Here is a 115,343-nt window from a genome sequence, read left to right on the forward strand (position 1 = left end):
CAGATGAAAGCTCCACGCCCCTTCATGGCAATCGAAACCGGCCTCGCGCAGCCGTACGATCAGTTGCTGATCACCCTGCAGCACAGCCGCGCAATAGGCATACAGCGTATCCAGCCATTTGCTCATATCAGTTGGCGACCACCGGCAGTTCGATACGGAAACAGGCCCCGCCTTGCTGATTGCTCACGCTCAGCTTGCCGCCCATCTGGTTGACCAGGCCGTAGCTGACCGACAGCCCCAGGCCGGTGCCCTTGCCCACCGGTTTGGTGGTGAAGAAGGGGTCGAATACCCGATCCAGCAACAGCGGGTCGATGCCGCCGGCGTTGTCCTGAACCTGCACGATCACCTTGTCGTCCTCGCGGTCACTGCGCAGCAGGATACGGGGCTCCAGTTCCGGATGCTTGTCCCGGGCGCTGAGCAGCGCGTCCTTGGCATTGACCAGCAGGTTGATGATCACCTGCTCGAGCTGGTCGGCATGCCCGCGCACCGGGGGCGTACCGCACAGCTCCAGGGTCAGGTCGATGTCACGGACCAGTTCGCCCTCGCGGATCAGGGTCACGGCGCCCTCGATGGCATCGTCCGGGCTGAACAGGTCGTCCTCAACCTCGGAGCGCCGCCCGAAAATGCGCATATGGTTGATGATCTTCGCGGCACGGGTGATCTGCTGCTCGATACGCCCCAGCTTGTTCTTCAGGTACTCGGGGTTGGCCGAGCCGTTTTCCACGCCCTTGAGGGTGTTGGTCAGGGCGATGCGCATGACGTTGAGCGGCTGGTTGATCTCGTGGGCCAGCCCCGTGGCCATCTCGCCCAGCACCGCCATCTTGGCGCTCTGGTTGAGCATCTGCCGGGCCTTCTGCAGCTCGGTATCGTCGCGGCCGACGGCCTGCACCTCGAGCAACTTGCCCTGCTCGTCGAACACCCCGCGCTCGGACAGCACCCACCAGATGTGCTCGCGGCCGGGCAGGTCCATGCGCACCAGCGCCGTGCCGACCGGCTCGTCAGGTGTCAGTTGGCGGTGGCGCTCGCGAAACTGGGTCAGCTCCTGGGCCGACAGGTAGCTGGCCAGGCTGGTGCCCGGCAGGTTTTCCTGGCGGATGCCCAGGTACTGGGCCAGCGGCCGGTTGGCGTAGACCAGGGTGAGGTCGGGGCGATAGCGACAGATGATCGCCGGCGAGTCCTCGACCAGGATGCGGTAGCGCTCCTCGCTCTCGCGCACCCGTTCGGCGGCCAGGGCGGCATCGGTCACGTCCAGGCACAGGCCGACTGCCTCGATGGGGATGCCCCGCTCGTCACGCAGCAGCTTGGCCTCGTCCTGCAGCCAGTGGTAACGGCCATCGCGGTCGAGCAGCCGGTAACGGCAGCTGGCCACGCCCTGGCTGAGCAGGCTGCGGGTGTGGGCGAAGTAGATGTCGCGGTCATCGGGGTGGATGAAGTCGGCCACGCTGCGCTGCACGAAGTCGTCCAGCGTCCAGCCCAGCAACGCACTGCAGCTGTCGCTGCAGAACACCGGCACGAAGGCGCCGTCGTCGTAGCGATTCACATAGATCACCGCCGGCGCACTGGCGACCAGGCTCTTCAAGCGCGTGGTGGCGGCGTCGGCCTCGACCTCCTTGAGCTTCATGTCGTTGATGTCCAGCACCGCGCCGACGATACGCCGCTGGCCATTGGCGTTGAGGATGCGCGTGTGGATGCGGAACCAGCACAGGGCGTCCTCGGCATCGCGCAGGCGCACCACCTGTTCGAAGGCACGGCCGCTCAGTTCGGCATCGCCCAGGCGGATGCGAAACTCGTCGCGATCGGCCGCGTTGAGCAGCTCCAGCCAGTCGGCCAGGGTGACTGCCGCACCCTGGGTGAAACCGAAGCGCTGCATCAGGCAGGGCGCCAGCAGAAAGGCGCCACTGCGCGGCACGTATTCCCACCAGCCGGTACCCAGCAGGTTCTGCAGGATGTCCACCCGCTCGCCATGCACCTTGCGATTCTGCTCGTCGAGGCGTTGCAGCAGCGGAGCGGCGACATGGGCGAACAGATCCAGCCAGTCCCGGGTATTGAGCTCGGGCATGCTCTGGTGGGCGACGTACGGCGAGCACAACAGCCAGGCGCGGATGCCCTGGTGATCGGCATACGGCACCAGCCACACCGAGTCGGCGGCGTGCCACTCGGTCATCCCGGCATCACCGCGCAGCCACTGCACCGGCTGGTCGCCGGCATAGTGCTGCAGCTCGCGCGGCAGGTGCTGGCCGTCGTCCCAGAACACCGGCGTCAGGGCGTCCCGGTAATGACCGACGACCTGCCAGCCGCCACGCAGGGTATCCGGCAATGCCAGGGCCACGCAGGCCATGCGCAGGGCCTGGGCCATGGCGCCCAGCCAGTCGTGGATATGGCGCGGAAACTCGACGCGTTCGGTGCCGCGCACGGTCTGCGCCACGGCGCTGATCTGCGAGAACACCTGCAGGCGCTGCTCGCAGGCATGCAGGCGGGCCAGGAAGTCGCCCACCTCGAAGGCCTGCAGCGACCAGCCCTGCACTTCGGCCTTGAGCCAGCCACGGGTGTGCAGGATGCCACCATCACGGGTGACGAAGGACAGGTCGAGCATCTGCTGGGCGAAAGCCGCCAGGTCGGTGACCAGATAGCGGCTCTGGCCATGCAGCAGCTGCTCCAGCGGCAGCACCTGGGAAATCGCGATGGGCAGACGATCGGACAGGCTGCCGGAGACTTCGAACACGCGCCCCAGGGCGTCGATGGACAGGTTCAGGCAGGGGCTGTTGGCCGATAGGGTGAGCGGCGGCGAGACGATGCCTGTCTCGAGGGGCACCTGGGTGTCCTCGCCGCGTTTGAACCAATCCTTGAACACTTGCATTGTCCGGCCCACCTACCATGATTAGCGCCGCGGGCGGATGAAACTCCGCCAACCTGAACCGGGCCGCCACGCCCTTCTTCCCTGGATACCCGTTGTCGCCATGGCCTACTTCGTACTGCTCGGCTGGCTGGCTGCCTGTGCATGGCAAGATGCGCAGCAGCGGCGCATCAGCAACCTGCTGACCCTGGGTGCCCTCGCCGCCGCCCTGCTCCACCTGCTGGCCCTGGGCAGCAGCTTCACCGGTGCCAGCGTCCAGGCCGCCGCCCTGGCGATGGGCGCGGCGTGCCTGCTGTCTCTGCCCGGCTACCTGACCCGCCAGATGGGCGCCGCCGACGTGAAGATGCTGCTCGCCCTGGGCGCCGCCAGCGACGGTGGCCATCTGTTGTTCAGCGTGATCGGCGCGGCGCTGGCACAAGTCGGCTGGCTGATGCTGCTGCGCGCCAAGCCGACCATCGGCCTGGCCCTTCCCGAAAAATGGCTGTTCCTGAGAACCGTCACAGCGAAGAAGATGCCTTACGCACCCTTTCTGTTTACCGGCTTTGCATTGGCGGGCATCTGGTTATAGATAACAGGCAAGTTGTTGACCGAGGATAACCAAGGGATCGAACTTCTCCTATAACACTAAAGTGATAAACCGGCTTGAACGGAGCCAAAACCTATACCGACAACCTCTTTTGACACTATATGGGCCGCTGACTATTCTGCGATTGATACCTTTTAAATAGGCAGATGCTTCGCATGGACCGCATTAACACCCTGCGAATAATGATCGTCGACGACGAACCCATCATTGTCGAGGAACTCGCCGAGTTTCTCGAACAACTGGGCCATGACGTGACGTCATGCAATAACACCCACGACGCGCTGCAGGCCTTCCAGGCGGATGAGCGCATCGCCATCGTGCTCAGCGACATGCACATGCCAGGGCTCACCGGCGTGCAGCTGGTGGGTGAGCTGGCCAGGCTGGCACGGCCGGGGCGCCTCTACGAGACGGCCATCTTCACGGGGAGCACCGACAAGCAGGATGTCATCCTCGCCTTGCGCGCTGGGGTGAGCGACTACTACCAGAAGCCGGTGAACCTGCAGGAACTGGAAGCGGGTGTGAAGCGCCTGCAGGAACGTGTCGAGCAGAAGATCAAGGAACAGCAGATTCGCCAGCAGATCCAGGATCTCGCCGCTTCGCTGCATGAAATGCACAGCGAGCTGATACCGACCATGGCGATCAAGAACGTCGCACAAATGAGTGCAACGGCCGATACCATTCCCGAGCCCTTCGACAAGTTGTCACGCCGGCAACTGGCCGTTGCGCAACTTATCGCCAAAGGGATGACCAACTATCAGATATCCTGCGAACTGGGCATTACGGAAAATACCGTCAAACTTTATGTCTCGCAGATATTGCGCTTGACCCGCGTGCACAATCGAACGCAACTGGCCTTGTCCTACCCGTCCCATGGGTAAAATTTGTAAACGCCTGGATAATCGGGGCCATCCATTCGCATTAAGAAGTTGTTCAAGTCATCTGGCTGTACAACTTCAATAACGCGTTCGACGGCCAGTTCGGCTACTCGCCCAATTCACCGCCAACATCCTGTTCGAAGAACTCCGGAATCGGATGCTTGTGGCTGTCGAGCCAACGCTGAAGCGCCAGCTCGCGCTCGGCGGGGGTGGACACCTGCGGGTGCGGCGACGCCAGTTGGCCCTCACGCTGCAGGCGCAGCCAGTGGGCCGTCTGGGTTTGCACCTCGTCACCCACCAAGCCGCGCCCGTGGCCCTCGTCGGCGGCCAGGCAGCAGGCCGGCAGGGCTGCCAGCAATGCACAGCCGATGATCATGCCTTTCATGGTGCTCTCCTCCTGGCAGCCGGCGCTGGCCGGGTTCAATTGACGCTGGCAGACGTTTCCTCGATCGGCAGCACGCGCACGAAGCCACCATCGTCCGGCACGATCAGGCGGCCCGCACGCATCTCGATACCGGCGCGCACGGGCACCGTGGCGGCAGGCGCTGGAGCGCTTGCAACGGCAGGTGCACTGGCGACCACCGACGCAGCCGGGGCCGGCGCCGCGGCGGGGGTGGCCACCTTGGGCGCTGCGGCCACTTCACGGGGTGCTGGAACGGCCGCAGGCGCCGGCCGAGGTGCGGTAGCAGCGGGTGTGGCAGCAGGCGACGAGGCGCGAGCGATAACCGGCGCCGGCGTTGCGGCGGCGACAGGCGCGCGCTGAGCAGCAGGTACCGGTGGCGTGGCCGCGCCCGCAGCCGGTTCTGCCTTGGCCACCATGGCGGGCACCGCGGCGGTCGGCCTGGCCGAGGCGCCGGCCAGGGACAATGGCACCACGGGTGCTGGCCGGAAGTTGGACAGCCGCGGTGCCGGAACGGCAGGCGCCGCCGCGACGGCGGGCTGCACCGCAGGCACCACGGGTCTGCTGACTGGCGGCGCCTTTGCCGGCGCCGCGGCAGCCGGAACAACTGGCGCCTTGGTAGCCGGCGCGGGAGCCTCCTGCGGGATCACCGGCACCTTGGCTGCAGGTGCCGCGGCGGGTGGCGTCGGCAGGCTGGCGTTGTTGCTGCGCATCGCCTGGGCGCGTTCCTCGGCGGCGCGCAGCTGGCTGGCCGAGAACCCCATGCGCTCGGCCAGGGCATTGGCCTGGGGACGCATGCCTTGATAGATCAGCAGGGTCAGCAGGTTGAGCGCTGGCTGCTGCTCGGTCTCGTTGAGCTCGAGGGCGGTGAGCAGCTCGAAGCGTGCCTCGTCCAGACGCCCGAGGTTCATGTACACCACACCGAGGTCGTTGCGAATCGACGCGCTGGTCGGGTCCAGGCCGGCCGCCAGGCGCAGATGCTCGAGCGCTTCGGGGTAGCGCCCTGCCGCGCTGGCCAGCTGGCCGAGGCCCTGCTCGCCCTGGGCCTTGAGGCAGGTGCGGGTCAGGCTGGCGTAGAGCTCGCCGGCATCCGGGCGATTCAACGAACGGAGGATGCGCGCCTTGGCCAGGCGCGCCTGGGGCAGGCTGGCGGGCAGGCGCTCCAGGTTGGCCAGCGCTGCATGCAAACGTCCTTCCTCGGCCGTCTTCTGCGCCAGGTTCAGCGCCAGTTCCTGATCCTGGGACAGGGGCGCACAGGCCATCGCAATGGCGTCGGCCTTGCCTGTCAGCCAGGGCGACTGGGCCGGGCCACTCGCGCAGCCGGCCAACAGCCCCATCACCCCCACCACGGTCACAACAGCTTTCATCTCAACTCCCCCAGGGCACCGACGATTGCAATGAAGCCGGGCCCCGCCAATACGATCAACAACGCCGGAAACAGAAACACCATCATGATGACGGACATCTTGCCGGACAGTTTGGAAACCCTTTCCTCGAGCGCCGTGTGATGGCGGTCATCGATCAGCTCCTTGAGCCGCAACAACGAGGCCATGGCACCGCCGCCCTGGACGATAAGCTGTTCGAGGATCACCACGCAATCGGTCACCTCGTAGACTTCCAGCGTGGCCGCCATGTCACGTAATTCACGGCCCAACTCGAGCCCGGCATCGACCCGCGCCAGCACCTGGCGCAGTTCGGCGCTGAGGTTGGGCAGGATGCCTTCGGCCTCCTTGGCGAGCACCCGCAACCCCTGTTCGACGGTCATGCCGACATCGAAGAGGATGCGCAGCAGCGGGATGAAGGTGGTCACCTCCTCGGCGAGCGCTTCCTGGCGATGCTTGGCCGCCCAGGCCAGCCAGCGCTTGGGCAGCAGGTAGCCGATGCCCAGGGCGAACACCGGCGCCAGCCAGACCGGCTGCGGCGGCCGGCTCATCAGCAACTGGACAATGAGCACCAGGGCCAGCAGGACGATCGGCAGGCCCAGCTGGATGGCCGAGAACATCGACTGCTGGCTGCGCTTGCGCCAGCCCAGGCGGTTGAGCAGCTGCAGGGTTTCGCTGTCCATGCTCAGGGTGCGGCGGCCCAGGGAGCTGCCGCCGATACCGCGCATCACGCCGCCACCGGACACCCGCGACAGCGTGCCCATGCGCTGGCTGAACTGGCGCCGCGCGCGCAGATCGGCATAGGCCAGGTACAGGAACAGCAGCGCCAGCGCCAGTTGCAGCAGGGCACTGAGCAGCAGCAAGGCGCTCATCACAGGCTCCTCAGCATGCGCCACAGCGCCAGGCTGCCGAGGGCCTGCAGGACGAACGCCAGGAACAGCACCATGCGCCCCGAGGAGACCTGCCACATGCCCAGCATGAACTGCGGGTTGGTGATGAAGATGTACAGGGCCAGGGCCAGCGGCAGGCCGCCCATCACGTAGGCGCTGATGCGCGTTTCGCCGGTCAGCGCGCGCAGCCGGCGAGCACTGTGCTCGCGCTCGCGAATCAGCCGGATCAGGTTGTTGAGCAGTTCGCTGCTGTTGCCGCCGTAGCGCTGGTTGACCCGCACGCCCAGGGCCAGCACCTGAAACTCGTCGCGCTCGTAGAGATCGGCGAAATCCTGCAGGGCATCGCCCAGGCTCATGCCGCGCTGCACGTTGCGGCGGGTACGGGCCATGGCGCCGCGCAGCGGTTGCGGCGCGGTTTCCATGGCCAGCATCAGGGCGTCGCCCAGGGGCCGACCGGACTTGAGGCTGCGGATCACATGATCGAGAAACACCGGCAGCTGCTCGATCATGCGCAGCACCCGGCGCCGGTAACGCAGCGCGATGAACAGCCGGCCGGCGAGCAATGGCCCCAGCAGCATGATCAGCAGGCCCAGCCAGTGGCCGACGATCAGGCCCAGCACGGCGCCCAGCAACCAGATGAACAGCCACAGGCCCAGCCCCTGGCGCGGCTTGCTGAAGCCGGCGCGCAGAAACAGTCTGTCCAGGTGGCTGATGGCGGCCGCCTGCAACGGCTCCGGCTGGTCGGCCAGAAGGCGCTGGAGCACCTGCTCGGAGGCGGCCTGCTCGCGGCTCCGGCGCAGCATCAACAAGCCCAGGCCCAGCAGCGTCAGGCAGATCATTCCCAGCAACATCGATGCAGTCATCGCGGCTCCCTCGCCCACCCGGTCTCAGTCACGGCGCAGCTTGTGCCCGGCCGGGTTCGGCGCATCGCGGCAGAAGGTGCCGCTGCCCGCACGGTCGAGGCGGAACAGGGTATTGGTGACGTACTGGTCTTCGCGCAGGCCCAGCACCTCCACCACTTCGCTGATGCAGCGCCGGCCATCGGGCAGGCGGGTCAGCTGGATCACCACGTCCAGCGCCGCGCAGATGGTCTGCCGCAAGGTGCGCTCGCCCACCTTGGCGCCGGAGAAGCCGACCAGGGTTTCCAGGCGCAGCAGGGCATCCTGAGCATTGTTGGCGTGCACCGTGCTCATCGAACCGTCGTGGCCGGTGTTCATCGCGGTCAGCACGTCGAGCACCTCGGCGCCCCGGATCTCGCCCAGCACGATGCGATCCGGGCGCATGCGCAGGGCATTGCGCACCAGTTCGCGGGCGGCGATCTGGCCGAAGCCCTCGGCGTTGGGCGGCCGGGTTTCCAGGCGCACCACGTGGTCGTGGAGCAGCTCCAGCTCGGCGGTATCCTCGATGGTGACGATGCGCTCGCGGGGGTCGATCATCTGGCTGAGCATGTTCAACAGCGTGGTCTTGCCGGTACCGGTGCCGCCGCTGACCATGATGTTGCAGCGCCGCCTGACCATCAGCTCCAGGCAGCTGAGAATGGCCTGGTCCAGCGAGTTGCTGGCCAGCAGGTCGGCGCTGCGCAGCATGTCCTTGCGAAACTTGCGCACCGAGATGCAGGGGCCGTCCAGCGCCACCGGCGGAATGATCGCGTTGATGCGGCTGCCGTCGGGCATGCGCGCGTCGACCATCGGCGAGGACTCGTCGAGGCGCCGCCCCACGGGTGCGAGGATGCGCTGGATGACCCGCAGCACATGCTGGTCATCGATGAAACGCAGGTCGCTGGGCTGCAGCACGCCGCCACGCTCGACGAACACCCGGTGCGGGCCGTTGACCAGGATTTCACTGACCCCTTCATCCTTGAGCAGGATTTCCAGCGGGCCGAAGCCGGTCAGCTCGTCGACCAGCTCCTCGGCCAGGCGATCCACCTCGTAACGGGAAATGGCGATCTGCCGGCGGCTGACGTATTCGCTGACCTGCTCGGCGACGAAAATCGCCAGCGAGGTACGCGTGCCCTCCAGCAGGTTTTCGCCCTTCTCCTCCAGCGCATCGATCAGGTAGCGGTGCAGCACCGGTTTGAGATCGTGCACGCCGAGTCGCGCGTTGGTACCGCCAAATGGACCTATGGGCATTAGTTGCTCCTCAACAGGCGTCGCCACCACTGCCCGGCTCCGCCGCGGCGCGGCTCGAACAGGCCGTTGGCCAGTGTCAGCAGGCCCTGGGTCAGGCCGTCACGGGGGGCGAACTCGAACAGCGGCGCGCCCTGATTCTTGGCCTTGAGCCGGGTGACCGGGCTGAGCGGCAGACCGGCCTCGAGCGGCAGCGCGAAAGTCTTGCTCAGCTCCGGCAGACCGGGCGCCACCGCCGGTTGGTAACGGTCGACCAGCAGCCGCGCGTGATCGAGCTTGATGCCCTTGCTGCGCCACAGGCTCAGCAGCGCCAGGTTGCGCCGGCAATTGGGCACGCTCTGGTCGACGCACCAGAACAGCCGCTGGGCATGGTTGACGAAGGAGCGCAGGCCGTCGCAGTCCGGCTGGCCGCACAGGTTCACCAGCACATGCTGGAAATGCTGACGCAGGCTGCCCAGCAGCAGGAACAGCTCGCCCAGGCTGAAGCGCTCCAGGGCGTCGTCATCCGGGCCATGGGGCAGCACGCGCAGGCCATCGGGATGACGGGCGAAGGCGCTTTCGATCAGGTTCGAATCCAGACGGCGTATATGCCGCAGCGCATCGCCAAAGCAGAACGACGACTCCATGCCGAACAGCTCCAGGCTTTCGCCACGGGGGATGCCCAGGTCGACGTACAGCGTGCGCTGGCCGCGGGCCTGGACCTGCAACGCCAGGTGCACGGCCAGCAGCGCGGCATCGGCATCGGGCTGCACCCCGTAGAGCAGGGTCAGCTCGCCCTGCTCGCGGGACGGTGGCAGCTGCGGCAGGCGCTGGGTCAGGCGGCGCACCAGCCCCAGCACCTCGCTGCTGCGCGAGCCGTAGGCGATGAAGTCCCGCGCGCCGGCGCGCATGGCGTTGAGCACCAGCTGGTTGTCCAGGCCGTCGCCGAGGGCCACCACCACCACCATCGGGCGCATGTCGAGCAGCGCTTCGATCAGCGCGCACTGGCCGGTCTGCCCCTCGCGGCTGAGGCCGACGAACACCAGGCAGCTGCCGGTCATGTCCATCAGGCCCAGCACCTCGTCGAGGGTTTCACCCACGTTGAGCACCTGGCCCTGACCGGCCAGCGCCGCCTGCAGCCATTCCAGGTCCTGCTTGCGGCGGGTCTGTGCGAGGAAAATCTGCTCCATGGCCACTCCCTAGCGCGACAGGCCGTCAGCGCGATGAAAATCGCCGTTCTCGAGAAACAGCTGGCGGAACACGCCCGGGTCGTAATGGCGCAACTGCTCGCCCGGCAGGTCCGGCAGTTGCACGTTGGCAGCCAGCGGCTGCACCAGGTGCGGGGTGACCACCATCAACAGCTCGCGCTCCTCGCGCTCGATGCGCGAAGAACGAAAGAACGCGCCGAGCACCGGCACGTCGCCGAGAAAGGGCAACTTATCCACAGCCGAGGAACTGTTGGTGGAGATCAGCCCGCTGATCACGAAGCTTTCGCCATCGGCCAGGGACACGCTGGTGTCGGTACGCCGCACGTTGAGGGCCGGCACCTGGGTGCCGGCGATGGTGATGCCGGCGGTGAAATCCAGCTCGCTGACCTCGGGGGCCACCTTCAGGCTGATGCGATTGCGCCCTACCACGGTGGGGGTGATGGTCAGGCGCACGCCGAACTCCTTGTATTCGATGGACAGCGAATCGCTGCCGCTGCTGGGCACCGGAATCGGAAATTCGCCACCGGCCAGGAAGCTAGCGCTCTGACCATTGAGCGCCACCAGGCTGGGCTGCGCCAGGGTATAGGCGAAGCCGCTGTTTTCCAGCGCGTCGAGGCCGAGCAGGAACTTGCTGCTGCCACCGCCCCAGAGGATGTTGAAGCCATCCCTGACCAGCGGAAACGGCGCGCCGGAGCCCACGCCACCGACCCCGCCGACCGGTACCGTCGTCGGCCCGGTGCCGGGCGCGCCGATCAGAAAGTTGTTGGAGCCGGTGCCGAAGATGCGCATGCCCACCTCGCGCAACTTGCTGCGCCGCACTTCGACGAAGCGGATATCGGTCTGCACCTGGCTCGGCACGGCCTCCTCGTCGAAACGCAGCATCGGCTCGGCCATCGCAGCGGTGGCGGCACCCTGCACCAGTACCTGGCTCTGCCGGGGTTCGCGGTCACAGGCGGTCCACACCATCAGGCTGGTGCTACCGCCGCGCTTGCCGACCAGCAGGAAGCTGTCCTTGCCGTTGAGGCTGACGTCCGCCACGTCCGGGTCGCCGATCGCCAGCCGGGTGATGGCCACCGGAAAACGCAGCTCGCGCTGCATGCCCTGGGTCACGTCGAATACGGCGGGTACCGGCTCCAGGCCGGCACAGGAGGCTGACGCCGCACCGGGTAGTGCGAGCACGACCGTCACCAGGCCGGTCAGCAGACGAGAAATGCACGGACCATCGTTCATCGTGTTGCATCCTTGCCATTCAGGGGGTTTGCCGGGTGGCGTCATTGCCGCGGTACACCGGTATGCCGGCTGGCACCTGCCGGGCCGGTTCGGGTTGCGCCTGAGGCGCGGGCGCCGCGCCACGCAAGGCCAGTTGCTCGAACTGGAACAGTTGCCGCTGTGCCTCGCCGACATCGGCCACGGGCTCCTTTCCAGCGTAGTAATCGGCCAGGCGTTTTTCATCCGCACTGCGTACCGCCAGGCGCAGGCTGCCGACCTGGGTAGCCAGCATGAAACGGGTGAGCAGGGCTTCGGGCACGGCCAGCACGGCGGTGGTCGGTGCATTGCGCCGACGCCGGCGTTCCTCATCGGCATCGGCCGGCAACCGGGCGGCTTCTCCTGCGTTGGTGATACCCAGGGTGTCGCCCACGCTCAGCAGGCGCAGGGCAGGAATCACCACCTGGGCGGTCTGCTCGGCATTGCCGTCGCCCTGGCGCAGGTAGAGCAGCACATCGACGTAGTCGCCCGGGCTCAGGTGGCCGCCACCGCCGATCACTTCGTCGACCGCCACGGCCACGGCCCGCTCATGGGGGCGAATCATCCGTGCCAGGGGCCCGGCCATCTCGAACGCGGCCTGATTCAGCACGCTGCCGGCCGGCATGGGTTGCCACAGGGTGCGGCCGATCAACTCCTCGGGGCTGGCGAAGCTGCCTGGCGGCGCGATACGCAGGCGCTCCACGGCAAGATCCTCGCGGCTGATGGCCACCAGGGGCGGTACCGCCCTGGCCAGCACCACCACGTTGACGCGCTGCTGCTCATCCACCTGGGTCTGCAGCTGACTGCCGACGGCGGCCGTCGGCGCCATGGCAGGCGCCGCTGGCCTGGCAGCCGCCTGCTCGGGCTGACGACCGAGGGTGATGCCCCAATACCCGGTGATGACGGCACCCACCAGCAGCACGCCGGCCAGCACCAGCGTCAATCGGCTATTCATGACAGCACGCTCCTTGTTGCCATACACCGGCAAGCACCCGGGACAACCCGCTTCATGCTGACCAATCAGAAGAACAGGGTGGAAAACCCGCCTGAGCTATCGGCTCGAATTCATTTTGGTTTAACAATTATTTATTGGGAAACTTATAGCGGATTTGAACATCAAGATAGAACATACCGTTCGTCGCTGTTACAGTGCTGCAGCATCCCGCCATTACCTTGGCAGTTCGAAAGATAGTGCCTTACCTGTTGAATTTATTAGAAGTAATACTTGTGACTAATACCTTGGATGTAATACCAAGGTAAGTTTGCGAACGCCCCATTGTGATTTCACACTTTCCCTGCAAGTCCCACACAGGCGTCCCTGCCTGCCCTGGCTACAGAGGAAGTACCCCATGTTCAAACTCATCATCCTCCGCGAAAAAGTTCGCCAGTTCTTCGCCAGCGAAGAAGGTGCGTCGGCGATTGAATATTCGATTATCGCTGCGCTGATTGCAGTGGTTATCGTCACCGCTGCGAGCGGCGTCGGCGATCAGATCAACTCAGTATTTGGAGATATAAGTGACGCATTAAAGGGCACGCAGGCCCCAGCTACTCCTGCCAATCCTTGATACTTTGAAGAAAGCGGGCTGTTCAACTGAGCAAGGCCTCTACTTATGCGCCAACATATCCTGCTGGTAGACGACGAAGCCGACGCCCTCGAAGAACTCGGCGAGTTGCTCGAGGGTGAAGGCTTTCAGTGCCACTGCGCCACCAACGTCGCGTCCGCCATGGCCTGCCTGGCCACCTGGCCGGATATCGCGCTGCTGATCACCGACCTGCGCATGCCGGACGAAAGCGGCCTGCGCCTGATCCAGAACCTGCGCGCCACGCCCCGTTACGCCACGTTGCCAATCATCGTCATGTCGGGGCATGCCGACATGAACGACGTGATCGGCCTGCTGCCCCTGCAGGTCGTGGACTTCCTGCCCAAGCCCATCTACCAGGAACGTCTGATCGAGGTGCTCAATCAGCGCTTTCCGGTACCCCAGGTTGCCAACTCCTAGGGTCTGTTGCTGACACGCCACTGCACCCGCGGTGACAGCGATGCCTGAGCAGCGGTAGAGTCGCCGCCTTACCCAGGCCGCCACGGACCCATGATGCAGGAACACCACGCACGGATCGCCCGGTTGCTGGCTTTCTACCGCAGCGCCTACCTGGCCGACAGCCGCGACCTGAACCTCGACAACCTGACTGCGCTGACCGCCGGGCGCCTGGCCTGGCTCGATGGCCGCGAAGAGCTGGCCAGCGGCGCCCTGCCGCTGCTGGCGCTGGCACCGAGCGTCGGCGCCGAGCTGGAGCGCCAGCAGCGCCTTTACCAACGTGAACTGCAGCTGGTCTACGGCGTGCTGCCGGTGTGCGGCCGTCTGAGCAATCGCGAAGGCCCGGCGACCGCGTTCTGTGCACCGCTGGTGTACTACGAGGCCAGCCTGAGTAGCGGCAGCGAAGGCGATGCGCACCTGCTGGCCATCGATACCCATCAGCCACTGGTGAACTGGCGCCTGCTGCGACAGCTATTGGTAGAGGGTGACAACACCACGCTCGATGATCTGCCGCTGACCGATGCGCCCATCGACGCCCATGTGCTCGGTGATCTGCTGAACTGGGTCAAACAGCGCACCCAGGTGGCCGACGTGCTCGCCGCCAGCGGCTTCCCGGCCCTGGAAAGCCAGGACGCGCTAGACAAGGCGTTGCGCCGCCGCAGCCTGTCGCTGCGGGCCGCTGCCCTGGTGGCACTGGTACCGCGAGGCAGTGGTAGCCGTGGCATCGTCCATGAGTTGCAGCAGTTGCAGGCTACGTGCGACTGGTCGGCGCCCTTGCGCCAACTGCTCGGCGAGCCCCTGCCGGCCTCGCCCCAGGGCGCCAGCACGCCCCACGCCCTGCCGGCCCAGCTCAGCGCTGCACAGAGCCGGGCACTGGCCAACGCCGCGCGCTACCCGCTCAGCCAGATATCCGGCCCGCCCGGCACCGGCAAGAGCTACACCCTGGCGGCGCTGGCCCTGGATCGCTACCTGCATGGCGAGTCGGTGCTGCTGGTCAGCCGCAGCGAACAGGCGGTGCGGGTCATCGGCCAGAAACTGCGCGAGGATTTCGGCCTGCGTGATGCGGTACTCGAGAGCGGTAGCGGCAGCCTCCAGCAAACGCTGCGTGACCGTCTTGCCAGTCTGCTGCAGGGGGAATCGACGAGCGTCGAGGCGCCTGCCGAACAGCAGCAGGAACAGGCACTGCGCGAGCTGATCGACGAAGAGCGGCGCCTGGCCGAAGCCCTTGGCAAGCGCAACCGACAGGCCCTGCGCTGGAGCCGGCTGATCCTGCGGGCCGACCGCGGTGCCTTGGGTTTCTGGCAGCGCCATCTGCTGCTGCCCTGGGTGCGCCGGCGCGTACGCGGCAGCGTGCGGCCCTGGGTGCTGCTCGATGAATTGCGCGAATGCCAGCAGCGCCGCGAGCAGTTGAGCCGCGATTATCTCAACACCCGACGCGCTTCGCGGCTGCAGCGCCTGCTGGCCGCCGACCGGCAGCTGTTCGTGCAGTACAACCAGGCGATTCGTGCACGTCAGTCGCAACGCCAGCTGGCGCTGTTCGAAGACATCGACCCGCAGCGCCTGCTGGCTGCCTTCCCGATCTGGGTGGTGACCCTGGAGGAACTTCACAAGCTGCTGCCACTGCGCGCCGGTCTGTTCGACGTGATGGTCATGGACGAAGCCACCCAGTGCGATATCGCCTCGGCGCTGCCGGCCTTCCAGCGCTGCCGCCGCGCGGTGATCACGGGCGATGCACGTCAGTTGCGCCACCTCTCGTTTCTGTCGCGCAGCCGCGAAGTGCAGCTGCTGCAGCGCAGCGGTCTGCCGGCCGATGAGCGCGAGCGCTGGAGCTACCGCGACAACAGCGTGCTGGATCTGGTCGGCCTGCACCTGCCGGAGCAAAACGCCCTGACCTTTCTCGACGAGCACTTTCGCAGCCGCCCGGCGTTGATTCGCTTCAGTAACCAGCGCTTCTACGACAACCGCCTGCGGGTGATGAAGGAGCGCCCGGGCCTGACCCACTGCGACAGCCTGCAGCTGCAGCGCCTGGCAGGTGAGCGGGCGCGCAATGGCGTCAACCAGGTGGAGCTCGAGCAGGTGCTGCAGCTGATCGACGCGCACATCGGCCGCTTCGCCGACAGCCCGGTCAAGCCGAGCATCGGCGTGGTGTCGCCGTTTCGCGATCAGGTCGAGGCCATCCGCCAGCGCATCGCCGGCCTCGACCTGCAGCGCCTGCGCGATTTTCGTGTGCTGGTGGATACGCCCTATGGCTTTCAGGGCGAGGAGCGCGACCTGATGATCATCAGCTTCGCCCTCGACGCCAGCGCCAGCCAGGCCGCGGTGTACCTGAACCGCCCGGACATGTTCAACGTCGCCATCACCCGTGCCCGCGAGCGCCAGGTGGCGCTGTTCAGCGGCGATGAGCGGCAGTTGGCGGAAGATCATCTCCTGCGTCGCTATCTGGAAAGCTTCGCCGAGCAGACGACGAGCGTGGCCGATCAAGCGGATCAGGACGAGTTCGAGCGCGCGCTGTGCAACGCACTGCAGGCCCAGGGTGTGGCCACCTGGACGCGCTATCCACTGGCCGGGCTGCTGCTGGACCTGTTCTGCCAGCGCGGTGACAAATGCCTGGCCATCGACCTGATCGGCTTTCCCGGCGAAGGCGAAGGCTTCCTCGAACTGGAGCGCTATCGGGTGCTGGCCCGCGCCGGCCTGGAAATCGTGCCGTTGAGCTACGCCCTGTGGAGCCAGGAGCCGGAGATGGCCCTGCAGGCCTTACTCAAGCGGCTCTAGTGCCCATCAGGGCCTGTCGGCAGCGAACCGTTCGGCACCGACAGGCAGCACTCAGAAGCTATGGCCGAGGTTCAGGTACAGCGCCTTTTCGTTCTCGTCATTGAGGCCATAGCTGAAATTCAGTGGTCCCAGCGGCGTCTCGTAACCCAGGAACACGCTCGCCGCGTTGATGTAGCCGCTGTCGAAGGCGTTGTCGTTGTTCCATACCCGGCCGCGTTCCAGGGAGGCGCCGAGGTAGAGCGGGAAATCCAGCGGCAGGAACGAGCGCGGCGTCATGCGCCGGTAGTACACCATCCGCCCGAGGCTGACGTTCTGCCCGGCCAGGGCATCCTGGCGGAAGCCCGACAGCTGCTGCGCGCCGCCCAGCTGGAAGCTGGAGGTGACGATTTCCGCGTCGTCCAGGGTGCGCCCGTAGCGGCCGCCGATCACAAGGCTGTGCGGTCCCTGGCTGAACGCCTTGTCGAGCTTGATCTGCCATTGCCGGTAGCGATCGTCGGCACCCAGGCTGGCGTCGTACTGGCGCAGGTTCAGGCTGATCTCCTCGCCCTCGTGGGGAAAGTCGACGTTGTCCAGGGTGTCGAAGGCGTACTGCAGCTCGTAATAGCCCTCGGTAAAGCTGAATTCCGGCTGATCGCGTTCACCGATGCGCACCTCGGCATCGCCCCAGGCCTGGCCGATACCGAAACGCAGCTCGCCGTTGTTGGCGATCTGCCGGCCGAGGTCGACCCCGTAGCCGTAGCGCTGCACCCGGTATTCGGCGATCGGGTCGTTGTTCAGCACAGACTCCAGGTTCCAGGCCTCGGCATGCAGATTGGGCGCCACGAACCAGCGCGAACCGACGTCCAGTGGCTGGTAGAACTCGCTGAACAGCTCCTGGCGGTCGCCCAGCTGCACCCGGGTGAGCCACTCGGCACCGAGCCGGTTGATGCCGTTCTTGCGAAAGCTCGCCCCCAGGTTGAAGACGCTGTCGCCGTTGAAATCGTCGGAGAGGTTGAGCCCCAGGCGCAGGTAGTCGGTGCCGGTGCGCTTTTCCCGGGCATCGATCACCAGGGTGTTGCGCTCATCACGGTTGACCACCCGGTACTGCACGCGCTCGAAGTAATCGAGGCCGTACAGGGTGCCCATGTCGCGCTGCAGCTTGGCCATGTCCAGCGGCTCGCCGATGGGCTGGCGGATGTAGTTGCGGATCACCTCGTCGCCGACCTTGGAATCGTTGTCCACCTGGATGGCGTGGATCACCGGCGCCCGCTGCTGGGCACTGCGCGCCAGGGTCAGCGCGGGGTTACCGCCGCCGCGCCGCACCAGGTCCGCGAAGCGCGGCTGCAGCACCTTGGCGGCCTGGTAGCCCGCCTCGATCATTTCCTCGCCGCGGCCGAAATCGGTGACGGCGAAGCGCGCCATGTCCGGCTGCACCAGCACGTCGCCGTCGCGCAGGGTGGCCAGCTGCTCCTCGGAATTGCGCCGGGTCATCATGGTGATCGACTGGTTGAGCACGTCGACCACGGTGAGCAGTTCCTTGCGCGGTTTCAGCGGCGTGCCGATGTCGACGACGATGACCCGGTCGACGCCCATGTCGCGTGCCACGTCGACGGGAATGTTGTCGACCATGCCGCCATCGACCAGCAGGCGACCGTCCAGCTCGACCGGCGCGAACACCGCCGGGATCGACATGCTGGCGCGGATCACCTGGGGCAGGTGGCCGCTGCGGAACACCACTTTCTGATCGTTGGCGATATCGGTGGCCACGGCGCGGAAGGGAATCGGCAGGCGGTCGAAATCACGCACGTCGCTGCTGCGTACCAGCAGGCGCTCGAGCAGCAGCGCCAGGTTCTGACCCTGGATCACCCCCAGCGGCAGGCCAAGGCTGCCGTCGTCACGAAAGCTCAGGCGCTGCTTGATCAGGAAATCGCGGTCATCCTGCTTGCGCCGGAACGGCACGTCGGTGCGCGGCGGATCGTCGGAGAGCACCTGCCGCCAATCCATGGTCAGCGCCACCTCCTCGAGCTCGGCGATGCTGTAGCCCGAGGCATACAGGCCACCGATCACCGCGCCCATGCTGGTGCCGGCAATGGCGTCGATACGCACGCCCTGCTCCTCCAGCGCCTTGAGCACGCCGATATGGGCCAGGCCCCGCGCAGCGCCGCCGGACAGCACCAGGCCGACCTTGGGCTGGGCCTCTTGGGCAACACCGAGGAGGGGAAACAACAGGAGCAGGAGAACGAGCAGACGACGCATGGCACATCCCTGGCGTTGGGCGAAAAGGCGCCATTATAGGAGCCTCCTCGCCCGGGATGCGCGCCGTGCAAATACTCGGTTGCAATCAGTGCAGGCGGCGCGGCTCGCCAACCAGCGGGTCGTGGAAACTGGCGATTTCCGATTGCAGGCGACGATTCTCGCCATAGGCCTCGATGGCCCGACGGTAACGCATGCGCTGCTCGTCGAGCAGCTTGCGGCGGGCTTTCACCACGCTCTGGTCCGGGTGCAACGCTTCATCCACATGGCGAGCCATGGCAGGTCTCCAGGTTGAATTACGGGAGACCAGCTTCAGCGACCGTCATGACAGTTTGAGGAAACACCCGTGACGCCTGGGTGACGACCGCGCTCAGGCACCTTCTTCGTGGGCTTTCACCGACTTGGCCGACAAGCGCAGGCTGCGCAAGCTGCGTTTGACGCTCTTGAGGTGGTTGACCAGGCTCGGCCCACGGGCCATGGCCACGCCCATGGCGAGCACGTCGATGACCACCAGGTGGGCGATACGCGAGGCCAGCGGCGTGTAGATCTCGGTGTCTTCCTGCACGTCGATGGCCAGGTTCACCGTGGCCAGCTCGGCCAGCGGCGTCTGCCCGGGGCACAGGGCGATCAGCGAGGCACCGGCTTCACGCACCACGTTGGCGGTGATCAGCAGGTCCTTGGAGCGCCCGGACTGGGAGATGCACACGGCGACATCGGACGGCTTGAGGGTAATGGCCGACATCGCCTGCATGTGCGGGTCGGAATAGGCCGCGGCATTGAGCAGCAGGCGGAAGAACTTGTGCTGGGCATCAGCGGCGACCGCGCCAGACGCCCCGAAACCATAGAACTCGATACGCTGTGCCTGGGAGCAAAGGCCAATGGCCTTTTCCAGTGCTACCGGGTCGAGCTTCTCGCGCACCTCGATCAGGGTATGCAGGGTGGTGTCGAAGATCTTCATGCTGAAGTCGGCGACCGAGTCGTCCTCGTGGATCGCGAACTGGCCGAAGCTCGCGCCGGCGGCCAGGCTCTGCGCCAGCTTGAGCTTGAGATCCTGAAAGCCGCTGCAGCCGATGGCGCGACAGAAGCGCACGATGGTCGGCTCGCTGATGCCCACCAGGTGCGCCAGCTCGGCCATGGAGCTGTGCATGACCGCCGCAGGATCGAGGAGCACATGATCGGCCACCTTGAGTTCCGACTTACGCAGGAGGTGGCGTGACTGGGCGATGTGCTGCAACAAATTCACGGGCAGGGACTCGACTGGCAAAGGATGGTTACGCCGGCTGGCTATTCGAGCGTCACGACTCGGTTATGATCAAGGGACGCCGCCGGGCTGTAGTGATCTTGTAGTTATACTACAAGCCTGGCGACCTCGCACGGACTAACCGAATCGGAGTTCCCATGCAGAGCAATTGCGACATGCTGGTATTCGGCGGCACGGGCGACCTCGCCCTGCACAAGCTGCTACCGGCCCTCTATTACCTGCATCGCGGCGGCCGCCTGCACCGCGGTACGCGCATCCTCGCCCTGGCCCGTAGTTCCCACAGCCGGGCTGCCTACCAGGCCCTTGCCGAGCGCCATTGCCGCGCCCAGGTGGCCCGCGCCGATTTCGACGATGACACCTGGCGCAGCTTCGCCGAGCGCCTGGACTACTTCCCCATGGACGCCTCGCAAAGCGCCGACTTCGGCCGCCTGGGCAAGACCCTGGGCAGCGACCGGGATCGGGTCAGGGTCTATTACCTGGCCACCGCACCGGATCTGTTCGAAGCCATCGCCACGCACCTCAAGGTCGCCGGCCTGGCCGGCGCGGGTGCGCGCATCGTGCTGGAAAAACCCATCGGCCATTCGCTGCAGTCCGCCCGGGCGATCAACGCCGGCATCGGCGCGGTGTTCGATGAATCCCAGGTGTTTCGCATCGACCATTACCTGGGCAAGGAAACCGTGCAGAACCTGATGGCGCTGCGCTTCGCCAATGCGCTGTTCGAGCCGGTGTGGCGGGCCGGGCACATCGACCACGTGCAGATCAGCGTGTGCGAGACCCTGGGTGTGGAAAACCGCGGCGCCTACTACGACAACGCCGGCGCCATGCGCGACATGATCCAGAACCACCTGCTGCAGCTGCTCTGCCTGGTGGCCATGGAGGCGCCGGTGCGCTTCGATGCCGAATCGGTGCGCAACGAGAAGGTGAAGATTCTCGAAGCCCTCAAACCCATCACCGGCCAGGATGTGCGCGACAAGACCGTGCGCGGCCAGTACACCGCCGGCAAGATCGGCGGCCAGGAAGTACCGGCCTACTATTTCGAGAAGCATGTCGACAACGACAGCGATACCGAAACCTTCGTCGCCGTGCAGGCCGAGATCAACAACTGGCGTTGGGCCGGCGTGCCCTTCTACCTGCGCACCGGCAAGCGCCTGGCCCGCAAGACCTCCGAAATCCTCATCCAGTTCAAGCCGGTGCCCCACCAGCTGTTCGGCAACGGCCAGGCCAACCAGTTGCTGATCCGCCTGCAGCCCGAGGAACGCATCAGCCTGCAGCTGATGGCCAAGAACCCCGGCAAGGGCATGCGCCTGCAACCGGTCGAGCTGGACCTGAACCTGGCCGATGCCTTCAACAAGCAACGCCGCTGGGACGCCTACGAGCGGTTGCTGCTGGACGTGATCGAGGGTGACTCGACGCTGTTCATGCGCCGCGATGAAGTCGAAGCGGCCTGGCAGTGGGTCGACCCGATCATCAAGGGCTGGCAACAGCACTACCAGAGTCCGCGCCCCTATGCGGCAGGCAGCAATGGCCCGGAGCAGCTCCAGCACCTGCTGGAACGTCATGGTCGCCAATGGATCGATGAGTCCGAGTAACAGGACAAGCGGGCTGACAATGACAGCCCGCTTGATTGTCATGCGTCATTAATCCTTTTGCATGTAAGCATTCGCCTATCAATAACGCGCTATAAAACCGTGAGCCGATTAATAGCGTTGAATTTAATTTCAACCGGGTGGTTACTGTTCAGGGTTCAATAAATTTATTTACCTGACACTTATCGGAAATATTAAAAATCTATCAGGCAATTTATCCATTTAATATAAAATCTATAAACTTGAAAAACAGACAGTTGCGAATTTTTCGCTAATTCATGATAACTAATTATTTGGGTTTAAATTCCTTAAATTTATAAAATAGAGGTTATTAATTTCGAAAGGTTATTAAGCGTTTCTTTTCATTTGCATCTCAGCCGCTAACTTAAAACCTTGCCGAGTTGGATCCAGTGCAATGTCGCAATGAACTTGCCGGTGAACCACACACAGCTCGCCAATGTTCGGTAGTTAGTAATCAGGAGATGCATCATGGCAGTACAGGCGAAAGTCGCGCCGATTGGCCAACAGGTCACGCAAGCCACCGAACGTACTGTCAGCAATACCCTACCCCTTTCAGAAAGCAGCCATGTGGCGCTCAATATCTCGCCCGATGCAGTCACCAGCTATACCCGCGAAGGGTCGGATCTGATCGTGCAGATGCAGAACGGCGAGGTTCTGCGCATCAGCAATTTCTACGCCCCGGCCGCACAACCCAGCCAGCTGTATCTGGTGGGTGAAGAAGAACAGCTGCTTGCGGTGGACCTTTCCCAGACGGCAGCTTCGGACGGCATCCTGGCCGCTTCCTATGCATCGGAAGGTACGCTTTCCGGCTTTACCTCTCTGACCTCGGTGGCAGGCGCTGCCGGGGGCACCCTTGGCCTGGGTACGGCTGCCGTTATCGGCGGCGTGGCCGTCGCGGGCGGCGTGGCGGTGGCGGATCAGGTGGACCGTCGTAGCGATAGCGGCAATAACGACGATGGCAGCACGACGCCGCCCGTCGACCCGGTGGATCCCGTAGACCCGGTAGATCCCGTAGATCCTGGGGATAATGAGCCGCCCGCCGCTGCCGGCAATCTCCTGCTGAGCCAGGACAGTCGCTTTCTGACGGGGACCGCAGAGCCCGGAGCCCTGGTCAGGGTCGAGGTCGATGGCAGCCTGTATACCGTCACCGCCGATGCCGACGGCAATTTCGTGGTGACATTCCCGGCGGCGCTGACGGGCGGCCAGGCCATTAACGTCGTGGTGGTGGATGCGGCAGGCAATGTCAGCCCCCCGGCGTCCCTCAACGCTCCCTTGGTAACCCAGCCTTCGACGGTAGAGCCGAGCAACGGCGATGAGTTGAGCGGCTCGGCGATAGCCAACGCCACCATCATCCTGATGCGCCCCGATGGCGAAGTGCTCACCCAGACCACCGCCGATGCCAATGGTGACTGGTCATGGATTCCGTCGCCCGCCTGGCCCGATGGCACGCTGATCGATGTGCACACGGTTGCGCCTGGCGGCTTTCGTCCTCCGGTGATCCGCATCGTTATCGACAAGACGCCTCCTGCAGCGCCCACCGTCGAGGCCAGCAATGGCACTCATTTGGTCGGTACCGCCGAGCCCAACAGCACGGTAACGCTGACCATCAATGGCAGTACAACGCTTACCGTAACGGCGGCTGCAGACGGCACCTGGTCTTATCAACCCACCCCCGCATTGACCAACACTACATCCGTCACCATCACCGCCACTGATCGGGCCGGCAATATCAGCCAGCCAACCAGCCTGACCATCGACGCTCAGGCTCCAGATCGGCCGACCATCAGCAATAGCAACGGCACGGTTTTCAGCGGTACCGCGGAAGCGGGTAGCACCGTCATCCTCAGCAACTCCAACGGCGTGATTGGTCAGGCACTGGTCGACGCCAACGGCAACTGGCATTTCACTGCCAGCCCGGCGATCACCAATGGCAGCCAGGTCAGCGTGGTGGCCCGCGACGCGGCAGGAAACGTCGGGCAACCGGAAACCGTGGTGGTGAATAACGCACTGCCCAATGCACCGGTGATCGCGACAAGCAACGGTACGGTGGTTTCGGGCACTGCGGATGCTGGCAGCCTGGTCACTGTCAGTGTCAATGGCGTGCAGATAGGTAGCGTGACGGCAGGACCCAATGGCGCCTGGTCGATTACACCATCGCCTTCCCTTGCCGATGGCACGGTCATCAGCGCCGTCGCCAGCACGTCGGCGGGCACCAGCGCCAGCACTACCCTGATCATCGATGCCGCACAACCGCTGCCGCCTGTGGTTCAGCCGAGTAACGGTAGCGAGCTGAGCGGCACCGCCGAGCCCGGCGGCAAGATCATTTTGATCTACAACAATGGCGAGCTGATCGGGCAGACCGTCGCCGACAGCAACGGCAACTGGAATTTCATCCCTACCCTGCCACTGGCCGATGGCGCCAACATCGAGGTCGTGGTTCGCGATGCCGCCGGCAATACCAGCGATCCCGCCCCGCTACAGATCGACCAGACACCGCCTGCCGCCCCGCAGGCCGAATCCAGCAATGGCAGCACCCTGAGCGGTAGCGCCGAGGCTGGCAGCACCGTAGTGATCACCGGCCCGGGTGGCATCATCATTGGTGAAGCGGTAGCCGACGGCAATGGCGACTGGAGCTTCACACCTGCGACGCCGATCAACAACGGCACGCCGCTGACCATCACCGCCCGCGACCCGGCCGGCAACGTCAGCCCACCCAGCACCGTGGTGATCGACTCCGAGGCACCTGCAGCGCCGACACTCAACCCCACCAACGGCGCACTCCTAAGCGGTACAGCGGAACCTGGCAGTACGGTGATCATCCGTATCGGCACTTCGCCAGTGACCGAGATCGAGGTGCTCGCGGACAGCAACGGAAACTGGAGCTACACACCTGGCGGGCCGATTGGCAATGGCACCTCCATCGACGTCAGCACCCGAGACGCCAGCGGCAATGAAAGCGCCTCCACGACCGGCAGCATCGATAGCAACGCGCCGGCTACGCCAGTGATCCACCCCAGCAACGGTGGCTTGCTGAGCGGCACCGCCGAACCGGGCAGCACCATCACCATCAACATTCCCGGCGCCGCCGAGCAGACCACCACCACCAATGCCAATGGCGTTTGGACCTTCACCCCCGCGACACCGCTTGCCAGCGGCACCACCGTATCGGTCACCGCGACCGACGCGGCCGGCAACCAGAGCCTGGCCGCCGGCCAGACCGTCGATACCACGCTACCGGCGAGCCCGACCATCGATCCAAGCAACGGCAGCCAGTTCACCGGTACGGCCACGGCAGGCGCGCTGGTGGTGCTGAGCGGCCCGAACGGCGCCACCCTGGGCCAGGCCACTGCCGACGGCAACGGCAACTGGACGATCACGCCGCCCACCCCACAGCCCAACGGCACCAGTGTCAGCGCGACGGTGGTGGCCAACGGCCTCAGCAGCGCGCCGGCCATCACCGTGACCGACAACGTCGCGCCGCCGATCCCCACCCTGCAACCCAGCAACGGCAGCCTGCTCAGCGGAACGGCCGAAGCCGGCAGCACGGTGCTGCTGACCGGGCCGGGTGGCGCCGTCATCGGCCAGGCCACTGCCGATAGCCAGGGCAACTGGAGCTTCCAGCCCGGCACGCCGCTGGCCAACGCAACGGTCGTCAACGCCGTGGCCCGCGACGCGGCGGGTAACCAAAGCACGGCGGTCAGCACCACGGTCGACAGCGTTGCGCCGCAAGCGCCGGTCGTCGCCCCGAGCAACGGCACGCGCCTGGCAGGGACGGCCGAAGCCGGCAGCACGGTGATCATCAGCGACAGCAGCGGACGGGTAATTGGCCAGGCGAATGCTGACGCCAATGGCAACTGGTCGCTGAGCCCATCGCCAGCCTTGGCCGACAATGCCACCATCACCGTGGTGGCGCACGACGCCGCCGGCAACACCAGCGCGCCCGCCAGCCTGAGCATCGATGCCGCTGCGCCCGCCACGCCGATCATCGAACCGAGCAACGGCATCATCCTGCGCGGTTTCGCCGAGCCAGGCAGCACCGTCATCCTGCGCGACGCTGCCGGCAACCTGATCGCCGAAGCCACGGCAGGCGCCAACGGCGCCTGGAGCGCGACGCTGACTGCGCAGTTGCCCGATGGCAGCCGTGTCACGGCGGTGGCCACGGACGCGACGGGCAACACCGGCCCTGCCGCCTCCTTGACCATCGATGGCGTGCCACCCGGGGCTCCCACGCTGAACGTCAGCAACGGTACGCAGCTCAGCGGCAGCGCCGAAGCCGGCAGCACGGTGATTCTCACCGGCGCCAACGGTGCAGTGATCGGCCAGGTGATCGCCGACGCGGGCGGCAACTGGTCGTTCACGCCAGCAAACGCCTTGCCCAACGGCACGCCAGTCAACGCGGTGGCCCGTGATGCCGCCGGCAACACCAGCGCCGCCAGTAGCGTGGTCACCGACAGCGTCGCCCCTGCAGCACCCACCGTGGTGCCCAGCAACGGCCAGCAACTCAGTGGCACCGGCGAGGCGGGTAGCCTGCTGGTGATCAGCGTCGGCGGCACGGTAGTCGGCCAGGTAAGGGTCGATGCCCAGGGTAACTGGAGCTTCACGCCTCAAGCTCCGCTGGCCAACGGCGCCGCGGTGAGCATCGTGGCCCGCGACGAGACCGGCAATCAGAGCGCCCCCGTGGGTATCACGGTGGACGCCGTCGCGCCCAACACGCCCACCATCCAACCGAGCAATGGCACCTCGCTCAGCGGCACCGCCGAGGCCGGCAGCACCGTCATTCTGACCGGCCCGGGCGGCGTCGCCATTGGCCAGACAACGGCCGATGGCAATGGCAACTGGTCGTTCACGCCACAGAACCCGCTGCTCGACGGTACCCAGGTCAACGTGGTGGCCCGCGATGCCGCCGGCAATAGCAGCCAGGCAGGCGCCACCGTGGTGGATGCTCAGCCGCCCGCCACCCCGACGATCGCGCCAAGCAATGGCTCGACCCAGCTGAGCGGCACCGCCGAGCCCGGCAGCATCCTGGCGCTGACCATCGGCAATGCCGCACCGGTGACGGTTCAGGTCAATCCGGATGGCACCTGGACCTATCCCCTCAGCAGCCCGCTGGCCAACAACACCCAGGTCTCCGTGGTCGCCCGCGATGCCGTCGGCAACACCAGCCCGCCGGCCACTATCACTGTCGACGCCCAGGCCCCCGCCGCGCCGCTGCTCGACCCCAGCAACGGCACGCAGGTCACCGGTAGCGCCGAAGCCGGCAGCCTGATCACCGTCACCGGCCCCAATGGCTTCAGCCAGACCACCACCGCCGATGCCGATGGCAACTGGTCGATCACCCCGGCCAGCGCCCTGGCGAACGGCACCCAATTGACGGTTACCGCCACCGATGCGGTGGGCAATCAGAGCCTGCCATCCAGCGTGACCGTGGATGCGACCCTGCCGTCGCGCCCGACCATCGAGCACAGCAACGGTACCGAGCTCAGCGGCACCGCCGTGCCGGGGGCCACCGTACAGCTGACCGACGGGGCGGGCACGCCCATTGGCCAGGCGGTCGCCGACGCCCAGGGCAACTGGACCTTCACCCCGCAGACACCGCTGGCCAATGGCACCACCGTCGAGGCCACGGTCACCATCGCCGGCCTGAGCAGTGCAGCGGCCTCCACGGTGATCGACAACGTGGCGCCCAATGCCCCGACCATCGCCGCCAGCAATGGCACGCAACTCAGCGGTACGGCCGAAGCGGGCGCCACACTGATTCTCACCGGTTCGGGTGGTATCAGCATTGGCCAGGCGACTGCCGATGCCAATGGCAACTGGACCTTCACGCCTACGCCTGCCCTGGCCGATGGCCTGGTGGTCACCGCCGTGGCACGGGACGCCGCCGGCAATACCAGTGGCCCGGTCACCACCACGGTCGACGCCCAGGCGCCAGCCACACCGACGATCGACGCCAGCAATGGCCTGCAGCTCGGCGGCACCGCCGAAGCGGGCATCAGCGTAGTGATCACCGATGCTGGCGGCCGCGTCATCGGCCAGACCACTGCCGCCGCCGACGGTACCTGGACCCTGACGCCCTCACCGGCGCTCGCCAACGGCACCGTGGTCAGCGCCGCCGCCCGGGACGCGCTCGGCAACACCAGCGCGACGGTCAGCACCACCATCGATACCGTCGCACCGGTTACCCCGACCATTTCGCCCAGCAATGGCGTGGAACTCAGTGGTACGGCAGAGGCCGGCAGCACGGTACTGATCACAGGTCCAGGCGGTACGGTGATCGGCCAGGCGACCGCCGATACGGCTGGCAGCTGGAGTTTCATCCCCGACACTGCCCTGATCGACGGCACTCAGGTGACCGTGGTGTCACGCGACGCGGCCGGCAATGCCAGCCCATCCGCCAGCACCGTGATCGACGCCCAGGTGCCGGATCATCCCACCCTCAATCCGAGCAATGGCGTGCAGCTCAGCGGTACGGCCGAGGCCGGTAGCACGGTGATCATCAGCGCAGCCGGTGGTGCCCAGATCGGTACCGCGGCTGTCGACGCCAACGGTAACTGGAGCACCACCCTCAGCCCGGCCCTGGCCAATGGCAGCCTGGTCACCGTGGTGGCCCGCGATGCGCTGGGCAATGAAAGCGCGCCCGCCAGCATCCTGGTCGACGCCATCGCACCCGCAGCGCCGGTGATCGCCCCGAGCAACGGTCAGCTCATCAGCGGCACCGCCGAAGCCGGCAGCACGGTGACGATTCGGGTGGCGGGCAACAGCATCGGTACTGCCGTGGCGGACGCCAACGGCAAATGGACCCTGACCCCGAGCACGGCCGTGGGCAACGGCCTCGCCATCACCGCCACGGCAACCGATGCAGCCGGCAACGTCAGTGCGCCAGCGGCAGCCGTCACGGTCGATAACCAGGCGCCAGCACAACCCACCATTCAGCCAAGCAATGGCGTTACCTTGAGCGGTACCGCCGAAGCCGGTAGCACGGTCATCATCACCGGCGCGGGCGGCGTGGCCATCGGCCAGGCAATGGCCGACGGCGCAGGCAACTGGTCGTTCGTGCCGCCGCTGGCGCTCGGCAACAATACTCCGGTTCAGGTGGTGGCCCAGGATGCCGCCGGCAACACCAGCGCACCGGCCAACCTGGTGATCGACGCCGCCCCGCCCGCCGCCCCAGTGGTCCAGCCGAGTAACGGCGTGCAGCTCAGCGGTACTGCAGAAGCAGGCGCCACGGTGATACTCACCGGCCTGGGCGGGGTGATCATCGGCCAGACCACCGCAGGCCCCGGCGGCGCCTGGAGTTTTACCCCAACGACGCCGTTGCAGCATGGCACCCTGGTCAGCGTCAGTGTCCGGGATGCCGCAGGCAATAGCGGAGCGCCCTCTGCCGTTACCGTCGATGCCATCGCGCCCGCCATACCCACCATCGAGGCCAGCAACGGCTTCTCACTGCGCGGTACCGCCGAAGCGGGCAGCACGGTAACCCTCACCGCCAACGGCAATACCATCGCCACCCTGACGGCCGATGGCAGCGGCAACTGGACCTTCACCCCAGGCACCGCCCTGGCCAATGGCGTGGTGGTCACGGTCAGGGCCGAGGACGCCACCGGCAACCAGAGCCCCGTGGCCAGTACCACGGTCGACAGCATCGCGCCGCTCGCACCTGTCATCGCCGCGAGCAATGGCGTGTCGCTCAGCGGTACCGCCGAGGCGGGCACCACCGTACGCTTGAGCGTGGCCGGCGTGCAGATCGACGAGGTAGTCGTCGACGCCAACGGCCACTGGCAGACCACCCTGACACCCGCGCTGGCCGATGATACCGAGGTCACTGCCATCGCCGTGGACGCCGCCGGCAACCAGAGCGGCACTGCCCGCGTGACCGTCGACGTTTCGGTCCCCGACCTGCCCGAGGTATTGCCCAGCAACGGCAGCGTGCTCAGCGGCACGGCGGAGCCAGGCAGCACCATCACCATCCGCGTCGCGGGGCAGGCAGACGTGCAGGTCAGCACCGATCCCGTCATCGGTGCCTGGTCACAAACCTTTTCACCCGCCATCCCCGACGGCACTTCGGTCAGCATCACCGCCACCGACGCCACCAACAACGTCAGCGCGCCGGCCATCGTGGTGATCGACAGCGTGGCCCCTGCACTGCCCACCATCGCGCCCAGTAACGGCAACCTGCTGACCGGCACCGCCGAAGCCGGCAGCACGGTGATCCTCACCGGCCCGGGCAATATCCAGATCGGCACCACCACCGCCAATCCCGACGGCACCTGGAGCTTCACACCGCAGACGCCGCTGACCAACGGCACCCTGGTGACGGTGGTGGCACGTGATGCCGCCAACAACACCAGCCCATCGGCCAGCACCACGGTCGACAACGTGGCGCCTGGACTGCCCAGCATCCAGGCCAGCAACGGCACAGTGCTCGCCGGCACGGCCGAAGCCGGCAGCACGGTGGTGCTTACCGGCCCGGGGGGTGTACGCATCGGCACGGCCACCGCCGACGGCAACGGCGCCTGGACCTTTACCCCGAGCCCGGCGCTCGCCAATGGCGTGGTGGTAACGGCAGTCGCCAGGGATGCGGCCGGCAACAGCAGTGCAGCGGTCACCACCACGGTCGATGCCCTGGCACCCAATGCGCCAACCATTCAACCGAGCAATGGCGTCTCGCTCAGCGGTACCGCCGAGGCGGGTAGCACCGTCATTCTCACCGGCCCGGGTGGCGCATCCATTGGCCAGGCAACCGCCAACGCCAGTGGCAACTGGAGCTTTTCGCCGGGCACTGCCCTGGCCAATGGCACCGCCGTCACTGCCGTGGCCCGCGACGCCGCGGGCAATACCAGCGGTTCGAGCAGCACCACCATCGATAGCATCGCGCCTGCTAACCCGACCATTCAGCCCAGCCGAGGCGTCGTGCTTACCGGCACGGCCGAGGCCGGCAGCACCGTCGTGCTCACCGGCAGCAATGGCATACCCATCGGCACCACGACCGCTGCCGCCAACGGCGCCTGGAGCTTCACACCGCAGGCACCGCTGGCCAATGGCACCGTGGTCAATGCCGTGGCACGTGATGCGGCTGGCAATACCAGCGGCTCGGCCAGCACCACGATCGACAGCCAGGCACCCACTGCGCCGAGCAACCTGTTCGTCAGCGCCGACGGCACCCTGCTTACCGGTACCGCCGAAGCCAATACCCAGGTGCGTATCGTGGTGAACGGCAATGTCGCCAACCCGATCACGGTGACGGCCAGCGCCGCAGGCACCTTCGCCGCCGTACTGATCCCGGCGCTGGTGGCAGGCCAGGCGATCGCCGTGACCGCGACCGATGCAGCGGGCAATGTCAGCGCCTCGGCGGGCACCAATGCACCCAACCTGTCGGCACCGATCATCAGCGTGGCGGAAGCCCTCGACACCTACATCAACGCTGCCGAAGCGGCCGACGGCATTCAGGTACGCGTCGGCCTGGCCACCGGTGTGCGCGCCGGCGACACCGTCACCCTCACCTACAGCGGTAGCGGTGGCTATACCTTCAACCAGAGCCATACCATTACCGCTGCCGAAGCGCTGGCGGGCAACGCCGTGGTTTCGGTGGTGCCGCCAACGGGCAGCTTCCCGCAAGGCGCGGCGTCGGTCACGGCGCATATCAACAACGGCGCCAACTCCCAGGCGGCGAACTTCACCGTCGACACCATCGCGCCTTCGTCACCGGTGCTGAACCTGGTCGGCAACCTGCTGACCATTTCCGCCGAGCCGAACAGCGAGCTGACCGTGCGCATCGACCTGGGCGGCACCGTCGCCACTGCCACGGTCACCGCCAACAATGCCGGGCTGGCTTCGGTGAACCTGCTGAGCGGGCTGAACATCGGCCTGACCTGGGACCAGCTGCTCAGCGCCCAGGTGTCCGTCTCGGCCAAGGACCAGGCAGGCAACCAGAGCAATGTGGTCGCCCTGGGCCTGGGCGCCAACTTGCAACAGCAGCCGATCACCCTGGGTAACCTGGCGGTGGACGCCAACCTCAGCCTGCTGAACCTGCCAGCCGCCCGGCTCGGCGTCAGCGGCAAGACGGTGGCGGGTGCGGCCCTGGCGGTGGAGGTGTTGACGCCGGCGGGTTATATCGCCCTGGCACCGCTGGCCGCCGATGCCAACGGCAACTTCTCCATCAACCTGCTCAGCCCCAGCGTGCTCAGCCAGCTCGGCCTGTCGCTGACCAACATCCTCAACCTGGGGCCGGACCTGGCGCTGCGTATCACTGCCACGTCTGCGGGCAAGACCAGCGGCGTCTACACCCTGGATCTCGATCCGCTCGGCCTGCTCGGCCTGACCATCGGCACCGTGCGCGTCGACGGTACGGCGGCCGACGACATCCTGTCCGGCAGCGCCACCATCGCCAACGAGCGGATCTTCGCCGGAGCCGGCAACGATCTGATCCTCAACGTTGCCGCGGGTGATCGGGTGGACGCCGGTGCCGGCAACGACACCATCCAGATCCGCGCCACCAACTTCGGCAGCGTCGACGGTGGCGCCGGTTTCGACACCGTGGTGTTCGATGGCGGCATCGACATCAACTACGGCGCCGCCGGCATCGGCACCTTCAGCAACATCGAGCGCATCGACCTGGGCACCGGTGATTCGGGCAGCACCCTGACCCTCACCGCCGCCGCGGTGGATGCCATGACCGACTCGCGCAACGTCCTGCAGATCACCGGTGAGAGCAACGACACCCTGATGGTCAGCAGCAGTGCCGTGAAAGGCGGGACGCAGTTGCTGGAAGGCATCGTCTATGACGTCTATACCTACGGAAACACCACGCTCCTGGTGGAAGAGAACACGGTACAGGTTGTGGTCAGTTGATAGGGAAGTCGTCGTACCGTATGCACACACCTCATTGTCGATGGGCCGCGCGCCTGGCCTTCACCCTGTGGCTGCCGGCCTCGGCCATGGCCATGCCGCTGGACCAGGCCGTGCGCAGCGGCCTGGCGATCCACCCCCAGGTACGCGCCGCCGTGGCCGAAGCCGCGCGCGCCGAAACCGAGGTGAAGATCGCCAAGGGGGGTTACTACCCCTCGCTGTCGTTGTCCGGGGGGCCGCAGGAGTTCGATATCGGCGAGACCGTCTACGACGTCACCGTCTCGCAGATGCTCTACGACTGGGGCCGCATCGACAGCCAGGTGGACAGCGCCAAGGCGACCCAGCGCCAGCTCTCGGCCAGCGCCGAGGTGACCCGCGAAGACGCCGCCCTGGATATCGTCGAAACCTACCTGGACGTGCTGGTCGCCCAGCGCCGTATCGACGCGGTGCGCCGGCATGTCCGCCTGCTCGACGACATTCGCGCGATGACCCAGGCACGCGGCGCCGACGGCTACTCCGATCGCAGCGAGCAGGACCGCGCTGGCCTGGAAATCGCCCGTGCCCAGGAGCAGCTGGCCCTGGAAAAAGGTGCCCTGCTGGATGCCGGCAACCAGTTCGCGCTGCTGGTTGGGGCGCCGCCGGAGGGCCTGGCCGAACCGCGCCCACAATCCATGCAGCGCTACCTGGCGACCCGCGACATGCTGCGGCTGATCACCGGCTCGCCGCTCTACCAACGGGCCCTGGAAGACACCAACCTGGCCCAGGCCGAGCTGCGTGGCACCAAGGCGGCCTTGCTGCCACAACTGAACCTCGAGGCCTCGGCCACGCGGCGGGAGATCGGTGGGCGCCTGCAGAACGATTCGATGGTCAACCTGCGCCTGCGCATGGATACCCTCCAGGGCCTCTCCAACTTCCAGCGCCCCACCGCGGCCGCGCAGCGCCTGGAGTCCGCCAGCTGGGGCCAGGACGCCATCCAGCGCGACATCCGCCGGCAGTTGCAGAGCCTGTTCGATATCGGCGATTCGCTGCTCTGGCGCGAGCACGCCCTGGCCGTGCAGGTGCGCGATTCCGAGCAGGTCGGCGGCCTGTATCGCGAGCAGTTCGAAGTGGGCCGCCGCGACGTGATCGACCTGCTCACCGTGCAGCGCGAGCGCTTCGAAGCCGAGCGCCAGCTGATCGTGCTGCAGGTCGAGCGCCTGCGCCTGGAATACCGCGCCGCCGCGCAGATCGGCCTGCTCGGCCCCTTGCTGGAGAACGGCCTGAATGGATCCTGACACGCTGACCACCCCGGGCAAGAGCCAGGACCCGCTCCGCCAGGGCCTGGTGCTGCTGTGTCGGCAACTCGGCCGCCCGGTGACCGACGCCGAACTGGCCGACGGCATCGCCCTGGAACAGGGCCGCCTGCCGCTGCGCATGGTGCCCCGCGCCCTGCGCCGTGCCGATATCGTCGCCCAGGTCAGCGAGGAACGACTGCAACGTATCGACGGCTACCTGCTGCCCGCCCTGCTGCTGCTCAACGATGGCCGCTGCGTGGTGCTGGTCGGCCAGCAGGGCGAGCAGGCCGAGATCCTCGTGCCGCACAGTGATGGCGGCGTGCAGCAGTTGCCGGTGGCCGATCTGCAGCCGCTGTACAGCGGCATGGCGGTATTCGCCAAATGCCGCTATCGCCCGGACGGGCGCGCCGAGGAGTTCGCCAGCCCGAGCCGCGAGCACTGGTTCTACGGCGCGCTCAAGCGCCTGCGGCGTTCCTATGTGGAAGTGGCGGTGGCGGCCTTTATCGCCAACCTGCTGGCCATCGCCGCCGCGCTGTTCGCCATGCAGGTCTACGACCGCGTGGTGCCCAACGCGGCCTTCGACACCCTGTGGGTGCTGGCCAGCGGCGTGGCCCTGGCCATCGTCCTGGAAAGCCTGTTGCGCGGGCTGCGCGCGCACCTGCTCACCACCCTGGGCAAGCGCCTGGATCTGCAGCTGTCGTCGTTGTTGTTCGAGCGCGTGCTCAACACCCGCCTGGGTGCCAAGCCGGCGTCGGTGGGTGCCTTCAGTACGCAGATCCGCGAGTTCGAGTCGGTGCGCGAGTTCTTCACTTCGTCGAGCGCGGCGGTGATCAGCGACCTGCCCTTCGTGTTCATCTTCCTGCTGATCATCGCCCTGATCGGCGGCCATGTGGTCTGGGTGCCGGTGGTCGCCGCCGTGCTGATGATCCTCCCCGGCCTGCTCGCCCAGGGTCGCCTGGCGCGGCTGTCACGGCAGAACCTGCGCGAGGGCTCGGTGAAAAACGGCATCCTGCTCGAAGCCATCGAGCATCTGGAAACGGTCAAGGCCAGCCGCGCCGAAGGCCGCTGCATGCACCTGTGGGAAACCCTCACCGCACAGCTCGCCGGCAGCGCGATGAAGACCCAGACCCTGACGTCGGCGCTCAGCTACGGGGTCAGCACCGTGCAGCAGCTGTGCTACGTCGGCGTGGTGGTGTTCGGCGTGTACCGCATCAGCGACGGTTACCTGAGCATGGGCGCCCTGGTGGCCTGTTCGATCCTGGCGGCGCGCACCATTGCGCCGCTATCGCAGATCGCCGGCATTCTCGGCCGCTGGCAACATACCAAGGTCGCCCTCGAAGGCCTGGACCAATTGATGACCGGCCCGGTCGAGCGCCCGGCCGGCCAACGCTTCGTGCGCAAGGAACAGCTGGCCGGTGACTACCGCCTGGAGCAGCTGCGCCTCGCCCATGATGACGCGCCGCCCATCGTCGACATCAACGCCCTGAGCATCCGCGCTGGCGAGCGGGTCGCGCTGCTGGGCGGCAACGGCGCCGGCAAATCCACCCTGCTGCGCCTGCTCGCCGGGCTGCTCGACCCGAGCGCCGGGCGGGTGATGGTCGACGACATCAGCCTGACCCAGATCGACCCGGCCGACCGCCGCCGGCATATCGGCTACCTGCCCCAGGACATCGCGTTGTTCTACGGCACCCTGCGCGACAACCTCAACCTGGAAGGCGCGGCAGTCAGCGACGAGGAGCTGTTCGAGGCTCTCGACGGCGTCGGCCTCGGTGCCTGGGTGCGCGCCCATCCGCTGGGCCTGGACCTGCCCATCCAGGGCAACGCCAGCCTGTCCGGCGGCCAGCGCCAGGCGGTCGGGCTGGTGCGCGTGCTGGTGCAGGACCCACCCATCGTGCTGCTCGACGAGCCCACCTCGTCCTTCGACCAGACCAGCGAGAAAAACGTGGTCGAGTACCTGCAACACTGGGTCAGCGGTCGCACCCTGATCCTGGTGACCCACAAGAAGGTCATGCTCTCGCTGGTCGAGCGCGCGGTGGTAATGCGCCAGGGCCGGGTGATCATGGATGGCGCCCTGGATCAGGTGGTGCAGGACAACCTGGTGAACGCGCCGCAGGAGCCGCGAGGAGGCACTCATGCCGTCCAATGACCGGCTGCGCCGGCAGCTCGACGATCCCCTGCTGAGCGCCACCCATCCGCTGTTCCGGCCCCTGCTGTGGACGGTACTGGCCACCGTGCTGCTGTTCATCGCCTGGGCGGCCTGGGCCGAACTCGATGAAGTGACCCGCGGCGACGGCCGGGTGGTGCCCTTCACCCGCATCCAGAAGATCCAGAGCCTGGAAGGCGGCATTCTCGACCGCCTGCTGGTCGGCGAAGGCGATCTGGTCGAGGTCGGCCAGCCCCTGGTGCGCCTCGACGAAACACGCTTTCGCACCTCCTTCCAGGAGTCGGCCAACCAGTCGGCGGCGTTGCGCGCCACCATCGCCCGCCTGGATGCCGAAGTGCTGGGCAAGGAGCGCATCGACTTCCCCGAGGACATCGATCCCGCCAGCGCCCTCGCCCGCTCCGAGCAGGAGCTGTTCAAGTCGCGGCGCGACAAGCTGCAGGACGGCATCAGCGCCATCAACCGCCAGGTGCGCCTGGCGCAGCAGCAGCTCAACCTGGTCGAGCCGCTGGTGGCCAAGCGCGCCGTGAGCCAGATGGAAGCGCTCAAGCTCAGCCAGGAAATCGCCACCCTCAACGGCAAGCTCAGCGAGCTGCGCAGCAGCTATTTCCAGGACGCCTACACCGAGCGGCAGAGCAAGCAGAGTGAGCTCAGCGCCCTGGAACCCATCGTCCAGCAGCGCCAGGATCAGCTGCGCCGTACCGAGATCCTCTCGCCGGTGCGTGGCCGGGTGAATACCGTGCTGATCAACACCCGCGGCGGGGTGATCCAGCCCGGCGAGCCGATCATGGAAGTGATTCCGGTCGAGGACCGGTTGCTGATCGAAGCGCGCATCAAACCCCGCGACGTCGCCTTTCTGGTGCCGGGCATGCCCACCAAGGTGAAGATCACCGCCTACGACTACAGCATCTACGGCTACCTGACCGGCACCCTGGAGCAAATCAGCGCCGACACCATTTTCGAGGAAACCGCCCAGGGCAAGGAGTTCTACTACGAGGTACTGATCAAGACCGACGGCAGCCAGCTCAAGCGCCGCGACGAAATCCTGCCGATCATCCCCGGCATGGTCGCCGAAGTGGACATTCTCAGTGGCAAGCGCACGGTGCTGAACTACCTGCTCAGGCCACTGCTCAAGGCCCAGCTTTATTAGACCCTGCTCACGATCTTTCTGGGCAGGCGTACGGGCAACTACAAGGCGGAAGCGGCCGCTCCCAGCGTAGGGTGGATAACGCTCTTTTTGTCCACCATTGCGATCGCAGAGCGGTGGACGGGTCGGGCCGCGTAGGTAAAGCGTCGTCCACCCTACGAAAGGCCACTTGCGCCACATAGCAGTCGACCCGGATAAAGCGGGTATGAAGACCGTAAGCGGGTTCTCAGGCTCAAAGAACCGAAAAACACCTCGTCCGATTAATCACAAAGTGCGATGGAGAGCCGCCCGGGCGCGTGCTATTACAAAACCAATGGCGCGTGCATCACGCTCTGGGCGTCGGCTCCAGGCCGATTTATCCACAGCGCATCACGCCGCCGGAACGCGTGAATCCAACCGCTTTCGGGGATCAGGGAAGTGCCTCACTCAGCTGGGACTGGCTCGGCTTACCGGCAGCGAGGCGCTGCCGCCGTCGAGTTCTCGATCGCCTTCATCATCTTCTTCCTGATCCTCTACGGGCTGGTCGGCTACAGCATCCCGTTCCTGCTCGGCGCCACCTACCAGGAGCTGGCGACCGAAGCCCTGCGTGACGCCATCCGCTCCCCCGATACCCGCGCGCCTACCCCCGAACAGATCACCCTGCATCAACAACGGGTGCAGCAGAGCGTGCGCAACTCGTGGCTGCCATCAGCCTGGGCGCAACCCTGCGAGGGCTATGACGGCTTCCTGAAAACCGGCGCGGTGTGGAGCGTGTGCGTGCGCCATGGGGATCCACAAAGCATCCTGCCGCCCTTCTCGATCTTTGGCTGGAAGGTGCCGCAACTACCGGACGAAATCCGCGGCGAGGCGAAGATCCGCCTGTACGGCGATGGGGCGGGAGGCTGAGCATGCCCAGCTATCGACCTGGACGTGAGCGCCAGCGCGGCGCTTTCAGCATGCTGAGCGCGGCGACCCTGGTCGTGGCCATCCTGTTTCTGGCCCTGGTGATCGACAGCGGCCGCCTGTACCTCGAACAACGCAACCTGCAGAAACTGGCCGACACCGCGGCCCTGGAATCCATCTCGCGGCTGGCTTCCGGCAACTGCGCGCTGGATACCGCCCTCGCCCAGGTCTACGCCGTTGAAAATGCCGCCTCCTATGGCTTCGTCGCAGGTGCCGGGCGCTCGCTCAGCTCATCCTGCGTAAGCGTTTCGATCATCGACGGCCTGCGCGTACCGGTCGCCGATGCCGCCAGTGGCAGGGCGGTTCGCGTGGTGACCAGCAGCCAGGTACCGGCCAGCATCGTGGTGCGCACCGGCAGCCTGTTCGGCCTGACCGGCGCTGACAGCGTACGCCTGCAAGCCGTCGCCGTGGCCGAGAAGGACAGCGGCCCGCTGACGGTCTTCAGTGTCGGCGCGCAGTTGCTGGATCTCAATGCCAACGGGCTGGTTCCCAAGCTACTCACCGCTGCCGGCGCGAACGTCAGCGGGCTGACGGTGCTCGATTCGCAGGGCCTGGCCAACGCGCAAGTCACGCCGGCCGGCTTGCTGCAGGCGCTGGGTGTGGATATCGGCATCAATCAGTTGAAAGCGCTCACGCCTGAAGGCCTGGCGAACCTGGTGGACACCCGGGTCGGCGCGGTAGGCATCCAGCGGCTGGTCGAGGTTTCTGCCACCCTCGCCAATCACGATCAGGCGCTGGCCGCCGATATCCGGGCACTGGCCGCCACCCTGGCGAACTCGCAGGTGAACAACGCCACGGTGAACCTGTTGGCGACCGAGCAACGCCCCGGCCTGTTGAAGCTGGTAACCGGATCCGACCAGGCACTGGGGTCGGCACTGGATGCCCGGCTGGCGCTCGGCGATCTGTTATCCACAGGCCTGATGACGGCCGTCCAGGGACGCGGCTTGCTGGTGGATCAGCTGAATCTTCTCGGCCTGGTGAAGATCGAGCTTGGCATCGTCGAACCGCCGGCCATCGGCATCGGCCCGGTGGGCACCACCGCCTTCAACGCGCAAACCCGCCTGCATATCGATATCGACAGCAGCGGCGTGCCCCTGGCCAACTCCCTGCTCGATATGCTCGGCACCGCGATCAAGCTGCCGATCGTTCTCGATCTGGCAAGTGCCAGGGGTGAAGTGGCCGCTATCGACTGTTCCCGGGCAGAGCCCGAAGCGACCATCGAAATCGAATCCACCGTCGGCAACATCTGCATCGGCACCATGCCCAGTGGTTCACGCTGGTCGACCCGCGCCAGTTGTACCGAGTCGAACCTGCAGGACGCCAGCATTCTCAGGTTGCTGAATCTCGACCTGATCAAGGGCAAGGCCGCCGTACCGCTGATCGCTACCGGCAACAATCCGGTTCGGGACGAGCTGACCCTCGCCGAGGACGAGTCCGATATCACCCAGGTCAACAACCTGAAAATCGGCGACTCGATCGCCAACCTGCTCTCCCAGGTCAGCCGGATGATCGGCGTCGGCGCGCCGAAGGGCGCCGATGGATACCCCGGCTTCACGCCTACCCAGGCGGCGCAGATCGCCGACAGGTACCTGGCGACCTACCCCAACAAGGAGGCCATCCGCGCGGCCATGAAAGCGGACGGGCTGACCTGGCCCCGCCCGGTGGCGCTCCTGCTGGATACCACGATGCCCGATGAGTGGTACAACAAGCTGCCACTGACCACCTGCACCACCAACAAGGCCCAATGCCGCACCGAGCTGATCACCTCGTTGCAGAGCAAACCCCAGGGCGGGCTGCTCAGCAACGTCCTCACGGGGCTGGCCTCCTCCCTTGGCCTGAGCAGCAACTCCCAACCCCTCTTGCTCACCATCCTGAATCCGGTTCTCGATGCGCTCAAGCCCGTGCTCAACGCGGTTGGCGGCGCCGTCAGCAGCCTGCTCAGCAACCTCGGCCTGGATCTCGGCAAAAGCGAAATCAAGGTCCACAGCATCAGCTGCGGCATCCCGCAGCTGATCCGTTGAGGTGGGCGATGAAAAGGCCGCCGAGAAAAACCCAGCAGGGCGCCGTGGCCATCGAGTTCGCCATGCTGTTCGCGGTGTTCTTCGTGGTGGTGTACGGGATCATCGCCTACAGCATTCCCATGCTGCTGCTGCTGACCTTCAAGCAGGTCAGCGCCGACGCGGCCCGGGCGACCCTGCAGGTCGACCCGGGCAATGCCGCCTATACCCAGCTGCTCAGCCGGGAGATCACGGCGGTGGTGCAACGCAGCTGGCTACCGCAAAGCTGGCGCGGTGGTGATTGCCCGGCGCCCGAGCAGGACGCCGCCGGCCTGGACTGGAGCCCGTTGCCAGGCCATGACGGCCAGCCATCCTATGGCAATATCGCCCTCGACGACCGCGACCCGGCCGCGCCACGCTACGTGTTGCACGTGTGCCTGCAGCGCCGTTACAACCACGACGGTCCCAGCGACCAGCGGGCCATCGTGCCCACCCTGCGGCTGCTGGGGATAACCATCCCCAGCCTGCCCGACGAAAACGGCGAGGTGGTGATCCGCGGCGCCACCACCGTCACCCTCTGAGCAGGCCCCGGGTCAGGCGCCGATCACCCCGCCGTCGTCGCGGCTGATCACCACTACCGTCGAGCGCGGATGCACGCCGGCCTGGTGATCCGGGAAGCTCGAGCCGCCCTCCTCGCCCGGGTGCTGGATGCCCACGAACATGCTCCTGTAGTCCGGCGAGAAGGCCAGCCCGGTCACCTCGCAGCCCACCGGGCCGACCATGAAACGGCGGATCTCGCCGGTGTGCGGATCGGCGCAGAGCATCTGGTTGTTGCCCATGCCGGCGTAGTCGCCCTGGTTGCTGTACTTGCCGTCGGTCTGGATCCACAGGCGGCCGCCGCCGTCGAAGCCGACGCCGTCCGGGCTGTTGAACATGTTGTCGGCATTGATCGCATGGCTGCCGGCCTGGGGCGTGCCGGCGTGCACCACCGGGTTGCCGGCGACCACGAACAGGTCCCATTGGAAATCCATGGCGGCGGCATCGTCACCCTGTTCGCGCCAGCGCTGGATCTGCCCGTACAGGTTGTTGGCCCGCGGGTTCGGGCCGCCGACCGGCTGCCCCGGCTCGCCGCGCTTGCTGTTGTTGGTGAGGGTGCAATAGACCTGGCCGTCCTTGGGGCTGACGGTGATCCACTCGGGGCGGTCCATGCGCGTAGCGCCGACATGGGTGCCGGCCTGCCGCGCGCGAATCACCACCTCGGCCTGGTTGGCAAAACCGTGCTCGGCGGTCAGGCCATGCTTGCCGGCGGTAAGCTCGATCCAGCGGCCGCGGCCTTTCGGGTGATCGGCATCACCGTTGCCCTCTTCGAAACGCGCCACGTAAAGCGTGCCTTGGTCGAGGATATGGCGGTTGGCCTTGGCGTTGTTGCGATCCAGGCGATCGCGGGTGATGAACTTGTAGATGAATTCACCGCGCTCGTCATCGCCCATGTACACCACCACGCGGCCATCGCGGCTGGTGGTCAGCGCCGCATTCTCATGCTTGAAGCGACCCAGGGCGGTGCGCTTGATCGGCTTGGCCTGCGGATCGAAGGGATCGATCTCGACGATCCAGCCATGGCGGTTCAGCTCGTTGGGGTTCCTGGCGATATCGAAGCGCGGGTCGAAGCGGTGCCACTCGTTCTCGGCACTGGCATGCAACACGCTGAAGCGCTTCTGGTCGGGGGTGAACTGCAGGTTGGCATCGCTGCTGCCAAAGCAGTCGCTGAAGTTCTCTTCGCAGGTCAGGTAGGTGCCCCAGGGCGTCTGCCCGCTGGAGCAGTTCTGGAAGGTGCCCAGCACCTCGATACCGAGCGGATCGGCCTCGGTCTTGAGCAGCTCATGACCCCGGGCCGGGCCGCTCACGTCGATCGGCAGGTTGCCATGCACCCGGCGGTTGTAGGGCGAGCCCTGCACGAAGGCCCAGCCGTCAGCACCGCGACGCACCTCGATCACCGTCACGCCCTCGGCGTTCTGCGCCTTGCGCACGTCCTCGGCGGATTTCGGCAGGCCGCCATGGGCCAGCAGATAGCGGTAATTCACGTATTCGTTGTTGATGGCCATCAGCGCGCGATCGGGGTCGCCAGGCCAGGGGAAGAAACTCATGCCATCGGTGTTGTCACCGAACTGCAGCAGCTGTTCGGCCGCGCTGTTGCTGCCATCGCCCTTGAATGCCGGGCCGCCCTTCTGCAACGGCTGGCCCCAGCTGATCAGCGGGCGGAACGAATAGCCGGGCGGCAGGGTGATGGTATCGGTCGTGGAGGCCGCCAGGTTGGCGAAACCCAGCAGCGGGCTGGGGACCGTGGCACTGATCGAATCGGCCAGTACGCTACGGCTCAGCAAACCGCCGCCAAGAAACAGCGCCGCGCCGGTCAACGCCCCGGCACCGATGAAGCGGCGGCGGGAAAGGGTCAGGCGTTCGAGGTCGGTCAATTGATCATCATGCATCACGGCGCTCCTGCTCTCTTCTGATGCGCAGGGACGCTATGTCACTGATGTGACGCTTGCATGACAGCTGATGGTGCGCGTCTCCGTCACCAGGTTATCGACAGGCAGGCGATGTTCACAAATACGGTGATCCAATCTGTGGATAACCTGGTAATTCCCCGCCACAGGCCTTACGGAGAGGGCTTCTTGGAAAACTGTACAGAATCTGACCAGCAATCAACCTTTATTCACAGGAGCCTTGGATAAGATTCGTGAACAGCTGTGGATAAACCTTCAGATGCCTTGTATTCCGGGCCCTGAAGAATTGCGGATAGTTTTTGTACACGGGCATCCACGGCGATCCGCCCTGTTCCGAATCAGAAGCGTCGTGTACCGATCAGCTCGTCGAGTACCCGGGACGTTACCCGGAACATCACCGACATGTGGTCTTCGCCGGACTCGATCTGGAAATCACTGCGCAGCCCGTACTGCGAAAGAGCCTGCAAGCGCAGCTGCAGAGCACGGGCGTCCTGGATGCTCTGGGGTGCCTCGCGGTCACCGATCAACAAGGTGAGGCTGCTGTGGATAAGATTCAGCTGACCTGCGTGGGCCCGCTCGAAGAACGCCCGTTCAGGCGCCAGCAGGTAGCGATCACGCCACCACAGAGTCGGGCTGACCGCCACTACGTGCTGGAACAGCTCGGGCCGGGTGAACAGGGTGTAGATGCCGAACATCCCGCCAAAGGAGTGCCCGACCAGGCTGCGCTGATCCGGGTCGACCTTGAAGCGCTTGCCGACCTCGGGCATCAGCCGCTCCTCGATGAAGTCGAGGAACAGGTCCTGGCCACCCTGGGGCGGTGTGTTGCGCTCGACGGGCGGCGGCGGCGAGAGGTCGAATGCACGACGCCCGACGTCCAGCGGCGTGTCGCCTGGATAGCCGATGGCCACCAGAATCGATCCGCGCAGCCGCTTCTGGGCACGTTTGGCCGCGTGGAAAGCCGGAAAATAGGCATTGCCGTCGAGCAGGTAGATTACCGGGTAGCCGCCGGTGTAGGGCACGTCCCCCTCCGGCAGGCTGATCATGATGCGGTACTCGCGCCCCTCGGCGCTTTTCAGCATCCATTGCTCGGTGCCGTCCAGCACCACCGGCTCGGCCTGGGCGACCGCCAGGCTGCCCAGCAACAGCGCGCTGAGCACCGCAACCCGTACGCCGATCGCGATCACCAGCTATAGCTCAGGCTGGTGACCACGCTGCGCGCTTCGCCGCGGTAGCAATTGCTGTCCTGGCAATTGATATAGCGCTTGTCGGTCAGGTTGCGTGCATTGAGCGCCAGGCGCACACCATCCAGGCCACCGCCAAAGTCGTAGTGCACCCCGGCATCGATCAGGGTGTAGGCCTCGTTCTTCAGGGTGTTGTCACCGTTGCCATAGGTGCTGCCGGTATAACGGGCACCGCCCGAGACACCGAGCCCGAACGGCAGGCGGTAATCCAGCCACAGCGACGCCAGGTGGCGCGGTACGTTCTTCGGTGCCTTACCCTGGTAGTCGCTGTCCTTGCTGACCTCGGCGTCGTTGAAGCTGTAGCCGGCGGTCATGCGCAGGCTGTCGCTCAAGTCGGAGACCGCTTCGAGCTCGAGGCCGCGAGACACCTGCTCGCCGGTCTGCACCTGAAAGCTGCTGTTTGCCGGATCCCGGGTCACCACGTTGGTCTGGGTCAAGTGATACAACGAGGCCGTAAGCAGGGTGCTGGTGCCCGGCGGCTGGTACTTGAGGCCAACCTCGTACTGCTCGCCCTCGCTTGGGGAAAAGGGTTTGCCGGCGGAGTCGGAACCGCTCTGCGGCAGGAACGACGTCGCATAGCTGGCGTAGGGCGCCAGGCCGTTATCGAACAGGTAGAGCGCGCCGACCGAGCCGGTAGTGGCCGAATTGGTGATCTTGCTGTTGATGTCGCTACCGAACTGGTCGCCATTGGAGCGGGCATGCACCCAGTCGCGCCGCAGCCCGGCGGACAGGCGCCAGCGATCGAGCTCGATCTGATCCTGCAGATAGACACCGGCGCGGTGCTCCAGGCCATCCCTGTCGACCAGCACGGTGTCGGGACGAGCGATCGGTTGATGATAGTCGGGGGCATCGAGGTCGAGCGACGGTGCGCTGCCCGTGGCATACAACAGCTCGGTATCGAGCCAGGCATAGTCCACGCCACTGACCAGCGTGTGTTGCAGAGTGCCGGTGTCGAAACGACTTGTCAGCCGGGTATCGGTGGACAGCGTGGCCATGTCCTCGTAGCTGCCGGCGGTGCTGCGAGGGAGCATGTTGTCGGCGCCGACCGGCCCGACATCCAGGTATTGATTGGTGGTGTCCAGCTGACCGTATCGCAGGTTCTGCTGCAGGCTGAAGGTGTCGTTGAAGGCATGCTCGAACTCGTAGCCGACCGTCCACTTGCGCTGTTCGAGCTTGTCGAAATACTCGTCGCCCTGCCAGATGTCGGTGAGGTGATCGCCATCCTGATAGAGCATCGGCGACGCCGCCGTCTGCCGCTCCTGGTACTGGGCCAGCAGCGTCAGGCTGGTATCCGGGTCGATCTGCCAGCTCAGCGAAGGCGCCAGCAGGCGCGCGTTGTTGTCCATCTGCTCGATGGAATACTCGGCATCCCGATAGATGCCCACGGTGCGGAACAGCACATCGCCCGCTTCATCCAGCTTGCCGCCCACATCGAACTGGCCCTGCCGATGAGCGTAGTTGCCAACCTGCACTTCCACTTCATTGTTCGCCAGCAGGCTTGGCCGCTTGCTGACCCGGTTCACCATGCCACCGGGGCTGATCTGCCCATACAAGACGGAGGCCGGCCCCTTGAGTACTTCGATGCGCTCCAGGCTGTACGCCTCGAGGGAAGGCAAGGCCAACCAGCCACTGCCAGCCTGGCGCAGGCCATCCAGAAAATCGGCGGACTGGGTGGTCTCGAAGCCACGCACGTTGATGGTGTCGAAGCGCGGATCCAGGCCCGACCCGCCGACTCGCACACCCGCCGTGTAAGCGACCGCGTCCTCGACCCGGTTGACCTTGCGATCGGCGATCTGCTCGGCCGTCACCACACTGATGCTTTGCGCGGTTTCCAGGATCGGCCTGTCGCTCTTGGTGGCACTGCTGGCGTTACTGGAGAAGTAACCACCCGCCGGTTCGAAGGCGCTCTGCGTCGCTGCCGCCTCGATGCTCGTGGCCTCGAGCTGCATACTGGCCTCGGCCTTGCCCGGCAGCACCACGTAGCCCGACGTGGTCTTGTGGGCGACCAGGCCGCTACCATCGAGCAGCTTCGCCAGCCCGTCCTCCAGCGGGCCGCCACCCGAAAGGCCCGGGCTGTTCAGGCCACGCACCGTATCCGGCGAGTAGGACAAGGTGATTCCGGTGCGCTCGGCAAAGGTGCTCAGCGCTTGCTCCAGCGGCCCGGCCGCGATACGCGGGGCGACGACTGCAGCGACTGGCTGGGCAGCCTGCACCGTCACGCTCGCCGTTGCGCCAAGCAAGGCCAGCGCCAGGCAGACGGCACCTGACAACGTACGGGGCTGAAGCTGAAATGGCAGGGGGCTGGCAGCACGCATGAAGGTATCCATTGAGGGAGTGATTCCCTCTAACCGGACGAGCCGGAAAAGTCCGACATTGGATTTGCAAATCCGGTTTTCATCGGCGGTTATGTGGCGGGAGCGGTCGGTGAGCAGAACACTTTTGTAGGAGCGGCTTTAGCCGCGAGCTCTTTGTTTGCCTTGATAAAAAGCTCGGGGCTAAAGCGGAGCGCCGCCCGGCCCCTCCTACGCGTTACGCGAACGGCCGCTTCTTCCTTCAAACCGGCACCCGCGGTCGGCCTCAGGCCACCGGCACCACCCGTACCCACCAACGCGTACGCTCGACGATCCTCACCGGCAACAGGTGAGCAATGTTGTCCAGCATCGCGTCGGGCTCGTCCAGGCGAAAAACCCCGGAAAGGTGCAGTTCGGCAACGGCGCCATCGCAGATCAGCCAACCCTTTCGATAACGGCCTGCTTCGGCCAGGAAGTCAGCCAGGCGAATATCGCTGACCACCAGCAGGCCACGCGCCCAGGAAAAGGGATCGACAGGCCCCGTGCCGAGGGGAGTCATGGCGGCTGCAGACACCCCGACCCCCTCGCCATCGCGTAGCCGCACCTGGCCGACCGCGGTGGACACCAGCGCCTCGCCACGCTGCACACGGATCTCGCTGTAACCGTCATGTTCGCGCAGCAGCACGCTGGCGTTGCGACCCAGGCAGGTGGCGAAACGGCAGCGAGCCTGCCAGTGCACGCCTTCCACCAATGCTTCGCCAGCGCGCAGGATCAACGCCTGCCCCTCCACGTCCAGGGCGCTGCCCGTGTTCAGCATCACCTCGGCAGCGGCGCCCAGCCTGATGCGGCGACGCTCACCCGTCGCCGTGGCGAAATCGGCCCGCCAGGTAGGCGAGGTCTGCGCCACCAGCACCGTCGCACCGCCCGCCACCAGTCCAGCACCGAGCAACTTCAGCGCGCGTCGCCGGCTCAGGTCCGCTTCGGCGCGGCGCAACAAGGGAATGGTTTGCGCGGCATCCGGCAACCGGCTGGCTTGGAACAGCCCGCCCATTTCCTGCAGGCGCTGCCAGGCCAGTCGATGGCGGGCATCGCGCTGCAACCAGTTCTGCAGCTGCTCCTGCACATCGGCGCCGGCACCCTGGTCACGCAAACGCATCTGCCACTCGATGGCTGCGCAGACGATGGCCTCCGGCAAACGCTCCGTCGTACTCACCGCATGGTCTCGAAGCAACCGCGATAACAGTGCAACAACGCACTCGCTACATGGCGCTCCACGGTACGGCTGGAAATACCCAGTTGCTCGGCAATCTGCCGGTGGGTCAGGCCACCGAGCTGATAGAGCAGGAAGGCCTCGCGTATGGCGGGCTTGAGGCCGTCGAGCAGGCCGGCGATTCGCTCCAGGCATTCCAGCGCCTCGTGACGCACTTCCGGCGACGGGTAACTGGCTTCGGGCAACTGGGCCAATGCGTCGAGGTAGGCACGTTCCAGCGCGTCACGGCGCCAGTGATCGATCACCAGGCCGCGGGCGACACGAACCAGCAAGGCACGCGGTGCATGATCGCTGATCGGCTTGCCACGCATCAGCAACCGCACGAAGGTGTCCTGAGCCAGATCCGCCGCTTGCTGCGAACAGCCGAGCGAACGCCGCAACCAGCCATTCAGCCAGCGGTGGTGCGTGCCGTAAAGCACATCGAGCGGAACGATGGAATCCGTTTCAGGTAGCGACATGGACGCCCTCCGAGGCCGACAAGCGCGAAGAACAGCGTGGACAAGCTGGCGACCGCGCACATTATTCGCGAATCATTCTTATTACAACCTCTGCCGTGGATCAATCGACGGGCAGGCGCCACCAATGCCGTCATTCGCACCCCGAGGTGACAGAAACGAGCGGACGGCTATATGATGCATATATATTTCATATATCAGGAGCGACCATGGGTATCGTCAATATCGAAGACGAGCTGCACGACCAGATCCGCCGGGCAAGCAGCGTGTCGCACCGGTCCATCAATGCCCAGGCCGGGTTCTGGATTCGCATCGGCATGCTCTGTGAGATGAATCCGACCCTGAGCTTCAACGAGGTGATGGCCGCCGAGCTGCGTGCTGCCGGCGTATCGGCGCCCGGCCTGGCGAACGCGTCATGATCAAGACGCCGGAAGAAGTCACCTTGATGGCCGAGGCCGGCCGGCTATTGGCCTCGGTCTTCACTCACCTCGATCAGCTGGATCTATGCGGGATGTCGACCCTGCAGGTCGACGGCATTGTGGATAACTTCATTGTCCACAACCTCAAGGCGCGCCCGGCCAGTAAAGGTCAATACGGCTTCGCCTACTCGCTCAACGCCTCCATCAACCGCGTGGTGTGCCACGGGGTACCGAGTGCCAGCGACATACTGCAGAACGGTGACCTGGTGAACTTCGATATCACCCTGGAAAAGAACGGTTATATCGCCGACTCCAGCAAGACCTACCTGATCGGCAGCGCTTCGCCTGAAGCGCAGCGCCTGACCCGCGTGACCTACGAGGCGCTGTGGAAGGGTATCGCTGCGGTACGCCCGGGCGGCCGGCTGGGCGACATTGGCCATGCCATCGAACGCCATGCCCGCGCCAACGGCTATTCGGTGGTACGCGAGTACTGCGGCCACGGCATCGGCAAGCAAATGCACGAAGCACCGGAAGTGTTGCACTGGGGCAAGGCCGGAACCGGCCTGACCCTGCGCGAGGGCATGACCTTCACCATCGAGCCGATGATCAACCAGGGCAAACCCGCCACCCGAACCCTGCGCGATGGCTGGACGGTGGTGACCACCGACGGCCTGCTATCCGCACAGTTCGAGCACACCGTAGCGGTCACGGCCGAAGGTGTGCGGGTGCTGACCCTGCGACCGGACGAAACGCCGCTGCACGGGTAGGCATCAGGCGTTTCGGCGCAGCCGAAAGGTGCGAGCGGCTGCAGGTGGCGTCGACCGCCAATCGCCAGCCTGCGTGTGGCCAGCTAGGTATCCAACCTCACCAGCACCCACGGCAGCATCAGCTGGGTCAGCGGGCCGATGCCGAAGGCGAACAGCAGGGTGCCGAGGCCCAGCACCTTGTAGCCGGCAAGCAGGGTGCCGACCAACAACACGCTCAACTCGATGGCGGTGCGCATGGAGCGCAGCGAGTAACCGGTCACCCGATGCAGGCCGGTCATCAGACCGTCACGGGGACCGCGGCCCAGCTGGGCGCCGATGTACAGCGCCGAGCCGAAACCGCAGAGCAGCACGCCGCCCAGGGTCAGCAACAAGCGCCAGATGAAACCCTCCGGCGCCACCAGCAGTTGCAGGCTGAGGTCCGCCACCAGGCCGATCACCACGGCATTGGCGAGGGTGCCGAGGCCGGGGATTTCCCGCAGCGGAATCCACAGCAACAGCACCGTGAAGGATACGCCCACCACGACCCAGCCGAAGCTCAGCGGCAACAACTTGGCCAGGCCGATATGCAGCGCATCCCAGGGCGAAAGCCCCAGATTGCCGCGAATCATCATCGCCGTGGAGATACCGAAGAAGGCCAGGCCAACGAACAACTGCAGCAGACGCAGCGGCAGCTTGCCGGCACGCAGTTGAGCGACTGGTCCGAGCTGGGCCAGCGCGACCTTGTTGCCCATCACTCCACCGTGACCGACTTGGCCAGGTTGCGCGGCTGATCCACATCGGTGCCGCGCAGCACCGCCACGTGGTAGGACAGCAGCTGCAGCGGCAGGGTGTAGAGGATGGGCGCCAGGGCATCGTGGATATGCGGCATGTTCACCACGTGGGTGCCCTCGCCGTTGCTCATGGCAGCGCTGGCATCGGCGAACACGATCAGCTCGCCGCCCCGGGCACGCACCACCTGCAGGTTGGACTTGAGCTTGTCGAGCAGGTCGTTGTTGGGCGCCACGGTGACCACCGGCATATCGGCATCGACCAGGGCCAGCGGGCCGTGCTTGAGCTCGCCAGCCGGGTAGGCCTCGGCGTGGATATAGGAGATTTCCTTGAGCTTGAGCGCGCCTTCCATCGCCACCGGGTATTGGGCGCCACGGCCGAGGAACAGGGTGTGGTGCTTCTCGGCGAACAGTTCGGAGACCTTCTCGACGATCTTGTCCATGGCCAGGGCTTCGTCCAGGCGCGCCGGCAGGCGGCGCAGCTCGTCGACCAGCTCGGCAGCGACACCCGCTTGCAGCGTGCCCTTGACCTGGCCGAGGGCCAGGGTCAGCAGCATCAGGCCGACCAGCTGGGTGGTGAAGGCCTTGGTGGAAGCGACGCCAATCTCGGGGCCGGCATGAGTCAGCAGGGTCAGGTCGGACTCGCGCACCAGCGAGCTGATGCCGACGTTGCAGATCGCCAGGCTGGCCAGGTAGCCGCCATCGGCCTTGGCATTGCGCAGCGCGGCCAGGGTATCGGCGGTTTCACCGGACTGGGAGATACTGACGAACAGGGTGTCCGGCTGCACCGCGACACGGCGATAGCGAAACTCGCTGGCCACTTCGACCTGGCAGGGAATCCCGGCCAGTTCTTCCAGCCAGTAACGGGCGACCATGCCGGCGTGGTAGCTGGTGCCGCAGGCGACGATCTGCACGTTGCGCACCTTGGCGAACAGCTCGGCGGCTTGCGGGCCAAAGGCCTGCACCAGCACGTGGTCAGTGCCCAGACGGCCTTCCAGGGTGCGCTGCACGACGGTGGGCTGCTCGTGGATTTCCTTGAGCATGAAGTGGCGGAACGCGCCCTTGTCGGCGGCATCGGCGCCTTCGTGGTACTGCACCGCTTCACGCTGCACCGGGTTGCCGTGGGTGTCCCAGATCTGCACGCTGTCGCGGCGGATCTCGGCGATATCGCCCTCCTCCAGGTACATGAAACGGTCGGTGACCTGGCGCAGTGCCAACTGGTCGGAGGCGAGGAAGTTCTCACCCAGGCCCAGGCCGATCACCAGCGGGCTGCCACTGCGCGCGGCCAGCAGACGATCCGGATTGGCCGCGCTGATTACCGCCAGGCCGTAGGCGCCGCGCAGCTGCTTGACCACCGCCTTGAGGGCGTCGGCCAGGTCGCTGTGGCTCTTCAGGGTGTGAGCGAGCAGGTGGACGATGACTTCGGTGTCGGTATCCGAACTGAAGGTATAACCCAGGCCCTGCAGCTGCTCACGCAGCGGGCCATGGTTCTCGATGATGCCGTTGTGCACCACCGCCAGTTGGTCGCCGGAAAAGTGTGGGTGGGCATTGTTTTCGGTCGGCACGCCGTGGGTGGCCCAGCGGGTATGGGCGATGCCCAGGCGGCCCGGCAGCGGCTCGCTGTCCAGCGCCGCCTCCAGCTCGCTGACCTTGCCGACGCGGCGGCGGCGCTGCAGGGTGCCCAGGTCATCGATCAGCGCCACACCGGCACTGTCATAGCCACGGTACTCGAGGCGCTTGAGGCCCTCGACCAGCACGGCGGTGATGTTGCGTTCGGCAATGGCGCCTACGATGCCACACATAGCGTTCTCCTCAGGATGCGTCGCTGGCCGCGCAGATCAGCTGGATCCCGCGGGCCAAGAGTTGTTCGCGCGCCTCGCTGTCGAGGCGCTCGTCGGTAATCAGGGTGTGCACGCTGCCCCAGGGCAGCTCGAGATTGGGAATGCGCCGGCCGATCTTGTCGCTCTCGACCATCACGATCACTTCGCGGGCCACCTCGGCCATCACGCGCGACAGGCCCAGCAGTTCGTTGAAGGTAGTGGTACCGCGCTGCAGGTCGATGCCGTCGGCACCGATGAACAGCTGGTCGAAATCATAGGAGCGCAGCACCTGCTCGGCGACCTGGCCCTGAAAGGATTCCGAATGCGGGTCCCAGGTGCCGCCGGTCATCAGCAGCACCGGCTCGTGCTCGATGTCTCGAAGCGCGTTGGCCACGTTCAGGGAATTGGTCATCACCACCAGCCCGGGCTTGTGGCCCAGTTCGGGGATCATCGCCGCGGTGGTGGTACCGCTGTCGATGATGATCCGTGCATGCTCGCGGATGCGCGCTACGCCGGCCCGGGCGATGGCCTGCTTGTAGCGGGACACCGGCTGGCTGCTTTCGACCATCATTTCCTGGGGCAGCGGTACCGCACCGCCATAGCGGCGCAACAGCAGGCCGTTGGCTTCCAGTGCGGCGAGATCCTTGCGGATGGTCACTTCGGAGGTGGCGAAACGCTTGGCCAGGGCGTCGACGCTCACCTCGCCCTGCTCGGCGAGCAGGGCAAGAATGGTATGGCGACGTTGCGGCGTGTTGCGTTTGGACATGCTTAAGTTTCGATTCGAAAGATAATGGCGCGAATCAAAACCTAACGAAGCTTTGCTGTCAAGCCGCTCCGGGCTGTGGATAACCCCGGCAGCTACCGCATTGCGCCGATAGCAGGTTATCCACAGCGCGCGGTCAAGGCTTGTTCTTGGTCGGCCGCTGCCAGCCTTCGATATTGCGCTGGCGGCCACGGGCAACGGCCAGGTTGTTGGCCGGCACGTCCGCGGTGACCACCGAACCGGCGGCGGTGGTAACGCCATCACCCAGTGTTACGGGCGCAACCAGCGCGCTGTTGGAACCGACGAAGACGTCCTCACCCATGACGGTGCGGTGCTTGTTGGCGCCATCGTAATTGCAGGTGATGGTGCCGGCGCCGATATTGGTGCGCGCGCCGATCTCGGCATCGCCCAGATAGCTCAGGTGACCGGCCTTGGCGCCCTCGCCCAGCACGGCATTCTTCAGCTCCACGAAGTTACCCACATGGGCCTTGGCGCCCAGCACGCTGCCGGGACGCAGACGGGCGAACGGACCGCAATCGGCACCCTCACCCACCTCGGCGCCTTCCAGATGGCTGTTGGCCTTGACGATGGCGCCCTTGCGCAGGGTGCTGTCCTTGATCACGCAGTTGGGGCCGATCTGTACATCGTCCTCGATCACCACGCGGCCTTCGAGGATCACGTTGATATCGATGGTCACGTCGCGGCCGACGGTCACTTCACCGCGCACGTCGAAACGATGGGGATCGCGCAGGGTCACGCCCTGGGCCATCAGGCGGCGCGCCATGCGCTGCTGGTAGTGGCACTCGAGCTGCGACAGCTGGATGCGGTCGTTGGCACCCAGCACTTCCATCTCGTCAGCGGCGGTGGCGGTGGCCACCACCAAACCATCGGCCACCGCCATGGCGATCACGTCGGTCAGGTAGTACTCGCCCTGGGCGTTGCTGTTCGAGAGGCGCCCCAGCCAGTCGCCCAGGCGCTTGCCGGGCACGGCAAGAATGCCGGTGTTGCCTTCGCGGATCTGCCGCTGCGCCTCGCTGGCGTCCTTGTGCTCGACGATGGCCTGCACGGCGCCCTGCCCGTTACGCAGGATGCGGCCGTAGCCGGTCGGGTCAGCCAGCTCGACGGTCAGCAGGCCCAGCTGGTTGTCGTCGACCAGCTCCAGCAGGCGCTGCAGGGTCGCCGGCTCGATCAGCGGCACGTCGCCATAGAGGATCAATACGGTATCGGCACCCAGCGCCGGCTGCGCCTGGGCCACCGCATGGCCGGTACCCAGCTGCTCGGCCTGGATGACGAAATTCAGGTCGGCGGCCGCCAGGCGCTCGCGTACCTTCTCGGCGCCATGACCGATCACCACCTGGATGCTCTGCGGCTGCAGGCTGCGAGCGGTATCGATGACGTGGCCGAGCATCGGTTTGTCGGCGACCGGGTGCAGCACCTTGGGCAGGGCCGAACGCATGCGGGTGCCCTGGCCGGCGGCGAGAATGACGATATCGAGGGACATGGCAGATCCAGATAAACGAGAGCGGAAAGAAAGAGGGTTCACAGCAATCCGTTGCGTGACTGTCGATCAGAAAAGGGGTCATCGCGGCTGAAGCCGCTCCCACATGATTGGGTTATCCACAACCTGGGTTAAATCGCAGGCAAGAAAAAGGGTAGCCAAGGCTACCCTTTTTCCAAGCAACGATGAAGAGCGTCGGTATCAGCTACCGCCGAACTTCTTGCGCATTTGCTGAACGGTGCGCAGCTGGGCTGCGGCCTCGGCCAGACGAGCAGCGGCGGAACCGTAGTCGAACTCGGCTCCCTGCTCGCTCAGCGCTTTCTCGGCAGCCTTGACGGCTTCCTGAGCGGAGGCTTCATCCAGGTCGGCAGCACGCTGCACGGTGTCGGCAAGAACCTTGACCATGCTTGGCTGCACTTCCAGGAAGCCACCGGAGATGTAGAACACCTCGGTATCGCCACCCTGCTTGACCAGACGAATCGGGCCCGGCTTGAGGTCGGTGATCAACGGTGCGTGGCCTGGGGAAATCCCCAGATCACCCAGGTTGCCGTGGGCGATCACCATTTCGACCAGACCGGAGAAGATCTCGCCTTCTGCGCTGACGATGTCGCAATGGACTGTCATAGCCATATCTAGCCTCACGTAAGCGCCCGTTGCCGGGCGCACGGGTGATTACAGTTTCTTCGCTTTCTCGATGGCTTCTTCGATGCCACCGACCATGTAGAACGCCTGCTCCGGCAGGTGATCGTACTCACCTTTGAGGATGCCGCTGAAACCAGCGATGGTGTCCTTCAGGGAAACGTACTTGCCTGGCGAACCGGTGAACACTTCAGCAACGAAGAACGGCTGGGACAGGAAGCGCTGGATCTTACGAGCACGGGATACCAGCTGCTTGTCTTCTTCCGACAGTTCGTCCATGCCGAGGATCGCGATGATGTCCTTCAGCTCCTTGTAGCGCTGCAGCACGTACTGAACGCCGCGAGCGGTGTCGTAGTGCTCCTGGCCGATCACGTTCGGGTCCAGCTGACGCGAAGTCGAGTCCAGTGGATCGACCGCCGGGTAGATACCCAGGGAAGCGATGTCACGGGACAGTACGACGGTGGCGTCCAGGTGGGCGAAGGTGGTCGCCGGGCTCGGGTCGGTCAGGTCGTCCGCAGGTACGTATACGGCCTGGATCGAGGTGATCGAACCGGTCTTGGTGGAGGTGATGCGCTCTTGCAGAACACCCATCTCTTCAGCCAGGGTCGGCTGGTAACCTACTGCCGACGGCATACGGCCGAGCAGTGCGGATACTTCGGTACCGGCCAGGGTGTAGCGGTAGATGTTGTCCACGAAGAACAGTACGTCACGGCCTTCGTCACGGAACTTCTCGGCCATGGTCAGGCCGGTCAGGGCGACGCGCAGACGGTTGCCTGGTGGCTCGTTCATCTGACCGTAGACCAGGGCTACCTTGTCGAGAACGTTGGAGTCCTTCATCTCGTGGTAGAAGTCGTTACCCTCACGGGTACGCTCACCCACACCGGCGAACACGGAATAACCGCTGTGCTCGATGGCGATGTTACGGATCAGTTCCATCATGTTGACGGTCTTGCCGACACCGGCGCCACCGAACAGACCGACTTTACCGCCCTTGGCGAACGGGCAGACCAGGTCGATGACCTTGATGCCGGTTTCCAGCAGCTCGTTGGAGCCGGATTGCTCGGCGTAGGTCGGTGCGGCACGGTGGATGCCCCAGCGCTCTTCTTCGCCGATCGGACCGGCTTCGTCGATCGGGTTGCCCAGCACGTCCATGATACGGCCCAGGGTCTTGACCCCGACCGGTACCTGGATGCCAGCGCCGGTGCTGTCGACGTTCAGGCCACGCTTGAGGCCTTCGGTCGAACCCATCGCAATGGTACGCACCACGCCGTCGCCCAGCTGCTGCTGAACTTCCAGCGTGGTTTCGGCGCCGACCACTTTCAGCGCTTCATAAACACTCGGCACCTTGTCACGCGGGAATTCCACGTCGATGACGGCGCCGATGATTTGAACGATACGTCCGCTACTCATCTTTGGTTCCTCTGAATATTTGAACCGTTAAACCGCGGCAGCGCCGCCGACGATTTCCGAAATTTCCTGGGTGATCGCTGCCTGACGTGCCTTGTTGTAGATCAACTGCAGGTCTTTGATGAGGTCGCCCGCGTTATCGGTGGCGTTCTTCATCGCGATCATCCGTGCGGCCTGTTCGGCTGCATTGTTCTCGACCACTGCCTGGTACACCTGCGACTCCACGTAGCGCACCATCAGCCCGTCAAGCAGCTGCTTGGCGTCGGGTTCGTACAGGTAATCCCAGTGGTGTTTCAGTTCCTGATCCGGATCGGCCACCAGTGGAATCAACTGCTCCACGGTCGGCTTCTGGGTCATGGTATTGATGAACTTGTTGGAAACCACGGACAAACGGTCGATGCGCCCTTCCAGGTAAGCATCGAGCATCACCTTAACGCTGCCGATCAGATCGTTGATCGACGGCTCTTCGCCGAGGTGGCTGATCGCAGCGACCACGTTGCCACCAAAGTTGCGGAAGAATGCCGCACCCTTGCTGCCAACTACGCAGAGATCGATCTCCACGCCGCGCTCGCGGTTTGCCGACATGTCCTTGACCAGGGCCTTGAACAGGTTGGTATTCAAGCCACCGCACAGACCACGGTCCGAACTCACCACCACGTAACCGACGCGCTTGACTTCGCGTTCGATCATGAAGGGATGACGGTACTCGGGGTTGGCGTTGGCCAGGTGACCAATTACCTGGCGGATACGCTCCGCGTAGGGACGGCTAGCTGCCATGCGCTGTTGTGCCTTGCGCATCTTGCTGACCGCCACCTTTTCCATGGCGCTGGTGATCTTCTGCGTGCTTTTGATGCTCGCAATCTTGCTGCGAATCTCTTTTGCGCCTGCCATTTCACACCTATCGGGTTAGCAGGCGGGCGTCTCGCGACGCCCGCTGCGGCTTACCAGGTTTGGGTGGCTTTGAACTTCTCGATACCGGCTTTGAGCTGGCCATCGATATCGTCGTTGAAGTCACCCTTCTCGTTGATCTTCGCCATCAGATCGGCGTGATCACGGTTGAAGAAGGCGATCAGAGCCTGCTCGAAGCTGATGATCTTGGCGACTTCGATGTCGGTCAGGAAACCACGCTCGGCGGCATACAGCGACAGCGCCATGTCCGCGATGGACATCGGAGCGTATTGCTTCTGCTTCATCAGCTCGGTAACGCGCTGACCATGCTCGAGCTGCTTGCGGGTGGCTTCGTCCAGGTCGGACGCGAACTGGGCGAATGCCGCCAGTTCACGGTACTGAGCCAGAGCGGTACGGATACCACCGGAGAGCTTCTTGATGATCTTGGTCTGCGCAGCACCACCCACACGGGATACCGAGATACCGGCGTTGACGGCCGGACGGATACCCGAGTTGAACATGGCCGATTCCAGGAAGATCTGACCGTCGGTGATGGAAATCACGTTGGTCGGAACGAACGCGGAAACGTCGCCAGCCTGGGTTTCGATGATCGGCAGAGCGGTCAGGGAACCGGTCTTGCCCGTCACGGCGCCATTGGTGAACTTCTCGACGTACTCTTCGGAAACGCGCGATGCACGCTCCAGCAGACGGCTGTGGAGATAGAACACGTCGCCCGGGTAGGCTTCACGGCCTGGCGGACGGCGCAGCAGCAGGGAAATCTGGCGGTAAGCCACTGCTTGCTTGGACAGATCGTCATAAACGATCAGCGCGTCTTCACCGCGGTCGCGGAAGTATTCGCCCATGGTGCAGCCGGCGTAAGGAGCCAGGAACTGCAGTGCAGCGGATTCGGAAGCCGAAGCAGCCACGACGATGGTGTTGGCCAGGGCACCGGACTCTTCCAGCTTGCGCACCACGTTGGCGATGGTCGATTGCTTCTGACCAACGGCTACGTAGACGCAGAAGATGCCGCTGTTCTTCTGGTTGATGATGGCGTCGACGGCCAGAGCGGTCTTGCCGATCTGACGGTCACCGATGATCAGCTCGCGCTGGCCACGGCCTACCGGGATCATGGCATCGACCGACTTGTAGCCGGTCTGTACCGGCTGGTCGACCGACTTACGCCAGATCACACCTGGCGCCACTTTCTCGACGGCGTCGGTAGCGGCGGTGTTGATCGGGCCCTTGCCATCGATCGGGTTGCCCAGTGCGTCGACGACGCGGCCCAGCAGTTCCGGACCAACCGGAACTTCCAGGATGCGACCGGTGCACTTGGCGCTCATGCCTTCGGCCAGGGTGGTGTACGCACCCAGGACAACGGCACCGACGGAGTCCTGCTCCAGGTTCAGTGCCATACCGTAGACGCTGCCCGGGAACTCGATCATTTCGCCGTACATGACGTCGGCGAGACCGTGAATACGCACGATACCGTCGGATACGCTGACGATGGTGCCTTCGTTACGGGCTTGGGAAGAGACGTCGAGTTTCTCGATACGCCCCTTGATGATTTCACTAATTTCGGAAGGATTGAGTTGCTGCATAGCTCTGCTGCCCCTTCAAACTCAAGATTTCAATGCTTCGGCCAGCTTCGCGATCTTGCCGCGAACTGAGCCATCGATAACCAGGTCGCCGGCGCGGATCACGACACCACCAATCAAGGTGGCATCCTCCGCAGCGTGCAGGCGCACTTCCCGGCCGAGCCGTGCACTGAGAACCTTGGCGAGTTTGTCTTGCTGTTCATCGCTCAATGCGAAGGCACTGGTAACGTCCACGTCGATCGACTTCTCCTGCTCGGCCTTGTACAGCTCGAACAGTGCGAAGATTTCCGGCAACAGGGCCAGACGATCGTTCTCTGCGACAACGTGGATGAAATTGCGTACCTGGGCGTCGAACTTGTCACCACACACCTCGACGAAGGTGGTGGCCTTGTCTGTACTCGTCAAACGCGGGGCCTTGAACACGCTCTGCAGGGTGGCGTCTTGCGACACCGCCGCTGCCAGGCCGAGCATGGCTGACCAAGAGGCCAGCTGCTGGTGGGCCTGGGCGTATTCGAAAGCCGCCTTGGCATAAGGTCGGGCCAACGTGGTCAGTTCTGCCATGATCGCGCCCTCGCTTAAATTTCGGCGGCCAGTTTGGAAACCAGCTCCGCATGCGCGTTTTGGTCGATGGATGCGCCCAGGATCTTCTCGGCACCGCCGACGGCCAGGGCACCCACTTGGGCACGCAGGGCGTCTTTGACGCTGTTGATTTCCTGTTCGATCTCGGCCTGAGCCTGAGCCTTCACGCGATCCGCCTCGACGCGAGCCTGATCACGGGCTTCATCGACGATCTGGTTCGCGCGTTTCTTGGCTTGCTCGATGATTTCAGCAGCCTGTGTCTTGGCTTCGCGCAGTTGCTGACCCACTTTCTCTTGGGCCAACTCCAGGTCACGAGCCGCACGACTGGCAGCGTCCAGACCTTCAGCAATCTTCTTCTGACGCTCTTGCAAAGCCGCAATGACCGGAGGCCACACGAACTTCATGCAGAACAGCACGAAGATGAAGAAGGCAACGGACTGGCCAATCAGGGTTGCATTAATGTTCACGCCAACACCTCGCTCGTTCGTTGTCCATCACACCAATCAACTCGAAAAAATCGAGTGATTAGCCAGCGATTTGACCAACGAAGGGGTTCGCGAAGGTGAAGAACAGTGCGATACCAACACCGATCATGGTCACGGCGTCCAGCAGGCCGGCGACGATGAACATCTTGACTTGCAGCATCGGAACCATTTCCGGCTGACGCGCAGCGCCTTCCAGGAACTTGCCGCCCAGCAGGCCGAAGCCAATGGCGGTACCCAGAGCGCCCAGGCCAATCAGCAGAGCAACAGCGATCGCGGTCAGACCAACTACAGTTTCCATCTTTCCTCCCGACTTTTTACGTCGTATTGGTTAAGGTTTTTCTAAGGGTAAAGCGGTAAAGCAAAACCGTTACTTCCAGTGCCCTCGCGGGCGTTCCAGCCGAGGCCGGATCCATCGTGAACGCCGCGCATCGTCGACGCGCGACACGCCCATCAATGGCTGTCTTCGTGCGCCATCGACAGGTAGACGATGGTCAGCATCATGAAGATGAAGGCCTGCAGCGTGATGATGATCAGGTGGAAGACTGCCCAGGCCCACTGCAGGACGCCTGCCAGTGCTGCCAACAGAATGCCGCCGCCGAACATGACCGCGATGAGGATGAAGATCAGCTCGCCGGCATACAGGTTGCCGAACAGTCGCAGGGCCAGGGACACCGGCTTGGCGATCAGGGTCACGAACTCCAGCAGGAAGTTGACCGGGATCAGCAGGATCTTGACGAAGATGTTCTTGGCGCTGAACGGGTGCAGGGTCAGCTCGCCGAGGAAGCCACCGATGCCCTTGACCTTGATGCTGTAGAAGATGATCAGCGCGAATACCGACAGGGCCATGCCCAGGGTGGCGTTCGGGTCGGTGGTCGGCACGGCGCGGAAGAACAGGTGGTCGTCGCCCGCGATCTTGGCGGCAGCCATCGGGATCCAGTCCACCGGCACCAGGTCCATCAGGTTCATCAGGAAGATCCAGACGAAGATGGTCAGGGCCAGCGGGGCGATCAGCGCGTTACGGCCGTGGAAGGTGTCCTTCACGCTGCCGTCGACGAACTCGACCAGCACTTCGACGAAGTTCTGCAGGCCGCCGGGCTGGCCGGAGGTGGCGCGCTTGGCAGCTGCCTTGAACAGAAAGATGAAGATCAGACCCAGCACCACGGAGATACCCAGGGTATCCAGGTGGAAAGCCCAGAACCCCATCTCCTTGGCTTCCTGGGCCGTGTGGGCGAACCCCCAGCCATTGACCGGGTGCTGACCGAAGGTCAGGTTCTGCAAGTGATGCTGGATATAACCCGAAGCGGTTTCTGCAGCTGCCATAAATCCCTCAAACGCTCTAAGGCTTTAAAAATCATCTCTTCATCAGCAAGGGTGCGAACCAGTTGACCAATTGGGTCAGCAGGAATACGCCGAACAAGGCCGCCGCATCCAAAGGCTTCACACCTGCGAACACCAGTGCGAAAAGCACCGCTGTCAAAACCAGTTTCCCTGCTTCGCCGGCGTAGAACGACCGGACGATGGCCTGGGCAGCCCGCGCTCCGGAAAACCGGAATGCCTTGTGGGCAAAGTACAGATTCGGCAGCCAGGCAATCAGCCCGCCGCACAAGCCGGAATAACCGGCGACACCACCTCGCCATTGCCAGAACACAGCGGCGAACAGAACCAACGCGATCAACTGGGCCAGGAGCACCGGAAAAACCGGCAGGCGATGGAAGGGCAAGCGTTTTGGCGTGCGGATATCCATCGAATTACCTGGAATGGCCCTCATGGTATCGGCGCCAGGAGAATCAATGCCTTGGCATAGTTTGTGCCGCCGAAATGCGCGCAGAGTATAGGGGCGGTTCCCACCCCGTTCAACTGCCCGAAAGTCTTTTCGCCGTAGTGCTCCAGGAGCAATTGTTTCAGCGAATGTGGGCTAGGACGCCCTGAAGTTCGTCGAGGGAATTGTAGCGAATGACCAGTTGGCCTTTGCCCTTCTGCCCGTGCTTGATCTGCACCGGAGAGCCCAGCCGCTCAGCCAGGCGCTGTTCGAGCCGGCTGATATCCGGATCGACCTTGGTGGTGGCAGTTGGCCGCTCCTGGGTATTCAGCCACTGGCGCACCAGTGCCTCGGTCTGACGCACGGTCAGGCCCCGTGCGACAACGTGTCGCGCACCTTCGGTCTGCTGCTCGACCGGCAGGCCGAGCAACGCGCGGGCATGGCCCATTTCCAGGTCGCCATGGGAGAGCAGGGTTTTCACTTCCTCGGGCAGGGCGATCAGGCGCAGCAGGTTGGTAATGGTCACCCGCGACTTGCCGACGGCTTCGGCGACCTGTTGCTGGGTCAGCTGGAATTCCTGCTGCAGGCGCTGCAGGGCCATGGCTTCCTCGATGGGGTTGAGGTCTTCGCGCTGGATGTTCTCGATCAGCGCCATGGCGATGGCGGCTTCGTCCGGCAGCTCGCGCACCAGCGCGGGGATGCGATCCAGGCCGGCCTGCTGGGTGGCCCGCCAGCGGCGTTCGCCGGCGACGATCTCGAAGCGCCCTTCGCCCACCGGGCGCACCACGATCGGCTGCATCACGCCGTGGGTCTTGATCGACTGGCTCAGCTCCTCGAGGGCGGTGACGTCCATATCGCGACGCGGCTGGTACTTGCCGCGCTGAATCAGATCCAGAGGCAGGTGCTGCAGCTCACGGGTATCGGCCTTGACCGCTTCCTGCTCGAGCGTATCGACGCTGGTGCCTCCCAGCAGGGCGTCCAGGCCTCGACCGAGCCCACGTTTCTTGGCAGCCATGCACAGTTTCCTTATACGGTTGCGGTGTGGGCGTTCGCGCGCTGGCGGCGAACCAGCTCGCCAGCCAGCGCCAGGTAGGCGATCGCACCACGGGATTGCTTGTCATAGACCAGCGCCGGCATGCCGAAGCTGGGGGCTTCGGCCAGTCGCACGTTGCGCGGGATCACGGTTTGATAGAGCGTGTCGGGGAAATGTTCCTTGAGCTGGGCGGACACGTCGCTGGTCAGGCTGATGCGCGGATCGTACATGGTGCGCAGCAGCCCTTCGATCTTCAGCGCCGGGTTGAGCAGCTTGCCGATGCGCTGGATGCTGTTGACCAGATCGCTCAGCCCCTCGAGGGCGTAGTACTCGCACTGCATGGGGATGATCACCCCATCGGCGGCGACCAGGGCGTTGATCGTCAGCATCGACAGCGCCGGCGGGCAGTCGATGAGGATGTAGTCGTAGTTCTCGCGGATCGGCGCCAGTGCGTAACGCAGACGGCTCTCCTTCATCTTCATTTCCAGCAGGGACACTTCCGCGGCGGTCAGGTCGCGGTTGGCCGGCAGCAGCTGGTAGCCGCCGTGCTCGGAGAACTGCATGGCCTCGACCAGGTTGCAGTCGCCGACCAGCACGTCGTAGATGGAGTGCTCCAGGGTCTGCTTGTCGATGCCGCTGCCCGTGGTGGCGTTGCCCTGCGGATCGAGGTCGATGAGCAGCACACGGCGTTTGGTCGCAACCAGAGACGCCGCCAGGTTGATGCAGGTCGTGGTCTTGCCCACGCCGCCTTTCTGGTTGGCGATTGCGAATACTTTAGCCATGTTGCCGTTCCCCCTAAACCGAGCGACGCAGTATCAACAGATGGCGCTGGCCTTGGCAACCGGGAACCTTGAGCACCTGGGTGGCGGTGAGACGGAAGTCCGCCGGCAGCGCCTGCAGCTCGTCATCCGGGTGCACGCCCTTCATGGCCAGCCACCGGGTATGGCCATCGCCCAGGTGGCGCGTCCAGTTGGCAAAATCCTCCAGGGAGCTGAACGCCCGCGAGCAGATGCCGTTGAACGGCCGCTCGGGCGTGAACGCTTCCACCCGACTGTGGATAACTTCCAGGTTGGTCAGCTTCAGCTCGAGCTTCACCTGGGTGAGAAAGCGGGTCTTCTTGCCGTTGGAGTCGAGCAGGGTGAAACGTCGCTCGGGAAACAGGATGGCCAGCGGAATGCCCGGCATACCGCCGCCGCTGCCGACGTCCAGCCAGTTATCCCCAGCCTCGGCCACGAAGGGCACCACGCTGAGGCTGTCGAGCAGATGCCGCGACACCATCTCGTCCGGGTCGCGCACGGCGGTCAGGTTGTAGGCCTTGTTCCACTTGATCAGCAGCGCCAGGTAACCCAGCAGCTGGGTCTGCTGCTGTTCGGTCAACTCGACGCCCAGATCATGGGCGCCCTGCTGCAGTTCTTCGGCATGGCGAGCGGTAACGGACATCAGGCGCTCTGCTCCAGCTGGCGGCCGGCGCCGCGCTTTTTCAGGTGGATCAGCAGCAGGGAAATGGCCGCCGGCGTGACACCCGGAATGCGCGACGCCTGACCGAGGGTCTGCGGCCGAGCGTTGCCGAGCTTGTGCTGGATCTCCTTGGACAGTCCGGAAATCGTCGCGTAGTCGATATCCACAGGCAGCCCGGTTTCCTCACTGGCGCGCAGGCGAGCGATCTCGTCCTGCTGACGCTCGATGTAGCCGGCGTACTTGGTCTTGATCTCGACCTGCTCGGCAACCTGCGGATCTTCGGCGCCTTCGCCGGTCACCTCGACCAGGCCGGCGTAATCGATTTCCGGGCGCGACAGCAGGTTGAGCAGGTTGTACTCATGGGTCAGCGGCGTGCCGAAGCGCGCGACGATGGCCTCGCCCTGGGGCGTGTTCGGGCGCACCCAGGTGCTTTTCAGGCGCTGTTCTTCCTTGGCGATGCCTTCGCGCTTGGCCTCGAAGGCAGCCCAGCGCTGGTCGTCGACCAGGCCCAGCTCGCGGCCCTTCTCGGTCAGGCGCAGGTCGGCGTTGTCCTCACGCAGGATCAGCCGGTACTCGGCCCGCGAGGTGAACATGCGGTACGGCTCCTGGGTACCCAGGGTGATCAGGTCGTCGACCAGCACGCCGATGTAGGCCTCGTCGCGACGCGGGCACCAGGCCTCCCTGCCCTGGGCGCGCAGCGCGGCGTTGGCACCGGCGAGCAGGCCCTGGGCACCGGCTTCTTCGTAACCGGTGGTGCCGTTGATCTGGCCGGCGAAGAACAACCCGCCGATGACCTTGGTCTCGAGGCTGTACTTGAGGTCACGCGGGTCGAAGTAGTCGTACTCGATGGCGTAGCCCGGGCGCACGATGTGGGCGCTCTCCATGCCGCGGATGCTCTGCACGATCTGCAGCTGCACGTCGAACGGCAACGACGTGGAAATCCCGTTGGGGTACAGCTCATGGGTGGTCAGGCCTTCCGGCTCGATGAACACCTGGTGGCTGTCTTTCTCGGCGAAGCGGTGGATCTTGTCCTCGATGGACGGACAGTACCGCGGACCCACGCCTTCGATCACCCCGGAATACATCGGCGAACGGTCGAGGTTCGCGGCGATGATCTCGTGGGTGCGGGCATTGGTGTGGGTGATCCAGCAGCTCACCTGGCGGGGGTGCTGCTGCTTGTTGCCCATGAAGGACATCACCGGGATCGGCGTATCGCCAGGCTGCTCGGTCATCTGGGTGAAGTCCACCGAACGGCCGTCGATGCGTGGCGGCGTGCCGGTCTTCAGACGACCGACGCGCAGCGGCAATTCGCGCAGGCGTTTGGCCAGGGCGATAGAGGGCGGGTCCCCTGCGCGGCCACCGGAGTAGTTCTGCAGACCGATGTGGATAAGTCCGCCAAGGAAGGTGCCGGTGGTCAGTACCACGGAGTCGGCGAAGAAGCGCAGACCCATCTGGGTGACCACGCCTTTGACCTCGTCCTGCTCGACGATCAGATCGTCGGCGGCCTGCTGGAATATCCACAGGTTGGGCTGGTTTTCCAGGATCTCGCGCACCGCTGCCTTGTACAGAATGCGGTCAGCCTGGGCTCGGGTCGCACGCACTGCCGGACCCTTGCGGCTATTGAGTACGCGGAACTGAATGCCACCCAGATCGGTAGCGGTGGCCATGGCACCGCCCAGGGCATCGATTTCCTTGACCAGGTGGCTCTTGCCGATGCCGCCGATGGCCGGGTTGCAGCTCATCTGCCCGAGGGTTTCCACGTTGTGGGTCAGCAACAGGGTTTTCACCCCCATGCGCGCCGCTGCAAGCGCAGCCTCGGTACCGGCATGACCGCCGCCGATGACGATCACTTGAAAACGGGAAGGGAAATCCACCACGCACCTCGTGCCTGTTGAGAAGGGAGCTTTTGGGAAAGGGCGGCAAGTATAGGGATTTAGCCCGGCTGAAAGAAGCCTTTTGCACAAAAAATAGCCAACGGGTCGTGCCTCCGAGAAAGGAGCGTTTACTTGCGGACTGTTTTCCACCGGGACGTTGTGCAGAGCTCGGAAGTAAATAGAAGAAAAGAATGATTTTTTTAAAAGGCTTGTTTTTATGTTTATAAATGGTGTCCACGATATCTGTGGATAGATCGCTACAAGCCTTTATTAATCGAATGTACAGCGATGTATGAAAGCGGGACTATCTTGAGTGGCACATGTGCGGCAGCAGTGATCACCCTGTGCATAAAAACCATGGTTATTCACAGCGCGGTTTATCCCTCCCTTAGTCACCGGGTTATCGCCAGGGCTCATGGACGCTTTTCCACAGGGCTTATTTTCCCTGTGAATGCTTATGAGGATCGATAAATTTGCTCAGGACGTCGCACGAACCCCTCGACTCTGCGGCAAAGGGGTGTGGATAAAAGGGAGGGAGTTATTGGGAAGCGCGGGCGCCCTGCTCGACCATCTTCTTCATGAGCGTGTCGGAATTGACGTCGTAGCGAAACAGCAGGGGCTTACCGTCCGCATTTTCCAGGTAGAAGGATTCGGTACCCTCCCCCTCGTCAAAGCGGGTGTTGTACAGCAGGAGGGTAAGCGGCTGTCCGGTATCCGCCTTCACGGAAGCCTGGCTCACCAGCCGTGTTTCCTGCGCTTCTCCCAAACCGCGATTGACCACGGTCAGCAGGTCGATGAATTCCTGCTCGCTGGCATTGGCCTTCAGTCCCTGCGACGAAGCCTGGTAGATGGCCGTGTAGCGACCTTGCTGCATATCCTGATGGAATCGTTCCACATAGTCGTTGCCGGCGCTGAGGAAGTCATCGTCGCCTGCCGAGCAGCCGATCAAGAGCACACAGCCCAGTGCCGCAAGGGCCTTGCCGATCCGGTACATATCAATCCCTCAAGCAAATCTGTTTTTGTTCACAGGCCATCACCCCGCCTGAAGCACCACCTCCGATGCTTGCGCCGCCACTTACCGTGACGTTGCTGGGTTTGCCTATTTCGGACATCACACTGCCGCCAAATTTTCCCAGGAATCCACCGCCGCCAAACACGCCGACGCTCTTTGTCGTGCCACTGGTTGGAGGCGCGTTGCTTGCCGAAACGTTGCCGCCGACGCCGAAGGACGCACCGGGGCCAAGTGTTCCACAGGTCGTGTAATACACGCAGAGGTTGAACCACTGGTCCTTCTTCTTCTTTCCTGTGGCTATGCCGAAGGCACCAGAGCCACCGCCACCGGCGTTACCCGCCATGCTGACATCGGCCGAAATGGAACCCTCGAAGCCTCGGGTGGGATACAGCGCCTCGCTGACCTGTTCCGGCGTCGCGCCGTTCTGGTACATGTACTGAGCCAGCGAAGCCTGTTGCTGTATAGCGGGGCTATTGGTGATGAAATCCCACAGCCCGAGGGGATCCACGCCCAGTGTAGGCAGCTCCGTGTAGCGATAGGTGTTCGCGCCGGCCAGCAGGCCCAGTGGATCCTGGGTCAGATAGCGCCCGGCCTGTGGGTCGTAGTAGCGGAAGCGGTTGTAATGCAGGCCGCTTTCCACATCCAGGTACTGACCCTGGAAGCGAATCGGCTGATCCGTGCTGCCCTGTTCGTTGCCGATGGCATGCCAATCGCTCGATTCGCCGCTCCACAGCAGGTTGCCGTGTGTGTCGGTCAGGCGCAGCGGCGTACCCAGGTGATCGGTATGGAAGAACGCCAGACGCAGATCGTCGACGGCAGGGCGCATGGCATCTGGTAGAGCCTGTCCTTCATGACCCAACTGCCGGCGGATCTCCAGGACCTCGGCACTTTCCTGCTGGCGTAGCTGTTCCATACGCAATAAAGGGACGAAGCTGTCTGGCTGGTGCACAGTGGTGCGCAACTGATCTGCCTGGGCTTCTGCGCACTGACGATGATTGTCCCAGCCGTAATAATTGCGCTGTTGCTGGCCATCGCGCCAGACGTCCTTGGCAATGCGCCGCGACAGGCCGTCATAGTGATAGCGGGCCTGCAGCGTCCGTCCATCGGACTCGACACGTTGCAGATGAACCAGGCGGTTGGCGCCATCGTAGCCCAATAGCATACGGGCTCCATTGGGCTCGATGCGTTCGATCAGGTTGCCGACCCTGTCATAGTGAAACTGGTGGCCATCCAGGTGAGCGATGCGGTTATCCGCGCAGTGCTGGCCAGAGTTATCCACACGGTTACCGGCCGGATCGAAGTGGTAGTAACGGAAAAGATCACCCTGCGCGCTTGCGATCAGACGGCCAGCCTGGTCGTAGCGGTACTCGATAGCCGACGCGGTAGTATCGTGGATGGCAACGAGGTCGCCCTGGGCGCCGTACTGATAGCGCCGCTGCCACTGTGTTCCGGCTAAGGTTTTCAGTGCACCGGCAATCAGTCGGTTGGCCTGATCGTGTTGCCGGGACTCGCTGAATAGTACACTGCCATCGGTTCGGCGGCGGGCATCGCGATGGATCTCCCGGTGGCCGGCATCGCGTTCGAAGGCCAGCTCGACCGCGTCGACCACCACGCCGTGCAGATGCCCCGATCCATAGAGCAGCCAGTTGACCCGCGGGGCATCACCGTAGCGGCTGCTTTCCCTATTGCCCAGTGGGTCGAGCTGATGCTCGACGGCGTATACCCAGTCTGCGCCGAAGGTTTGCAGCTCATGGACGATCCGACCTGCCGCGTCATAGCTGAAGCGCACATCGCTGTCCTGGGATTTCACGCCCAGCAGCTGACCTCCGGGGCTCCAGGTATAACTTTCGCTGAAGGCTTCGGCATGCTCGGTGGCGGGCAGGTGCCGACGCAGCAGCCGGCCCTGCGCGTCATATTCGAAACGAATCAGGCGGCCTTCGTCGTCGCGTTCTTCCAACAGGTTGCCGGCTGCGTCGTAACGGTACTGGCGAACGCGGCCGTCGAGATCCTGCTGCTGAATCAGGCGATCCACTTCATCGTAGGCAAAGCGAATCTGTGCGCCATTCTCGTTCTGCACACTGATCAGGCGCCCTGCCGGGTCATAGGCGTAGTGCTGCGTACCACCGTTCGGGTTGGTCAGGCTGGTCAGCCTGTTGAAGCGGTCCCACGTAAAGCTCGCCTGCCTGACCTGGCTGGCAGCCCCAACCATGCGGCCAAGGTGATCGTAGGTGAAGTCGATCTGGGTGCCATCGGGCTCGACTCGTCTGAGCGTACGGCCCATGGCGTCGCGTTGATAGCGAACGCATTGTCCAAGTGGTCCCTTTTGCGAAATCAGCCAGCCATTACTGTCGTATTCGCAGGTTGTGGTGTGCCCGGAACAGTCGGTGTAGCGCTCCAGGGCGCCAAAGCGATTCCAGGCCAGGTGCCGCGTGCCGCCTTTGCCATCAGTGATCGTCGTCGGCCGATCAGGCAGGCATGGATCCTGATACGCCCGTTGTGTCTGCGCGCCCTGCGGGTCGATGAAGTTGACCAGGTTGCCGCGCTCGTCGCGCAGCATCTGCCATTCATGGCCATCGGCGTTGCGTATGCCGGTGACCAAGCCGTTGTCGTCATCGAGAAAGTAGCGCGTACCGGTCTTGCCGGGTTCCTCGAGCTCTGCTCGCATGCCCTCGCCATTGAAGCGCGCCTGCATCACTCGCTGCAGCGGATCCTTGATGGTCGCCAGGCGGCCGTAGGCGTCGTAGGTGAATTCGATGCGACTGCCGTCGGCCCGTTCGTGGGCGACCCACTGACGCTCGGCGCCCTGGCCTTCGAACAGATAGCGCTCGCGCCGGCCAAGGTTGTCGACCACCTCGGTATGGTTTGGCTCGTAGTGATAGGCGCGGCTCAGGCCATCCCGTTCGATCTGTCGGATGACCTTGCCGGCGGGCTCATGCAGGTCCCACTCATAACGGACTTCGAGGCCTTCTGGCTGTGCATGAGCCACCAGCATATGGTTCTGCCACTCGAAGCGACGCGTCACCTGCCCCATGCGGTTACGCACTTCGAGGAGATCACCGCTGTCGTTGAAGCTGTAGGTCACCAGCCAGTCGAGCCCCGGCTGGGTTGGGTCGAGGCCGGCAGGCAGTGGGCCGTTCGGGTTGCCGAGAATGACCCCGTACAGACGCAGCCCCGAGTCACCTGGAATTGGCTCGCCCACCTGTTGATAGATGAAGGCGTAGCTGCGACCCGCACTGTCCCTTACGCACGCCAGGCTGCCCGAGGCGTTCCAACTGAACTCGGTGCGGTAGCCATTGCGATCGAAGCTGGCGTGCAGCAGCCAGCGTCCCTCGCCGCTACGCAGAAAGTGCAGGAATACCCGCTCGCGCAGCACCACGACCGAGCCTTCGTGCTGCTGCACGGAGAGCGGTACGCCAGTCCACTTGCTGTCCCAGGGCTCAAACGACTGATAGGGATCATTGCCACCGCGGCGAATCCACAGCAGTTCGCTACCGGAATAGAACGCAGCGCCTGGCGCCAATGCCGGGAAGCCAATGCGCCGACCCTGGGAGTCGACCAACACCGTATGCTCGCCGCTTACCTCCAGCCCCAGCCCTTCGGCGGGCAACGCCCAGCCCTGGCCAAGGCTGCCGATGCGCTCATTGCTGGAGACATACATGCGCATGAAGGCGAAAGGGATGGGCGCCGGCAGCGAGAAATCCAATTCGCCCGGAAGAATCTTCACGCCAAGCATCGGGTTGACCGGCTGCCCAGTTGCCGGGCCGCACGCCGAAGGACGATCCGCCTTGCCGACAGCGGTACTGCCCACGAATACGTTGGGCGAGCCGGAAACGATCACGGAACCGGCCACCTTGTGACCGATATGGGAAACCGGAAGGCCACTCATTCTGTAGTCCTTTACTGAGGCTATCTGAAGGCGCCGATTGTAGCTGCCCCACGATCGGACTATCTCGTCAAGCCAGCGTTCACGACACCGTGAGGTTTCACGGACTTATCCACAGCGCTTTCCAAGATTTTTACTTGCCGATGCAGAAGCTGGAGAAGATCCGCCCCAGCAGGTCGTCGGAGCTGAATGCACCGGTGATCTCGCCAAGGGCCTGCTGGGCCTGGCGCAGGTCTTCGGCGAGCAACTCACCGGCGCCGGCGAGGGTCAGCTGGGCGTGGCCGTGATCGAGGTGACGTTGCGCCTGGTGCAGGGCGTCGAGGTGGCGGCGGCGGGCGCTGAAACCGCTTTCCGCGGTCTGCTGGAAGCCCATGCAGGCCTTCAGGTGCTCACGCAGCAGCTCCAGGCCTTCGCTGGATCTGGCGGAAAGCGCCAGGGTGGCCTGCCCGTCGTTGGCGTTGTGCAGAGCCACCGGCTCGCCGGACAGATCGGCCTTGTTGCGAATCAGCGTAACCCGGGCCATGTCCGGCCGTTGCTGCAGGAATTCGGGCCACAAGGCGAAGGGGTCGGCCGCTTCCGGTGCCGTCGAATCGACGACCAGCAGCACGCGGTCCGCCTCGCCGATCGCTTTCAGTGCACGCTCCACGCCAATCCGCTCGACCTGATCATCGGTATCACGCAGCCCGGCGGTATCGACCACGTGCAGCGGCATGCCATCGATGTGGATATGTTCGCGCAACACATCGCGGGTAGTGCCGGCGATATCGGTGACGATGGCCGCCTCGCGACCCGCCAGCGCATTGAGCAGGCTGGACTTGCCGGCATTCGGCCGGCCGGCGATCACCACGGTCATGCCGTCGCGCAGCAGGGCGCCCTGCCCGGCTTCGCGCAGCACTGTGGATAACTGCTCGCGCACGCCTTCGAGCAAACTCAGCACGTGGCCATCGGCGAGAAAGTCGATTTCCTCTTCCGGGAAGTCGATGGCCGCCTCGACATAGATGCGCAGGGCGATCAGGCGCTCGGTGAGCTCGTGCACGCGTCGCGAGAACTCGCCCTGCAGCGAGCGCACGGCATTGCGCGCCGCCTCGGCCGAGCTGGCCTCGATCAGGTCGGCGATCGCTTCGGCCTGCGCCAGGTCGAGCTTGTCGTTGAGAAATGCCCGCTCGCTGAATTCCCCCGGGCGCGCCTGCCGGGCGCCGAGTTCCAGGCAGCGTTGCAGGAGCATGTCCAGCACCACGGGGCCGCCATGGCCCTGCAGCTCGAGCACGTCCTCACCGGTGAACGAATGGGGGCCAGGGAAGAACAGCAGCAGGCCCTCGTCGATCACCTCGCCAGCATCGTCATGCCAGGCACCATGGTGGGCATGGCGTGGCTTGGGTTCGATGCCGCTCAGGGTAATGGCGATCATCCGGGCACGGGGGCCGGAGACGCGGACGATGCCGACCCCGCCACGACCCTGGGCGGTGGCGACGGCGGCGATGGTTTCACGGGGAGTGGACATAACGTTCTCCAGACGCTGGATAGCAGAACGCCCCACGAGGGGGCGTCTGTCATGTAGCGGGTGAAGCGCGAAGGCTCAGGCCTCGGAAGGCTTGCTCGCGGCTTCGATCTTGCGGGTAATGTACCACTGCTGGGCGATGGACAGGACGTTGTTGACCACCCAGTACAGCACCAGACCTGCCGGGAACCACAGGAAGAAGAAGGTGAAGATGATCGGCATCATCTTCATCACGCGGGCCTGCATGGGGTCCGGCGGCGTCGGGTTGAGCTGCTGCTGGATGAACATGGTGGCGCCCATGATGATCGGCAGGATGAAGTACGGATCCTTGATCGACAGGTCGGTGATCCACAGGATCCACGGCGCCTGACGCATCTCGACGGATTCCAGCAGCACCCAGTACAGGGCCAGGAATACCGGCATCTGCACCAGGATCGGCAGGCAGCCGCCGAGCGGGTTGATCTTCTCTTTCTTGTACAGCTCCATCATCGCCTGGGACATCTTCTGGCGATCGTCGCCGAACTGTTCCTTCAGCGCCTGCAGGCGTGGCGACACGGCACGCATGCGCGCCATGGAGCGGTAGCTGGCAGCCGACAGCGGGAAGAAGGCCAGCTTGATGATCAGCGTCAGTACGATGATCGAGAAGCCCCAGTTACCCAGCAGGTTGTGGATATGTTCCAGCAGCCAGAAGATCGGTTCGGCAAGGAACCACAGGATGCCGTAGTCGACGGTCTTGTCCAGGCCAGGCGAAAGCGCGGCCAGATCCTTCTGGATCTTCGGGCCGGCGTACAGCGTAGTGCTGGTCTGGCCTTCGGTACCTGCCGGCACGTTCAGCGCAGGGCCGGTGTAACCGATGATGTAATTGCCCTGGCTGTCCTTGCGGGTCTGCACCAGGTTGGTGTCGTCCTTGGCCGGAATCCAGGCGGTCACGAAGTAATGCTGCAGCCAGGCGACCCAGCCGCCCTGCACGGTTTCCTTGAGGCCCTGCTTGTCGATGTCTTTCATCGACACCTTGGTGTAGGGCTTTTCCGGGGTCCACAGGGCGGCGCCCAGGTAGGTGGCGGTGCCGGTGGCGGTGCTGGAGGACGGGTCACCGCTGTTGTCGCGCTTGAGCTGGGCGAACAGGTTACCGGTCCAGGCATTGGCGCTCTGGTTGTCGATCAGGTAGGTGACACCGATCTGGTAACCGTTGCCGGTGATGCAGCCGGTCTTCTTCTGCTCCACTTCCTTGGCCGAGCAGCTGGTGTCCAGGCCGCGGTTGAAGGTGAAGCGCTTGGTGTAGTTGACGCCGGCGTCGCTGAAGCTCAGGTCGACCACCAGCTGATCCTGGCCATCGACCAGCTGATAGACGCGCTGCTCGCTGTTGTACAGCGGGCGGCCATTGGCGCGGGCGTCCGGCCCGTTGGCGCCGGTCAGGCCACTCTGGGCCAGGTACAGGTGCTCATTGCCGTTGTCGAACAGCTGGAAGGGAACGTCCGGGCGGTCCTGGCGGCGCGGGTAGTGCGGCAGGCTCAGGCGAACCACGTCACCACCACGGGGATCGATGGCCAGATCCAGTACGTCGGTCTTGACCTGAATCAGCTCGTCGCTGACCGCAACGGTTTCCACCGGGCTTGGCTCGGTGCCGCCGGCATTGGCCGTCGGGACATCGTCATTGCTGGCCACCGAAGCGGTTTCCGGCAGACTCGGTGCGGGTTTGCTGGTCGAAGCGGCCTGATTCGGCAGAGCGGCCTGGCCGTAGTCCTGGTTCCATTGAAGAACCATCATGTAGGACACGACTGCCAGGGCGACGATCAGGATCGAACGTTTGATATCCATGATTATTCGGCCATCGAAGAGGAACGGGAGTGTTTCGCGAGGGGCACCGGATCGTAGCCTCCGGGATGCCAGGGGTGGCAGCGTCCCAGACGACGAACGGTCAGCCAGCCACCACGCAGGACGCCATGGGTTTCGATGGCTTCAAGCGCGTAGCAGGAACAAGAGGGGTAGAAACGACAATGACTGGCCATCATCGGACTGATGGCGTACTGGTAAAACCGGATTGGAGCTTGAACCAGTTTACGCATGGGGATTGTCGTTCACCCCGGTCTGGGCATTGGCCTGTTGGGTAGGTTTGCTGCGCGCCAGGCGCTTCCACAGCTTGCCGAACTGTTGAGCCAGCTCGGCGTTCTGCAGATCACCCAGGCCCTTACGCGCAACCACCACGATGTCCCAGCCCACCAGGTTGTCCTGGTTGAGGCGGAACGATTCGCGGATTTGGCGTTTCAGGCGGTTGCGCTCAACGGAGAGCTTGACGCTCTTCTTGCCGATCACCAGACCGAGGCGTGAATGATCAAGCTCATTGTTGCGCGCAAGCAGCAGGACACTCTTGCCCGGCGCTTTGCCGCTTGGAGAGTCGAAGACTGCCTTGAATTGCCGGGGAGTGAGCAGGCGCTTCTCCCGGCCGAAGCCTCGACTCACCACAAGACTGGAAAAATCAGACAGTCAGGCGAGCACGGCCCTTGGCGCGGCGACGCGACAGGACGGCACGGCCGTTCTTGGTAGCCATGCGAGCACGGAAGCCGTGGGTACGAGCGCGTTTGATGGTGCTGGGTTGGAAAGTGCGTTTCATGATGCGGTTACCTGGTTGTCGACAACGGACCGGAATGGTCCCCGTTTTAAGAGACCGGCGATTCTAGAGAAAGCCGCGGGCCAGGTCAATTTCCAACCAGTTGTTTTGCGGATAGAGAAATATAAAGGAAAGAATCTTTTTAGAAAGGCTTGTTTTAATGTTTATAGCTTAGCTCGACCGTTTCTGTGGATAAGTTCCTGCAGCCTAGACAGCCCAAGGTTTACGGCAATTCAAAAGTCTGTCAGAAAGCGGTGCTGCGCATGTTCGCGTGCTGGGTATCGCCTGGGGATGGAATGGACTTTTACCCACAGGACGGATATCCAGAGCGTTTTCCGCCCGCTTTTCAACGGTGCTCATGGGGCGTTATCCACAGAGTACAGTCAGGCCCTTTTCGACGTGTGGCAAATTGCCTAACACCTTGATTTGACGTGTACTGATTGGCCTTCCTATGTGGATAACTCCATCTCTTGAAGCTACAATAGGCGCTGTTTTTGCCTCAGCGCTTTCAATCAGGGGATGTCCGTGTCCGTGGAACTTTGGCAGCAGTGCGTGGAACTCCTGCGCGATGAACTGCCTGCCCAGCAATTCAACACCTGGATCCGTCCATTACAGGTAGAAGCCGAAGGCGATGAGCTGCGTGTCTACGCACCGAATCGTTTCGTTCTCGACTGGGTCAACGAGAAGTACATGGGCCGCATGCTCGAGTTGCTTGGTGAGCGGGCGACCGGCCTGGTACCGGCTATCTCGCTGCTGATCGGCAGCCGTCGCAGTTCGGCGCCGCGTGCGGTACTGACGCCTTCGCCATCGGCTTCCAGCTATAACAGCCCGGCGCCCTCCGCGCCTGCCCCTGCCGCCCCCACGCCTCCGGTCAGCGCGCCGCCGCCCAAGCTGCCGGTGCAGACCGAGCCTTCGCGTGCCAGCTTCGATTCCATGGCGGGTGCATCGTCCAGCGTGGCGCCGGCGCGCAGCGAGCGCAACGTGCAGGTAGAAGGCGGCCTCAAGCACACCAGCTACCTGAACCGTACCTTCACCTTCGACAACTTCGTCGAGGGCAAGTCGAACCAGTTGGCTCGCGCCGCCGCCTGGCAGGTGGCGGACAATCCCAAGCACGGTTACAACCCGCTGTTCCTTTATGGGGGCGTCGGCCTCGGCAAGACCCACCTGATGCATGCGGTGGGCAACCACCTGCTGGCCAAGAACCCGAATGCCAAGGTCGTGTACCTGCACTCGGAGCGTTTCGTGGCCGATATGGTCAAGGCCCTGCAGCTCAATGCCATCAACGAATTCAAGCGCTTCTACCGCTCGGTGGATGCGCTGCTGATCGATGACATCCAGTTCTTCGCCAAGAAGGAGCGCTCCCAGGAGGAGTTCTTCCACACCTTCAACGCCCTGCTCGAGGGCGGCCAGCAGGTGATTCTCACCAGCGACCGCTATCCGAAGGAAATCGAAGGCCTGGAAGAGCGTCTGAAGTCGCGCTTCGGCTGGGGCCTGACCGTGGCGGTCGAGCCGCCCGAGCTGGAAACCCGCGTGGCGATCCTGATGAAGAAGGCCGATCAGGCCAAGGTCGACCTGCCCCACGATGCGGCGTTCTTCATCGCCCAGCGCATTCGCTCCAACGTACGTGAACTGGAAGGCGCGCTGAAGCGGGTCATCGCCCACTCGCACTTCATGGGCCGCGACATCACCATCGAGCTGATCCGCGAGTCGCTGAAGGATCTGCTGGCCCTGCAGGACAAGCTGGTCAGCATCGACAATATCCAGCGCACTACGGCCGAGTACTACAAGATCAAGATCACCGATCTGTTGTCCAAACGTCGTTCGCGTTCCATCGCCAGACCCCGTCAGGTGGCCATGGCATTGTCCAAGGAATTGACCAACCACAGCCTGCCGGAAATCGGCGTGGCGTTCGGCGGTCGTGATCACACCACGGTGTTGCACGCCTGTCGTAAGATTGCTGAACTTAGGGGATCCGATGCGGACATCCGCGAGGATTACAAGAACCTGCTGCGTACACTGACCACTTGATACGCAACTCCATGCACGAGGCAAGGGACTAGACCATGCACTTCACCATTCAACGCGAAGCCCTGTTGAAACCCCTGCAACTGGTCGCCGGCGTCGTGGAACGCCGCCAGACCTTGCCGGTTCTGTCCAACGTTCTGCTGGTCGTCGAAGGCCAGCAACTGTCGCTGACCGGCACCGACCTGGAGGTCGAGCTGGTCGGTCGCGTGGCCCTGGAAGATGCCGCCGAGCCGGGCGAGATTACCGTACCGGCCCGCAAGCTGATGGATATCTGCAAGAGCCTGCCGGCCGATGCGCTGATCGACATCCGCGTCGACGAGCAGAAGCTGCTGGTCAAGGCCGGTCGTAGCCGTTTCACCCTGTCCACGCTGCCGGCCAATGACTTCCCCACCGTCGAGGAAGGCCCGGGTTCGCTGACCTTCAATCTGGTGCAGAGCAAACTGCGTCGCCTGATCGAGCGTACCAGCTTCGCCATGGCCCAGCAGGACGTGCGCTATTACCTCAACGGCATGCTGCTGGAAGTGCAGACCGGCATTCTGCGGGCTGTGGCCACCGACGGTCACCGCCTGGCCATGTGCTCCATGGAAGCGACCATCCAGCAGGACGGCAAGCACCAGGTCATCGTGCCGCGCAAAGGTATCCTCGAACTGGCTCGCCTGCTGACCGAGCAGGATGGTGAAGTGTCCATCGTGCTGGGCCAGCACCACATTCGCGCCACTACCGGCGAGTTCACCTTTACCTCCAAGCTGGTCGACGGCAAGTTCCCGGATTACGAGCGCGTGCTGCCCCGCGGCGGCGACAAGCTGGTGGTTGCCGATCGTCAGGGCCTGCGCGAAGCCTTCAGCCGTACGGCCATCCTGTCCAATGAGAAGTATCGCGGTATTCGCCTGCAGCTGGCTGCCGGCCTGCTGAAAATCCAGGCCAACAACCCGGAGCAGGAAGAAGCCGAAGAAGAGATCGCCGTCGACTACAACGGCAGCGCGCTGGAGATCGGTTTCAACGTCAGCTACCTGCTCGACGTGCTCGGCGTGATGACCACCGAGCAGGTGCGTCTGATCCTCTCCGACTCCAACAGCAGTGCCCTGGTGCAGGAAGCCGACAATGACGATTCCGCTTATGTCGTCATGCCGATGCGCCTGTAATTTCAGCTGCTGAGCAAGGCAGCTATACCCAGCGTCAGATAATCAGCCTTGGTATGTTCGGATGCAGTTCTAATCCGTAACATCCAAGGCTGATTTCGTTTCAGGCGGTGTGATCGCTGCCCTTCTCTTCCGGTCTGTTCATGTCCCTGACCCGCATCAACTTCACCGCCGTTCGTAATCTCGAGCCGTCGACTCTGCTGCCCTCGCCGCGCATCAACATCCTGTATGGCGACAATGGCAGCGGCAAGACCAGCGTGCTGGAAGGCATTCATCTACTCGGTCTGGCGCGATCCTTTCGCAGCGCCCGCCTGCTTCCGGTAATCCAGTACGAGCAACAGGTCTGCACCCTGTTCGGTCAGGTGCAACTGAGCGATGGCCGGCTGAGCAATCTGGGGGTCTCGCGGGATCGCCAGGGCGAGTTCCAGATTCGCATCGACGGACAGAATGCACGCAGCGCAGCGCAACTTGCCGAGACATTGCCGTTGCAACTGATCAACCCGGACAGCTTCCGCCTGCTGGAAGGCTCGCCGAAGATCCGTAGGCAGTTCCTCGATTGGGGTGTGTTCCACGTGGAACACCGATTCCTGCCCGCCTGGCAGCGCCTGCAGAAGGCCCTCAAGCAGCGTAATTCCTGGCTTCGCCGTGGTACACTTGACCCCGTTTCTCAAGCGGCCTGGGATCGCGAGTTGTGCCTGGCCAGCGATGAGATCGACAGTTATCGGCGATCCTACATACAGCAATTGAAACCCGTCTTCGAGCGTACCCTCAGCGAGCTGGTCGAGCTGCAGGGGCTCACGTTGAGCTATTACCGGGGATGGGATAAAGAGCGGCCCCTGAGCGAAGTGCTGACGTCGTCGCTATTGCGTGACCAACAGATTGGGCATACCCAATCCGGACCGCAGCGCGCCGACCTGAGGTTGCGACTGGGTGCGCACAATGCGGCAGATATCCTCTCCCGTGGCCAGCAGAAGCTGGTGGTGTGCGCCTTGCGAATCGCCCAGGGACATTTGGTTGACCAGGCCAAGCGCGGCCAATGCATCTATCTGGTGGATGACCTGCCGTCAGAACTGGATGAGCAGCATCGCCGCGCCTTGTGTCGGTTGTTGGAAGATTTGAACTGCCAGGTATTCATCACCTGTGTAGACCATGAATTGTTGAGCGATGGCTGGCAAACGGATACGCCGGTATCCATGTTCCACGTGGAACATGGGCGTATCACCCAGACCCACGACCACCGGGAGTAAGGCATGAGCGAAAACCAAACGTACGACTCCAACAGTATCAAGGTACTGAAAGGCCTGGATGCCGTACGCAAGCGGCCAGGCATGTACATCGGTGATACCGACGATGGCAGCGGCCTGCACCACATGGTCTTCGAGGTGGTCGACAACTCCATCGACGAAGCCCTGGCTGGTTATTGCAGCGAGATCACCATCACCATCCACCCGGATGAGTCGATCAGCGTGCGCGACAACGGCCGTGGTATTCCGGTCGACATGCACAAGGAAGAAGGTGTCTCGGCAGCCGAGGTCATCATGACCGTACTGCACGCCGGCGGTAAGTTCGACGACAACAGCTACAAGGTCTCCGGTGGTCTGCACGGCGTGGGCGTATCGGTGGTGAACGCCCTCTCCAAGGAGCTGGTGCTGACCATTCGCCGTAGCGGCAAGATCTGGGAGCAGACCTACGTCCACGGCGTACCCCAGGCACCTCTGGCGGCCGTTGGTGACACCGATGGCACGGGCACGCAGATCCACTTCAAGCCGTCCGAAGAGACCTTCGCCAACATTCATTTCAGCTGGGACATCCTCGCCAAGCGCCTGCGTGAGCTATCGTTCCTGAACTCCGGCGTTGGCATCCTGCTCAAGGATGAACGCACCGCCAAGGAGGAGCTGTTCAAGTACGAGGGCGGCCTGCGCGCATTCGTCGAGTACCTGAACGTCAACAAGACCGCGGTCAACCAGGTGTTCCACTTCAACGTCCAGCGTGACGACGGCGTGGGCGTGGAAGTCGCCCTGCAGTGGAACGACAGCTTCAACGAGAACCTGCTGTGCTTCACCAACAACATTCCGCAGCGTGACGGTGGTACCCACCTGGCCGGCTTCCGCTCGGCGCTGACCCGCAACCTGAACAACTACATCGAGCAGGAAGGCCTGGCCAAGAAGCACAAGGTCTCGACCACCGGTGACGATGCTCGCGAAGGCCTGACCGCGATCATTTCGGTGAAGGTGCCGGATCCCAAGTTCAGCTCCCAGACCAAGGACAAACTGGTTTCCTCCGAGGTGAAAACCGCGGTGGAACAGGAGATGGGCAAGTACTTCGCCGACTTCCTGCTCGAGCACCCGAACGAAGCCAAGGCCGTGGTCGGCAAGATGATCGACGCCGCCCGTGCCCGTGAAGCGGCGCGCAAGGCTCGCGAGATGACCCGCCGTAAAGGCGCGCTGGATATCGCCGGCCTGCCCGGCAAATTGGCCGACTGCCAGGAAAAGGACCCTGCCCTTTCCGAACTGTACATCGTGGAGGGTGACTCCGCGGGCGGTTCTGCCAAGCAGGGCCGTAACCGCAAGACCCAGGCTATCCTGCCGCTCAAGGGCAAGATCCTCAACGTCGAGAAGGCACGCTTCGACAAGATGATTTCCTCCCAGGAGGTCGGCACGCTGATCACCGCCCTGGGCTGTGGCATCGGCCGCGAGGAATACAACATCGACAAGCTGCGTTACCACAACATCATCATCATGACCGATGCTGACGTCGACGGTTCGCACATCCGTACCCTGCTGCTGACCTTCTTCTTCCGTCAGCTGCCGGAGCTGGTCGAGCGCGGCTACATCTACATCGCCCAGCCGCCGCTGTACAAGGTCAAGAAGGGCAAGCAGGAGCAGTACATCAAGGACGACGAGGCCATGGAGGAGTACATGACCCAGTCGGCCCTGGAGGACGCCAGCCTGCACGTCAACGAAGCGGCGCCTGGCCTCTCCGGCGAGTCCCTGCAACGCCTGGTCGGTGACTACCGTACCGTGATGAAGACCCTCAAGCGCCTGTCGCGCCTGTACCCGGAAGAGATCACCGAACACTTCGTCTACCTGCAGGGCGTGACCCAGGAGATGCTCGCCGACCAGGACGTCATGGAAGCCTGGCGCCTGAAGTTCGATGCCCGTCTGAAGGCCATGGAGCGTTCCGGCCTGGCCTACAAGACCAGCCTGCGCGAAGACACCGAGCGCCACCTGTGGCTGCCCGAGGTCGAGCTGATTTCCCACGGTAATTCCAGCTACATCACCTTCAACCGTGACTTCTTCACCAGCAACGACTACAAGACTGTCACCAGCCTGGGCGACCAGCTGAACAGTCTGCTGGAAGAAGGTGCCTACGTGCAGCGTGGCGAGCGCAAGAAGCCGGTCTCCACCTTCAAGGAAGCCCTGAGCTGGCTGATGGCCGAGAGCACCAAGCGCCACAGCATCCAGCGCTACAAGGGGCTTGGCGAGATGAACCCGGACCAGCTGTGGGAAACCACCATGGACCCGGAAGTACGCCGCATGCTCAAGGTGCGCATCGAAGACGCCATCGCCGCGGACCAGATCTTCAACACCCTGATGGGCGACGAAGTGGAACCGCGCCGCGACTTCATCGAGAGCAATGCCCTGGCGGTAGCCAACCTCGACGTCTGATCGCCGTTCACGGTGCATAAAAAACCCGGCCTGGCGCCGGGTTTTTTCTTGCCTGTCGATCGCTTAGCAGCTCAGCCCCACCAGTAGCGCACCATATGGAAGAACACCGGGGCGGCGAAGCACACCGAGTCGAGGCGGTCGAGCATGCCGCCGTGGCCTTCGATCATGTGGCCCCAGTCCTTCACCCCGCGGTCGCGCTTGATCGCCGACATCACTAGGCCGCCGGCGAAGCCGAGCAGGCACACCAGCAGGGCGAACAGGCCGGCCTGCCAGAAGGCGAAGGGGGTGATCCAGTACAGCGAGGCGCCGATCAGGGTCGCCAGGGCCACGCCACCGAAGAAGCCTTCCACGGTCTTGGAGGGCGACAGGTTGGGGGCGATCTTGCGCTTGCCGGCCAGCTTGCCGCACACGTACTGGAGCACGTCGGAGATCTGCACCACGATCACCAGCCAGGCGATCAGCAGCAGGTTGCGGCCCTCGAAGCCGGCAATCTCCAGGGTCAGCAGCGCCGGTACGGTGGAGATGCAGTACACCGCGATCATCAGGCCCCACTGCACCTTGGAGGTACGTTCGAGAAAGCGTGTGGTATCGCCGCCCAGGGACGACAGAATCGGCAGCAGCAGGAACACGTAGACCGGAATGAAGATGGCGAACAGGCCGTACCAGCCGATGCCGATCAGCAGGTATTGCATCGGCAGCGCGAAGTAGAAGGCGGCGACCAGTGCCGGGTAGTCGCTGCGCCGGGTGGGCGTGAGCGTCATGAACTCGCGCAGCGCATAGAACGACACGCAGTAGAACAGCACCACCACGCCGGTATTGCCGAACAGGAAGGCGAAACCGATCACCGCCACCATCACCCACCAGGCGTTGATGCGCGCATTGAGGTTGTCGATGACCGAATGCGGGCCAGGGCCGGCACGCAGTTTCAGCAGCCAGCCGATCAGGCTGGCGAGCAACAGCAGGCCACCGATACCGGCGAACAACAGCAAGGTATTGCGATCCATCTCAAACCTCCTCGGGGGCCAGGGCCAGCAGGGTGCTGCGGGCGCGTTCGAGGAAGGCCTCTTTGCCCTCCTCCTCGCCCATGCCCAGCGGCGCGCCGAAATTCAGGGTGCACAGCAGCGGCAGAGGCAAGGCTCGACCCTTGGGCATCACCCGGTTGAGGTTGGCGATCCACACCGGGATCACCTCCACATCCGGCCGTGCCTTGGCCAGGTGATAGAGGCCTGCCTTGAACGGCAGCAGACCGTCTTCCAGATTACGGGTGCCCTCGGGGAAGACGATCAGCGAATCACCCTCGGCCAGCGCATCGAGCATTGCCTGCAGCGGGTTGGCGCTGGGGTCGCTGCGCTGGCGGTCGACCAGCACACCGTTGAACACCTTCTGGATCAGGAAGCTGCGCAGCGAGCCCTTCATCCAGTAATCGGAGCCGGCTACCGGGCGGGTGCGTTTGCGCAGCTCCGCCGGTAGCGATGCCCAGAGCAGCACGAAGTCGCCGTGGCTGCTGTGGTTGGCGTAATAGATGCGCTGTACCGGCTGTGCGGTGCTACCGAGCCACAGGGCGCGGGCACCGGTGAGCAGCCGCGCACCGGAGGTGATGAAAAAGGCGACCAGCGAGGCGAGCATGTCAGCGTCCTTATCCGAATCGAATGTGTGAAAGCCACGGCATCAGCACGATGGCCGCCAGGGCGACCAACACCTGCAGGGCCAGCCAGAGCGCCTGCAGACGCAGCAGGCGCAGGGCGCCCTGGCTGCGTTGTTGCCAGGAACGGCTCGGCGCGTTCTGGCGACCCAGCCATGCCAATGCCTGATCGAGCTCCGTGGTACGCCGACCGAGCTGCTCGGGCGCCGCGGCCAGGCTGGCGAACAGCTCGGCATCGAGGGCGACCCGCAGCGCGTAGTATTTCTGCACCAGGCCACACATCAGCAAGGCAATGCACACGGCCGCCCCCGTGCTGAGTGCCATGAAACCGAGCAGCGGCCCCAGGCCGATGACCAAGGCGAGCAAGGTCAGTGCGCCCGACAGATGATCCAGGGATCGGCCGCGGCGCAGCAAACCGGCGACCAGGCGTAGCTGCATTTCACTGGCCATGTAATCTGCCTCCCACGGTGGATAGCGAAGGGTTTGAAACGCCTTCCAGGGCCTGTAAATGCGCGTAACCGAGCACGACCTGGGGGCGAGCCTGGCGCAGCTGCGAAACCGCCTCTGCGACGCTCCTGCAGCGACCGCTGTGCAGCAGCCAGGCGGCGATGGCGGTGGCGCTGCGCGAATAGCCCAGGGCGCAGCACACCAGCACCGGCCCGTGGCGCCGCAGGTCTTCGATGGCCACGGCCGCCTGCAGGCAGTGTTCGCTGCTGGGGACGATCAGATCGAGGCACGCCAGTTCGCGATAGACCTGGCCTTCCACCCGGCACGGCAGCTCGGCACAGAGGTCGGCGATGGCAGCGAACGCCTGCCCTTCTCCCTTGCCGGGAATGCGCCCGAGCCAGACGCCGTCGGCCACTTCATCGGGCTGCGGATGCTTGCAGGTCCAGGCCCGGGAATTGATCCAGGCACCCAGCAGATAGGGGGCCAGCAACCAGCTGCTGGCAGCGCTGAGACGGCCGTCCGCGGGCTTCTGAAAACCCTTGGCGCCGAACAGTGCATAGTTCAACGCCACCATCAGCAGCGACAGGGCCGGCCACAGCAGCCACAAGGCGAAGCCGCCGAAATGAATCGCCACGGCGCTGCACAGAGCTGCGCCAAAGGCGTAGCGCAGGGCCAACCGCCAGCGTCGCGGGTCGCGGGCCAGGCACCAGGCAAACAACGGGCTGCGCCCTTCGCTGGGCCACAGCCACAGGCACAGGAAACCGGCGAGCATGCCGGTCGGTACGTCGATGAAATGGTGCTGCCAGGTGGTCAGCACCGACAGACCGATCAAGAAGAACCAGAGGTGCAAGGCGACTTTCCACAGCCCGCTTGCGTAATGGGCGAAGCATGCCCATAGCACCACCAGCAGCGTGATATGCAGCGATGGCGCCTGGTTGAAGGGTTTGTCGAAACCCATCAGCACGTCGAACATCATCCCGAACAGCCCATCCAGTGCCGGCCGGTCGAAGGTGAAACGCAGCGGCCAGAGCAGGAAGCAGCTGATGCAGATTACCTGGGCGGTGAGCAGTCGCAGGCCGAGGCGATCCACCGCGGCACGGGTGGCCGGCAGCAGGAAGGCCAGGCCGTAGAGCAGGTCGATGGACCAGTAGGGAATGATCGTCCACGGCCATAGGGGTATCTGCCGTTCCCAGCCGAACACCAGGCTGCCGACGTCGTCGCGTTGGGCGGTATAACCGTTGGCGAAGCCATAGGTGCCAAAGAACAGCGGCGCGAGCAGCAGCAACCAGAGTACGCCGCGCTTCCATAATCCGCTTTCGCGAACGACCGCGGCGGGCGTCATCAGGACACCCGCTGCGCCAGGGATACGCTGAAGATGCCCCACTCGTCGATGCGCTGGGTGATCTTGCGAAAGCCCGCGGCTTCGACCAACTGATCCATCTCCGCCTGGCTGCGCCGACGCATCACCCAGGCCTCGCCACCGCGGTGGCTGGTCAGGGCACGGGCGATCAGCTCCAGCTGCGGGTGCCAGGGCTGGCCGGTGTAGATCAGGTACCCGCCCTCTTCCACGGCTTGCGCCAGGCCTGCCAGGGAGTCGCCGACCATGGCGTTGCTGGCGAACAGCTCATAGAGGCCGGAGACCACCGCCAGGGTCGGTTTCGGCTCCAGCGCTGCCAGGTCGGCCTTGTCGAAGGCGTCGCCCTTGACGAAGCGGGCGATGCTGCCCAGGCCCTTCTGCTCGATCAGCGCTGCACCGTCACGCACGTTGATGTCGCTGTAGTCACGCAGCAGGATCGAATCCGGCTTGTCGCTGCCCTGCTCCAACGCTTCGAGAATGTAGCGGCCGTGACCGGCGGCGATATCGACGATGCGCACCGGGCGGCTCAGCTCGCGCAACCTTGCCATGGCCAGGCGCAGCAGTTCCTCGGCGTGCACCTTGCGCTGGCGGATGCCCCGCCAACCGATGGAATTCAGGTAGTTGCGGTCGATCAGCCGGCCAATCGGCGAACTGCCGGTGGGGGTGTTGCGGTACACGTAATCCAGGGTGCTGCCCGAGTCGAAACCGGTCTCGAAACCCAGTTGCACGCCCGCCGAAACACTGCTGCCGAGGCGCATGCTGGCCCGCGTGGCACGCCAGTAGAGATCACGCGGCGAGTTTTTCGGCAGCGGCGCCGCCAGTTCCTCGGCTTCGGCACAACTCCAGCCGAGGCGGTCGGCGTCCAAGAGTGATGGGCGCTGCAGCGGTTGCTCGAAGGCTTTCAGCACGAAGCGGCGAATGCGGGTCAGTGCGTGGGCCCGGTCGCGCTCGCCCAGGGTGTCGTGAAAGAACCCGGGCAGCACGTGCATTTCCTTGTCCAGGCTGCCCAGGCGCTGGAAGAACTGCTCCTGGGGCTTGCGGTGTACCACGAAATCGCTGCCGGAGATCAGCAACTGGGTGGGAATCTGAATCGCCTGGGCATCGGCGACCACGCGCTCGGCGGCGTCGTACAAGCCCAGCAGCATGTTCACCGAAATGGCGCGGGTAATCAGCGGGTCATTGTCGAACGAGGCGATGCGCTGCGGGTCGTGGCTGAGAAACCTGGCCTTCACGTAGCTGTTGACGAAGAAGTTGCCGCGCCAGGCGCGCATCGCCTTCAGGCCCGGGCGGGCGAACGGCACATACAGCTTGACCTTGAAGGCCGGCGAGGCGAGCACCAGGGCGCGGATCTTCGGTGCGTAGTCGTGGGCCCAGGTGGAAACCACCACGGCGCCGACGCTTTGCGCCAGCACCACCATGTCCCCGGTCTCGATGCCGTACCTAGCGGCGATATGGTCGATAAAGGTCTGCACGTCGCGCACGCTGGTGGCGAAGCTCGGGCTGTCGCCCCGCTCCCCCGGCGACTCGCCGTGGCCGCGGGCATCCCAGGCGAAGAAATCGAAACCCTGCAGGCCCAGCTCGTCGACCAGATGGGCCATGCGCCCGCCGTGCTCATGGCCGCGGTGGAACATGACGATGGCGCGGCGGGCGGCATCGGGCCGCACATCGGCAGCCGGCCAGTGACGGTAGAACAGACTGACGCCGTCGTGGGTCGTGAAGGTACTGGCGCGAACTTCGGTCATCAGGGCTTTCCTATTGCGCAGAAGAAGACGCTTGCGCCAAACCGTGGCGTACGCGGTTGAACAGCGTGTACAGCAGCAGCGCGGTGATCACCGCGAGAATCGGATCGATCCAGCTCAGCGGCAGCAGCGCGCTGGCCACCCCGGCACCGAGCACGCCAAAGCAGAAGGCGCGGTCGCTCTTGCCCATCGGCCCGTCGTAGCGACGCGAGGCGCCGACCATGGGGCCCATCACCCCGGCGTATTCGCTGATCAGCGCGAACAGCACCAGCACCACCACCAGGGTCGGTGATACGCCTGGCAACAAGGCGAACGGCAGGAACAGCGCGGCATCGGCGATCACGTCGCAGAGTTCGTTGAGGTAGGCGCCCAGTGTCGATTGCTGGCCGAACTCGCGGGCCAGCATGCCATCGACGGCGTTGAGCGCCATGCGCAGGATCATCCACAGCGGGATCAGCGCGAACAGCCAGAGGCGCTCGGGAAAGAGGGCCAGCAGCAGGCCGATGAGCACCGATACGACGGCGGCGCTCAGAGTCACCTGATTGGCGGTCACGCCAGCGTCGAAGAGGCGCCGTACCAGGGGACGCAAGAGGTTCTGAAAGCGCGGTTTCAGCTGATAAATCGAAAGCATGTCACGAACTCCGTTTCGCCATGTTTCTGTGTCTGGCAGAGCGCCAGCTTAGCCGGTTGAGCCCCTACTAAGCGATACGTCAACGTGAACATCGTCAAGTTGCCGGGTAAAACTTATGCCCAATTTATCGACAGCTTGGGTACCAATAAAAATCCAGTTAAATCAGTACATTGAGCGGGAAAACTCAATTAAAAAGGAATTCGCTCAACAGGTTATCCACAGATTGGCCGGGTCAGGCGAGGTCATTGGCGGTTTCCACCGGAGCGGCCTGGGGGCTGAGTGCACCGATTTCGCATTGCGCCTGGCTGACCCACTGGAATGCGCGCTCGTTGAGGTTGGCGATCGCCCGTGGGCCTTCGCCTTCTGCATACATGGCCGGGCCGATCACCACCTGCACCACGCCCGGTTTCTTGCTCCAGCCGTCCTTCGGCCAGAACTGCCCGGCGTTATGGGCGATCGGCAGTACCGGCAGGTTGCTGTTCACCGCCAGGGCGGTACCGCCGCGGGAGAACTTGCCGATCTGGCCGTCCGGGATACGCGTGCCCTCCGGGAACACCAGCACCCAGGCGCCCTGCTCCAGGCGCGTGCGGCCCTGCTGGGCCAGTTGCTTGAGCGCGGCCTTGGGATTGCTGCGGTCGATGGCGATGGGCTTGAGCATGGCCAGCGCCCAGCCGAAGAACGGCACGTACATCAGCTCACGCTTGATGACCTGGCTCAGCGGCTCGAAGTAGGCGCACAGGAAGAAGGTCTCCCAGGTGCTCTGGTGCTTGGCGAGAATCACACAGGGGCGCTCGGGAATGTTTTCGGCGCCCTTGACCTCGTACTTGATGCCGGCAACCACCTTGGCCAGCCAGACCGCGCTGCGGCACCAGGCCTGCACCACGAAGCGGTAGCGGGCACGGAACGGCAGGAAGGGCGCGACGAATACGCTGATGATGCACCAGACGAACGAGCTGGAAGACAGCAGCAGGTAGAAGAGTACGGTTCTGAGGGACTGCACTGGCGACATGGGAGCGATTACCGTGGCAGGGCGTGCCTGCGCTATCAAGTGAGAAGCCGGGCAGCCACGGCCGCCAGGTCGTCGAATATCAGGGTGCCGGTTGGCAGAGCGGCTTTGGCCAGGGTGCGTTCGCCCTTGCCGGTTTTCACCAGCACGGGCTGACAGTCGACGGCGAGCGCCGTTTCCAGGTCACTGGCGCTGTCACCCACGAACCACACGCCGGCGAGCGGCAAATCATAGTGCGCGCCGATCTGGCGCAGCATGCCGGGCTTGGGCTTGCGGCAGTCGCAGCCGTCGTCCGGGCCGTGTGGGCATTGCACGATCAGGCCGACTTCACCGCCCTGCTCCGCCACCAGCTCACGCAACCGCGCGTGCATGCCTTCCAGCACGCTCAGCGGGTAATAGCCGCGGGCGATGCCGGACTGGTTGGTGGCCACGGCCACGGTCCAGCCCGCCTTGCTCAGCGCGGCGATGGCCTCGATGGAGCCGGGGATCGGAATCCACTCCTCGAGGCTTTTGATATAGGCGTCGGAGTCCTGATTGATGACCCCGTCGCGGTCCAGAATGATCAGTTTCACGCGTGTTCCTTCGCAGGTTTTTGAAAAACGTAGGTGAGGCAGCTAGCGCAAGGCAAAAGCAGGCGAGAAAGCGGAGTGTACGAATAGTACATGAGCATTTGGAGCCTGCTTTTAACGCCGCGATAGCAACGCAAGTAGTTTTTCAGCAACCTGTTAGTGCCCGGCCCTGCGTGGGCCGGGCAAAGTGGTCAGCCCAGTACCGAGATATCGGCGACGCCCAGGAACAGGCCACGCAGACGCGCCAGCAGCGCATAGCGGTTGGCGCGTACCTTGGGGTCTTCGGCGTTGACCAGCACCGCTTCGAAGAAGGCGTCCACCGGGGTGCGCAGCGAGGCCAGCTGGGCCAGCGCCTCGCGGTACTGACGCGACTGCGCCAGCGGTTGCACGGCGTTGTCGGCCTTCTGGATCGCGGCGTTGAGGGTGAACTCGGCCGGCGTATCGAAATAATGGGCTTCGATGCTGCTCGCCACTTGCCCATCGGCCTTGCTCAGCAGGTTGGACACGCGCTTGTTGGCGGCGGCCAGGGCTTCGGCTTCGGGCAGCTTGCGGAAGGCCTGCACGGCCTGCACGCGCTGGTCGAAGTCCAGCGGCGACAGCGGGTTCACGGCACGCACGGCCTGGTACACGGAAACGTCCACGCCTTCGTCTTCGTAGCGCGCCCGCAGGCGGTCGAAGATGAATTCCAGCACCTGCGGGGCCAGGCCGGCGGCCTTGACCTTGCTGGCGTACTGGCGCACGGCGAACTCGACGGTGGCGCCCAGGTCCAGGTCCAGGCCCTTCTCGATGAGGATGCGCAGCACGCCCAGGGCGGCACGGCGCAGGGCGTACGGGTCCTTGCTGCCGGTGGGCAGCATGCCGATGCCGAAGATACCGACCAGGGTGTCGAGCTTGTCGGCCAGGGCCACCGCTGCACCGGTCAGGGTACTCGGCAGCTCGGCGCCGGCACCGCGCGGCATGTACTGCTCGTTCAGGGCCAGGGCGACGTCCTGTGGCTCGCCGTCGTTCAGCGCGTAGTAATAGCCGGCGATGCCCTGCATTTCCGGGAACTCGCCGACCATCTCGCTGGCCAGGTCGCACTTGCTCAGCAGGCCGGCGCGGGCGCCACGCTTGGCGTCGCCGCCGATGCGCCCGGCGATGAAGCCGGCCAGGGCCGAGACGCGCTGGGCCTTGTCGTAGACGGTGCCGAGCTGGGCCTGGAACACCACGTTGGTCAGGCGCTGATTGAAGGCTTCCAGCGGCTGCTTCTTGTCCTGCTTGAAGAAGAACTCGGCGTCGGTGAGGCGCGGGCGCACCACCTTCTCATTGCCGGAGATGATCTGCGCCGGGTCCTTGCTCTCGACGTTGGCCACGGTGATGAAGCGCGGCAGCAGCTTGCCGTCCGCATCGAGCAGGCAGAAGTACTTCTGGTTGTCCTGCATGGTGGTGATCAGCGCTTCCTGGGGCACTTCCAGGAAACGTTCCTCGAAGGAGCAGACCAGCGGCACCGGCCATTCGACCAGGGCGCTGACTTCGTCGAGCAGCGCCGGCGGCACGATGGCGGTGCCCTGCTGCTCGGCTGCCAACTGGTCGACGCGCTTGGCGATCTGCTCGCGGCGCTCGGCGACGTCGGCGATCACGTAGGCGGCGCGCAGCTCCTGGGCATACATGGCGGGCGCAGAGATGCGCACTTCATGGTTGGCGTGGAAGCGGTGGCCGCGGGAGAAACGGTTGGCCTTCTGAGCGAGGATCTCGCAGTCGACGATCTGATCACCGAACAGCATCACCAGCCACTGGCTCGGGCGGACGAATTCGGTCTTGCGGGCACCCCAGCGCATGCGCTTGGGAATCGGCAGCTCGTTCAGGGAGTTTTCCACGATACCGGGCAGCAGCGTATAGGCGCGCTGGCCAGGAATGTGCTGGCTGAATTTCAGCTTCGGCCCGCTCTGGTCGATGGCCGACAGCTCCACGCCACACTTCTTGGCGAAGCCCAGGGCGGCCTGGGTCGGGTTACCCTCGGCATCGAAGGCCGCCTGCACGGGCGGGCCGTCGAGGTTGACGGTGCGATCCGGCTGTTCGGTGGCCAGTTGCTCGACCAGCACGGCCAGGCGGCGTGGCGCGGCGTAGTAACGTGCACCGCGGTAGCTCAGGCCGGCGGCCTTGAGGCCTTTCTCGACACCGGCGAGAAAGGATTCGCCGAGGGTCTTCAGGGCTTTGGGCGGCAGCTCTTCGGTGCCCAGTTCAACCAGAAAATCGAGCGCACTCATTCTGCAGCCTCCAGCTTGGCCAGTACTTCATCACGCAGATCGGCGGTGGCGAGCGGGAAGCCCAGGCGGCGCCGGGCCTGCAGATAACTCTGCGCCACGGCGCGGGCCAGGGTGCGCACGCGCAGGATGTACTGCTGGCGCGCGGTCACCGAAATGGCGCGACGGGCATCCAGCAGGTTGAAGGTGTGGGAAGCCTTGAGCACCATCTCGTAGGTCGGCAGCGGCAGCTCCAGCTCGATCAGGCGGTTGGCTTCGCTCTCGTAGAAATCGAACAGCTCGAACAGCTTGTCGACGTTGGCGTGCTCGAAGTTGTAGGTCGACTGCTCCACTTCGTTCTGGTGGAACACGTCGCCGTAGGTGACCTTGCCGAACTGGCCATCGGCCCATACCAGGTCGTAGACCGAGTCGACGCCCTGCAGGTACATGGCCAGGCGCTCGAGACCGTAGGTGATCTCGCCGGTGACCGGGTAGCACTCGATACCACCGACCTGCTGGAAGTAGGTGAACTGGGTGACTTCCATGCCGTTGAGCCAGATTTCCCAACCCAGACCCCAGGCGCCGAGGGTCGGCGATTCCCAGTTGTCCTCGACGAAGCGGATGTCGTGCACTTCAGGGTCGAGGCCGATGGCCTTCAGCGAGCCCAGGTACAGCTCCTGGAAGTTTTCCGGATTCGGCTTGAGCACCACCTGGAACTGGTAGTAGTGCTGCAGGCGGTTGGGGTTCTCGCCGTAACGGCCGTCGGTCGGCCGGCGCGATGGCTGCACGTAGGCGGCGTTCCAGGTTTCCGGGCCGATGGCACGCAGGAAAGTGGCGGTGTGGAAGGTACCGGCGCCCACTTCCATGTCATAGGGTTGCAGTACCACACAGCCCTGCTCGGCCCAGTATTGTTGCAGGGCGAGGATCAGGTCCTGGAAGGTGCGCACGGCAGGCGTTGTCTGGCTCACGAAAAATTCACCTGTTGGGGCTGCGACAGAAAGCCGGGGAGTATACCCGATGCAAGACGCAGCCCGCATGCTGCGCCGTCTCGCCTGATAAAACGACCGCGGCGCAGCGCACGCCCTGTGGATATCGTTGCGGCCTCGGTGGAATTCGAGGCTAGCGAGAGATGAGCCCTCTGGCGGCGACTCGCCCTGGCCGTTGTGGGCGCGCACCATGGGCGCGAAATCGTCATCAGCCCTTCGGCGGGAAACCTGGCGGTCGGGCCGCTATCGCTTCCCGGGTTGCACCCAGGCTGCAGGCGCCGATGGTCCGCGGTTATAGTCTGCCCTCGCCCCTCACCGAGCCGACTGCCATGCCCCGCTGTTTCTGGTGTAACGACGACCCGCTGTACCAGGCCTATCACGATGAGGAATGGGGCGTGCCGTCGCGCGATCCCCGCCACCTGTTCGAGATGCTGCTGCTCGAAGGAGCCCAGGCCGGGCTGTCGTGGATCACCGTGCTGAGGAAACGCGAGCGCTATCGTGACGTGCTGTTCGGTTTCGATGCCGAGCGCCTGGCAGCGATGAGCGATGCCTATATCGACACCCTGATGCAGGACCCCGGCATCATCCGCAATCGTCTCAAGCTGCAGGCCGCGCGCCGGAACGCCCAGGCCTGGCTGCGCCTCGAGGATCCGGTGGCGCTGCTCTGGTCGTTCGTGGGCGGCCAGCCGAAGATCAACCATTTCAGTGGCCGCGGCGACGTGCCGGCGGTCACCCCTGAAGCCGAGGCCATGAGCAAGGCGCTGAAGAAGGCCGGCTTCACCTTTGTCGGCCCGACCATCTGCTACGCCTTCATGCAGGCCACCGGCATGGTCATGGACCACACCCGCGACTGCGATCGCTACCCACAACTGCAAACGGAGAAGCAGCCATGAGCACCACCATCGCTACCCTCGAACAACTGGAGGCGCTTTACGGCGTGCCCCACGAGCGCTCCCTGCGCAAGGAGCTGGGCTACCTGAGCGCGCCCTACCAGGCGCTGGTGGCGGCTTCGCCGTTCGTGGTGCTGGGCACCCATGGGCCGGATGGGCTGGACTGTTCGCCACGGGGTGATGCGCCGGGTTTCGTGCGGATCCTCGACGAGCGCACCCTGTTGCTGCCGGACCGCCCCGGCAACAACCGCATCGACAGCCTGCGCAACATCCTCCACGACCCCCACGTGGCGCTGCTGTTTCTGATTCCCGGGGTGGGCGAAAGCTTCCGGGTCAACGGCCGCGCGAGCATCTCGCTGGAGCCCGAGCTGCTGGCGCTGTGCGAGGCGCAAGGCAAGCTGCCGCGCAGCGTGCTGCGCATCAGCGTCGACACCTGCTACTTCCAGTGCTCCAAGGCGGCGGTGCGCTCCGGGTTGTGGGCGGTCGAACGGCAGGTCGAGCGGGCCAGCCTGCCGTCGGCCGGCGACCTGCTGAAGGCGGTGATGGACCCGCAGTTCGACGTCCAGGCCTACGAGCAGCAGCTGCAGGAACGTCTCAAAACCCAGCTTTATTGAACGTTTCGTCGTTTCTGATCGTGTATGTAACAGTCAGGCCGGCCCCGGACGGTTACAATACGCGCCCTTTTTTATCGGGAGCTGCTTGTGGAAAAGCTCAAAGGCGCGCTGGTGGTCGGATCCCTGCGCTTGTTCGCCCTCCTGCCCTGGCGTGCGGTGCAATCGCTCGGCGCGATGATTGGCTGGCTGATGTGGAAGTTGCCGAACGGCTCCCGCGAAGTCGTGCGCATCAACCTCGCCAAGTGCTTTCCGGAACTGACCGCCGCCGAGCACGACAAGCTGGTCGGCCGCAGCCTGATGGACATCGGCCGCACCCTGACCGAGAGCGCCTGCGCCTGGGTCTGGCCGGCCCACAAGTCACTGGCCCGCGTGCGCGAGGTCGAGGGCCTGGAAGTGCTCGAAGCCGCGCTTGCCTCCGGCAAGGGCGTGGTCGGCATCACCAGCCACCTGGGCAACTGGGAAGTGCTCAACCACTTCTACTGCTCGCAGTGCAAACCGATCATTTTCTACCGCCCACCGAAGCTCAAGGCAGTCGATGACCTGCTGCGCGAGCAACGGGTGCAACTCGGCAACCGGGTGGCACCGTCGACCAAGGAAGGCATCCTCAGCGTCATCAAGGAAGTGCGCAAGGGCGGTGCCGTGGGCATTCCCGCCGACCCGGAGCCGAGCCTGTCGGCTGGTATCTTCGTGCCCTTCTGCGGCACCGTTGCGCTGACCAGCAAGTTCGTGCCGGGCATGCTCGCCGGCGGCAAGGCGGTCGGCGTGTTCCTGCATGCGCTGCGCCTGGAGGACGGCTCGGGTTACAAGGTGATCCTCGAGGCCGCGCCCGAGGGCATGTACAGCGAAGACACCTACACCGCCGTGGCGGCCATGAGTGGCGTGGTCGAGAAGTACGTACGCGCCTACCCCAGCCAGTACATGTGGAGCATGAAGCGCTTCAAGAAACGCCCCGAGGGCGAAGAGCGCTGGTACTGAAACCGGCGGCGCCTCGCAACCTCGTGCCGCTTCGCTAGGCTTGCCCGGCAATTTGAGTTATTAACGGGGCACATCTTTCCCGAGGCTGTCAGGACATGTCCGCCAACCAGCGTCAGCATCCCCGTACACCGATGAAATGTCGGATCAAGATCTGCCACCCGAGCTTTGGTGAGCTGGTCGCCCAGACCCGCGATCTTTCCGACGGCGGCGTGTACGTCAAGCACGAGAGTCTGGCCGACCTGGAGCCCGGCACTCGGGTGACCGGCCAGGTGCAGGACCTGCCCATCGAGGCGCCAATCCTGGAGATGGAAGTCATGCGCGTCACTCCCGAGGGTGTGGGGCTGCGCTTTATCCGCGACTGAATCCAACGGGCCGGCGCCCTGCTCCGCCGGCCTCGTTCGTTGTGCCTACAGCTTGGCCTTCACCGCCGCCAGGCCGTCACCGCCATCACGGGTTTTCACGCCCTCCAGCCAGCCTTCCAGCACCTGCGGGTTGGCCTTGATCCAGTTCTTGATCGCCGTGGTATTGGCCACCTTGCGGTTGAGCACGTCGTCCATGATGGTGTTCTCCATCTCCTGGGTGAACTTCAGGTTGGTCAGCAGCTTGCCCACGTTCGGGCATTCGGCAACAAAGCCCTTGCGTGCCAGGGTGTTGACCGAACCGGTGCTGCCGAAGAACTTCTCGCCGCCCTTGAGGTACCTCATGTCGAACTGCACGTTCATCGGGTGCGGCGTCCAGCCGAGGAACACCACGAACGCGTCGCGCTTCACCGCGCGGCCGACCTGCACCAGCATGGCCTGCTCGCTGGACTCCACCAACTGCCAGTCACCCAGGCCGAATTCGTCGCCGGCGATCATCTGGCGGATGTAGTCATTGGCGGGCGAGCCCGAGCCGATGCCGTAGATCTTCTTGCCGAACCTGTCGGCGAATTTGGCGAGGTCGTTGAAATCCTTCACGCCGGCTTCATAAGCGTAGGTCGGCACGGCCAGGGTGTATTCGGTGCCGCCGAGGTTCTCCACCACCTTGTCGATCTGCCCGGTGGCCACGTAGCGCTCGTAGTCATGCTGGCCGGCGGGCATCCAGTTGCCGAGAAACACGTCGACCTGGCCTTTCTGCAGGCCGGCGAAGATGATCGGCACGGCCAGGGTGCGGGTCTGCGGTTTGTAGCCCAGGCCGTCGAGCAGCAGGCTGGCGATGCCGTTGGTGACCGCGATGTCGCTCCAGCCTGGGTCGGCCAGGCTGACGCTGGCGCATTTGGCGTCTTCCGCCTGGGCGTACAGGCTGGCGCTCAGGGCCAGCAGGCTGGCGGTGATCACGGTCTTGAGTGGCTTCATCGGCATTGTCCTGATGCGTGAGGGAGCTGTAACCCTAGCAGATACAGGGGCGATTCCTGCCCTGTGTCAGGCGGCTTCTGACCTTTACCGTTCGTCGCCGAAAAGGGGAAAAAATGAACCCAGGGCAATTTTCAACTGTCCGTCCACGGGACGTGCGGAGCACTCTTTTAGTTCATTATTTAGGTTGCAAGTGGCTGATCAAGGAAGGGATTCGCGGCGGCTTGAGTCTTCTTTCAAGGTCATCGAATTGAATAAACTGATCCTTTCTCTGTTTTTGGGCGGCACCCTCTTATGTGCTGCAGCTGGCAATGCCTCGGCCAGCTTCCGGGTTCACCTGCAGGACGGCAGCAGCCGTGTCGTCGCCCCCGCCAAGGCCGACCCCAATTCTTCCCAGGCTGTCGTCAACCGGGCGCTGAGCGCACTGGGCACCCCGTACCGCTGGGGCGGCACCAGCCTCGAGCACGGCTTCGACTGCAGCGGCCTGGTCAACTATGCGTTCAAGAAGGTCGATGACCTCGACCTGCCCCGCACCTCCCGCGCGCTCTCCCGCGTCGATGGTCCCAAGGTGGCCAAGGGCGATCTGGAGCCGGGTGACCTGCTGTTCTTCCGTATCCGTGGGCGCAGTGTCGACCACGTGGCCATCTACCTGGGCAACGACCGCTTCATTCACGCGCCGCGGCGTGGCACCAACGTGCGCATCGACAAGCTCAGCGACGGCTACTGGAAAAAGCACTTCCAGCTGGCCCGGCGGGTGATGCCCGAGGGTGCGCAACTGGCCAGCAACGGCTGACAGGGTCGGCGAAACGACTGTTGTGTGGCGAAGGCGGCCAGCGGTGCAGTACCTGTGGGAGCGGGCCATGCCCGCGATTCGCGCGTATGGCGCGCTCCCACAATGGATCGCCGAGCAGCCGCTAGCATCCCACGCAGAGCGTGGGGAGCGACCGGTTGAGTGGGCCGCTTCTGCCTTCGAGGCGTCGCCAAGCAAAGAGGTTGGTCATCCGCCGGGCGGGCTGTTACCAGGGCAGCCCAGGCAGTACACTGCGCGCCGCTTGCAGCCATGTCGGCTGCGGCAATGGGTTCCCTAACCCCATTTCACGAAAAAGGACATCCCATGACCCTGCTTCCCGCCTCGGTCAGCCGCGCCGTATTGGCTGCGCTGATCGCGTTCCACATCCTCATCATCATCGCCAGCAACTACCTGGTGCAGTTGCCGATCACCCTGTTCGGCTGGCACACCACCTGGGGCGCATTCAGCTTCCCGTTCATCTTCCTGGCCACCGACCTCACCGTCCGCCTGATCGGCAAACATGCCGCGCGCGTGGTGATCGCCCGGGTGATGGTGCCCGCGTTGATCGCCTCCTACATCGTCTCGGTGCTGTTCCATGAAGGCGCCTTCGGCGGCGTGGCGGCCCTGGGCGAATTCAACCTGTTCGTGTTCCGCATCGCCCTGGCCAGCTTTCTGGCCTACGTGCTCGGCCAGCTGCTCGACATCCAGGTGTTCGACCGCCTGCGCCAGCTCAGGCACTGGTGGGTGGCGCCAGCGGCCTCCAGCGTGTTCGGCCAGGCCATGGACACCCTGGCGTTCTTCTCCATCGCCTTCTGGCAGAGCAGCGACCCGTTCATGGCCGCCAACTGGGTGGAGATCGCCGTGGTCGACTACGTGATCAAGCTGGCGGTCAGCCTGGCGCTGTTCGTACCGCTGTACGGCATGCTGCTCGGGGCCATCGTGCGGCGCTTGCCGCAGCGCACCGCGCTGAACTGACACGGCCGCAAAGCAAGAACGCCGGATCCCCTCACGGACATCCGGCGTTTTTCATGGCGTGACTGGCTGGCTCAGCGCGATGCGACAGCCATTGGCAACGCCTGCAGGCGCGACAGGTGCAGGGCCACGGCCAGGGAGATCAGCAGCAGCGAGCCGATGAACAGGCCCAGGCCGTCCCAGCCACCGGCCTGCCAGAACACCCCGCCCAGGGTGCCGGCGACGCTGGAGCCCAGGTAGTAGCAGAACAGGTACAGCGACGATGCCTGGCCCTTGGCCTGGGTGGCGCGACGGCCGATCCAGCTGCTCGACACCGAGTGGGCACCGAAGAAGCCGAAGGTGAACAGCAGCATGCCGACCAGGATCACCGGCAGCACGTCGAACAGGGTCAGCACCAGGCCGGCGAGCATCAGGCCGATCACCGCCCAGAGCACCTTGCGACGGCCCAGCTTGTCGGCCAGGGCGCCGACCTGCGCGGAGCTGTAGATACCCGACAGGTAGACGATCGACAGCAGGCCGATACTGGTCTGGTCGAGCTTGAAGGGGGCTTCGATCAGTCGGTAGCCGATGTAGTTGAACAGCGTCACGAAGGCGCCCATCAGCAGGAAACCCTGCAAGAACAGCCATGGCAGGCCAGCATCGCGGAACTGCAGGGTGTAGCCCTGCAGCAAGCTGCGCGGGCGCAGCGAGCGGGGGCGGAAGTTGCGCGACTCGGGCAGCAGGCGCCAGAACGCCGTGCCGGCCAGCAGGCCGAGGCCACCGAGGGTACCGAGCACCGCGTGCCAGGACATGAAGTCCACCAGTACGCCGCTGAGCAGGCGCCCGCTCATGCCGCCGATGGCGTTGCCGCCGATGTATACGCCCATGGCCAGGCCCAGGTGCAGCGGGTCGATTTCCTCGCTCAGGTAGCTCATGGCCACGGCGGCCAGGCCGCTCAGTGCCAGGCCGACCAGCGCGCGCATCACCAGCACGCCTTCCCAGGTCGGCATCAGCGCGCTGCCCACGGTGAACAGGGCGGCGGCGAGCAGCGACACCACCATCACCGGTTTGCGGCCGAGCGCATCGGACAACGGTCCGGTTATCAACAGGCCCACGGCCAGGGTGATGGTGGACACGGAAAGGATCAGGCTGCTCTGTGCGGCGCTGAGCGCGAACTGCTGCGCCAGCATCGGCATCATCGGCTGCACGCAATAGAGCAGTGCGAAGGTGGCGAAACCGCCGCTGCACATGGCGAGAATGGTGCGCAGAAAGGCGCGGGTGCCCTTCTGGATATAAACGGGCTCCAGTGGGGCGCTGCGGGGGGCAGGTTCCTCGTTTGCGGGGCTGAAACACTCGTGCGGTGCGTGTGGAACGGGCTGACTCATTACGACCTCTTGAACACTCGATTCCCAGGCGAAGCGCCGCCGCATGCACTGACGAATGTCGGCATGGGTGGTTGTTGTTATTGGGAATGAAGTCAGGATAAATAGGCGTGCAAGTTCTTTCCAATATAATATTCGACCTGATCGATACGTTATTCGACCTATTGGGAGTGAGCGGTGGAGTTGCGCCATTTACGTTATTTCGTGGCCGTTGCCGAAGAGCTGCACTTCGGTCGCGCCGCCGACCTGCTGGGCATTTCCCAGCCGCCGCTGAGCCAGCAGATCCAGGCGCTGGAGCAGGAGCTGGGGGTGCGTCTGTTCGAGCGCAGCAACCGCCACGTAGCGCTCACCGATGCCGGGCGGCTGTTTCTCGAGGAGACGCGGCAGACCCTGGCCCAGGTCAGCAAGTCAGTGGACGTGGTGCGCCGCGCCGAGCAGGGCGAGATCGGCGAGCTGCAGATCGGCTTCACCGCCTCGGCGCCGTTCGTGTCGATCATTCCCCGGGCGGTGTTCGCCTTTCGCCAGGCGTTTCCGGCCGTGCACCTGGATCTGCAGGAAATGACCAGCAGCCAGGTCTGCCAGGCGCTGATGGACAAGAAGCTGCAGATCGGCATGATCCGCCCGCTGGACCTGCCCGCCGAGCTGGATGCCGTGGAACTGCTCAGCGAGCCCCTGGTGGCGCTGCTGCATGCCGGGCATCCGCTGGCCGGTGAACAGGACGGCGGGCTGGCGCTGGCCGAGTTGGCGGACCAGCCATTCGTGTTCTTTCCGCGCAGCTACGGCACCGGCCTGTACGGCCAACTGTTCAGCCTGGCCCGTCAGGCCGGCTTCACCCCGCGCATCACCCAGGAGGCCCACGAGGCACTGACCATCATCGGCCTGGTGGCCGCCGGGCTTGGGGTTTCGGTGCTGCCGGCATCGTTTCGGCGCATTCGCATCGATGGCGTGGTGTTCCGTACCCTGACCGATGCCGACGCCACCACCGCGGTGTGGCTGGTCAAACGCCGCCAGGAACGCTCGCCCCTGGCCCAGGCCTTTATCGACCTGCTGACCCGCGAGGTGCAGGCGCTCAAGTAAAGGCACACGCACTTTCCAGTACAGCTGACAAAAGATTCCGTATCTCCGTGCCCAACGAGCTACGAGGCTGGCGCATATTTCTGATCTGGGGCTGCCAATTTCGTAGCAAAACGCCTTGAGGCAAACATTCATTTACGGCTGTCACGATGTCTGTTCCTGATTGTGCAATTTCTTGCGCAATCAGAGCTTTTCGACGTTTTTGTCACATAAAAAGATCTTTTCTATTGCGCCTATCTGCTTCTGCGCAGCATAGTTTTGAGACCTTGCCGACCGATAGGGAGATTGGAATGTCTGGTAAACCTGCTGCCCGCCTGGGCGATCCCACCGCCTGCCCATTGCCTGGCCATGGTAATAATCCGATTGCCGAGGGCTCACCCGACGTCTTTTTCGACGGCTTTCCTGCCGCCCGTCAAGGCGATGCCACTGTCTGCGGCGGGACTCTAAGTACTCATGTCATACCTAATGTACTGATCAACGGATTGCCTGCCTGCGTGGTCGGGACATTGGGTAGCCACGGCAATGTGATCGTCGGTGGCTCGGGCACCGTGCTGATCGGCAATACCAGTGGCTCGCCCGCCCCTGCGATCCAGGCCGCCAGGGCGCCGAAACTGTGTTTGCAGTGCCTGTTGCTGGCGGCGCAGCGCAACCAGACTTTCGTGCCACTGGAAAGCCTTGGAGCGCGCCGATGACGAACGCTGGTGCTGTAGCATCACTGTGCCGACGCCTGCCCCTGGATTCGCTGAATAATGCGAACAGGCTCTATGCCCTGGTGGACGGTGCCCGCTACCTGACCTTGGACAAGCGCCTTGCAGATGCCGCCGGGAGTATCCAATTCCAATGGCTACTGGCAGGCAGCGAACTGGACGAGATCAGCCATGCCGGGCCTGCCCTGGTCGAGTTCTCGAGCATGCACGCTTCGGCCAATGGGTTTCTGGATTGGCTGATCGCCCGCGACAAGCAATCGCCCCTGGTCTCCTGGTTGTGGAGCGGGCACCCCTTCACGGTCATGGCCGAACACCACCGGTGCCTGCTGTTCACCCAGATGCCCGATGGCCGGCGTTCCCTGTTCCGCTACTACAACCCCCAGGTCAGGCGCGCCCTGGAGCAGGTCGTGACACCCGGTCAACGCCAGCAACTGATGCGCCACGTCAGCCAGTGGCAGATCTGGCAGCCCTTGCAGAGCGGCTACCTCAGCTATGAGGGGCAGGATGTGGAGGCGGGCGATGTTTGACCTGACAGGCGACCAGTTGCTGCAGCTTGAGCAAATCCGCCAGGACGAAATGATCGAGCGCTTGATACTCGAACTGCGCCAGGAGAACCCGGCCTGGCTCGAGCGTACGGGCCTACGGCCGACAATCCGGCTATTGCATGAGATGCGTGAAGAAGCCTGGGCTTTCGGTATCCACGAACCTGCCATGGTCGAGCGTTTCCTGCGCCATGGCCTGACGTTCACCGACTTCCACAAACAGGCCGCTTTCATCGAATTCATGAATCGCCCGGTGGCCGATACACCGGAGCAACGCTTCCGGGATTACCAGAGCGTCGTGGAATTCAAGGTACTGATGCAGCAATGGCGTGAGCACGAACGCGCAAGGAGTGCAAAATGAGCGGCATTCTATCCACGGGCCCCATGGCCTTGCGACTCACCCCACGGATGGGCCCGCGTACGCCCTTCGACATGCCGATGCCTCCTGCAGCCCCACGCTTTCCCATGCCGCCGCCTCGGCCCGCCCCCATGCCAGCACCGGCTCCAGGCACGCTGCCCAGGCCAACCGCACAGCCCGCGCCCAGGCCGCAGCCGATACCTGCGCCACAGGTCGAGCCACATGCGCCGTCACGCACCGATGCGCCGCCGATCACCGGCGAACGTACGCGGGAGGCCGAGCGCGACTGCGAGGCGGATAGCGGCCGGGACTGCGTGGAATGCCCGCCCGAACAAGGAGAGATGGCTATCGCCAACAACGGCAAAGGCCATAGCATGTCCGACCTTTCCGCCCGTTATCAGCAGTGGGTGACCAATTTCCCCTTTCCCTACGAATGGTTCTGGAATGGCACCTGGTGGGACGGCTTCGACGAGCCTCGCTGCACCCTGCTGGAAGCCAAGGCGAATTATGCGTTTATGTTTATACCGATTGTCCGTCGACCTCATATTTGGGCTCGAGAAAAGATACGAACCGATTTGATAAAGAAAGCGGAAATTCATAGTTATAAGGCTGTTCCTACACCACCTGTCTATGTGGAATGGCATTTTCTACAAAAAATTGTATTCGAATATTGCTCAGGTCAGTACGAGAGAATGGGTATGAGCAATCTTAAATCTTTTTGGAACCCGATGCCTGGTACAGAAGAACATGAAGATTACGAAGATATTAAAAAAGAAGAAAAACGGCAGTGGGATGAGTACTACAGAGATAATCCAGATATGCGTGCTTGAACTGAGGTGATTCTGTGAAGGACTTCAAAAACTTTTATCTAATGTTGCGTTTCGAAAAGTCTAGGATCGTAACGGTGCCTCGTGAGATCCAGTTGGCCCGCTCGCTCGAATTTTTCAAGCGTATTGGTCAGCTGAGTCCTTTACTGAAGAACTGGTATCGGTGTGGCGATTCAGCAGAGGATGGGCTGCGCTTCAACGTAATGGAGAATACGCAGTTTTTGCGGAATGCTGTTGAACATTGGGAGGAAAACGATAGGCAGCAGACCGAATATGTACTTTGGAATGGCCAGCCGGATATCACCAAAGGAGGATTGTCGATAACCTACTACGCCCATGACAAACCGCTGATGTCTAGTATCGAGATTGAGGATGCTGGGGCTCTTGTCATGGTGGAGTCTGATCCTCGCCGGATTTTCATTGGAATTCTCAACGCGGCGGTAGATATCTGGCCGGAAATCGACTGGGGATTGGTCGTTCCTGACGATTACTACCTGTACCGCCGTGTTTTTCAGGATCGGCAGACCATCGGCTGGATCGGTTTCTGCCCACGCGCGCTGAAAGCGTCCGATTTCCCGGACGCCGATGAACTGATCGATGTGCCAGGGCGAGGCACCATCGTGGTGAGCTGTCCGCAGGTAATGGATCAGGATAATTTGGAGCATGTTCAGCGAGTCGGCAATATTGATATCAAGCTGATGGAGCTAGGTTATCTGCCCATATTTCCCGGTTGAGATGCCAGAAAACCGCATGCCCCGCCACGTACCGACGTGAAACGGCTGCGACTGAGAGGCAGACGGGCCGTTGACTGCGTTGAATGCCCACCCGAGCAAGGGGAGATGGCTGTCGCCAACAATGGCAAAGGCCATAGCATGTCGGATCTTTCCGCCCGCTATCAGCAGTGGGTGACCAACTTCCCCGTTCCCTACGAATGGTTCTGGAATGGCACCTGGTGGGACGGCTTCGACGAGCCTCGCTGCACCCTGCTGGAAGCCAAGGCGAACTATGCGTTTATGTTTATACCAATCATTGGGCTGCCACGGCCTTGGGCTAATGTTGATAGTGAATTAATTATTCCTGCAGAAAAGCACTCATTAAAAGCTCGACCCACACCCCCAGTTTGTATTGAGTGGCACTTTCTCCAGAAAATTGTCTATGAGTATTGTTCAGAGCAATATTTAGAAAAAGGCCTTAACAATTTAAGAGCGTTCTGGAATCCCATGCCAGGAAGTGATGAATATGATAAATATATCAAGCATCAAGAGGAAGAGAAGCAGCTTTGGGATGAGTACATTCGTAATAATCCCGGATATATTGCTTAAATTTAAATGACGGAGACTGCTTTGTTTATTAAATTTTCATTTATGTTGCGTTTTGATAAACCTAGGATTGCGGCCATATCTCGCCAAGTACAATTGGAAAGAACTTATAAATTTTTGCTTGGCCTAGCCGAAATTCATCCCATCCTGGGAGATTGGTTTCTTCAAGGAAGTTCCAAAAATGATGCGCTCAGTAGGCAGGTAATCAACAACCCACAGCATTTGCACGATGAGGCTCAACGTAATTTTGATGCGGATTTTCCAAGATGGCTCAGGTTTTCCCTATGGAATGGGCAGGATGACCCGCTAAAGGGGGGGCTTGCCTTCAGTTACAGTGCCCATGATTTGGACTCTATGGCCTGTATGCGTTTCGAAGACGGTGGCGCAATCATCTCGTTCATACCCGATGTACGACGCGCTTCTGTAAAAATCATTCAACTAGCGCTTAGTCTATGGCCGGAAATCGACTGGGCCGTATTGGCGCCCCGAGACCATTATCTGCGTAACAAGACTTTCAAGGATCGTCAGACCATCGGCTGGATCGGTTTCTGCCCACAGGCGCTGAAAGCGTCCGATTTCCCGGATGCCGATGAATTGATCGATGTGCCAGGGCGAGGCACCATCGTGGTGAGCTGTCCGCAGGTAATGGATCAGGATAATTTGGAGCATGTTCAGCGAGTCGGCAATATTGATATCAAGCTGATGGAGCTGGGTTATCTGCCCATGTTTTCCGGTTGAGGCCGTCTGATCTGAGGTCAATAGCGGAGCGAAAGGCCAGCTGTCCGTAGCTCTTGGCGATTCGCTTACACCAAAGATTCTGGCGGCGTTTGGCTTCGCTTATCCAGCTTGCGCAGAAACACGGTCATTTCCTTTTCCGCCTGCTTGTCGCCCTTGGCCTGCGCGGCCTGCAGACCGCTCTGCCAGGCGCTGCGGGCGGCATCCGGGTTGCCGGCGGTTTGTTGGGCCTTGCCGAGCAGCTTCCACGCCGCCGAATACTGCGGGTCGTGCTCGACGCAGCGCTGCAGGTGTTCGGCAGCCCTGGTGGCATCGCTGGCATCCAGGTAACCCTTGCCCAGGCCGAAGCGCAGCAGCGCGTTATCCACACCCTTGGCGAGCATCTTTTCCAGTGCGTCGGTGCTCATGAAAGGCTCCCCTAGAAGAAGGTCAGGCCGACCTGGAACAGCCGTTCCACGTCGCGGATATGCTTCTTGTCCATCAGGAACAGGATCACGTGGTCGCCGGACTCGATCACCGTCACGTCGTGGGCGATCAGCACCTCCTCGTCGCGGATGATCGCGCCGATGGTGGTGCCCGGCGGCAGCGAGATGTCCTTGATCGCCTTGCCGACCACCTTGCTCGAACGCGCGTCGCCGTGGGCGATGGCTTCGATGGCTTCGGCAGCGCCACGGCGCAGCGAGTGCACGCTCTCGATATCGCCGCGGCGCACGTGGGTCAGCAGGCTGCCGATGGTGGCCAGCTGCGGGCTGATGGCGATGTCGATCTCGCCGCCCTGGATCAGGTCGACGTAGGCCGGGTTGTTGATCAGCGTCATCACCTTGCGCGCGCCCAGGCGCTTGGCCAGCAGCGACGACATGATGTTGGCCTCGTCGTCGTTGGTCAGGGCCAGGAAGATGTCGGCGTCCTTGATGTTCTCTTCCACCAGCAGGTCGCGGTCCGACGAGCTGCCCTGCAGCACGATGGCGCTTTCCAGGTTCTCCGAGAGGTAGCGGCAGCGCGCCGGGTTCATCTCGATGATCTTCACCTGGTAGCGGCTCTCGATGGCCTCGGCCAGGCGCTCGCCGATATGCCCGCCGCCGGCGATCACTACCCGCTTGTACTCGTTCTCGACCCGGCGCATCTCGCTCATCACCGCACGGATATCGGCCTTGGCGGCGATGAAGAACACCTCGTCGTCGGCTTCGATCACCGTATCGCCCTGGGGCATGATCGCCCGGTCACGGCGGAAGATCGCCGCCACCCGGGTGTCGACCTTGGGCATGTGCTGGCGGATCTGCTTGAGCTGCTGGCCGACCAGCGGGCCGCCGTAGTAGGCCTTGACCGCCACCAGCTGGGCCTTGCCATCGGCGAAGTCGATCACCTGCAGGGCGCCCGGGTATTCGATCAGGCGCTTGATGTAGTTGGTCACCACCTGCTCGGGGCTGATCAGCACGTCGACCGGGATGGCCTCGTTGTCGAACAGCGCCTCGCGGGTCAGGTAGGCCGCTTCGCGCACCCGGGCGATGCGCGTCGGCGTATGGAACAGGGTGTAGGCGACCTGGCAGGCGATCATGTTGACTTCGTCGCTGTTGGTCACCGCCACCAGCATGTCGGCATCGTCGGCGCCGGCCTGGCGCAGCACGGTGGGGAACGAGCCCTTGCCCTGCACGGTGCGGATGTCCAGGCGATCGCCGAGGGCGCGCAGGCGATCTCCGTCGGTGTCCACCACGGTGATGTCGTTGGCCTCGCTGGCCAGGTGCTCGGCCAGGGTGCCGCCGACCTGGCCGGCGCCGAGGATGATGATCTTCATCGGGTTGCTCCAGCGGCTGCGATCTTGATCAGCTTGGCATAGTAGAAACCATCATGGCCGTCCTGCTGGGCGAGCAGTTGCCGACCATGGGGCTGCTTGAGGCCGAACGGGCCGGCGATATCCAGCTCGCGGGCGCCCGGCGTGCGTTCGAGAAACGCGCCGATGACCTCGGTATTTTCCGGCGGCAGGGCCGAGCAGGTGGCGTAGAGCAGGATGCCGCCGACTTCGAGGGCCGACCACATGGCGTCGAGCAGCTCACCTTGCAGGGTGGCCAGCGCCGGAATGTCATCGGCCTTGCGGGTCAGCTTGATGTCCGGGTGGCGGCGGATTACGCCGGTGGCCGAGCAGGGTGCATCGAGGAGGATGCGCTGGAACGGCTTGCCGTCCCACCAGGCAGCGGTATCGCGGCCATCGGCGGCGATCAGTGTGGCGTCGAGGCCCAGACGATCGAGATTCTCGCGCACCCGCGCCATGCGCTTGGCCTCCAGGTCCACGGCGACCACTTCGCGCAAACCCGGTTCGGCTTCGAGCAGGTGGCAGGTCTTGCCGCCGGGTGCTGCGCAGGCGTCCAGCACCCGTTGGCCGGGGGCCAGTTGCAGCAGGTCGGCGGCCAGTTGCGCGGCCTCGTCCTGCACGCTGACGTGGCCCTCGGCGAAGCCCGGCAGCAGGGTGACGTCGCAGGCTTGCAAGAGGCGGATGCCGTCGCGGCTGAAGGTGCAGGGCTCGGCGTCGAAACCGACCTGGCGCAGCCGCGCCAGGTAGTCATCACGGCTGCCATGGCGACGGTTGACCCGCAGGATCAGCGGCGGGTGGGCGTTGTTGGCGGCGCAGATGGCCTGCCAGTGCTCGGGCCAGAAGGCCTTGAGCTGCTTCTGCAGCCAGCGCGGGTGGGCGGTGTGCAGCACCGGGTCGCGATCCAGTTCGGCAAGCAGACTCTCGCTGTCGCGCTGGGCATTGCGCAGCACGGCGTTGAGCAGGCCCTTGGCCGAGGTCTTCTTCAGCTTGTCGACGCAGCCGACGGTTTCGCCGATCGCCGCGTGGGCCGGGATACGGGTGTAGAACAGCTGGTAGAGACCGACCAGCAGCAGCGCTTCGAGGTCGCGGTCGCCATCCTTGAAGGGTTTGCGCAGCAGCTTGTCGGCGATCAGCGCCAGGCGTGGTTGCCAGCGGGCGGCGCCGAAAGCCAGGTCCTGGGCGAGGCCACGGTCGCGGGCTTCGACCCGGTCGAGCAGCGGCGGCAGGCTGGTGCCCAGCGACGCCTTGCCTTCGAGCACCGCGGCCAGGGCACGGGCCGCTGCCAGCCTGGGGTTCATGCCAGCACCGTGCCGACGGCGAACTGCTCGCGGCGGCTGTTGTACAGGTCACTGAAGTTCAGCGCCTTGCCGCCGGGCAGTTGCAGGCGGGTGAGCAACAGGGCGCCAGTGCCACTGGCGACGGTCAGGCCGTCCTTGCTGGCGGCGAGAATCTCGCCGGGCTGGCCCTGGCCTTCGCCGATACGAGCGGCCAGTACCTTGAGTGGCGCCTCGTTCAGGGTGCTGTGGCAGATCGGCCAGGGATTGAACGCGCGGATCAGCCGTTCCAGCTCGTCGGCCGGGCGGCTCCAGTCGATGCGCGCCTCATCCTTGTTCAGCTTGTGGGCGTAGTTGGCCTGGGCGTCGTCCTGCACTTCGCCCATCAGGGTGCCGCCTGCCAGACCCGCGATGGCCTCGATCACCGCCGGCGGGCCCAGCTCGGCCAGGCGGTCGTGCAGGCTGCCGCCGGTATCTTCGGCGGTGATCGGTGTACGCACCTTGAGCAGCATCGGCCCGGTGTCCAGCCCGGCTTCCATCTGCATCACGGTGACGCCGCTCTCGGCATCACCGGCCTGCACGGCGCGCTGGATCGGCGCCGCACCGCGCCAGCGCGGCAGCAGCGAGGCGTGGCTGTTGATGCAGCCGAAGCGCGGGATATCCAGCACCGCCTGGGGCAGGATCAGCCCATAGGCGACCACCACCAGCAGGTCCGGTTTCAAAGCCTCCAGCTCGGCCTGGGCGGCCGCGTCCTTGAGGCTTGGCGGCTGCAGCACCGGGATAGCGTGCTCCATGGCGAGCTGCTTGACCGGGCTGGGCATCAGCTTCTGGCCACGGCCCGCCGGGCGATCCGGCTGGGTGTACACCGCGACGATCTGGTGCGGCGTGTCGAGCAGGGCCTTGAGGTGGGCGGCGGCGAATTCCGGGGTGCCGGCGAATACGATACGCAGAGCTTCGGTCATGGGGTCTCGCTGTAACGGGCAGATTGAGAGCGCTGAAAAACAAAAGGCTTGCCGCGGCAAGCCTTTGCTGTGGGCCGATCAGGCCTGTTGGCGGTGCTGCTTTTCCAGCTTCTTCTTGATGCGGTCGCGCTTGAGCGTGGACAGGTAGTCGACGAACAGCTTGCCGTTGAGGTGATCGCACTCGTGCTGGATGCACACGGCAAGCAGGCCCTCGGCGATCATCTCGAACGGCTTGCCGTCGCGATCCAGAGCGTTGATCTTCACCTTCTGCGGGCGATCCACGTTTTCGTAGAAGCCGGGCACCGACAGGCAGCCTTCCTGGTACTGGTCCATCTCCTCGGTCAGCGACTCGAAGGTGGGGTTGATGAAGACCAGCGGCTCGCTCTTGTCTTCGGACAGGTCCATCACCACAACGCGCTTGTGCACATTCACCTGGGTGGCGGCGAGGCCGATCCCGGGGGCGTCGTACATGGTTTCGAACATGTCGTCGATCAGTTGACGCAGGGCGTCATCGACCACGTCCACCGGCTTGGCGATGGTGCGCAGGCGCGGATCGGGAAATTCGAGAATGTTTAAAATCGCCATAATACGTTTGTGATGCACTTGTGGAATAAATTCAAAATCCGCTGCTAAGATGACGCAAGCATTCAAAAAACGGCGTCAAGCCGCGGATTTACTGGGCTCTGTCGCAGCGCTAGGGCGCTTCACGCGAAGGCACATCATAAAGGGATTCACCGCATGAGGAAATCACTACTCGCCCTGCTGCTGGTCGGCGCGAGCAGCCTGGCGCAGACCGGGATGGCCCTGGCCGAGGTGCAGCTCAAGGAAGGCCACCCCGACCGCTACACGGTCGTGCAGGGCGACACCCTCTGGGATATCTCTGGCAAGTTCCTGCGTCAGCCCTGGAAGTGGCCGGAAATCTGGCACGCCAATCCCCAGGTCCAAAACCCTCATCTGATCTATCCCGGCGATGTGCTGAGCCTGGTCTATATCGATGGTAAGCCCCGGCTGATGCTGGGCCGCGGTGATTCGCGCGGCACCATCAAGCTGTCGCCGAAGGTGCGCAGCACGCCGATGGCCGAGGCCATCCCGACCATTCCGCTGGAGGCGATCAACAGCTTCCTGCTGAAGAACCGCATCGTCGATTCCCCCGAGCAGTTCCAGGGTGCGCCCTATATCGTCGCCGGCAACGCCGAGCGCGTGGTCAGTGGCGCTGGCGACCGTGTGTACGCCCGCGGCAGCTTCGACCCGGCCGCACCGGTGTACGGCATCTTCCGCCAGGGCAAGACCTACACCGATCCGGTGACCAAGGAATTTCTCGGTATCAACGCCGATGACATCGGCGGTGGCGAAATCATCGCCGAGGAAGAGGGCGTCGGTACCCTCAACCTGACCCGCACCACCCAGGAAGTGCGCAACGGCGACCGCCTGTTCCCCACCGAGGAGCGCGCGATCAATTCGACCTTCATGCCCAGCGAGCCGAAGAGCGAGATCAAGGGCCTGATCCTCGACGTGCCCCGTGGCGTCAGCCAGATCGGTCAGTTCGACGTGGTCACCCTCAACAAGGGCGCCCGTGACGGCCTGGAGATCGGCAACGTGCTGGCGGTCTACAAGACCGGCGAAACCGTACGCGACCGGGTTACCGGCGAGTCGGTGAAGATCCCGGACGAGCGCGCCGGCCTGCTGATGGTGTTCCGCACCTACGAGAAGCTCAGCTACGGCATGATCCTCAATGCCTCCCGGCAGCTGGCGGTGATGGACAAGGTACGCAATCCGTAACACCTGCAAGCCCCGCCGATGCGGGGCTTGTGCTATTCGATAAGGCCCACGATCAAGGATGATCCGCCATGTCGACCTGCCATTCCCCCGCCGAACTCGAAGCCCGCCTGCGCCTGCATTGCCTGCCGGAACTGGGGCCCAGGCGTTTCCGGAAATTGCTCAGCGCCTTCGACAGCGCTTCGGCTGCCTTGAGTGCGCCCGCCAGCGCCTGGCGTTCGCTCGGTTTGCCGCTGGCCTGTAGCGAGGCACGCCGTAGCCCCGAGATTCGTGAGCGGGCGCGCCTGGCCCTCGAATGGCTGCAAGTGCCTGGTCAGCAGTTGGTGATGTGGGACGAGCCGGGGTATCCCGCCTTGCTGGCAGAACTCTGCGATGCGCCGCCGCTGCTGTTCGTGGCCGGCGACCCTACGCTGCTGGAGCGCCCGCAGCTGGCCATGGTCGGCAGTCGACGCGCCTCCAGGCCGGGCCTGGATACCGCGCACAGCTTCGCCCGCAGCCTGGCGCGTGGCGGTTTCGTGGTCACCAGCGGGCTGGCCCTGGGCATCGACGGCGCCGCCCATCAGGGCGCCCTGGATGGCGGCGGGCACACCGTGGCCGTACTCGGCACCGGCCTGCAGTGCCTGTACCCGGCGCGCCACACGCGCCTGGCCCGGGATATTGTCGAGCGCGGCGGGGCGCTGGTGTCCGAGCTGCCGCTGGACAGCCCGCCCCAGGCGGCCAACTTCCCCCGCCGCAACCGCATCATTTCCGGCCTGTCGCTGGGCGTGCTGGTGGTCGAGGCCAGCCCGTCCAGCGGCTCGCTGATCACCGCGCGTCTGGCCGCCGAGCAAGGCCGTGAGGTGTACGCGATCCCTGGCTCCATCCACCATCCGGGCGCCAAGGGCTGCCACCAGCTGATCCGCGATGGCGCAACGCTGGTGGAAAGCATCGAGCATATTCTCGAAGCGCTGCGCGGTTGGCAGCAGGTACCGGCGGCGGAACAGGCCGACGTCGAGTCGCCTACTGTCGCGCACCCCTTGCTGGCCTTGTTGTATGCCGCCCCCCATAGCAGCGAAGCCCTGGCCCATGCCGCCGGCTGGCCGTTGCCGGAGGTGCTGGCGGCGCTGACCGAGCTGGAACTCGATGGGCGGGTCGCCTGCGAAGCCGGGCTTTGGGTGGGCCGCAAGCCGTAATACACTGCGCCCAGTGTTTTTCGGCGGAGGTATGCATGGTCACCAGTTGGCAGGTTCAGCAGGCAGCGCGCGTGGTGCGTGCCGGTGGTGTGATCGCCTACCCGACCGAGGCGGTCTGGGGGCTGGGGTGCGACCCCTGGGACGAGATGGCCGTGGATCGGCTATTGGCCCTGAAGGAACGGCCCGTGCACAAGGGGCTGATCCTGGTGGCCGATACCATTCGCCAGTTCGACTTTCTGCTCGACGACCTGCCCGAGGTCTGGCAGGACCGCCTGGCCAGCACCTGGCCAGGCCCGAATACCTGGCTGGTGCCGCATCAGGATCGCCTGCCGCAGTGGATCACCGGCCAGCACGATACCGTGGCCCTGCGGGTCAGCGACCACCCACGGGTGCGTGAACTCTGTGCGCTGACCGGCCCGCTGGTGTCGACCTCGGCCAACCCTGCCGGTCGACCGGCGGCGCGCTCGCGGTTGCGGGTCGAGCAGTATTTCCCGAGGCAATTGGATGCGGTGCTGGGTGGCGCCCTGGGCGGACGGCGCAATCCGAGCGTGATTAGGGATCTGGTGACCGGCGACGTGCGCCGGCCTGCCTGACGCTTGAAGGCAAAAGCGGTCGGTCGTGCTGCGATTTCAAACCTGCTCATATTGGTGGGCTGAAGCGGATCGCCGCCCGGCCCACCCTACGAGGCTGGCACGATCTGTAGGGTGGGCTTTAGCCCACCACTGCAAATGGCCGCTCCCGCCACTTTCCGGCCATAGAGACAGACCTCCAAAACGAAGGCAGCCGATCAGAGTGTTGATCGTTCCCACGCAGAGCGTGGGCATCATCGGTAAAAGCTTACGGCAACAGAATCGTCGAGCCCGTGGTCTTGCGCTCGCTGAGCATCGTCTGGGCGGTGGCGGCTTCGCTCAGCGGATAACGCCCGGCGATTTCCGCACTGAGCTTGCCTTTGGCGATCATGCCGAACAGTTCGTCGGCCATCTTCTGCAGGTTTTCCGCCGTGTTGGCATAGCTGGCCAGGGTTGGGCGGGTGACGTACAGCGAGCCCTTTTGCGCCAGGATACCGAGGTTGACGCCGGTGACCGCGCCCGAGGCGTTGCCGAAGCTGACCAGCAGGCCGCGCGGCGCTACGCAGTCGAGCGAGGTTTCCCAGGTGTCCTTGCCGACGCCGTCATAGACCACCGGGCACTTCTTGCCGTCGGTCAGTTCCAGCACGCGCTGGGCGACGTTCTCGTGGCTGTAGTCGATGGTTGCCCAGGCACCCTGCTGCAGGGCGCGCTCGGCCTTTTTCGCCGAACTCACCGTACCGATCAGCTTGACGCCCAGGGCCTTGGCCCACTGGCAGGCGAAGGAACCGACGCCGCCGGCAGCGGCATGGAACAGGATGATGTCGCCGCTTTTCAGCTCGGCGGTCTGGCGCAGCAGGTACTGCACGGTCAGGCCCTTGAGCATCACCGCGGCGGCCTGCTCGAAGCTGATGGCATCGGGCAGCTTGACCAGCTTCTCCGCCGGCAGCACGTGCAGCTCGCTGTAGCCGCCCAGGGGGCCGGTGGCATAGGCGACGCGGTCACCGACCTGCAGACCCTTGACTTCCGAACCGATGGCGTCGACGAAACCGGCGCCTTCGGTGCCCAGGCTCGACGGTAGCGAGGGCGGGGCGTATAGGCCGCTGCGGAAGTAGGTGTCGATGAAGTTGAGGCCGATGGCCTGGTTGTGCACACGCACCTCGTGGGGGCCGGGGGCGGCGGGCTGGTAGTCGATGTATTCGAGTACCTCGGGGCCACCGTGGCGGCTGAACTGGATGCGTTTGGCCATCGTCTTGCTCCTGCATGGGGATGAATGCAATTGACCCCGAATCCACCGGGGCGTTGGATGCGTTTTCCGTGAGCGGCTGAACGTCGCACCTCCGGTTGACCCGCGTCAACTGCGGAGCCTGGATGCCCGGTGCTATGCTAGCCGCCGATTTCGCCGCAACCAGGGTAAGCCCGTGAGTGACCAGACCGAGGCCGTGAAGGCCTACCTGCTCGACCTGCAAGACCGTATCTGCGCCGCGCTGCAACGCGAGGATGGCCAGGCCAGCTTCGCCGAAGACGCCTGGCAGCGTCCCGGTGGTGGCGGCGGACGCACGCGGGTGATCGGTGATGGTGCGGTGATCGAGAAGGGCGGCGTCAACTTCTCCCACGTGTTTGGCGAGAACCTGCCGCCGTCGGCCAGTGCCCATCGTCCCGAGTTGGCCGGGCGCGGCTTCCAGGCCCTTGGCGTGTCGCTGGTCATTCACCCGCATAACCCGCATGTGCCGACCTCCCACGCCAACGTGCGCTTCTTCAGCGCTGAGAAGGAGGGCGAGGAGCCGGTCTGGTGGTTCGGTGGCGGCTTCGACCTGACGCCTTACTACGGCAACGAAGAGGACTGCGTGCACTGGCACCGTGTCGCCGAGCAGGCCTGCGCGCCGTTCGGGGCGGACGTCTACCCGCGCTACAAGGCCTGGTGCGATCGCTACTTCCACCTCAAGCATCGCGGTGAGCCGCGCGGCATTGGTGGCCTGTTCTTCGACGACCTCAACGAATGGGGATTCGACACCTGCTTCGCCTTCATCCGCGCCATCGGCGATGCCTACATCGACGCCTACCTGCCCATCGTGCAGCGCCGCAAGGCCACGCCCTACACGCCGGCGCAGCGTGAGTTCCAGGAGTACCGCCGCGGCCGCTACGTGGAATTCAACCTGGTGTTCGACCGCGGCACGTTGTTTGGCCTGCAGTCGGGCGGACGTACCGAGTCGATTCTCATGTCGCTGCCGCCCCAGGTGCGCTGGGGCTACGACTGGAAGCCGGCGCCGGGCAGTGAGGAAGCGCGCCTGACCGAGTACTACCTTACCGACCGCGACTGGCTCGGCCTGCAGCAGGCTTGAAGCGCGGCGGCAAAAGCTTCAGTCTTGCCGCCTTTGGCTTCTACGCGCGGAAATGTTCATGGATCGCTACGGTGTATTCGGCAACCCCATCGGCCACAGCAAGTCGCCGCTGATCCACCGGCTGTTCGCCGAGCAGACCGGTCAGCAGCTCAGCTACGAGGCGCTGCTGGCGCCGCTGGAGGATTTCGAGGGCTATGCCCGCGCTTTCTTCGCCCAGGGCCGTGGCGGCAACGTCACCGTGCCGTTCAAGGAACAGGCCTTCACCCTGGCCGACAGCCTGACCGAGCGCGCCCGCCGCGCCGGTGCGGTGAATACCCTGAAGAAACTCGACGACGGCAGCCTGCTTGGTGACAACACCGATGGCGCCGGCCTGGTGCGCGATCTGACCGTGAATGCCGGCATCGCGCTGCGTGGCAAACGCATCCTGCTGCTCGGCGCCGGTGGCGCGGTACGTGGTATTCTCGAGCCCTTCCTGGCCGAGCAGCCGCAGAGCCTGGTGATCGCCAACCGCACGGTCGACAAGGCCGAGCAGCTGGCCCGCCAGTTCGCCGACCTCGGCCCGGTGGTGGCCAGCGGCTTCGACTGGATCGACGCGCCGGTGGACCTGATCGTCAATGGCACCTCGGCCAGTCTGGCCGGCGAGCTGCCGCCGATCTCCGCCAGCCTGATCCAGCCCGGCCACACCTGCTGCTACGACATGATGTACGGCGCCGGCCCCACGGCGTTCAATCGCTGGGCCGCGGAGCAGGGCGCTGCACGTACCCTCGATGGCCTCGGCATGCTGGTCGAGCAGGCCGTGGAGGCCTTCCACCTGTGGCGCGGCGTGCGCCCGGACAGCGCCCCGGTGCTCGCCGAGTTGCGTCGGCAGCTGGCGGCCGGCTGATCCTGGCCCCAGGGCTGTGCCGAATTCGTCAGCGCCGTGGGGCAAAGCGATCAAGCCAGTGGGCGCTGGCAGCGCCAGTGTGTAAGGTCGGTAGATGCCACCGACCTTATCATCGCCACAGGAGCCCACGATGATTCGACTGACCCTGGACGAAGCCCGCAGCTTGTCCCTGTCCATCCTGCGCCATGCCGGTTTCAGCGAGGCCCAGGCCCAGGCGGTGACCGCCACCGTGGTGGCCGGCGAGCGCGACGGCTGCGCCTCCCATGGTCTGTACCGCGTGCTGGGCTGCGTCAGCTCGCTGAA

The 115,343-nt window shown here is 64.2% G+C and carries 99 protein-coding genes (2 of these 99 running past the window's edge); 39 read left to right on the top strand and 60 right to left on the bottom strand.

Annotated elements, in window-relative coordinates; translation table 11 throughout:
* Positions 1-126, bottom strand: the 5' portion of a protein-coding gene (locus K8U54_RS09730) for a hypothetical protein (protein ID WP_249909936.1). 180 nt of this gene lie to the left of the window's left edge; only the first 126 of its 306 coding nucleotides appear in the window; it begins with the start codon at positions 124-126; its stop codon lies off the left edge, out of view.
* Position 127: 1 nt separating this feature from the next.
* The gene (locus K8U54_RS09735; RefSeq protein ID WP_249909937.1) at positions 128-2,857 is read right to left on the bottom strand and encodes a PAS domain-containing sensor histidine kinase; all 2,730 of its coding nucleotides are present in this window, start codon (positions 2,855-2,857) and stop codon (positions 128-130) included.
* 100 nt (positions 2,858-2,957) lie between these two features.
* Between K8U54_RS09735 and K8U54_RS09740 the strand changes: the two genes are divergently transcribed.
* A complete protein-coding gene (locus K8U54_RS09740; RefSeq protein WP_249909938.1) occupies positions 2,958-3,422 on the top strand; it encodes a prepilin peptidase in 465 nt (154 codons plus the stop codon).
* Positions 3,423-3,595: 173 nt separating this feature from the next.
* Positions 3,596-4,318 carry a response regulator transcription factor gene (locus K8U54_RS09745; protein ID WP_249909939.1) on the top strand — a complete coding sequence of 241 codons (723 nt, stop codon included), beginning with the start codon at positions 3,596-3,598 and terminating at the stop codon, positions 4,316-4,318.
* 103 nt (positions 4,319-4,421) lie between these two features.
* Here K8U54_RS09745 and K8U54_RS09750 read toward each other — a convergent pair whose 3' ends face one another.
* From K8U54_RS09750 to cpaB, 8 genes are read right to left on the bottom strand one after another with little or no spacing between them, the layout of a single operon-like run.
* The gene (locus K8U54_RS09750; RefSeq protein ID WP_249909940.1) at positions 4,422-4,700 is read right to left on the bottom strand and encodes a DUF3613 domain-containing protein; all 279 of its coding nucleotides are present in this window, start codon (positions 4,698-4,700) and stop codon (positions 4,422-4,424) included.
* A 35-nt stretch (positions 4,701-4,735) separates the two neighbouring features.
* Positions 4,736-6,082, bottom strand: a complete 1,347-nt coding sequence (locus K8U54_RS09755; protein ID WP_249909941.1) for a tetratricopeptide repeat protein — start codon at positions 6,080-6,082, stop codon at positions 4,736-4,738.
* Positions 6,079-6,969: a type II secretion system F family protein gene (locus K8U54_RS09760; protein WP_249909942.1), complete on the bottom strand. Its 891-nt coding sequence runs from the start codon at positions 6,967-6,969 to the stop codon at positions 6,079-6,081. The genes K8U54_RS09755 and K8U54_RS09760 overlap by 4 nt, the downstream gene beginning before the upstream one ends.
* On the bottom strand, positions 6,969-7,850 hold the full coding sequence (locus K8U54_RS09765; protein WP_249909943.1) for a type II secretion system F family protein: 882 nt from the start codon (positions 7,848-7,850) through the stop codon (positions 6,969-6,971). Before K8U54_RS09765 ends, K8U54_RS09760 begins: the two co-directional genes overlap by 1 nt.
* Before the next feature lie 24 nt (positions 7,851-7,874).
* Positions 7,875-9,116, bottom strand: coding sequence for a CpaF family protein (locus K8U54_RS09770; RefSeq protein WP_249909944.1), 1,242 nt, complete (start codon positions 9,114-9,116; stop codon positions 7,875-7,877).
* Positions 9,116-10,282 (bottom strand): pilus assembly protein, encoded by a 1,167-nt coding sequence (locus tag K8U54_RS09775; protein ID WP_249909945.1) that lies wholly within the window; start codon positions 10,280-10,282, stop codon positions 9,116-9,118. Before K8U54_RS09775 ends, K8U54_RS09770 begins: the two co-directional genes overlap by 1 nt.
* Positions 10,283-10,291: 9 nt before the next feature.
* The gene (locus K8U54_RS09780; RefSeq protein ID WP_249909946.1) at positions 10,292-11,530 is read right to left on the bottom strand and encodes a type II and III secretion system protein family protein; all 1,239 of its coding nucleotides are present in this window, start codon (positions 11,528-11,530) and stop codon (positions 10,292-10,294) included.
* A gap of 19 nt (positions 11,531-11,549) precedes the next feature.
* Positions 11,550-12,500, bottom strand: coding sequence for a Flp pilus assembly protein CpaB (cpaB, locus tag K8U54_RS09785; RefSeq protein WP_249909947.1), 951 nt, complete (start codon positions 12,498-12,500; stop codon positions 11,550-11,552).
* 394 nt (positions 12,501-12,894) lie between these two features.
* Between cpaB and K8U54_RS09790 the strand changes: the two genes are divergently transcribed.
* The 3 genes from K8U54_RS09790 (at position 12,895) to K8U54_RS09800 (ending at position 16,353) form a co-directional block, all read left to right on the top strand.
* Positions 12,895-13,110, top strand: coding sequence for a Flp family type IVb pilin (locus K8U54_RS09790; protein ID WP_249909948.1), 216 nt, complete (start codon positions 12,895-12,897; stop codon positions 13,108-13,110).
* A 45-nt stretch (positions 13,111-13,155) separates the two neighbouring features.
* The gene (locus K8U54_RS09795; RefSeq protein ID WP_249909949.1) at positions 13,156-13,545 is read left to right on the top strand and encodes a response regulator; all 390 of its coding nucleotides are present in this window, start codon (positions 13,156-13,158) and stop codon (positions 13,543-13,545) included.
* A gap of 93 nt (positions 13,546-13,638) precedes the next feature.
* A complete protein-coding gene (locus tag K8U54_RS09800) occupies positions 13,639-16,353 on the top strand; it encodes a DEAD/DEAH box helicase (RefSeq protein ID WP_249909950.1) in 2,715 nt (904 codons plus the stop codon).
* A 51-nt stretch (positions 16,354-16,404) separates the two neighbouring features.
* On the opposite strand, the gene K8U54_RS09805 is transcribed toward K8U54_RS09800, so the two are convergent.
* From K8U54_RS09805 to hexR, 3 genes are all read right to left on the bottom strand, one after another.
* Positions 16,405-18,588 carry a patatin-like phospholipase family protein gene (locus K8U54_RS09805; RefSeq protein ID WP_249909951.1) on the bottom strand — a complete coding sequence of 728 codons (2,184 nt, stop codon included), beginning with the start codon at positions 18,586-18,588 and terminating at the stop codon, positions 16,405-16,407.
* A gap of 85 nt (positions 18,589-18,673) precedes the next feature.
* Complete coding sequence (locus K8U54_RS09810) at positions 18,674-18,862, bottom strand: PA3496 family putative envelope integrity protein (RefSeq protein ID WP_249909952.1); 189 nt, start codon at positions 18,860-18,862, stop codon at positions 18,674-18,676.
* Between the two features lie 93 nt (positions 18,863-18,955).
* Positions 18,956-19,828, bottom strand: coding sequence for a transcriptional regulator HexR (gene hexR / locus K8U54_RS09815; RefSeq protein WP_249909953.1), 873 nt, complete (start codon positions 19,826-19,828; stop codon positions 18,956-18,958).
* A gap of 155 nt (positions 19,829-19,983) precedes the next feature.
* On the opposite strand from hexR, the gene zwf reads away from it, so the two are divergent.
* The 8 genes from zwf (at position 19,984) to K8U54_RS09855 (ending at position 40,400) form a co-directional block, all read left to right on the top strand.
* Positions 19,984-21,435 carry a glucose-6-phosphate dehydrogenase gene (gene zwf / locus K8U54_RS09820; protein ID WP_249909954.1) on the top strand — a complete coding sequence of 484 codons (1,452 nt, stop codon included), beginning with the start codon at positions 19,984-19,986 and terminating at the stop codon, positions 21,433-21,435.
* Between the two features lie 486 nt (positions 21,436-21,921).
* Positions 21,922-32,301, top strand: coding sequence for an Ig-like domain-containing protein (locus tag K8U54_RS09825; RefSeq protein ID WP_249909955.1), 10,380 nt, complete (start codon positions 21,922-21,924; stop codon positions 32,299-32,301).
* Positions 32,302-32,321: 20 nt separating this feature from the next.
* The gene (locus K8U54_RS09830; RefSeq protein ID WP_249909956.1) at positions 32,322-33,572 is read left to right on the top strand and encodes a TolC family protein; all 1,251 of its coding nucleotides are present in this window, start codon (positions 32,322-32,324) and stop codon (positions 33,570-33,572) included.
* Positions 33,562-35,718 carry a type I secretion system permease/ATPase gene (locus K8U54_RS09835; RefSeq protein WP_249909957.1) on the top strand — a complete coding sequence of 719 codons (2,157 nt, stop codon included), beginning with the start codon at positions 33,562-33,564 and terminating at the stop codon, positions 35,716-35,718. The genes K8U54_RS09830 and K8U54_RS09835 overlap by 11 nt, the downstream gene beginning before the upstream one ends.
* The gene (locus tag K8U54_RS09840; protein ID WP_249909958.1) at positions 35,705-36,883 is read left to right on the top strand and encodes an HlyD family efflux transporter periplasmic adaptor subunit; all 1,179 of its coding nucleotides are present in this window, start codon (positions 35,705-35,707) and stop codon (positions 36,881-36,883) included. The genes K8U54_RS09835 and K8U54_RS09840 overlap by 14 nt, the downstream gene beginning before the upstream one ends.
* A gap of 414 nt (positions 36,884-37,297) precedes the next feature.
* Positions 37,298-37,765: a TadE/TadG family type IV pilus assembly protein gene (locus K8U54_RS09845; protein ID WP_249909959.1), complete on the top strand. Its 468-nt coding sequence runs from the start codon at positions 37,298-37,300 to the stop codon at positions 37,763-37,765.
* Between the two features lie 2 nt (positions 37,766-37,767).
* The gene (locus tag K8U54_RS09850; protein ID WP_249909960.1) at positions 37,768-39,843 is read left to right on the top strand and encodes a pilus assembly protein TadG-related protein; all 2,076 of its coding nucleotides are present in this window, start codon (positions 37,768-37,770) and stop codon (positions 39,841-39,843) included.
* Between the two features lie 8 nt (positions 39,844-39,851).
* Positions 39,852-40,400 carry a TadE family protein gene (locus tag K8U54_RS09855; protein WP_249909961.1) on the top strand — a complete coding sequence of 183 codons (549 nt, stop codon included), beginning with the start codon at positions 39,852-39,854 and terminating at the stop codon, positions 40,398-40,400.
* Positions 40,401-40,412: 12 nt separating this feature from the next.
* Here the strand turns inward: K8U54_RS09855 and K8U54_RS09860 are convergent, their stop codons facing one another.
* The 5 genes from K8U54_RS09860 to K8U54_RS09880 all read right to left on the bottom strand — a co-directional run bounded on the left by K8U54_RS09860 (position 40,413) and on the right by K8U54_RS09880 (position 47,583).
* Positions 40,413-42,305, bottom strand: coding sequence for a PhoX family protein (locus K8U54_RS09860; protein WP_249909962.1), 1,893 nt, complete (start codon positions 42,303-42,305; stop codon positions 40,413-40,415).
* Between the two features lie 356 nt (positions 42,306-42,661).
* Entirely contained in the window at positions 42,662-43,507 is an 846-nt protein-coding gene (locus tag K8U54_RS09865; protein ID WP_249909963.1) for an alpha/beta hydrolase, read from the bottom strand.
* The gene (locus K8U54_RS09870; RefSeq protein WP_249909964.1) at positions 43,504-45,879 is read right to left on the bottom strand and encodes a TonB-dependent siderophore receptor; all 2,376 of its coding nucleotides are present in this window, start codon (positions 45,877-45,879) and stop codon (positions 43,504-43,506) included. Before K8U54_RS09870 ends, K8U54_RS09865 begins: the two co-directional genes overlap by 4 nt.
* Positions 45,880-46,141: 262 nt before the next feature.
* The gene (locus K8U54_RS09875) at positions 46,142-47,068 is read right to left on the bottom strand and encodes a DUF4880 domain-containing protein (protein WP_249909965.1); all 927 of its coding nucleotides are present in this window, start codon (positions 47,066-47,068) and stop codon (positions 46,142-46,144) included.
* On the bottom strand, positions 47,065-47,583 hold the full coding sequence (locus K8U54_RS09880; RefSeq protein ID WP_249909966.1) for a sigma-70 family RNA polymerase sigma factor: 519 nt from the start codon (positions 47,581-47,583) through the stop codon (positions 47,065-47,067). The genes K8U54_RS09875 and K8U54_RS09880 overlap by 4 nt, the downstream gene beginning before the upstream one ends.
* A 206-nt stretch (positions 47,584-47,789) precedes the next feature.
* Between K8U54_RS09880 and K8U54_RS09885 the strand changes: the two genes are divergently transcribed.
* Both K8U54_RS09885 and map read left to right on the top strand, forming a co-directional pair.
* A complete protein-coding gene (locus K8U54_RS09885; protein WP_249909967.1) occupies positions 47,790-47,999 on the top strand; it encodes a ParD-like family protein in 210 nt (69 codons plus the stop codon).
* The gene (map, locus tag K8U54_RS09890; protein WP_249909968.1) at positions 47,996-48,766 is read left to right on the top strand and encodes a type I methionyl aminopeptidase; all 771 of its coding nucleotides are present in this window, start codon (positions 47,996-47,998) and stop codon (positions 48,764-48,766) included. The genes K8U54_RS09885 and map overlap by 4 nt, the downstream gene beginning before the upstream one ends.
* Positions 48,767-48,849: 83 nt before the next feature.
* Here map and K8U54_RS09895 read toward each other — a convergent pair whose 3' ends face one another.
* The 24 genes from K8U54_RS09895 to rpmH all read right to left on the bottom strand — a co-directional run bounded on the left by K8U54_RS09895 (position 48,850) and on the right by rpmH (position 74,335).
* On the bottom strand, positions 48,850-49,497 hold the full coding sequence (locus K8U54_RS09895; RefSeq protein WP_249909969.1) for a YczE/YyaS/YitT family protein: 648 nt from the start codon (positions 49,495-49,497) through the stop codon (positions 48,850-48,852).
* Positions 49,497-51,335, bottom strand: coding sequence for a glutamine--fructose-6-phosphate transaminase (isomerizing) (gene glmS / locus K8U54_RS09900; protein ID WP_249909970.1), 1,839 nt, complete (start codon positions 51,333-51,335; stop codon positions 49,497-49,499). Before glmS ends, K8U54_RS09895 begins: the two co-directional genes overlap by 1 nt.
* Positions 51,336-51,345: 10 nt before the next feature.
* Positions 51,346-52,119: a DeoR/GlpR family DNA-binding transcription regulator gene (locus K8U54_RS09905; protein WP_249909971.1), complete on the bottom strand. Its 774-nt coding sequence runs from the start codon at positions 52,117-52,119 to the stop codon at positions 51,346-51,348.
* Positions 52,120-52,252: 133 nt separating this feature from the next.
* Positions 52,253-53,617 (bottom strand): bifunctional UDP-N-acetylglucosamine diphosphorylase/glucosamine-1-phosphate N-acetyltransferase GlmU, encoded by a 1,365-nt coding sequence (gene glmU, locus K8U54_RS09910; RefSeq protein ID WP_249909972.1) that lies wholly within the window; start codon positions 53,615-53,617, stop codon positions 52,253-52,255.
* Positions 53,618-53,815: 198 nt separating this feature from the next.
* Positions 53,816-54,244 (bottom strand): F0F1 ATP synthase subunit epsilon, encoded by a 429-nt coding sequence (locus K8U54_RS09915; RefSeq protein ID WP_070884871.1) that lies wholly within the window; start codon positions 54,242-54,244, stop codon positions 53,816-53,818.
* A gap of 42 nt (positions 54,245-54,286) precedes the next feature.
* The gene (gene atpD, locus K8U54_RS09920; protein WP_013793552.1) at positions 54,287-55,663 is read right to left on the bottom strand and encodes a F0F1 ATP synthase subunit beta; all 1,377 of its coding nucleotides are present in this window, start codon (positions 55,661-55,663) and stop codon (positions 54,287-54,289) included.
* A gap of 27 nt (positions 55,664-55,690) precedes the next feature.
* Entirely contained in the window at positions 55,691-56,551 is an 861-nt protein-coding gene (gene atpG, locus K8U54_RS09925) for a F0F1 ATP synthase subunit gamma (RefSeq protein ID WP_027904139.1), read from the bottom strand.
* A 50-nt stretch (positions 56,552-56,601) separates the two neighbouring features.
* Positions 56,602-58,146, bottom strand: a complete 1,545-nt coding sequence (atpA, locus tag K8U54_RS09930) for a F0F1 ATP synthase subunit alpha (protein WP_013793554.1) — start codon at positions 58,144-58,146, stop codon at positions 56,602-56,604.
* 21 nt (positions 58,147-58,167) lie between these two features.
* Positions 58,168-58,704, bottom strand: coding sequence for a F0F1 ATP synthase subunit delta (locus K8U54_RS09935; protein ID WP_070884869.1), 537 nt, complete (start codon positions 58,702-58,704; stop codon positions 58,168-58,170).
* A 14-nt stretch (positions 58,705-58,718) separates the two neighbouring features.
* Positions 58,719-59,189, bottom strand: coding sequence for a F0F1 ATP synthase subunit B (locus K8U54_RS09940; RefSeq protein ID WP_070884868.1), 471 nt, complete (start codon positions 59,187-59,189; stop codon positions 58,719-58,721).
* Between the two features lie 58 nt (positions 59,190-59,247).
* Complete coding sequence (gene atpE / locus K8U54_RS09945) at positions 59,248-59,505, bottom strand: F0F1 ATP synthase subunit C (RefSeq protein ID WP_003097235.1); 258 nt, start codon at positions 59,503-59,505, stop codon at positions 59,248-59,250.
* 152 nt (positions 59,506-59,657) lie between these two features.
* Complete coding sequence (gene atpB, locus K8U54_RS09950; protein ID WP_070884867.1) at positions 59,658-60,527, bottom strand: F0F1 ATP synthase subunit A; 870 nt, start codon at positions 60,525-60,527, stop codon at positions 59,658-59,660.
* Between the two features lie 31 nt (positions 60,528-60,558).
* Positions 60,559-60,951, bottom strand: coding sequence for a F0F1 ATP synthase subunit I (locus K8U54_RS09955; RefSeq protein ID WP_249909973.1), 393 nt, complete (start codon positions 60,949-60,951; stop codon positions 60,559-60,561).
* Positions 60,952-61,108: 157 nt separating this feature from the next.
* Positions 61,109-61,981 (bottom strand): ParB/RepB/Spo0J family partition protein, encoded by an 873-nt coding sequence (locus K8U54_RS09960; protein WP_249909974.1) that lies wholly within the window; start codon positions 61,979-61,981, stop codon positions 61,109-61,111.
* Positions 61,982-61,992: 11 nt separating this feature from the next.
* Positions 61,993-62,781, bottom strand: a complete 789-nt coding sequence (locus tag K8U54_RS09965; RefSeq protein ID WP_249909975.1) for a ParA family protein — start codon at positions 62,779-62,781, stop codon at positions 61,993-61,995.
* 13 nt (positions 62,782-62,794) lie between these two features.
* Positions 62,795-63,439, bottom strand: a complete 645-nt coding sequence (rsmG, locus tag K8U54_RS09970; RefSeq protein WP_434059994.1) for a 16S rRNA (guanine(527)-N(7))-methyltransferase RsmG — start codon at positions 63,437-63,439, stop codon at positions 62,795-62,797.
* Positions 63,439-65,331, bottom strand: a complete 1,893-nt coding sequence (gene mnmG / locus K8U54_RS09975) for a tRNA uridine-5-carboxymethylaminomethyl(34) synthesis enzyme MnmG (RefSeq protein ID WP_249909976.1) — start codon at positions 65,329-65,331, stop codon at positions 63,439-63,441. Before mnmG ends, rsmG begins: the two co-directional genes overlap by 1 nt.
* A gap of 538 nt (positions 65,332-65,869) precedes the next feature.
* Positions 65,870-66,325 carry a hypothetical protein gene (locus K8U54_RS09980; protein ID WP_249909977.1) on the bottom strand — a complete coding sequence of 152 codons (456 nt, stop codon included), beginning with the start codon at positions 66,323-66,325 and terminating at the stop codon, positions 65,870-65,872.
* A gap of 1 nt (position 66,326) precedes the next feature.
* Positions 66,327-70,076 carry an RHS repeat-associated core domain-containing protein gene (locus tag K8U54_RS09985; protein ID WP_249909978.1) on the bottom strand — a complete coding sequence of 1,250 codons (3,750 nt, stop codon included), beginning with the start codon at positions 70,074-70,076 and terminating at the stop codon, positions 66,327-66,329.
* A 283-nt stretch (positions 70,077-70,359) separates the two neighbouring features.
* Positions 70,360-71,727 carry a tRNA uridine-5-carboxymethylaminomethyl(34) synthesis GTPase MnmE gene (gene mnmE / locus K8U54_RS09990; protein ID WP_249909979.1) on the bottom strand — a complete coding sequence of 456 codons (1,368 nt, stop codon included), beginning with the start codon at positions 71,725-71,727 and terminating at the stop codon, positions 70,360-70,362.
* A gap of 75 nt (positions 71,728-71,802) precedes the next feature.
* A complete protein-coding gene (gene yidC, locus K8U54_RS09995; protein WP_249909980.1) occupies positions 71,803-73,542 on the bottom strand; it encodes a membrane protein insertase YidC in 1,740 nt (579 codons plus the stop codon).
* A 2-nt stretch (positions 73,543-73,544) separates the two neighbouring features.
* The gene (gene yidD, locus K8U54_RS10000) at positions 73,545-73,790 is read right to left on the bottom strand and encodes a membrane protein insertion efficiency factor YidD (RefSeq protein ID WP_075929009.1); all 246 of its coding nucleotides are present in this window, start codon (positions 73,788-73,790) and stop codon (positions 73,545-73,547) included.
* Positions 73,783-74,184: a ribonuclease P protein component gene (rnpA, locus tag K8U54_RS10005; RefSeq protein WP_177344594.1), complete on the bottom strand. Its 402-nt coding sequence runs from the start codon at positions 74,182-74,184 to the stop codon at positions 73,783-73,785. The genes yidD and rnpA overlap by 8 nt, the downstream gene beginning before the upstream one ends.
* A gap of 16 nt (positions 74,185-74,200) precedes the next feature.
* Positions 74,201-74,335 carry a 50S ribosomal protein L34 gene (gene rpmH, locus K8U54_RS10010; RefSeq protein ID WP_013793569.1) on the bottom strand — a complete coding sequence of 45 codons (135 nt, stop codon included), beginning with the start codon at positions 74,333-74,335 and terminating at the stop codon, positions 74,201-74,203.
* A gap of 522 nt (positions 74,336-74,857) precedes the next feature.
* On the opposite strand from rpmH, the gene dnaA reads away from it, so the two are divergent.
* The 4 genes from dnaA (at position 74,858) to gyrB (ending at position 81,164) form a co-directional block, all read left to right on the top strand.
* Positions 74,858-76,360 carry a chromosomal replication initiator protein DnaA gene (dnaA, locus tag K8U54_RS10015; protein ID WP_249909981.1) on the top strand — a complete coding sequence of 501 codons (1,503 nt, stop codon included), beginning with the start codon at positions 74,858-74,860 and terminating at the stop codon, positions 76,358-76,360.
* Between the two features lie 35 nt (positions 76,361-76,395).
* Complete coding sequence (gene dnaN / locus K8U54_RS10020; protein ID WP_249909982.1) at positions 76,396-77,499, top strand: DNA polymerase III subunit beta; 1,104 nt, start codon at positions 76,396-76,398, stop codon at positions 77,497-77,499.
* 140 nt (positions 77,500-77,639) lie between these two features.
* Positions 77,640-78,743 (top strand): DNA replication/repair protein RecF, encoded by a 1,104-nt coding sequence (gene recF, locus K8U54_RS10025; RefSeq protein ID WP_027908386.1) that lies wholly within the window; start codon positions 77,640-77,642, stop codon positions 78,741-78,743.
* Positions 78,744-78,746: 3 nt separating this feature from the next.
* Entirely contained in the window at positions 78,747-81,164 is a 2,418-nt protein-coding gene (gyrB, locus tag K8U54_RS10030; RefSeq protein WP_249909983.1) for a DNA topoisomerase (ATP-hydrolyzing) subunit B, read from the top strand.
* Positions 81,165-81,235: 71 nt separating this feature from the next.
* On the opposite strand, the gene K8U54_RS10035 is transcribed toward gyrB, so the two are convergent.
* From K8U54_RS10035 to glyQ, 10 genes are all read right to left on the bottom strand, one after another.
* Positions 81,236-82,168: a phosphatidate cytidylyltransferase gene (locus K8U54_RS10035; protein WP_249909984.1), complete on the bottom strand. Its 933-nt coding sequence runs from the start codon at positions 82,166-82,168 to the stop codon at positions 81,236-81,238.
* A 1-nt stretch (position 82,169) separates the two neighbouring features.
* The gene (locus tag K8U54_RS10040) at positions 82,170-82,790 is read right to left on the bottom strand and encodes a lysophospholipid acyltransferase family protein (protein ID WP_249909985.1); all 621 of its coding nucleotides are present in this window, start codon (positions 82,788-82,790) and stop codon (positions 82,170-82,172) included.
* A gap of 10 nt (positions 82,791-82,800) precedes the next feature.
* Complete coding sequence (locus K8U54_RS10045; RefSeq protein ID WP_249909986.1) at positions 82,801-83,256, bottom strand: hypothetical protein; 456 nt, start codon at positions 83,254-83,256, stop codon at positions 82,801-82,803.
* Positions 83,246-84,595 carry a phosphatase PAP2/dual specificity phosphatase family protein gene (locus K8U54_RS10050; protein ID WP_249909987.1) on the bottom strand — a complete coding sequence of 450 codons (1,350 nt, stop codon included), beginning with the start codon at positions 84,593-84,595 and terminating at the stop codon, positions 83,246-83,248. Before K8U54_RS10050 ends, K8U54_RS10045 begins: the two co-directional genes overlap by 11 nt.
* Positions 84,595-86,352, bottom strand: coding sequence for a bifunctional alpha/beta hydrolase/class I SAM-dependent methyltransferase (locus K8U54_RS10055; protein ID WP_249909988.1), 1,758 nt, complete (start codon positions 86,350-86,352; stop codon positions 84,595-84,597). Before K8U54_RS10055 ends, K8U54_RS10050 begins: the two co-directional genes overlap by 1 nt.
* 10 nt (positions 86,353-86,362) lie before the next feature.
* Positions 86,363-86,980: a CDP-alcohol phosphatidyltransferase family protein gene (locus K8U54_RS10060; RefSeq protein ID WP_249909989.1), complete on the bottom strand. Its 618-nt coding sequence runs from the start codon at positions 86,978-86,980 to the stop codon at positions 86,363-86,365.
* A gap of 232 nt (positions 86,981-87,212) precedes the next feature.
* Complete coding sequence (locus K8U54_RS10065) at positions 87,213-87,989, bottom strand: lysophospholipid acyltransferase family protein (RefSeq protein ID WP_249909990.1); 777 nt, start codon at positions 87,987-87,989, stop codon at positions 87,213-87,215.
* A gap of 35 nt (positions 87,990-88,024) precedes the next feature.
* Positions 88,025-88,558: a D-glycero-beta-D-manno-heptose 1,7-bisphosphate 7-phosphatase gene (gene gmhB / locus K8U54_RS10070; protein ID WP_249909991.1), complete on the bottom strand. Its 534-nt coding sequence runs from the start codon at positions 88,556-88,558 to the stop codon at positions 88,025-88,027.
* Between the two features lie 188 nt (positions 88,559-88,746).
* Positions 88,747-90,801: a glycine--tRNA ligase subunit beta gene (glyS, locus tag K8U54_RS10075; protein ID WP_249909992.1), complete on the bottom strand. Its 2,055-nt coding sequence runs from the start codon at positions 90,799-90,801 to the stop codon at positions 88,747-88,749.
* Positions 90,798-91,745 (bottom strand): glycine--tRNA ligase subunit alpha, encoded by a 948-nt coding sequence (gene glyQ, locus K8U54_RS10080; protein WP_070884847.1) that lies wholly within the window; start codon positions 91,743-91,745, stop codon positions 90,798-90,800. Before glyQ ends, glyS begins: the two co-directional genes overlap by 4 nt.
* Before the next feature lie 347 nt (positions 91,746-92,092).
* Here glyQ and K8U54_RS10085 point away from each other — a divergent pair, with 347 nt between their 5' ends.
* From K8U54_RS10085 to K8U54_RS10100, 4 genes are all read left to right on the top strand, one after another.
* Positions 92,093-92,656, top strand: a complete 564-nt coding sequence (locus K8U54_RS10085; RefSeq protein WP_249909993.1) for a DNA-3-methyladenine glycosylase I — start codon at positions 92,093-92,095, stop codon at positions 92,654-92,656.
* Positions 92,653-93,267 (top strand): pyridoxamine 5'-phosphate oxidase family protein, encoded by a 615-nt coding sequence (locus K8U54_RS10090; protein ID WP_249909994.1) that lies wholly within the window; start codon positions 92,653-92,655, stop codon positions 93,265-93,267. The genes K8U54_RS10085 and K8U54_RS10090 overlap by 4 nt, the downstream gene beginning before the upstream one ends.
* An 87-nt stretch (positions 93,268-93,354) precedes the next feature.
* Positions 93,355-94,242 (top strand): lysophospholipid acyltransferase, encoded by an 888-nt coding sequence (locus tag K8U54_RS10095; RefSeq protein ID WP_249909995.1) that lies wholly within the window; start codon positions 93,355-93,357, stop codon positions 94,240-94,242.
* 95 nt (positions 94,243-94,337) lie between these two features.
* A complete protein-coding gene (locus tag K8U54_RS10100; protein ID WP_249909996.1) occupies positions 94,338-94,604 on the top strand; it encodes a PilZ domain-containing protein in 267 nt (88 codons plus the stop codon).
* 45 nt (positions 94,605-94,649) lie between these two features.
* On the opposite strand, the gene choX is transcribed toward K8U54_RS10100, so the two are convergent.
* Positions 94,650-95,576, bottom strand: a complete 927-nt coding sequence (gene choX, locus K8U54_RS10105; RefSeq protein ID WP_249909997.1) for a choline ABC transporter substrate-binding protein — start codon at positions 95,574-95,576, stop codon at positions 94,650-94,652.
* A gap of 247 nt (positions 95,577-95,823) precedes the next feature.
* On the opposite strand from choX, the gene K8U54_RS10110 reads away from it, so the two are divergent.
* Together K8U54_RS10110 and K8U54_RS10115 are read left to right on the top strand one after the other, a co-directional pair.
* Positions 95,824-96,366 carry a C40 family peptidase gene (locus K8U54_RS10110; RefSeq protein ID WP_249909998.1) on the top strand — a complete coding sequence of 181 codons (543 nt, stop codon included), beginning with the start codon at positions 95,824-95,826 and terminating at the stop codon, positions 96,364-96,366.
* A 321-nt stretch (positions 96,367-96,687) separates the two neighbouring features.
* Positions 96,688-97,338: a 7-cyano-7-deazaguanine/7-aminomethyl-7-deazaguanine transporter gene (locus tag K8U54_RS10115; protein WP_249909999.1), complete on the top strand. Its 651-nt coding sequence runs from the start codon at positions 96,688-96,690 to the stop codon at positions 97,336-97,338.
* Between the two features lie 71 nt (positions 97,339-97,409).
* Here the strand turns inward: K8U54_RS10115 and K8U54_RS10120 are convergent, their stop codons facing one another.
* Complete coding sequence (locus K8U54_RS10120) at positions 97,410-98,699, bottom strand: MFS transporter (RefSeq protein ID WP_249910000.1); 1,290 nt, start codon at positions 98,697-98,699, stop codon at positions 97,410-97,412.
* A 174-nt stretch (positions 98,700-98,873) separates the two neighbouring features.
* On the opposite strand from K8U54_RS10120, the gene K8U54_RS10125 reads away from it, so the two are divergent.
* The 8 genes from K8U54_RS10125 to K8U54_RS10160 all read left to right on the top strand — a co-directional run bounded on the left by K8U54_RS10125 (position 98,874) and on the right by K8U54_RS10160 (position 104,261).
* The gene (locus tag K8U54_RS10125; protein WP_249910001.1) at positions 98,874-99,773 is read left to right on the top strand and encodes a LysR family transcriptional regulator; all 900 of its coding nucleotides are present in this window, start codon (positions 98,874-98,876) and stop codon (positions 99,771-99,773) included.
* A gap of 287 nt (positions 99,774-100,060) precedes the next feature.
* The gene (locus tag K8U54_RS10130; RefSeq protein ID WP_249910002.1) at positions 100,061-100,462 is read left to right on the top strand and encodes a PAAR domain-containing protein; all 402 of its coding nucleotides are present in this window, start codon (positions 100,061-100,063) and stop codon (positions 100,460-100,462) included.
* Positions 100,459-101,004, top strand: coding sequence for a DUF4123 domain-containing protein (locus tag K8U54_RS10135; protein WP_249910003.1), 546 nt, complete (start codon positions 100,459-100,461; stop codon positions 101,002-101,004). The genes K8U54_RS10130 and K8U54_RS10135 overlap by 4 nt, the downstream gene beginning before the upstream one ends.
* A complete protein-coding gene (locus tag K8U54_RS10140) occupies positions 100,997-101,380 on the top strand; it encodes a hypothetical protein (protein ID WP_249910004.1) in 384 nt (127 codons plus the stop codon). Before K8U54_RS10135 ends, K8U54_RS10140 begins: the two co-directional genes overlap by 8 nt.
* The gene (locus K8U54_RS10145; RefSeq protein ID WP_249910005.1) at positions 101,377-102,207 is read left to right on the top strand and encodes a Tox-REase-5 domain-containing protein; all 831 of its coding nucleotides are present in this window, start codon (positions 101,377-101,379) and stop codon (positions 102,205-102,207) included. Before K8U54_RS10140 ends, K8U54_RS10145 begins: the two co-directional genes overlap by 4 nt.
* Before the next feature lie 14 nt (positions 102,208-102,221).
* Complete coding sequence (locus K8U54_RS10150) at positions 102,222-102,938, top strand: Imm52 family immunity protein (protein ID WP_249910006.1); 717 nt, start codon at positions 102,222-102,224, stop codon at positions 102,936-102,938.
* Between the two features lie 105 nt (positions 102,939-103,043).
* Positions 103,044-103,526: a Tox-REase-5 domain-containing protein gene (locus K8U54_RS10155; RefSeq protein ID WP_283939408.1), complete on the top strand. Its 483-nt coding sequence runs from the start codon at positions 103,044-103,046 to the stop codon at positions 103,524-103,526.
* Positions 103,527-103,547: 21 nt separating this feature from the next.
* Entirely contained in the window at positions 103,548-104,261 is a 714-nt protein-coding gene (locus K8U54_RS10160; protein ID WP_249910007.1) for an Imm52 family immunity protein, read from the top strand.
* 65 nt (positions 104,262-104,326) lie between these two features.
* Here the strand turns inward: K8U54_RS10160 and K8U54_RS10165 are convergent, their stop codons facing one another.
* The 5 genes from K8U54_RS10165 to def all read right to left on the bottom strand — a co-directional run bounded on the left by K8U54_RS10165 (position 104,327) and on the right by def (position 108,886).
* Entirely contained in the window at positions 104,327-104,665 is a 339-nt protein-coding gene (locus K8U54_RS10165; protein ID WP_249910008.1) for a tetratricopeptide repeat protein, read from the bottom strand.
* An 11-nt stretch (positions 104,666-104,676) separates the two neighbouring features.
* Positions 104,677-106,050, bottom strand: a complete 1,374-nt coding sequence (gene trkA / locus K8U54_RS10170; protein ID WP_249910009.1) for a Trk system potassium transporter TrkA — start codon at positions 106,048-106,050, stop codon at positions 104,677-104,679.
* Positions 106,047-107,363 carry a 16S rRNA (cytosine(967)-C(5))-methyltransferase RsmB gene (rsmB, locus tag K8U54_RS10175; protein WP_249910010.1) on the bottom strand — a complete coding sequence of 439 codons (1,317 nt, stop codon included), beginning with the start codon at positions 107,361-107,363 and terminating at the stop codon, positions 106,047-106,049. The genes trkA and rsmB overlap by 4 nt, the downstream gene beginning before the upstream one ends.
* Entirely contained in the window at positions 107,360-108,301 is a 942-nt protein-coding gene (gene fmt / locus K8U54_RS10180) for a methionyl-tRNA formyltransferase (RefSeq protein WP_249910011.1), read from the bottom strand. The genes rsmB and fmt overlap by 4 nt, the downstream gene beginning before the upstream one ends.
* 78 nt (positions 108,302-108,379) lie before the next feature.
* Positions 108,380-108,886, bottom strand: coding sequence for a peptide deformylase (gene def / locus K8U54_RS10185; RefSeq protein WP_027904102.1), 507 nt, complete (start codon positions 108,884-108,886; stop codon positions 108,380-108,382).
* A 153-nt stretch (positions 108,887-109,039) separates the two neighbouring features.
* Here def and K8U54_RS10190 point away from each other — a divergent pair, with 153 nt between their 5' ends.
* The 3 genes from K8U54_RS10190 (at position 109,040) to K8U54_RS10200 (ending at position 111,842) form a co-directional block, all read left to right on the top strand.
* Positions 109,040-110,080: a LysM peptidoglycan-binding domain-containing protein gene (locus tag K8U54_RS10190; RefSeq protein WP_249910012.1), complete on the top strand. Its 1,041-nt coding sequence runs from the start codon at positions 109,040-109,042 to the stop codon at positions 110,078-110,080.
* 68 nt (positions 110,081-110,148) lie between these two features.
* Positions 110,149-111,249 (top strand): DNA-processing protein DprA, encoded by a 1,101-nt coding sequence (gene dprA, locus K8U54_RS10195; protein WP_249910013.1) that lies wholly within the window; start codon positions 110,149-110,151, stop codon positions 111,247-111,249.
* Positions 111,250-111,284: 35 nt separating this feature from the next.
* Positions 111,285-111,842 carry an L-threonylcarbamoyladenylate synthase gene (locus tag K8U54_RS10200; RefSeq protein WP_249910014.1) on the top strand — a complete coding sequence of 186 codons (558 nt, stop codon included), beginning with the start codon at positions 111,285-111,287 and terminating at the stop codon, positions 111,840-111,842.
* 244 nt (positions 111,843-112,086) lie between these two features.
* Here the strand turns inward: K8U54_RS10200 and K8U54_RS10205 are convergent, their stop codons facing one another.
* Positions 112,087-113,064: an NADPH:quinone reductase gene (locus K8U54_RS10205; RefSeq protein WP_249910015.1), complete on the bottom strand. Its 978-nt coding sequence runs from the start codon at positions 113,062-113,064 to the stop codon at positions 112,087-112,089.
* 172 nt (positions 113,065-113,236) lie between these two features.
* On the opposite strand from K8U54_RS10205, the gene hemF reads away from it, so the two are divergent.
* The 3 genes from hemF to K8U54_RS10220 form a co-directional block, all read left to right on the top strand.
* Positions 113,237-114,157 carry an oxygen-dependent coproporphyrinogen oxidase gene (gene hemF, locus K8U54_RS10210; protein ID WP_249910016.1) on the top strand — a complete coding sequence of 307 codons (921 nt, stop codon included), beginning with the start codon at positions 113,237-113,239 and terminating at the stop codon, positions 114,155-114,157.
* 58 nt (positions 114,158-114,215) lie between these two features.
* Positions 114,216-115,040, top strand: a complete 825-nt coding sequence (aroE, locus tag K8U54_RS10215) for a shikimate dehydrogenase (RefSeq protein ID WP_249910017.1) — start codon at positions 114,216-114,218, stop codon at positions 115,038-115,040.
* 130 nt (positions 115,041-115,170) lie between these two features.
* Positions 115,171-115,343, top strand: the beginning of a protein-coding gene (locus tag K8U54_RS10220; protein WP_249910018.1) for an Ldh family oxidoreductase. It continues 832 nt past the right edge of the window; only the first 173 of its 1,005 coding nucleotides appear in the window; the start codon lies at positions 115,171-115,173; its stop codon lies off the right edge, out of view.

This window comes from Pseudomonas fulva (assembly GCF_023517795.1).
GTDB lineage: Bacteria > Pseudomonadota > Gammaproteobacteria > Pseudomonadales > Pseudomonadaceae > Aquipseudomonas > Aquipseudomonas fulva_D.

Coding starts and splice junctions, on each gene's coding strand:
- K8U54_RS09750 (WP_249909940.1), bottom strand. CDS start 4,700: ATGAAAGGCATGATCATCGGCTGTGCATTGCTGGCAGCCCTGCCGGCC.
- glyS (WP_249909992.1), bottom strand. CDS start 90,801: ATGAGTGCGCTCGATTTTCTGGTTGAACTGGGCACCGAAGAGCTGCCG.
- K8U54_RS09955 (WP_249909973.1), bottom strand. CDS start 60,951: ATGGATATCCGCACGCCAAAACGCTTGCCCTTCCATCGCCTGCCGGTT.
- K8U54_RS09880 (WP_249909966.1), bottom strand. CDS start 47,583: ATGTCGCTACCTGAAACGGATTCCATCGTTCCGCTCGATGTGCTTTAC.
- K8U54_RS10120 (WP_249910000.1), bottom strand. CDS start 98,699: ATGAGTCAGCCCGTTCCACACGCACCGCACGAGTGTTTCAGCCCCGCA.
- cpaB (WP_249909947.1), bottom strand. CDS start 12,500: ATGAATAGCCGATTGACGCTGGTGCTGGCCGGCGTGCTGCTGGTGGGT.
- fmt (WP_249910011.1), bottom strand. CDS start 108,301: ATGACCGAAGCTCTGCGTATCGTATTCGCCGGCACCCCGGAATTCGCC.
- atpG (WP_027904139.1), bottom strand. CDS start 56,551: ATGGCAGGCGCAAAAGAGATTCGCAGCAAGATTGCGAGCATCAAAAGC.
- K8U54_RS10045 (WP_249909986.1), bottom strand. CDS start 83,256: ATGGCCAGTGAAATGCAGCTACGCCTGGTCGCCGGTTTGCTGCGCCGC.
- def (WP_027904102.1), bottom strand. CDS start 108,886: ATGGCGATTTTAAACATTCTCGAATTTCCCGATCCGCGCCTGCGCACC.
- K8U54_RS09765 (WP_249909943.1), bottom strand. CDS start 7,850: ATGACTGCATCGATGTTGCTGGGAATGATCTGCCTGACGCTGCTGGGC.
- K8U54_RS10130 (WP_249910002.1), top strand. CDS start 100,061: ATGTCTGGTAAACCTGCTGCCCGCCTGGGCGATCCCACCGCCTGCCCA.
- K8U54_RS09915 (WP_070884871.1), bottom strand. CDS start 54,244: ATGGCTATGACAGTCCATTGCGACATCGTCAGCGCAGAAGGCGAGATC.
- atpA (WP_013793554.1), bottom strand. CDS start 58,146: ATGCAGCAACTCAATCCTTCCGAAATTAGTGAAATCATCAAGGGGCGT.
- map (WP_249909968.1), top strand. CDS start 47,996: ATGATCAAGACGCCGGAAGAAGTCACCTTGATGGCCGAGGCCGGCCGG.
- K8U54_RS10140 (WP_249910004.1), top strand. CDS start 100,997: ATGTTTGACCTGACAGGCGACCAGTTGCTGCAGCTTGAGCAAATCCGC.
- K8U54_RS09985 (WP_249909978.1), bottom strand. CDS start 70,076: ATGCTTGGCGTGAAGATTCTTCCGGGCGAATTGGATTTCTCGCTGCCG.
- K8U54_RS09825 (WP_249909955.1), top strand. CDS start 21,922: ATGGCAGTACAGGCGAAAGTCGCGCCGATTGGCCAACAGGTCACGCAA.
- mnmE (WP_249909979.1), bottom strand. CDS start 71,727: ATGTCCACTCCCCGTGAAACCATCGCCGCCGTCGCCACCGCCCAGGGT.
- atpD (WP_013793552.1), bottom strand. CDS start 55,663: ATGAGTAGCGGACGTATCGTTCAAATCATCGGCGCCGTCATCGACGTG.
- K8U54_RS09895 (WP_249909969.1), bottom strand. CDS start 49,497: ATGGGCAACAAGGTCGCGCTGGCCCAGCTCGGACCAGTCGCTCAACTG.
- K8U54_RS10155 (WP_283939408.1), top strand. CDS start 103,044: ATGGCTGTCGCCAACAATGGCAAAGGCCATAGCATGTCGGATCTTTCC.
- K8U54_RS10145 (WP_249910005.1), top strand. CDS start 101,377: ATGAGCGGCATTCTATCCACGGGCCCCATGGCCTTGCGACTCACCCCA.
- K8U54_RS09770 (WP_249909944.1), bottom strand. CDS start 9,116: ATGCCCATAGGTCCATTTGGCGGTACCAACGCGCGACTCGGCGTGCAC.
- K8U54_RS09805 (WP_249909951.1), bottom strand. CDS start 18,588: ATGCGTCGTCTGCTCGTTCTCCTGCTCCTGTTGTTTCCCCTCCTCGGT.
- K8U54_RS10060 (WP_249909989.1), bottom strand. CDS start 86,980: ATGCTTTCGATTTATCAGCTGAAACCGCGCTTTCAGAACCTCTTGCGT.
- glmU (WP_249909972.1), bottom strand. CDS start 53,617: ATGTCCCTCGATATCGTCATTCTCGCCGCCGGCCAGGGCACCCGCATG.
- K8U54_RS10050 (WP_249909987.1), bottom strand. CDS start 84,595: ATGACGCCCGCCGCGGTCGTTCGCGAAAGCGGATTATGGAAGCGCGGC.
- K8U54_RS10100 (WP_249909996.1), top strand. CDS start 94,338: ATGTCCGCCAACCAGCGTCAGCATCCCCGTACACCGATGAAATGTCGG.
- rsmG (WP_434059994.1), bottom strand. CDS start 63,439: ATGTCCGTTACCGCTCGCCATGCCGAAGAACTGCAGCAGGGCGCCCAT.
- K8U54_RS10200 (WP_249910014.1), top strand. CDS start 111,285: ATGGTCACCAGTTGGCAGGTTCAGCAGGCAGCGCGCGTGGTGCGTGCC.
- K8U54_RS09810 (WP_249909952.1), bottom strand. CDS start 18,862: ATGGCTCGCCATGTGGATGAAGCGTTGCACCCGGACCAGAGCGTGGTG.
- K8U54_RS10065 (WP_249909990.1), bottom strand. CDS start 87,989: ATGTCGCCAGTGCAGTCCCTCAGAACCGTACTCTTCTACCTGCTGCTG.
- K8U54_RS10085 (WP_249909993.1), top strand. CDS start 92,093: ATGCCCCGCTGTTTCTGGTGTAACGACGACCCGCTGTACCAGGCCTAT.
- K8U54_RS09855 (WP_249909961.1), top strand. CDS start 39,852: ATGAAAAGGCCGCCGAGAAAAACCCAGCAGGGCGCCGTGGCCATCGAG.
- K8U54_RS09790 (WP_249909948.1), top strand. CDS start 12,895: ATGTTCAAACTCATCATCCTCCGCGAAAAAGTTCGCCAGTTCTTCGCC.
- choX (WP_249909997.1), bottom strand. CDS start 95,576: ATGAAGCCACTCAAGACCGTGATCACCGCCAGCCTGCTGGCCCTGAGC.
- K8U54_RS09905 (WP_249909971.1), bottom strand. CDS start 52,119: ATGTCCAAACGCAACACGCCGCAACGTCGCCATACCATTCTTGCCCTG.
- K8U54_RS10090 (WP_249909994.1), top strand. CDS start 92,653: ATGAGCACCACCATCGCTACCCTCGAACAACTGGAGGCGCTTTACGGC.
- K8U54_RS10035 (WP_249909984.1), bottom strand. CDS start 82,168: ATGGATCGCAATACCTTGCTGTTGTTCGCCGGTATCGGTGGCCTGCTG.
- K8U54_RS10135 (WP_249910003.1), top strand. CDS start 100,459: ATGACGAACGCTGGTGCTGTAGCATCACTGTGCCGACGCCTGCCCCTG.
- K8U54_RS09745 (WP_249909939.1), top strand. CDS start 3,596: ATGGACCGCATTAACACCCTGCGAATAATGATCGTCGACGACGAACCC.
- K8U54_RS10055 (WP_249909988.1), bottom strand. CDS start 86,352: ATGACCGAAGTTCGCGCCAGTACCTTCACGACCCACGACGGCGTCAGT.
- rsmB (WP_249910010.1), bottom strand. CDS start 107,363: ATGAACCCCAGGCTGGCAGCGGCCCGTGCCCTGGCCGCGGTGCTCGAA.
- K8U54_RS09780 (WP_249909946.1), bottom strand. CDS start 11,530: ATGAACGATGGTCCGTGCATTTCTCGTCTGCTGACCGGCCTGGTGACG.
- K8U54_RS09885 (WP_249909967.1), top strand. CDS start 47,790: ATGGGTATCGTCAATATCGAAGACGAGCTGCACGACCAGATCCGCCGG.
- K8U54_RS09835 (WP_249909957.1), top strand. CDS start 33,562: ATGGATCCTGACACGCTGACCACCCCGGGCAAGAGCCAGGACCCGCTC.
- K8U54_RS10115 (WP_249909999.1), top strand. CDS start 96,688: ATGACCCTGCTTCCCGCCTCGGTCAGCCGCGCCGTATTGGCTGCGCTG.
- recF (WP_027908386.1), top strand. CDS start 77,640: ATGTCCCTGACCCGCATCAACTTCACCGCCGTTCGTAATCTCGAGCCG.
- K8U54_RS10165 (WP_249910008.1), bottom strand. CDS start 104,665: ATGAGCACCGACGCACTGGAAAAGATGCTCGCCAAGGGTGTGGATAAC.
- K8U54_RS09795 (WP_249909949.1), top strand. CDS start 13,156: ATGCGCCAACATATCCTGCTGGTAGACGACGAAGCCGACGCCCTCGAA.
- yidC (WP_249909980.1), bottom strand. CDS start 73,542: ATGGATATCAAACGTTCGATCCTGATCGTCGCCCTGGCAGTCGTGTCC.
- K8U54_RS09960 (WP_249909974.1), bottom strand. CDS start 61,981: ATGGCTGCCAAGAAACGTGGGCTCGGTCGAGGCCTGGACGCCCTGCTG.
- K8U54_RS09980 (WP_249909977.1), bottom strand. CDS start 66,325: ATGTACCGGATCGGCAAGGCCCTTGCGGCACTGGGCTGTGTGCTCTTG.
- dnaN (WP_249909982.1), top strand. CDS start 76,396: ATGCACTTCACCATTCAACGCGAAGCCCTGTTGAAACCCCTGCAACTG.
- K8U54_RS09935 (WP_070884869.1), bottom strand. CDS start 58,704: ATGGCAGAACTGACCACGTTGGCCCGACCTTATGCCAAGGCGGCTTTC.
- K8U54_RS09735 (WP_249909937.1), bottom strand. CDS start 2,857: ATGCAAGTGTTCAAGGATTGGTTCAAACGCGGCGAGGACACCCAGGTG.
- K8U54_RS09850 (WP_249909960.1), top strand. CDS start 37,768: ATGCCCAGCTATCGACCTGGACGTGAGCGCCAGCGCGGCGCTTTCAGC.
- K8U54_RS09740 (WP_249909938.1), top strand. CDS start 2,958: ATGGCCTACTTCGTACTGCTCGGCTGGCTGGCTGCCTGTGCATGGCAA.
- atpB (WP_070884867.1), bottom strand. CDS start 60,527: ATGGCAGCTGCAGAAACCGCTTCGGGTTATATCCAGCATCACTTGCAG.
- K8U54_RS09775 (WP_249909945.1), bottom strand. CDS start 10,282: ATGGAGCAGATTTTCCTCGCACAGACCCGCCGCAAGCAGGACCTGGAA.
- K8U54_RS09840 (WP_249909958.1), top strand. CDS start 35,705: ATGCCGTCCAATGACCGGCTGCGCCGGCAGCTCGACGATCCCCTGCTG.
- K8U54_RS09760 (WP_249909942.1), bottom strand. CDS start 6,969: ATGAGCGCCTTGCTGCTGCTCAGTGCCCTGCTGCAACTGGCGCTGGCG.
- glmS (WP_249909970.1), bottom strand. CDS start 51,335: ATGTGTGGCATCGTAGGCGCCATTGCCGAACGCAACATCACCGCCGTG.
- aroE (WP_249910017.1), top strand. CDS start 114,216: ATGGATCGCTACGGTGTATTCGGCAACCCCATCGGCCACAGCAAGTCG.
- K8U54_RS09965 (WP_249909975.1), bottom strand. CDS start 62,781: ATGGCTAAAGTATTCGCAATCGCCAACCAGAAAGGCGGCGTGGGCAAG.
- K8U54_RS10040 (WP_249909985.1), bottom strand. CDS start 82,790: ATGCTCGCCTCGCTGGTCGCCTTTTTCATCACCTCCGGTGCGCGGCTG.
- K8U54_RS10205 (WP_249910015.1), bottom strand. CDS start 113,064: ATGGCCAAACGCATCCAGTTCAGCCGCCACGGTGGCCCCGAGGTACTC.
- dprA (WP_249910013.1), top strand. CDS start 110,149: ATGTCGACCTGCCATTCCCCCGCCGAACTCGAAGCCCGCCTGCGCCTG.
- K8U54_RS09800 (WP_249909950.1), top strand. CDS start 13,639: ATGCAGGAACACCACGCACGGATCGCCCGGTTGCTGGCTTTCTACCGC.
- zwf (WP_249909954.1), top strand. CDS start 19,984: ATGCAGAGCAATTGCGACATGCTGGTATTCGGCGGCACGGGCGACCTC.
- rpmH (WP_013793569.1), bottom strand. CDS start 74,335: ATGAAACGCACTTTCCAACCCAGCACCATCAAACGCGCTCGTACCCAC.
- trkA (WP_249910009.1), bottom strand. CDS start 106,050: ATGAAGATCATCATCCTCGGCGCCGGCCAGGTCGGCGGCACCCTGGCC.
- K8U54_RS09755 (WP_249909941.1), bottom strand. CDS start 6,082: ATGAAAGCTGTTGTGACCGTGGTGGGGGTGATGGGGCTGTTGGCCGGC.
- K8U54_RS09830 (WP_249909956.1), top strand. CDS start 32,322: ATGCACACACCTCATTGTCGATGGGCCGCGCGCCTGGCCTTCACCCTG.
- atpE (WP_003097235.1), bottom strand. CDS start 59,505: ATGGAAACTGTAGTTGGTCTGACCGCGATCGCTGTTGCTCTGCTGATT.
- K8U54_RS09860 (WP_249909962.1), bottom strand. CDS start 42,305: ATGCATGATGATCAATTGACCGACCTCGAACGCCTGACCCTTTCCCGC.
- yidD (WP_075929009.1), bottom strand. CDS start 73,790: ATGCGTAAACTGGTTCAAGCTCCAATCCGGTTTTACCAGTACGCCATC.
- K8U54_RS09870 (WP_249909964.1), bottom strand. CDS start 45,879: ATGCGTGCTGCCAGCCCCCTGCCATTTCAGCTTCAGCCCCGTACGTTG.
- K8U54_RS10190 (WP_249910012.1), top strand. CDS start 109,040: ATGAGGAAATCACTACTCGCCCTGCTGCTGGTCGGCGCGAGCAGCCTG.
- gyrB (WP_249909983.1), top strand. CDS start 78,747: ATGAGCGAAAACCAAACGTACGACTCCAACAGTATCAAGGTACTGAAA.